The sequence below is a fragment of the Aliirhizobium wenxiniae genome, from assembly GCF_014201355.1.
Classification (GTDB): domain Bacteria; phylum Pseudomonadota; class Alphaproteobacteria; order Rhizobiales; family Rhizobiaceae; genus Neorhizobium; species Neorhizobium wenxiniae.
In genome coordinates, this window is sequence record NZ_JACHEG010000001.1 from 1,130,875 (window position 1) to 1,242,058 (window position 111,184).

A 111,184-nucleotide genomic window follows, 5' to 3' on the forward strand; every position below is an offset into this window, starting at 1 on the left:
TTTCCGGCGCAACGTAGTCCTGCGTCGGCGCGTGCTGTTCTACCGGCCATTCATCATGAGCAGCGTCACGTTGCGCAAAGGAATGCGTTTCATCGCGTTCTTCGGCGAATGGAGAGGCTTCCTCCCGCGAATCGGCTTCATGGCTATAGGCCGTCTCCTCGACAGCGACCTGCTGCGGATATTCGGCCTTTTCCTCGGGAACGTCGTCACGCCAATCGCCGTAGCGCTCGGCCACGGGCTCTTCGGCGGCTTCCCGCCAGCCATGCTCTGCCGGTGTCGCTGCGGCCTCGGAATGCGGCGCTTCTTCCCAATGCGTTTCCGGCTCGCGATAGGGTTCCGGTTCGGCTACGGTTTCTGCCTCGGCCGGCTCCTCATCCCGATAGGATTCGGCATGAGAATACGGAGCGGCATGATCTTCCGCGCGCTGTGGTTCCGCGTCTGCTTCCGGCTCTTCCCGGTACTCCTCGACCGGTTCCGGCGCTTCATAAGGCACCGGCACAGGAGCAGCAGCGACCTCCGGCTCGGCCGGCAGCGCTTCCGCATGCTCGGTCTCGACCTCGATGATAGCCGCTTCCAGCTTGTCCATCTGTCGCCGCAGCATTTCCTCCGGCGGACGAGGCTTCATGTTCTCAAGCTGGCGCTGGACGGCACCGCGGGCCTTTTCATAAACCCGCGTGCGCGCCTCGGGCGTGTTGGTCGCCAAACCGTCAACAGCGCGGCGGATCACCGCTACAAAATCAGCCATCAGCACTTTCTCATGGTAGCCGGCATCCGTCGGCCGAATGGATAATCATTTCTTGACATTAATCTTCAAACGGGTCGGTCACAAGTATCGTGTCGTCGCGCTCCGGGCTTGTGGACAACAGTGCAACCGGGGCACCGATAAGCTCTTCGACCTGGCGCACATACTTGATCGCCTGGGCAGGAAGTTCGGCCCAGGTGCGCGCACCAACCGTCGATTCCTTCCAGCCTTCGAGCGTGATGTAGATCGGCTCGACACGCGCCTGAGCGGCCTGCGAAGCCGGCAGATAATCGATTTTCTGGCCGTCAAGCATATAGCCGACGCAGATCTTCAGCTCTTCGAGACCATCGAGAACGTCGAGCTTGGTCAGCGCGATGCCGGTGATGCCGTTAGTCGCAACCGACTGGCGCACAAGAGCAGCATCGAACCAGCCGCAACGGCGCTTGCGGCCCGTCACGGTGCCAAATTCATGACCTTTTTCCCCAAGAAACTGTCCGATTTCGTCGGTCAGTTCCGTCGGGAACGGGCCTTCGCCGACGCGCGTCGTGTAAGCCTTGGTGATGCCGAGGATGTAACCGAGCGAACCCGGCCCCATGCCCGAACCGGCAGCAGCCTGGCCGGCGACGGTGTTCGACGAGGTGACGAACGGATAGGTGCCGTGGTCGATATCGAGCAGCGAGCCCTGTGCGCCCTCGAACAGGATGCGTGACCCCTTGCGCCGCTCCTTGTCCAACAACTGCCAGACGCTGTCCATGAACGGCAGCACGGTATCGGCGATGGAGGTCAACTCCTCCATGATTTCCTTGTGCTCGACTTCCGGAGCACCGAAACCGCGACGAAGAGCATTGTGATGGGTGAGGATACGCTCGACCTTGGCTTCCAGCGCATCGCGGTCGGCCAGATCCATGACTCGGATGGCGCGGCGGCCGACCTTGTCTTCGTAGGCCGGGCCGATGCCACGGCGGGTCGTGCCGATCTTCGTGCCGCTGTTGGAGGCGGCGTCTTCACGCATGCCGTCAAGCTCGCGATGGAGCGACAGGATCAGCGTGGCATTTTCAGCGATTCGCAGGTTTTCGGGGGTTACCGTCACGCCCTGGGCAGCAAGCCGGCCCATTTCGGCAATCAGCGCATGCGGATCGACGACGACGCCGTTGCCGATGACGGCCATCTTGCCCGGACGAACAACGCCGGAAGGCAGAAGCGAAAGCTTGTAGCTTACGCCATCGATGACGAGAGTATGGCCGGCATTATGGCCGCCCTGGTAACGCACAACGATGTCGGCGCGCTCCGAGAGCCAGTCGACAATCTTGCCCTTGCCCTCATCACCCCATTGCGAACCCACTACGACACAGTTCGTCATATCTGCTTCCTGCCCTTTGGACGAAACCCGCCCGCCGATGCCGGTCTGTGACCTCTATCGGCGGCGAGCCTTACACAAGTTCTTTTTCTCGAAGCCGGTCGGTCATGGCCAACGGCTCCACAAACGCGCGCATCTATAATGCCTTGGCGTGAGGAAAGCGACCTGTTTGTGACTGCGACAAGGTTTTTGCGTGACAAAGGCCAAAACCGCACGCTATTTGCCAAACAACAAGAGCATACTGGCGTCGGCAGGGCGGCGTGTCTAGGAGGCAACGTGCATCGCCAGGCCTATCTGTTTCTCGTCATCGCAACACTGTGTTGGGGCGGCAATGCCGTCGCAGGCAAGCTTGCGATCGGCCATATCAGCCCGATGATGTTGACATTCTGGCGCTGGTTCTTTGCAGTCGTCATCATCTTCGCGATCTCGCTGAAGGATTTGCGCCGGGACTGGCCGGTGATCCGCGGAAATATTCCCGTTCTCGGCTTCCTCGGCATCGTGGGCTACGTGGTCTTCAACGCTGTGCTCTACACAGCCGTGACCTATACAAGTGCGATCAACGTCACAGTCGAGCAGACGCTGATTCCCGTCCTCATCTTCATCCTGAATTTCGCATTGTTCAGAACGAAAGTGTCGTGGCTCCAGATCGTCGGCTTCAGCCTGACTGCAATCGGAAGCCTGCTGACCGCGGCTCACGGGGATTTCGCCACGCTCGTCACCCTGACCGTCAATTTCGGTGACGCGATCATGATCATAGCGATCGCCGCTTACGCCTTTTACACGATCGCGCTCAGATGGCGCCCGCCGATCAGCTGGAAAAGCCTGATGGCGGTGCCGGCGCTGTTTGCGTTTGTCTTCAGCATTCCGCTTGCAGGCTGGGAATATTCGAGTGGCGGCATGATCTGGCCGGATATGACGGGCTGGATGGTGGCGCTCTACACGGCCGTATTTGCCTCACTCGTGGCTCAGGTCCTCTATATCAGAGGCGTGACGGATATTGGCGCCAACCGCGCCGGGCTGTTCATCAATCTCGTGCCCGTCTTCGGTACGCTTCTGTCGGTCATGCTTCTCGGCGAGCAGTTACAGCTGTTCCACGTCATTGCGCTGGTCTTGGCGCTTGGCGGCATAGCCATAGCCGAACGCGGAAAGCCGGCCCTCATCTGAGGTCCGGCAAATGTCGAAATGGAGACAGACGCAACACCGGCCGGCGATCAGCGCCAACCATCCGCAAGTACTAGATATCGATGCACTCGAAGCAGTCCTGAACGGCTATCGGCCTGGCTTCATCTGCGCCAAACATATCGAAATAGACATCCACGTCGGTAATCGCATGGTCAACTTCGGCCTGTTTGACGACAACGGAGGCAAGTTCGCGTGCAAAGCCGCCTGGGCCAGCAGCACTGGCTTCCTTGCCGTAAATGAGCGCGGTGAGAACGGCCGCCGAAATAATGAGCTTCCTGATCATTGCCTGAACCCTGTTTTACGGACGGCTCTCCGGCCGTCGCGTTTCGTTCTGGCACGACAATAGGCCGCACAACTTTTCGGCGGACTTAAATGGAAAGATGCAATTTTACTGAAATCGATCTTTTTCTCGCCTTGGCACAGAACGAACATTCCGTGGACGCAAAAACAGGATCAGGCGGACAGGCTATTCGCCCGCTTCCCGCGCCTCGGTGCGACGCTGGCGCCAGCTCAGCTTGCGTCCGCCATCGTCGGCATGGCTGTTGCGGATGCGCCGGACAAGCAGCCATATTGCCAGTACGACGAACGGTACCGCTACGGCGGTCAAGGTTTCCGGCGCCACCCCTATCCCGACATAGTGCCCGAGCTTGGCGAGATAACCGACCAGACCGATCACGTAATACGAGATCGCGGCGACAGACAGCCCCTCGACCGTCTGCTGCAGGCGCAACTGAAGATGCGCGCGCTTGTCCATTGATGCCAGGATCTCGGCATTGAACTTCTGTAGATCCACATCGATCCAGCTGCGCAGCAGCGCCGTCGCTCGGGTCAATTTGCGCGAGAGGTTCACCTGGCGCTCTTCCACCGACTGGCAGGTACGCATGGCCGGCGCCAGACGCCGGTGCAGAAAGGCACCCAGCGTCTCGTTTCCGGGCAAAGCCTTTTCCGCCAGCATTCCCACACGGTCGAGAACAATGTCGTTATAGGCGCGGCTGGCGCCAAACCGGTAAAGGCTGAGCGCCGCATTCGCTTCCAGTTCGGCTGCAAGCGTCGTGATTTCAGACAGCATCTCATCCGCCTCATCGCGGGCATGCTGCTTCATGCGTTGGGTAATCGCGGTAAATCGCGCCTCGATCTGCCGGATTTCGGGCGACAGGCTCTGCGCCAGCGGCAACCCCATCATGGCCAGCGTGCGATAGGTCTCGATATCGAGAATTCGCTGGGCGAGCATGCCGCGTGCAGCATCGGTCATGCCGTGATCCAGGACCAGGAATTTCGTCAACCCGTCGCCGTCCTGGCGGAAATCGGTAATCAGCACCGCCTGATTGTCGGCGACCATGCTTTGACAGAGACTGGTTGGATCGAAACGGGCCGTGACATCGGACATGTCCTCGCTCGCAGGCCGTATCTCGATACGGACGCCTGAAATGAACGGGCCAGGCGCAGCGAAGCTTGCGCCGAATGGATTGACCGGGATGTCCGCACCGAATGCGGCAGGCGCGGGCGTATCCCAGAAATAGGTCGAGAATTCGGTGTGCCGTTCCCAGCGTAATGTGCCGCTACCCCAGGTCATCGTGTGATGGCTTGTGTCGGGAGACGGCGCCGGCACTCCCTGCCCCAGGGAAAGCGCGGCAAGGATCGAATGATCGGCGGCGAAATTTGCTTCGGTCAGGAATGCGAGCTGGAAAATGACCCGCGGCAGCGGCAGCAGCGTATATGGCCGCGAGTGTATTTCGCCAAGCGCACGCGCTCTGACATCAGCGACCGGAAACGAAAAGCTGCGCTTCGACATTCATGGTTCCCCAACAGGGCCAAAACGGCCCGTCTTCACGCTTGACTATTATCAAATGCCCGTGAGCGCACGACGCGGCGCTTTGCCGCAGAAAACGCCCATCCCCAGCGCTTTGCAAGATGGCTGACTGTCGGCGCACCTGTGGAATGACCGATCCTTAAACTTTTCATTAAATCTTAAGAGTCATCTATCGGGCATGACCCGTGTTTCTGCGATGCGTATTGCGTTTTTCATCGCGCTCCTCACTCTCGCCGGCTGCGCCAGCGCACCCAGCAGGATTAGCAACGCCTGCGCGATTTTCGAGCAGCGCGACGGTTTCTTCAACAATTGGGAGCGGCAGGCCCGTGCAGCGGAGCGCGAATACGGCGTGCCCGTACCGATCCTGATGGCGACTATCTACGTCGAATCAAGCTTCCAGGCCAATGCCCGTCCACCCCGCAAATGGTTCCTAGGCTTCATTCCCGGCAAGCGGGCATCATCGGCCTATGGTTACGCGCAGGCCCTCGACGGCACCTGGGCCACCTATCAGCGTGCCACCGGCCGCTGGGCAGCTCGCCGCAATGACTTCGGCGATGCGATCCGTTTCGTTGCCTGGTATCATAACCAGACGGCGGCACGGAACGGTGTTGCCCGAAACGACGCTTACAATCTTTATCTCGCCTACTACGCCGGACATGCGGGATATGACCGCGGCAATTTCAGCGGCAGCCTGAGGCAAACCGCACAAAAATCGGCCGGAATGGCAGCACGTTACGCAGCGCAGTTGAAAGGTTGCGGGTACTAAGCCTCAAGGCGAGCCAACCGGCTTGCGGATCTTTCGATCACAGGCGGCGCATCCTGGAGAAAAAGCAGCCGCTCTTTCTTCCACCTACCTCGATCAAACCCGAAGATACTCAGGACCGAGTGTTATCGGAATGGACGATGCGCAGCCGGCTGGGTTCCCAGATCCGGACACCATCCCGGCCATCACGCTTTGCCGTGTAAAGCGCCTCGTCAGCGCGAGCAATGAGGCGTACTGCATCCGTCAGCCCCGAACCCGGCTCAAGCGTGGCAACACCGATGCTGACAGTCACGATACCCTTATCGCTTCCCGTATGGGGAATGTGCAGTCCCCTCAATCGCTCGCAGAATTCCTCCGCAATCGTCAGAGCCGCCGTTTCATCGACATCCGGCAGAACCAGTGCGAGTTCCTCTCCACCATAACGGGCGGCCCGGTCACCGGTCCGGCGGGCTGCGGCTCTCAGGCAATCGGCGACTGTCTTGAGGCAGGAATCGCCCGCTCCATGGCCATAGGTATCGTTGAAGCGCTTGAAGTAATCGACGTCGATCATCAAAAGCGCGAGTGATCCTTCGCCACGCGCAACCCGATCGAGTTCCTCGGCCATCACCGCATCGAATGCGCGGCGGTTCAAAAGCCCGGTCAGACTATCAGTCTCGGCAAGCACGGAAAGCCTGTCATTCAGGTTCTGCAGTTCCAGTTCATGCTGTTTGGCCGCAGTAATGTCGGAGCAGATGACGAAACAGGCCCCTTCCGGCGTCGGGCGCGTGCGTGATTCGATCCAGCGCCCGTCGGCAAGCGGAAATTCAACAGTGCCGCCCTGTTTCAACCGCCCAAGCGCAACATCCACCCACTGCGCGACCTGCTCCTGTGGTATCCCGACGAGTTCGCCGCGAGCAATCGAAGCATAAAGAATGGCGGCGGCCGGCGTGCCGGGAACGCGCAGATCGGCGGTAACGGAAAACATTGCCCGGTAGCGCTCATTGCAGAAGACGAGCGTGAGATCCTTGTCGAACATCACGAGACCGTCGGAAATGCTGGACAGAGCTTCGGCAGCACGCCTGTCGCTCTGCGTAAGGGCTGCCTCAAGCAGCTTCTTGTCGGTCGTATCGCGGCTATGGGTGATGAGCCCGATGATATTACCGTCAATGTCGGTGAACGGGGCCTTGAGCGTGGAAAGATAAGACCGGCTGCCATCCATTCGGGCAAGTGTCTGCTCTTCGACGATCGCGGTTCCAGCCTTCCACGCCTTTTCCTCGTCAACACGAAAAGCCGCGGCCACCTCCTGGCAGAAGAAATCGAAGTCGGTCTTTCCGATCAGCGCATCGGCATTCTCCGCCTGCATCAGGGTGGCGGTGGCCGGGTTCGCCATGATGAACCGGCCTTCACGATCCTTCACGTTCAGCGCCTCCGGCAGGCTGTTGATGACATGGCGATACATGTGGTTTCGCGCCTCCGTCTCCCGCCGCCTGATCTCGTTGGCAAGCGCAACACAAGCCATCAAGGTCGCCACGAAAACGAGCGTCATGTAAGGCAACCGAATCTGAGGGCCGGTATCGATATCCTGATAAAGGGCGTAGACAAACCCCGGCGCCATCGCGCCAATCGCCATCACCAGTGAAAACAGCACGCTCGCCTTGAGAGACGGCGCATCGTTCGTCTTCAAACGCCAACCGACAAGCCCGACAGCGCAGGCGAATGCTATTCCGACCAGTCCGATCGTAGCCCCTGCTCCACCAAGATAAACGCGGAAAGCTGCCGCTATGATCGTGGTCACGATACCCGCAAGAGGCCCGCCGATGAACGCAGAGGTCCCGATCATCGTCATCCTCAGATCGATGAAGAAACCTGAGCCAAGCTGGAACGGGATCAACATCAGGCTGATCGCCCCAAGGCCGAACAGGCTACCGAAAGCCCATCCCCGAATGGATTCTTTCTGGCCGAAAACCGGCAGGCGAATATTGGACCAGAGCGATATGACCAGCGCCACCACCGCCATATTCGCGAGCAATCCAACCCAGAGACTGTTCAAATCTTCAATCCTCGCACCAGCATCATGCTGGCCTCTATCCGACCTATTGTACGGTTTCACACACAAGGTTGGATTAGCGGAGATCGGCGCCGGAGGGAAAAGCTTTAGGATGAGTTAACAGAATCTTGCTCGGTTTTATCGGCCGGGCTGCCACGCCCGGCAAGAATATCACCACTAGCGGCAAAGCCACCCTCGGAGACTACCCGTCAATTGCCGTAACCGACGACGCTCTTGATCTCGAGGAAGTCGTGAATACCCCAGTCGGCATATTCGCGCCCGTTACCGGACTGCTTGTAGCCGCCGAAGGAAGAAAAGAGATCCCAGTCCGGATAATTGAGATAAACCGACCCGGCCCTCAGATAAGGCGCGATCTTCCTCGCATGTTCCGGCTCGCCCTGCACATAGGCGGCAAGCCCGTAAGGTGTGTCGTTGGCGATCTCGATTGCCTCTTCCTCGCTGTCATAAGGCAGGATCGACAGAACCGGGCCGAAAATCTCTTCCCGCGCGATCGTCATTTTATTGTTGACGTTACCGAACACGGTCGGGCGAATATAATAGCCACGGTTCAGGTTCTCCGGTCGCCCCGGACCGCCGATGACCAGCGTAGCGCCTTCCGAAATACCTGCCTCGATCAGCCGCTGGATCTTGTCGAACTGCACCTTGCTGACAACCGGACCAAGATCAGTTCCCTCAGCTTGAGGATCGCCGGTGACCAGCTTCTCGGCAGCCTCCCTGGCAACGTTGAGCGCTTCGTCATGCCAGGCGCGCGGCACCAGCATGCGCGTGGGCGCATCGCAGGACTGGCCGGAATTGCCGAAGCAGCCGGTTACCCCATCGGCCACCGCCTGTTTGAGATCTGCATCAGGCAGAATGATGTTTGCGGACTTGCCGCCGAGTTCTTGCGCCACGCGCTTCACCGTATCGGCCGCGGTCTTCGCCACGATAATTCCGGCACGCGTCGAGCCGGTGAATGATACCATGTCGACGTCCGGATGCCCCGCCATTACCTGTCCCACATCGGGGCCGGTGCCGTTGACCATGTTGAACACACCCTTGGGCACGCCTGCAGCCTCCATCACTTCGGCGAAGATGACGCCGGAGATCGGTGCGATCTCGGAGGGTTTCAGCACCATAGTACAACCGGTCGCGATCGCCGGGCCCACCTTGCAGGTGATCTGGTTGAGCGGCCAGTTCCACGGAGTGATCAGCGCCACGACGCCGATCGGCTCCTTGACGATCCGGGTCGTGCCGCGATCCTCGGTGAACTTGTAGGTTTCAAGCGCCGTGATCGTCGCACTCAGATGCCCATGGCCGGCTGCGACCTGTGAATCACGCGCAAAGGCGATCGGGGCGCCCATTTCACGACTGACAGCCTGCGCGATGTCCTCGGCACGCTTCTCGTATTCCCAGAGGATCCGTTTCAGAAGTGCAAGGCGCTCCGCCTGCGTCCATCTGGAAAAGGCTGGAAACGCAGCTTTGGCAGCAGCGACGGCCTTGTCGACATCGGCCTTGGAGCCGAGTGCGATCTGCGTGAATGGCTCTTCCGTCGACGGATCGATGACGTCGAGGGCAACCGGCACAACCGGCTCCACCCATTCGCCATTGATGAAGAATTTCAGGTGATTGCTCATGAATTCCTCCGGGCTTGCGCGTTTTGATGACGGCACTATCGGCCAACATCATGCGCTTCCGCAAGCCCGGAGAGCAGACTTTGAAAGATCAGGCCTGTCCGCCATAGGGAGCGAGGAATGTCTTGATAGCCTCGATCTCATTCGGCCGGATTTCATGGCCACCCGTATGCCATTCCAGCGTCACCGCATTGCCCTGCCGCTTGAAATAATCGGCAAGCTCCAGCGTCATCGGCACGGGGCAGATAGGATCACGCTCACCGGCCGTAATCAGAACATGCGCCTTTTCGGCCACTTTACGCTCGGCCGGCTGGAACGGGATCAGCGGATGCATCAGCACGCCGGCTTCGATGAGGCCGGGTTTCTCGATCATGATATTCGCGAGAATGTTCGCCCCGTTGGAAAAGCCGAGGCCAAGCACGGTCGAAGACTCGTAACGTTCGCGATTGGCTGCAATGAATTCACCCATCCGCTCGGTGGCACGCGCAAGGTCGTCGCAATCGTAAACACCCTCAGCCTTGCGGCGGAAGAAACGTGCGGCACCATGCTCGGAAACATCGCCGCGTGGCGAGACAACTGTTGCGCCAGGCAGCAGGCGGCTGCCAAAATCGAAGAACTGGTTTTCATCGCCGCCCGTGCCATGAAAGACGAACAGGATCGGCGATCCGGGTGCACCGGGGCGCACCCGGTGCAGATAACTGTCGTAACTCATTGAAATCTCCTGAATGAATGTGGCAGGACGAAAACGCCCTGCCCTGAAATCACCTTAGGCAATCGGCTCGAGATGCTCTTCGAGCGCCTTGCGCAGATGCTCATGCTGGGTCGGCAACTTCAGCGCCTCGCCGAGATGGGCGGTATCCTCGTCGCGATCGAAACCCGGCTCGTTCGTAGCGATCTCGAACAGCACGCCACCCGGCGTACGGAAATAGATCGCCCAGAAGTAATCGCGGTCGATTACCGGCGTGACCTGATAACCGGTATCCATCAGCGCCTTTCTCACTTCGAGCTGCTTTGCCCGGTTCTCGACGGCAAAGGCGATGTGATGAACGGAACCGGCACCGAGACGGGCGCTGTTGATGTTCGGCATCGTCTCGACATCGATAAAGTTAGCGCCATTGCCGCCCGGAATACCGAAGCGGGTCACGCCGTCCTTCGCATCGACCTGTTCATAGCCCATGAACTTCAAAAGCTCGGCCGTCGAACCTTCGTCGCGAAGCCGCACCGAAGCGGAATGGAAACCACGGATCGCTTCGTCAGTGCCGACGCCATTACCAGTCCATTGCGCACGATTGTCGTCCCTGACTTCGACCAGCGCGAAACCGTCGCCATCGGGACCGGCAAAATGCAGGCGCTTTTCGCCAAAGGCTTCGTCGGCCTTCAGGCCATCGGCACCGGCTTTGGTCAGCCGATCGGTCCAGTAACCGAGCGAACCTTCCGGCACGGAGAATACGGTCGTTCCAACCTCGCCGGTGCCCGGACGACCCTGTGCGATATGCGGGAAGGGAAAGTAAGTCATCACCGAACCCGGCGTGCCGACTTCGTCGCCATAATAAAGATGATAAACATCCGGCGCATCGAAATTGACGGTCTTCTTCACTCGGCGCAGGCCGAGCGTATCGGTGAAGAACTTGTTGTTGGTGGAGGCGCTCGCGGCCATCGACGTGACGTGGTGCAGGCCCTTGATCTGGGTAATCATGTCAAACCCCTTGTTCCTGTGGAGCCGCCTCGCGGCCCGCTGTTCATGGGGTGATATTTGGTCGATCAGGCGCCGATTGGATAGCCGAACACATCCGAACGGATTGTTCGAAAAACGTTGACGCAGACGCGCCAACGTTCACAGATCAAACACTTTCCGGCAGACGCCAGTCGATCGCATCCTTGCCGATCGACTGCAGATAGTCGTTCGTCTTGGAAAACGGTCGCGAACCGAGAAAGCCGTTATGGGCAGACAGCGGTGACGGATGGGCCGACTTCAGCACCATATGCCGCTCCTCGTCGACAAAGGCCGCTTTCTTCTGGGCATAGGAGCCCCACAGAATGAAGACGATGCCGTCGCATTCGTCGTTGACCGTGCGGATGACCGCATCAGTGAATTTTTCCCACCCCTTGCCCTGATGGGCCGCCGCCCGGCCCTCTTCCACGGTCAGAACGCTGTTCAAGAGCAGCACGCCCTGTTCGGCCCAACTTTCGAGAAAGCCATGTTTTGCCGGAGGAATGCCGAGATCGGCCTGCATTTCCTTGTAGATGTTGACGAGCGACGGCGGCGTCTTCACTCCCGGCTGAACGGAAAAACACAGCCCGTGGGCCTGGCCGAACCCGTGATACGGGTCCTGGCCGAGGATTACGACCTTCACCTCGTCGAGCGGGGTAAGGTCGAGCGCGCGAAAATACTCGGAACCCTTTGGGAAGATTCGTTTTCCCGCCTGTTTTTCTGAAACGAGAAAACGCTTGAGATCGGCCATGTAGGGATCTGCAAACTCGCCCTCCAGAGCGAATTTCCAGCTCTCTTCCAGCTTGATCCCACCTTCAGCCATGTCATTCACCTTTTACTGGAAACGTCCGCCGCGCTGGATGACTTCGGTTTTGTAGCCATCCGGATCGGTGACGAAGAAGAAGCGCGCGAACGGCTTGCCTTCATGCGGCATCTCGACGAGCTTGCCGACAGTCAGGCCAAGATCGGTGAAGCGCTTGTATTCCGCCTCGATATCCTCGACCGTCACCGCCAGATGGCCATAACCGTTGCCGAGATCATAGGCCTGCTCACGGCCAGCATTGACGGTCAGTTCCAACTCGAACCCGGTTTCCGGGTTCGAGAGATAGATGAGCGTGAAGCCGTCGAAGGCTACGCGGTTGGCGATTTTCAGACCAAAGGCCTTTTCGTAGAAATCGACGGACCGCGCCTCTTCGAGCACGCGGATCATCGAATGGACCATTTTGGCCATGGTGAACTTCCTTATTGCAGCACGTGGTTCGAGCGCGAATGCCAGTCCCACGCGGACTTGATGATGTCGTTGAGCGAATATTGCGGCTCCCAGCCGAGCACTTCGCGCGCCTTGTCGTTATTGGCGACGAGCGAGGTGGAATCGCCCTCGCGACGGCAGACATATTCCACCGGGAACGGCTTGCCGGAAACATCGGAAATTGCCGCAAGCAACTCTTTCACCGTCGTTCCGGTACCGGTGCCGAGGTTGAGCTCGACCATCTCCCCGCCGGCGAGCAGGTAGTCAACGGCGCGCACATGCGCATCGGCAAGGTCGAGAACATGGATATAGTCGCGCACACAGGTGCCGTCGCGGGTGTCATAATCGTCGCCAAACACCTTGAAGCCCTGGCGGCGGCCGAGGGCGGCTTCGATGGCTAGTGGGATCGCGTGGGTTTCCGGCGTATGCCACTCACCGATCCTACCCTCGAAATCAGCGCCTGCGGCATTGAAATAGCGCAACATGACCGATTTCAGGTCCATATACTGGCCGTAATCCTTCAACGCCTGCTCGATGATGTACTTCGTGCGGCCATAGGGGTTGATCGGCGACTGGCCATGGCTCTCGTCCATCGGCACCTGAACCGGCAGACCATAGGTCGCGCAGGTAGAGGAGAAGACGAAGGCCTTCACACCGGCCTGCATCGCAGCCGACATCAGCGTCAGCGCGCCGACCACGTTGTTGTCATAAAATCCGACCGGATTCTTGACCGATTCACCCACTTCGATAAGAGCCGCAAAATGCAGAACTGCTTCGGGCTTGTGTTTTGCAAACACTTCATCCAGTCGCGCGTGATCACGGATATCGCCCTGTTCGAGCTCGCCCCAGCGGACGAATTCCGCGTGTCCATTCGAGAGATTGTCGAAAACGACGGGCTCGTAACCTCTTTCAGCCAGTACCAGACACGTATGGGAGCCGATATAACCGGCACCGCCCACCACAAGCACTTTCTTCTTCGACATCATGTCCTCAAAGGTTGTTGAAGCCGGCGGCAATATAGCTCCCCGGGATCAAATGGGAAGGGCGCATGCTGCAGATGCACAGCAGCTAAAAATTGCGGTGCGATCTTGTCGGGCCGAGTTGACTCTTTACATGAGGACGCGGCAAGCAAACTTGTCTATCCTGTTCAGGTTTTCGCCATAGGCCCTTCATGCGTTACGTCTTTCTCTGTCTCGGCTGGTTCTTCGTTGCGCTCGGCGTCATCGGCGCCTTCCTGCCCGTTTTGCCGACGACGCCTTTTCTGCTGCTGGCCGTCGCCTGTTTCGCGCGCTCGTCACCGAAGCTGGAAGCGTGGCTGATGGAGCACAAGACATTCGGCCCACCGCTGAAGAACTGGCGTGAGCGAGGCGCTATTTCGCGCCGAGCGAAAATCATGGCGATCTCGCTGATGGCACTGAGTTATGCCGGTTTCTGGTTCGGTTCGCATCCGGCCGCGTGGCTTGCCATATTGGTGGCAGCCTGCATGATCGGGCCGGCAATCTTCATGCTGACCCGACCGAGCAACTGAACGTTATCTGTTGCGTGACTGTGGCAGGACATAGGGAATATGTGCCGCCGGCACACGCCCGACAGCCCCTGCAATGCCATAGACCGACGCGATGATGTCGTCATTCACCGTCTCGCGGCAGGCGCCTTCCGCGACCACCCGGCCGTGATGCAGAACCACGAGATGATCGGCAAACTCCGCCGCCAGATTGAGATCGTGCAGGATGGCAAGCACCATGCCGCCCGCCGAGGCGAAGTCGCGCGCCGTTTCCAGCACCGAAATCTGATGGCCGAGATCGAGGCTTGCCGTCGGCTCGTCGAGGAAAAGCGCCCGCGGCACATCATCGACGACAGCCTGCGGCACCTGTGCCAGCGCGCGAGCAAATTGCACCCGCTGCTGTTCGCCACCCGACATTGACGGATAGGGACGGCTCTCGAAGCCTCTCAACCCCACGCGCGACAGGGCCTTGCGCGCCTCTTCGCCGGGGTTGAGCGCGCCATGCGCCACGGCGCCCATGCGGGCGATCTCCAGTGCCGTGAACGGGAAAGCAAGCTGCGTCGCCTGCGGCAGCACCGCACGGCGCTTGGCGAGATCGGCCGGCTGGCAGAGATCGACGCTCGTCCCATAATACGAGACAAGACCGCTATCCGGCTGCATCTCGCCCGACAATACCTTCATAAGCGTAGATTTGCCGGCTCCGTTCGGGCCGATGACGACGGTAAAATTGCCGGGCTTCAGCTCGATCGAGATGTCGTCGATCAGCTTGCGACCCGACCGGCTGACGGTGACCTTGTTAGCGATGATCATGGCAGATCCCGCGCGCCGATACCGTTCTTGCCGATCAGCAGGAACAGGAAGACAGGTGCGCCGAACAGCGCGGTAATGACACCGATCGGCAGTTCAGCAGGTGCTGCGACGGTGCGCGCAACACTGTCCGCGATCAGGAGCAATGCTCCTCCCCCCAATGCTGACCCCGGCAATAGGAACCGATGGGATGGCCCCATGGCAAGCCGAAGCAGATGCGGCACGACGATGCCGACAAAACCGATCGATCCGGCTACGGCCACGGTAGAGCCACAGGCCGCCGCCACCGCCACGATGACAATTTTCTTCAACCGCTGAACCGGAATGCCCATGTGAAAGGCCGCCGCATCGCCGAGAATCAACGCATCGAGACCTTTGGCGACGAAAGGAATGATCCCCATGACGAAAACGATGAAAGGTAGGATCGAGAGCACGCGGCCATAGGTGGCGCCACCTAGAGAGCCAAGGCTCCAGAAGGTGATGTCGCGCAGTTGCCGGTCATCTGCCATGACGATCAGAAGCCCCATGAAAGCCCCTGCGAGCGCGCCGATCGCGATACCGCAGAGAATAAGCGCGGTCGTCGATGTACGTCCGTCCCGCGTGGCGATCGCATAAAGAGCCCACGTGACCAGCAGTCCGCCGAAAAATGCCATCAGTGGCAGAAATTGATTGCCAAGCACCACGGCGACAGGTGCGAGCACACCCCCTCCGAGCACGATGGCGCAGACGGCGGCAAGTCCCGCTCCCGACGTTACCCCGACAATGCCGGGATCGGCGAGCGGATTGCGAAACAGGCCCTGCATCATCGCACCGGAAACAGCCAGACCCGCACCAATAAGCAGTCCGAGCGCCGTGCGCGGCAGGCGTACCGCTTCGAGGATTACCCGTTCCTGTGTGGTCAGGCTGTCACCATTGCCGGTGAGATAGGAGAAAAGATCCCGTAAACCCACTCCCGTTGGCCCGACATGCAGCGAGAGCAAGCAGGAAAAGACGAGCAGGACAGCCAGCAGAAAGAGCACCAGCACGCCCTGAGACGTCCGGTCTCCCTCACCCGTCCGGCGAAAAGGCATGGCAAGCGCCTTCATCAGTTGATTGCGCCCGGATAGATTTTGGCCGCCAGTGCCCGCGCAGCTTCAGGCGTGCGCGGACCGAAGCCCAACAGAACCAGACCATCCATCGAAACCAACGCCTTGTTTGCCGCAGCCGGCGTCGTCTGCATCGAGGGAAGAGCGAACATCTGTTCCGGCGTAATCGAATGATCGCCACGCGACATCGACAGAATTACATCCGGTGCTGCAGCAATCACCGCCTCATCGGAAAGCGGCTTGTAGCCGTTGATCGTCGGCGCGGCATTGACGCCGCCTGCCATCTCGATGATCGCACCCGCTTCGGTATCAGCACCACCAGCCATCAGGCGGCCATTGGAAATAGACAGAACGAAGAGAACTTTCTTCTTGCCGCCGCTGATCTTGGCCACATCGGCTGCAACCGCCCTCAATCCGTCCTCGGTTTTCGCCGCCAGCACTTCCGCCTTGTCGGACAATCCGACGGCCGCACCGACGTCACGGATCTTTTGACCGATCTTGTCCGCCTTCGGAGGTGTCGGGATGAGGACCATCGGCACTTCGCTGGCCTTCAGGATTTCCAGCACCGGCGGCGGACCTGAACCTTCTTCCATCAGGATCAGGTCTGGTTTCTGCCCCAGAATACCTTCCGCCGAAAGCTGACGCATATAACCGACATCAGGCTTGGAATTGGCATCAGCCGGATAAAAGCTGGTCGAGTCGCGCGCCACGATACGGTCTTGAGCACCGAGGTCATAAAGGATTTCGGTGATCGTTCCACCAACCGAGACGATGCGTTTTGCTTCGGGATTACCCTTGTCGGCAGCAAGAACGCCGCCCGAGCTCAGCGTCGATCCGACCAGAATAGCTGCAAGTAAACGCCCGAATTTGGAACAGGAAACCATTGTGATCCACCCCTTGGCGTTGCCGCATATCTGACAAAAGCAGGATTGGGCAGCGCTGCGAAATTCAATAACTTGAGTTGACTACGCAAGTTTTTTTGGCTTTTCAAGGGGAGAGCCGGCAGATATCTTGACTGGCAAATGAAACTTAAGTGAGGGAAGTTTTCATGTATATTGCAATGAACCGTTTTCGCGTCGTTCCGGGCTTCGAGGAAGCATTCGAGGCGATCTGGCGCGACCGTCAGGGCCGCCTTGCGGAACTGCCGGGTTATATCGAATTCCACATGCTGAAAGGCCCGAAGGCCGAAGACCACTCGCTCTACGCGTCGCACACCGTTTGGGAAACTTTCGAGCATTTCAAGGCCTGGACGACTTCCGAACAGTTCCGGGCAGCCCACGCCAATGCCGGCAACAACCGCGGCAAGGTTGAATATCTCTCCGGTCCGCATTTCGAAGGTTTCGAAGTCATCATCCATGAAGACAAGAACGGCGTACGCGCCGCCGACGCGGCCTGAGGATCATCGATGAACGCCGTATCCGAAATTACAGCTGACCGTCGCGAACGGGCGCTGGCTGCGCTCGCCGAAAAGCCCGACGGAATCGTCGAGTCGATCGCCGCTGCCGCCGACGTGACACCCGCCGAAATTCTCGAAATTCTGCCCGAGGGTTCGGCCGTCATTGCGCCCAAAGAGAGTTTTCTCGATATCTGGAACGAGCTGACCACCTGGGGCATCGTGCTTTTCCTCGTCCACACAGAGGACGTTGTGGCCGAAATCGATGGCGAATTGCCGGTCGGTTCGGAAGGTCATGGCTGGTTCAACATTCATGGCGACAGCCCAATCGGCGGTCACATCAAGAAGGACAACTGCGCCTCGATCACCTTCGTCGACCGCGCCTTCCACGGCCGCCGCTCCTGTTCCATATGGTTCATGAATGCCAAGGGCGCACCGATGTTCAAGGTCTTCGTCAAACGTGACGAGGCACGCGAGCTATTGCCAGAACAATTGGCAAAGTTCGAGGCGCTGCGCGCCAGCTACGCCTGATCAAAAAAAAGGCGGGTGCCTGCTGAAGCACCCGCCTTTCCGGGAAGTCCGGGTTCGGACCGGAAATATCTGAAGTCAGCGATGCGCGACGTGCTCGGGCTTGCCCTTGTGCTTGGTAGAGGCAAACTCCTCCAACTGCTTCTCGCTCATCGATTTTTCCATTTCCTTAGAAGCGCCCTTGAGGTCGCTTTTCTTCGTTTCGCCACGCTTTGCCGAAAGGGCCGCGCCTGCGGCCTTCTGCTGTGCTTGTGATTTTGCCGGCATGTCAGCCTCTCGCTGTGATCGCTCTTCTTCCGAACATCGAAACGACGATTTTCGTTCCATTCGACAAGCGCGGAACCTCTGCATCGGCCAAGGGTTTTCACAGGAAGTCTGCGGCATTTCCGCGGACGAGAAAACAGACGGGAAGGAAATGGCAATGAACGCTGCAAATCCGAACAAGCCTGATATCACCGACATCGAGCGCGAACAGCTCGACACGACCAACCCGGAAGCTTTGAAAGAGGCTGCCCGCCTCGGCAAGGACGACAATTATCTCGTCAAGACCGACCTTGAGGATGCCGATCAGCGTGGAGACGGCGACCAGCCGGATGGCCGCCCGAGCCCGATGGCCAATGCCGACAATCCCGAAGCAGACTGACACTTCGGCGGAACCTCTCCTGCCTCTTACGTGTTGCATTCCCACCAGGAATGCCTCTGGGAAAAATGGAGACACGCCATGGACGCCGACACGATACCGAAGAAAAATTCGGAGCCGACGACCGATGAGAGCCCCAATGGTGACAATGAGCGCAGCAGCCATCCCCTACACCTGATGCCGGGGATGGAGGTCAAGGCTGCGCCCACGCTTGCCGACCCCGATGCGGAAGCCTTCGTTTCGGAGGCGCTTGAAGATCTGGTCGCCTGCCACATTCCCTTTCTGCTGGCCGGCACATTCGCGATCAGCGCCTATACCGGCATTACGAGGCCGACCAAGGATCTCGATATCTTCTGCAAGGCCGGAGACTACACCCGCATCCTCGCCCATTTCAAGGAGAAGGGTTACGAGATCGAGGTGGAGGACGACCGCTGGCTCGGCAAGATCAAGAAGGGCCGGCACTTCTGCGATGTCATCTTCGCCGCTTCCAACGGCACGATGCCGATCAGTGACAGTTGGTTCGAAAACGCCCGCCAGATCGAAATGAACGGCCACAAGGTGCGCATCATTGCCCCGACCGAGCTGATCTGGTCGAAATGTTTCGTGCAGCTTCGCCATCGTTACGACGGCGGCGACGTTGTTCACATGATCTTGCGCGCTCATGACCAGATCGATTGGCAAAAGCTGCTCAATTACATGGAAGTGCATTGGGAGGTTCTCCTCATCCACCTCCTCAACTTCCGCTGGATCTACCCGACCGAGCGCGACAAGGTGCCGGACTGGCTGCTCGATGAACTGCTCGACCGTCTGAAGGCCCAGCGCGAACTGCCCCTGCCGCAGATGAAGATTTGCCGCGGCCGCATGTTCAGCCGCGTCGATTTCGAGATCGACGTCAAGGAATGGGGTTTTGCCGATGTCGGCGGCGAAGGTGATCTGCGCGATGGCATAGACGAGGAAACGAGAGAAGGAGGCCCAGCATGAGCAAGGCGCCCGACAACCAGGACACCACCGCACGGGAAAAGGCCAACGTCAAGCAGCGCGTCGCGGCGATGGGCGATCTTCATGTCAAGGAACATGGCTCCGCTTCATACAAAGAGCTTTTTGCCGAAATTTCACAGGAGGCTGACATTCTCGTGCTGACCGGTGATTTGACCGATCTCGGCAAGCCGAAGGAGGCGGAGTTGCTTGCGGCCGACCTTCGCTCCTGCTCCATTCCGATGGTCGCCGTTTTGGGCAATCACGATTATGAATGCGGCCATGTCGATGAAGTGAAGGCGATCATCAAGGATGCTGGCGTGCATCTTCTCGAAGGATCAGCGATCGAGATCAACGGCGTCGGTTTCGCAGGCGTCAAAGGCTTCGCCGGCGGCTTCGGTCGCTACATGCTCGGCTCCTTCGGCGAACCGGCGATCAAGGCGATGGTCGCCGAAAGTGTCGAAGAGACGATGCGGCTGGAAAACGCGCTGCGGCAGGTGAAGTCCGAACGCGCCATGGTGGTGCTGCATTATGCGCCCATCCAGCAGACAGTCGAAGGTGAGCCGCCGGAAATCTTCCCCTTTCTCGGCTCGTCCCGCCTTGCAGAAACCATTGATCGCTTCCCGGTGAAAGCCGTCGTTCACGGCCACGCCCATCGCGGCACCTACGAGGGCAAAACTCCCGGCGGTGCGCCGGTCTATAACGTTGCCTCCCATATAGAGAAGCCGACCGGTAAGGCGTATGCGCTGCTGGAGTTGTGAGTACCGCCCCCAGGCCGCCCTCACCCTAGCCCTCCCCCGGCGAGCGGGAGAGGGTGCCGGCAGGCGAATGCGGGGCAGTCGCCAACCCTAATCTCCCGACTCCACCGAAAATCACCGCACCTCGCCCCACCCATGGAACCGTAAGCCTCTTCACCCGTTTGCCGGTCTCGTTCACCAGCGAAGGACCGGGTCGTATGACGGACGTGCATTCCGCCGAAGAGTTTCGAGTTTTTCCAAAGACTTGGGGAGCGGAATATGTCGCTCTCGGCGAGGTGCGTTTCCGGCTGTGGGCACCGGGCCTGAAGACGGTGATGCTGCGCCTCGATGGCGAAGATACCGAGATGAGCGCCAGTCGCGACGGCTGGTTCGAAATTCTGGCAACCGGCGTCTCTGCCGGCTCCGAATATAACTTCGTCCTCGCCGATGGCACCGTCGTTCCGGACCCTGCTTCCCGCGCCCAGAAGGATGACGTCAACGGCCCGTCGCTCGTCATCGACCCGACCAATTACGACTGGCAGGATACCGACTGGACAGGTCGCCCCTGGGAAGAAGCCGTCGTCTACGAACTGCATTTCGGTACATTCACTCCGGAGGGCACGTTCCACGCCGCGATCGACAAACTGCCTTATCTCGCCGATCTCGGCGTCACCATGGTCGAGGTCATGCCGCTCTCCCAATTCGGCGGCAAGCGCGGCTGGGGTTATGACGGCGTGCTGCTTTACGCCCCCCATTCGGCCTATGGCCCGCCGGAAGACTTCAAGGCCTTCGTTGATGCCGCCCACCGGAATGGCATTTCCGTCGTGCTCGATATCGTCCTCAACCACTTCGGTCCCGAGGGCAATTACCTGCCGCTTCTGGCACCCGACTTCTTCCACAAGGAACGCATGACGCCCTGGGGCGCCGGCATTGCCTATGATGCCGATGCCGCCCGCCGCTATATCGCGGAGGCACCGCTTTACTGGCTGGAGGAGTACCATCTCGATGGCCTTCGCTTCGATGCGATCGACCAGATCGAGGATATGTCCGACAAACATATCCTGATTGAGATCGCGGAACGCATCCGCGCGGATATCACCGATCGGCCAATCCACCTGACAACCGAAGACTGCCGCAATGTCACCGTGCTGCATCCACGCGACGAGGACGGTTTGGCACCGCTTTTCACCGGCGAATGGAACGACGATTTCCACAATGCCGTGCATGTCTTCGCTACCGGCGAGACCCATGCCTATTATGGGGATTTCGCCGAGAGCCCGGAAAAGCTTGTCGCCCGTTGCCTGGCGGAAGGTTTTGCCTATCAAGGCGAGATCTCGCCGCAATCGGGCAAAAAGCGCGGCGTCGACAGCACCAGCCAACCGCCTATAGCCTTCGTCGATTTCATCCAGAACCACGACCAGACCGGCAACCGCGCGCAAGGCGAGCGCCTTATCTCGCTGGCCGGCGACACGCGCACGAAAATCCTGCTCGCCACCCTTATTCTGTCGCCGCATATCCCGCTGATCTTCATGGGCGAGGAATATGGCGAGACCAACCCATTCCTGTTCTTCACCGATTTCCACGGCGATCTGGCAAAGGCTGTTCGCGAAGGACGGGCAAGGGAATTCGAAGGCCATGCGGGTCACGGCGAAAAGGTGCCGGACCCGAACGCGAAAAGGACATTCGAAAGGTCGAAACTCGACTGGGAGAAACTTGGATCACCCAAAGGTCGGGAATGGTTCGAGTTCACCAGGGAACTGCTGAAACTTCGGCAGGAGATCATTGTCCCGTTGCTGGCAACCGCGAAAGGCGGAACCGGCAAGGTGATCGAGACCGACACCGGATATCTAGCCGTCTCGTGGGATTTCCCCAAGGGCAGGCTCGCGATCGCGCTCAACATCGGTGATGCAGCAAGACCGCTTCCCGCAATGCCGAGCAGACCGATCTATGCTTTTCCGAAAAAGGATCATCCGGAGCGCCTTAGCGAACTTTCCCACAATTCCATCATCGTCAGTTTCGAAAAGGCATGAGCCGCCGCATGATCCCGACCGCGACCTACCGCATCCAGTTCCGCAATGGCATGACCTTCGATCGCGCCGCAGCGCTCGTGCCTTATCTCAAGCGCCTGGGCATAAGCCATCTCTATGCCTCGCCGATCTTCACCGCTACGACCGGCTCCACCCACGGTTATGATGTTACCGACGCCAACGAGATCGATCCGGCGATCGGCGGCCGGGAAGGTTTCGACCGGATGGTGAAGGCGCTGAAGGCAGAAGACCTCGGTCTGATCCTTGACATCGTGCCGAACCATATGGCCGCCTCGCTCGAGAATCCGTGGTGGCGCGATGTCATCGAGCATGGCGAAAAAAGCCGTTACGCCCATCATTTCGATATCGACTGGTCAAGCCGCCTCACCCTGCCCTTCCTCGGCGACGCGTTCGAAGCGGTGCTGGAGGCAGGCGAAATCACGCTTAAACATGACCCGAAGACTGGCAAACCGGCCCTCGCCTATTTCGATACTTTTTATCCCCTGAGCCCGGAAACCTACCCCGGCAGCGAAACGGGGTTGCTGCAGATTAGCGACAAAGCCGTCATTGCCGATCTCCATGACCGGCAGCCTTATCGGCTGATGTCCTGGCGCGATGCATCACGCGATCTTTCCTATCGCCGCTTTTTTGAGATCACCGGGCTCGCAGGTATCCGCGTCGAGGATGACGATGTCTTCGACGACACGCATCGCCTGATCCTTGAGCTGGTACGCTCAGGCGCCGTCGATGGCCTGCGCGTCGACCATATCGATGGACTTGCCGATCCCAAAGCCTATCTCGAACGCCTTCGACAGGAAGCCGGGCAGGACTATTACATCACGGTCGAAAAAATCCTTGGCGAAGAAGAGGATCTTGCGTCCGACTGGCCTGTCTCCGGCACGACAGGATACGAGTTTATCGCGACCCTAAGCGACGCCCTTGTGGACGGCGAACGGTTACCCCAGCTTCATGCGGCTTATGCGACATTGACCGGAGCATCTCCGGACATGGCAGATGAGCTGCGCGCAGCCAAATTGCTGATGGTTGACAACAACTTCGCGGGCGAAGTTGCAACCCTCGTAAAGCTTGCTGAATCAATACATGAAGAACGTCCGGAGGACGCCTCTTTCGCATCGGGGGCGATCAGAGCCGGGCTCAGGGAACTGCTGGTGGCCTTCCCGGTGTATCGCACTTACGGCACCCCCGATGGCATGCCCCCCGAAGGCCGTCAGATGCTGGAAAAGGTCGCAACCGATATCCGGCGCAGCAAGACGACAGCAGATCTCTCCGCCCTGCCATTCCTGGCAAAGATCCTGAATGGCGACCTCGCGACCCAGCTATCACACAAGGCCTCGACATTCCGCACCCGCTTCCAGCAATTGACCGGGCCGTTGATGGCGAAGTCAGTGGAAGATACGCTCTTCTTCCGACACCACGCTTTGATTGCTCTCAATGAGGTCGGTGCTGAACCTCTGCCACGAGAGTTTTCGCTGGACCGTTTCCACGAACAGATGATCGAGCGACAGAAACGTCAGCCGGATGCGCTTTCAGGCACCTCCACCCACGATACCAAGCGGGGCGAAGACGCTCGCGCGCGGCTTTATGCATTAAGTGAAGCGCCGAAGATCTGGGCTGACGCAGTCGAACGTTGGCGGCGGGCCAACAGTGCTTCCGTAACCCATCTTGACGACGGGCCAGCGCCGGAGCCCGCCGTGGAATGGATGCTGTATCAGGCGTTGGCTGGCGTCTGGCCAGCCGACCTGACGCCGGATGACGCCATGGGCCTTGCCAAACTGAAGGAACGTTTTCAGGCATATGCCGAAAAGGCGATCCGCGAGGCAAAGCTGCGCACCAATTGGGCGGATGGCAAAACGGATTACGAGGCAGCCGTTAAGAACTACATTCATGCGATGCTCTCACCCGAAAACGACGTCTTCCTCGTGGACTTCGCCTCTACTCTCCGCCCATTTTTCCGCGCTGGCAGTGTCAACTCCATTTCCCAGACGATCTTCAAGCTGACGGCTCCCGGCGTGCCTGATATCTATCAGGGCAGCGAGACCTGCGATCTGTCGCTCGTTGATCCTGACAACCGGCGCGAACCGGATTTCGAAAGCCTGTCGCAACAGTTTTCGGAAGCTGGAGAGCTCGATACGTCCTCCGAAGATGGTTGGTTGAGCGGTCACTTCAAACAGCAGATTATCGGCAAGATATTGAAGCTCCGCCGGACCCTACCCGATCTCTTCCGTAACGGTGAGTATATCCCGCTGGAAGTGAACGGCGTACGCGCGAAGAACATTGTCGCTTTCGCGCGGCATGATGATCGCAATGCCTTGCTGGTGGTGACACCACGCCATGTTCTGGAGGCATTGCAGGATCTGGCATCGTCCCGCTCCGCCCACTGGGCCGCGACGCGTGTCGTATTACCGCCATCGCTTGCGGAACGGCGTTACCGGGATATTTTTTCGGGCCGTATCTTTGATTTTTCCGGTGATGCTTCGGTCAACTGGGCCTTTGCCGATCATCCTTTCGCAGTTCTGCTGGCAGAATGAGATCCTGAAAATCGCACAAGAAGAAACCGCCGGACTTTTCAGCCCAGCGGTTTTCTGTCTCGCCGCATCTTTACTACGGGCTTAACGAAGTCCGAAAAACGAAAGAATTGCGAGGACGATGACGACGGCTCCAACGAGCCAGACAATGCTGTTCATGATGTTCTCCTGAAAGGTTTGAAACCGAAAAGCGACATGCTCCCGGTCAAGCAAAACCGACAAGATTGAGAACCGCGATGACGATCACGACTGCTCCGACCAACCAAATGATACTGTTCATGACGTTCTCCTTTTGATGTCGCAAAAGTGAACGGTCGCAACCCCAAAAGGTTCCCGGATCAACACGCTGTTGGGCGTCATTTTCAGACGCTCGAAAATGACGGGAAACGTTATGGCCCATCACGCCTCAAGCCCGAAATTCGATCGAGCTTTCCGTGCTCTGCCTTGTCAAAATATTGGTTGGACAGCAGCCAGCCCTTGAGCGGTCTAAGCGGCAGGATGCAGGTCAAAAGCAGAAACGGGAGCGAGGTGAAGAAATGGATCCAGAACGGAGGCTGGTAGATAGCCTCGATCAGGACCGCCAGCGCCACGCTCGGCACGCAGGCGAAACATACCACGAAAAAAGCCGGCCCGTCGGCAGGGTCGGCAAACCCGTAGTCCAGACCGCAGACCTCGCAACTCGGCTTCATCGAAAGGAAGCCATCGAATAAATGGCCCTGCCCGCAGCGCGGGCAGCGACCTCGTAACCCTGTATTAGACGGCGAAAGTGTCGGCCAGTGCGCTTCATGTCCCATGGATCCGGCTTCCTCTCGAAATTCATCTGAAGAATGCCTAGCGCTGAACATTAGCAATCATCAAGGTAGCAAGATGTAGCGCGTCAATCTGCCCATCTCAAAAGATGCACTCGTCAAAAATGCAACCCTGATTGGAGGTTAATCCCAGATTCGCTCGCGCTTCACATACCGGTCAATAATCCTCAGGCTGCGATCAGGTTCGATAATATAGGTTTCATGCACCTCGCGACCCACCTGGTTGGTGAATTCATGCGAGAACGTACTGCCGACAGGCGACCTGGTAAGCTTGGTGCGCGGTTGCCCGCCGTAGGTGATACTGCCAGGTATCGGAGCGAGGCCGGACCCGCTGTTGAAGCTGTAGCCAACGGTGGTGGCCGAGGCAGAGCAGCCCGCAAGAGCGAGCGCCAGAATGGATAAGACAAGAGCCGGTTTCATGGCATCATCCTTGAACGGAAGGACCGTCTGCGCGATCCCTTTCTTTGGTGATGACGATGAAATAGGGCTCTGCGAATAATTCCGCTACCCTCGCCGAAGATATCGGCTACATCTTTGAGCCAGCCATTCCAATGAAGCCAGCCCATTTAAGGAAGCATTCGTGAGAAGACCTGTTTCCGGCATGTCCGTTGCCGAGATGTCGATGCTGATTCACTCGGGCATCATGAGCCCCGTGGAAATCGCCGAGGCCGTTTTCGATGCCATAGATCGTCACGCCGACAAATCCGTTTTCATATCTCTCCTGAAAGACCGCGCGATGGACGAAGCAGCGGCCGCTGCCAAGCGTGTCGCAGACGGCCGTTCACTCGGCTTGCTGGATGGCATCCCGATCGCCTGGAAGGACCTGTTCGACATCAAGGGACTGGCGACGACGGCAGGCTCCACGGTGTTGTCGACCAAAGCGCCGGCCACGAAGGATGCCGCGGTGGTCGATCTTGTGCGGCAGTCCGGCATGGTCGCGATCGGCCGCACCAATATGAGTGAATTCGCCTTTTCCGGCATCGGCATCAACCCGCATTACGGTACGCCGCACAATCCGAAAAGCACGGACGTGCCGCGCGTATCCGGCGGCTCGTCCTCCGGTTCCGCGGTCGCGGTTGCGGCAGGCCTCGTTCCGGTCGCGATCGGCACCGACACCGGCGGCTCGATCCGCATTCCTGCCGCCTTCAACGGCATCGTCGGTTACAAGGCAAGCCGAGGTCGCTATTCGATGGATGGCGTCTTCCCGCTGGCAAAGAGCCTCGATTGCCTCGGTCCGCTCTGCCGCACTGTCCAGGATGCTATCTGGGTGGATGCCGCCATGCACGGCGCAACCCGTCCGGAAATCACCCGGGTCACGGACGCAAGGCTTGATATCGTCGTGCCCGAAAACGGCGTCTTCGACGGCGCCGAACCGGGCGTTATCGAAGCCTTCGAAGCGGCCCTTTCCCGCCTTGAGAAAGCCGGCGCCCACATCGAACGCATTCGTATCCCGGCCTTCGATGCGATTTCGGAACTCGTCAAGGCTCGCGGTGCTCTCGTCACGGCAGAAGCCTTTGCCCTGCATCGCGAACGGCTGACAGGCGCCATTGCCGATCAGATCGACCCGCGCGTCGTTGCCCGCATAAAACTCGGTGAGAAGACGAGCATGGCGGACTATATCGATATCCTCGATATCCGCCGCCGGCTGACCGAGGAAACGGAAGAACTGCTTGCCGGACGCCTGGTGGCCTTCCCCTCGGTCGCCCATATCGCACCGGCAATCGATCCGCTTCTTGCCGATGACGACCTGTTCTTTGCCGTGAATGGCAAGACCCTGCGCAATACAGGCTTCGGCAATTTCCTCGACTGGTGCGGCGTTTCCATTCCCTGCGGCACCGGTGATGCAGGAATGCCAGTCGGCTTGCTTCTCTCGGGCGTCGCCGGAGACGATGAAAAGCTGCTCACCGCAGCGCTTCGATATGAGGATGTCATCCGGGGATAATAAGTTTGGAGGGGCAAAGCCCCTCCAGCACATGCCTTAGGCTATATCACCGACCGCCTTCGCAGTCACGAAGACATCGTACCGGGTGCTTTTCCCGATGATCTGATGGCTGGGCTTGCGAATACCCGGCATCGGATCCGCGCGCAGGGGCCATTTCAGAACCACCCTCTTCTGCGCGTTTTCCAGTGCGACCTGCATCAACTCAAGCGAATCCGGATCGTCGCCGACGATCTCTCGGATCAACCGCATTTCCTTCTTCACCAAAGCCGTTTTATCGCGCGGTGGGTGCATCGGATCGATAAGGATGATCTGGGGTTTCAGCTGCGGAATAAGCGCGCAGGAATCGCCATGCAGCAGCGTCATCCGCGCCACCGTCTCCGCATGACGCCCGCCTTCCGCCTGCGCCCGTTTCAGCCCTTCGGCAAGAAGCGCATGCATCGTCTCGGAACGCTCGATCAGCGTCACGTTTGCTCCAAGCGACGCAAGGAGAAACGCATCGCGGCCAAGCCCTGCCGTCGCATCGACGACTTCCGGTGCCGTATTGCCGGAAAATCCGACAGCCTTCGCCAATCCCTGTTTGCGCCCTTCGTTGGAGCGAAACCGGTGACCGACCGCACCGCCAACAAAATCGACAACCAGATCGGATTTTTCGAATTTCTGCACGATTGGACGATCTCAGAAAGGGGTTGGCGCCGTGAACGTCACTTCCGATCCGTCAGGCTTGCGAAAACTCAGTTCTTCGGCATGGAGCATCAGGCGGTCGCTAGCTGCCAGTGCTTCGCCTTCCGCGTAAAACTCGTCGCCGAGAATAACATGGCCGAGCGCTTTCATATGCACCCGCAACTGATGTGTGCGCCCGGTCATCGGAAACAGGCGAAGCCGCGTCCGGTTTTCGCTATGGCCGAGAACCTGCCAGCGCGTCACCGCAGGCTTGCCGTGTTCGTGATCGACGCGGTGACGAGGCTTGTTGTCGGGATCTATCGCAAGAGGCAGATCGATCGTCCCCTCCTCGCCCTCGACCCTGCCCCAGACCTCGGCGACATAGGACTTCTTCGTCATGCGCGCCTCGAACTGCGCTGCGACAAAGGCATGCGCCTTGCGGTTCAGTGAAAAGAGCACGATGCCGGACGTATCCTTGTCGAGCCGGTGGACGATCAGCGCCTTGGGAAACTCTTTCTGCACCCGCGTCAGCAGGCTGTCGCTGAGCGCCGGATGACGGCCCGGAACGGAAAGAAGACCGCTCGGCTTGTCGCAGACCAGAAAATCCCGGTCACGGTGCAGGATGGTCAGATAAGGGTCGAGCGGCGGATGATAGATCGGAGAGACATCGGAAAGCGCAGTCGTCACGATGGAGCCATCCGGGAAATACGAGCCGTAAAATCATAAACTTACAGCTTGGAGAAAATTGGTAGCGGGGGGCGGAATTGAACCGCCGACCTCAGGGTTATGAATCCTGCGCTCTCACCAACTGAGCTACCCAGCCACACCAACGAAGCTGCTTTTAAAGCGTCCGCTCCGAGGAATGAGCGGCTTATAAAGGCAGGCCGCGAACCTTGTCAAGCATATGACAGGAGAAAAACTGAGGAGTTTCAAACCTCCGTTTTCGTCCAGTTCCCTGCCCTTTGAAAAGCAGGGAACTCCTGAACCTCAGGCAGCAACCGGCTGTGCCAGAAGCTGTTTCAACGAAGCCTCCGCTTCTTCCGCACGCTCTGACCGCTCGATGAAGCCGCCGCCGTAAACTCGCGCATCGGCACCGGGTGCCGAATAAAGCACGCAGGCCTGACCGGGAGCGACGCCCGCCTCGCCGATCGACAGATCGACATAAACGCCACGTTCGTCGACATGCAATGTCGCCGGTGTCGGCGGCCGGGTGGAACGAACCTTGGCGAAACAGGCAAAACCGTCCAGCACGTCGTTTTCGAGCGACGAATCGCCGAGCCAGTTCATGTCGCGAAGATAGACGCGATGCGTATCGAGCGCTTCCTTCGGCCCGACGATGACCCGACGCGAACGGGCATCGAGATAGACCACATAAAGCGGCTCGCCCGTGGCAACACCCAACCCCTTGCGCTGGCCGATCGTGTAGTGAACGATCCCTTCGTGACGACCGAGCACGCGCCCGTCCATATGCACGATATCGCCGGCAAGCGCCGCATTCGGCTTCACCTTGTTGATGATGTCGGCATATTTTCCGGCAGGCACGAAGCAGATGTCCTGGCTGTCGGCCTTCTTGGCAACGACGAGACCCATTTCTTCGGCAAGCTCGCGCACCTGTGCCTTCGACATGCCCCCGAGCGGAAAGCGCAGATAGTCGATCTGCTCCTGGGTCGTGGCAAACAGGAACCAACTCTGGTCACGATCGCTGTCGATCGGGCGATAGAGCGCACGGCGGTTCGGGTTATCGGCAGTCGGATTGGCAGCCGAACGGATATAATGGCCGGTCGCCAAGGCATCGGCACCGAGTTCCTGAGCGGTGGCCAGCAGATCGGCAAACTTGACGGTCTGGTTGCAGGCAACGCAGGGAACCGGCGTCTCGCCCATCGCATAGGCTTCGGCAAACGGATTGATCACCGTCTCGCGGAACCGCTTTTCGTAATCCAGCACATAATGCGGGATACCGAGCGTTTCGCAGACGCGGCGTGCATCGTCGATATCCTGGCCGGCGCAGCATGAACCGGCGCGATGCACCGCCGCGCCATGATCGTAAAGCTGCAGCGTGATGCCCAAGACATCATAGCCCTGTTGTTTCAGAAGCCCGGCCACGACAGACGAATCCACACCACCCGACATGGCGACGACCACGCGCGTATCTTCCGGCTTCTTGTCAAAATCCAGCGTATTCACGGGACAACTCTCGCAGCAATATCTGATGCGCTGATTGGATCAGCGGCACGTTGCGCCCGAGGCGGGATCGGCCGCCTGCCGGGCAATGTCGACCGGATATAGAAACTATTCCGACCGCATGCAAGCACCCGCGAATCAGGACCGCAATGCAGCCTGATGCGCGGCATGCACGGAAGTGACGCCATTGCCGTCGAGCGGCCGGTCGGTGCGAACCTTGGGCAATGCCTGCGGATATTCTCGCTGGACGAATTCGATCAGCTTTTCGCGCACCTCGCAGCGAATATCGAACACTTTTGGCGCACTGCTGGCCGAAGCGAGAATACGGATTTCCATCACGCTTTCGCGGAAATCAGTTACCTGAACCGCAACGACACGCCTGTCCCACAGCTTTGAGGCCGCAACGATCTCCTCCACCTTGCTGCGGACCACCGAGACCGGGATCGAGTAGTCGAGATAGATCATCACGGTGCCGATCAGCGCCGAGCTTTCACGCGTCCAGTTCTGGAACGGGTTCTCGATGAAATAGGAGAGCGGCAGGATCATCCGCCGCCAGTCCCACAGTTTGACCACGACATAGGTGGAAGTGATCTCCTCGACATTGCCCCATTCGCCTTCGACGATCAGCGCATCGTCGATGCGGATCGGCTGGGTGATCGCAAGCTGGATGCCGGCAAAGATGTTCTTCAGCATCGGCTGCAGCGCGAGACCGAGAACGATACCGGCGACACCAGCCGATGCCAGCACGCTGACGCCATATTGCTGCACCGCTGGGAAAGTCATCAGCATCGCGGCGATCGTCAGAACGATGATCATCGCGCCTGCAATGCGTTCTGCGATCCGCGACTGGGTCACATGGGTGCGTGCCAGCAGGTTGTCTTCCGCATCCAGCTTGAAACGGCGCAGGTAAACGGTTGTCCAAATATGCAAGGCCGCCTTTGCCGACCAGCCGACAACGAGTATGAAGGCTATCAGAAGGAGATGCCGGATAATCTCGGCAGGGCGCGCGGCAAGCGGCGCGACCGTGGCGGCAAAGGATAGCGTCGCCGTGAGGATGGCAAGCCTGAGTGGCCGGGTTCCCCTGGACACGAGAGAACGCCAGAACAGATCCTTATTCTCGACCAGACGCGTTAGTATCCGGAATGCCAAACGGTGAATGCCAAGGCCGACAGCGATGGCAGCGGCAAACACACCAAGGCTCACCATCCAGTTCGGCAGCCAATCTGTATATTGGCGAAACTCTGCGATAAACTGGTTCATCGGAGTTCAGTTAGGGTGCAGCGCAACATAGGAAAGTGCGGCCGCAAAAATATCATCTTTCTTCGACTTCATGCCGCAATTGGGGTGAGGAGCGTTTCATGAACGAACAATTTGTTCCTTTCGATCTAACCCGCTTCGTAGAGGCACAGGCATCCATCTATAATCAGGTGATCGCCGAGCTGCGCGACGGGCAAAAGCGTAGCCATTGGATGTGGTATATCTTCCCACAAATCAGCGGCTTGGGCGTATCTGCCACATCGCAGCGCTTCGCCATTCGCTCGAGGGCGGAAGCCATTGCCTATCTCGAACATCCCCTGCTCGGCTGGCGGCTCGGCGAGTGTACGGCAGCCATGCTCGGGCATGAAGGGCGCAGCGCAGGCGATATCCTTGGCGCGACGGATGACCTGAAATTCAGAAGCTCGATGACGCTCTTTCATCTGGTCAGCGAAAAGGGCTCGCCTTACGAGCGAGCCCTTCACATCTTCTATAAGGGAGAGCACGACGGCAGAACCGCCGAACTCCTCAAACTTTAGGCGCCGGTTTTAAGCGGCGGACTGGATTGCCGAAAGCTTCCAGTCATTCGCCGGCTTGCGCACGAATGTCCACACTTCCACAGTCTCGGTCACTTCGTTCGGATTGCCTTCGGCAACTTCACCGGTGTTGCGGTCGCGCAGGAAGTCGATCGAGGAATAACGCATTGCGACAGTCGCATATTCTTGGCCGTTTTCGCGCCATGCTTCGGCAAGATCGCCCTGCAGCAAGGTGACGTCGCGAACTTCGTTCTTCACGCCATTGGTGGCGTTTTCACCCAGTTCTTCAGCCAGATAGGACATGGCTTCCGGTGTGGTGAGATCACGCAGCTTGGCGTAGTTTTCGTCCGCATAGGCACCCTGCACCTCGGTCAACAGCTTTTCGAACTGGCTGAGGTCGCGATTGGTGATGCCGACTTCGTCCGTATCCGGGCCAGCCTGACGCTGAACGGCCTGCTGGCCGCCACCGAAACCGGCAGCACCGGCACCGGAGCCAATCTTCGGGATCTGGAAGCCGCCCTGATTCTGCTGCGGCGCCTCATAGGCATTGTTCTGGCTCTGGCCGAAACCATCCTTGCCGTTGCCACCATCACCGTAAGCACGGGAATTGCCGGCCGGGCCAGCAGCCTGCTGCTGCTGGCGACGGGCGAAGAAACGGAAAGCAAGCATGGCAAGACCGGCGATCAATGCGATCTGCAGCAGCATGCCGAAGAAGCCGGCCATACCGCCAAAGCCACCGCCCATCAGCATGCCGAACAGGCCGCCGAGAGCGAGACCACCGAGGATGCCGCCAAACATACCACCGAACATGCCAGGGCGACGCTGCTGCTGAGCAGCCTGCGCACCCATGCCGTTAGCCGGGCTTGCAGCATTCTGCTGCGTATTCGGGGTCATCGAACGATTGATGCCGCCGGCTGCGCCCGGTGCCGTGTTCGTGGCAGGCGGAGCTGCGAATGTACGGGTGCCGCGGCTGCCGAAGCTGGAACCACCGCCTGCACGACGCGCTTCCGCAAAATCGACGGCTGTTAGCGAAACTGCCATTCCGATCGCTGCGATCGCGAAGAGTTTCTGGAAACGCCGAAGCTTGAACAACATCAATTTCTCCTCTGGCCGCCCTATGCGGTCCGTGACCCTGATATGGGGAGCCCTGACGGAAATTTTAGGACCATCCGTCATTTTTCCCGCTTTAGTAGCTATAGAAATTAAGGACGGGAGCCAATTGACGGAAATACAACCAGGAGGAGTTTTCGACACTCAGTCGATCACATAATCGTCAGCAGGGACAGAAAGGGCCGGTTGCATGTCGCTTCCGGCCCATTGCTGCATCTTTCCTGGGAGGAAATCTGGTCTACCGCAGATGATGATACGGCCCTTCCGGCCAAAGGTCACGCCTCACTGCCGCTGCTGACAATCAGCCGCAGTGAACCTTCGAAAAACGGCTGCATCCGTAATGCGCTGTAACGAGCATCCCACACACCGCTGGTCAGGTCCCTGCTCAGCGTTTCGGCAAAACGCTGCTCTATAGCGGGATCGACGAAGCTCCAGGCGGAGTTCGCCAACCGCGCACCAGGCTCCAGCAGCTTCTCCGGCCGTCCGTAATAGGCCTCGCCGAAGCCATCGGTGCATTCGAGCGGAATGGGTACCGGCAGGATATCGACCTGGCCCAACGCATCGGCAATCGCACCCATAGTCGGATACCGCCGGGCCTCAACAGCAATCATCTCCGGCGCGTAGTCATTCAGCCACGAGCGATCGAGCGCCTTTGGATCGCAGGAAAGAATGAGAACAGGTCCCCGCGTCACACGGCGCATTTCGGCAAGCCCCGCAGCAAGATCCGACCATTGATGGACAGAGAATGTCGTCATGCTCGCATCGAAAGAGGCGTCGGAAAAAGGCAGGTGCTCGGCAACAGCATCGATCGCGACCGGCAAATGCGCTGGACGCTGGGCGCGCATGGAAGCTGATGGTTCGACAGCGGTTACCTGGCGATCGACAGGCTCATAGGAACCGGCCCCTGCCCCAACATTCAATACCGTGCGGGCTTCACCCAACGCCCTCGCGATGAAATCCGCAATATTTGGATCGGGTTGCCGGTAGCTCACATATCCCTTGCCGATCACGCCATAATTGGCGTCACCGGCGCTACCATCCTGATGTCGTACGCTCACGATCCATACCCTTCACATATCTGAAGGACGCGCCGCCTTGTTCCTTGGACGCGCATCCGGTTTCGATGCAGCGAAAGAAACCTATTTCTTACAGCGGTAAAATCGATATGTTCGCACAATCATTGTTCGGAAAACGCACATGGCAAGACGCATTCCCTCACTCAATGCATTGCGGGCATTCGAAGCCGCCGGCAGGCAAGGCCGAATGACCCTGGCCGCTGACGAACTCAACGTGACGCATAGCGCAATCAGCCGGCAGATCAGACATCTGGAAGCGATACTCGGCGTACCTCTATTCGAGGGACCGAAGAACAACCTGAGGCTCACGGAAGCAGGCACCAGCTTACTCATCGGCCTAGGCAGCGCCTTCGACCAGATCGATGCTTCGGTGCGGCTGGTTGCCGATACCGAGGAAGGCGCGCTGGACATTTCCTGCCCCGGCACATTTTCGATGCGCTGGCTGATCCCGCGGCTTTATCGATTTCAGGCGGAACACCCGAAAATCGAGGTACGCCTCACCGCATCTTCCCGCCCGGTCGATTTCGACCGCGACGGTTTTGATGTGGCAATCTGGGTTGGAGATCCGCCATGGCCCAAAGGCACCGAAGTCGTGCCACTGTTCCCGGAACAGACCGGTCTCGTCCTGGCGCAATCGCTGCCACAGACAGCCGAAGATGGGTTCGACGGCGTACCGCAACTGCACACACGCACGCGACCACGCGCCTGGGAGGACTGGCTCCATCGCTCCGGCCGAACCGTATGGAACGGGCCGCGGGTAGATCACGAGCATTTCTATTTCATGCTGGAAGCCGCAAGAGCGGGACTGGGCATCTGCGTGGCGCCCTGGCCCTATGTCATCGACGACATTCATGCAGGCCGCCTCAAAGCGCCGTTCGGATTTACCGATAGCGGGCATCATTATGTAGCGCTGAGAAGGGCAAGACGTAACCGCAAAGCCAGCCTCTTCTGCTCGTGGCTACAAGAGGAGGCAGACAGCTTTTCGGCAGCCTACCCGGCAGAACAGTGACGAAAAAGGTCCGGTGCATAACACCGGACCTTTCGCAGTTACCCCTGGGAGGATTTTCTTGCCTTTATCAGCTTATCGGTTCGGCCGCCTGATTACTCGACGTTGAACACCAGCGGGCGGGCCTGGCGGATTGCCGGGTTTGCCGTCAGCTGCGCAAGCACGTCTTCCGAAACCGGCGCATCGACATAAAGCAGCGCGATCGCGTCACCGGCTTCCTTCTCGCGACCGAGCTGGAAGTTGGCGATATTGACGCCGGCATTGCCGAGTGTCGTACCCATGAAGCCGATCATGCCGGGAACGTCGGTGTTGGAGATATAGACCATGTTGGCGCCGACATCGGCGTCCATGTTGATACCCTTGATCTGGATGAAGCGCGGCTTGCCATCCGAGAAGACGGTGCCGGCAACCGAACGGGTCTGCTTGTCGGTCTTGACCGTCAGCTTGATGTAACCGTCGTAAACGCCGGTCTTGTCACGCTTTACTTCGGATAGGACGATGCCCTTTTCCTTGATCATGATCGGCGCAGAAACCATGTTGACATCGGCCACCTGGTTGCGGATCAGGCCGGCGAGCAGCGCAGAAGTCAGCGCACGGGTGTTCATGTTGGCCGTCTGGCCGTCGAACAGGATCTCGATCTCCTTGATCGGATCATCCGAAACCTGACCGACAAAGGCGCCCAGAACGTCCGCGAGACGAATGAACGGCTTCAGGATCGGTGCTTCTTCGGCGGTGATCGACGGCATGTTGATGGCGTTCGAGACGGCACCCTTGACCAGATAATCCGACATCTGTTCGGCAACCTGAAGGGCAACGTTTTCCTGCGCTTCCGTGGTCGATGCACCAAGATGCGGCGTGCAGACGACGTTGGGGAGGCCGAACAGCGGGCTTTCGGTCGCGGGCTCAACTTCGAAGACGTCGAAACCGGCACCGGCAACGTGACCGGACTTGATCGCCTCGGCAAGGGCTGCCTCATCGACGAGACCGCCGCGGGCGCAGTTGATGATGCGAACGCCGGGCTTCGTCTTGGCGAGGTTTTCCTTGCCCAGAATGCCGCGGGTCTTGTCGGTCATCGGCACATGAAGCGTGATGAAGTCGGCGCGCGGCAGCAGTTCGTCCAGTTCGACCTTCTCGACGCCCATTTCCTGTGCACGCTCGGCAGACAAGAAGGGGTCATAGGCAATGACGTTCATGCCGAGGCCGATGGCCTTCTTGCAGACGATACCGCCGATATTGCCGGCACCGATGACGCCGAGCGTCTTGCCGGTGATTTCGACACCCATGAACTTCGACTTTTCCCACTTGCCAGCCTGGGTCGAGGCGTCGGCCTGCGGCAGCTGGCGCGCAACGGCAAACATCAGCGCGATTGCGTGTTCGGCCGTCGTGATCGAGTTGCCGAACGGGGTGTTCATGACGATGATACCACGCTTGGAAGCGGCCGGGATATCGACGTTGTCGACGCCGATACCGGCGCGGCCGATGACCTTCAGATTGGTCGCAGCAGCGATCAGCTTTTCGGTCGCCTTGGTGGCTGAGCGAATGGCAAGACCATCATAATTGCCGATGATTTCGGCCAGCTTGTCTTTGTCCTTGCCGAGTTTCGGCTGGAAATCGACTTCAACGCCGCGATCGCGGAAGATCTGGACGGCGGTTTCCGACAGTTCGTCGGATACGAGTACGCGAGGTGCCATTGTCTGGGCTCCTGATAAAGGGTTCAGTCTCTGAATGCGGGATAAAACGGTGCCACATTCCGTGGCACCGGAAATCGGATCAGGCGGCGGCCTTGTTGAGCGCAGCCTTCTGCGTTTCGAACGCATAGGCCAGCCACGGCATCAGGGCCTTCATGTCGGCCTCTTCGATCGTGGCGCCGGCCCAGATGCGAAGACCGGACGGAGCATCGCGGTAAGCACCGACGTCGAGAGCAACGCCTTCCTTTTCGAGGATAGAAGTTACACCCTTGGCGAAAGCAGCCTGCGCGTCGGCATCGAGAGCGGCAACGTCGGCATCGACGATCTTCAGGCAGACGGAGGTGTTGGAACGGGTTTCGTCGACCTGCGCGAGGTTGGCGATCCAGTCGTTCGCGGCAACAAAGTCGAAGATGACCTTGGCATTGGCGTCAGCGCGGGCGATCAGGCCCTTAAGGCCGCCAACCGTCTTTGCCCATTCGAGCGCATCGATATAGTCCTCGACGCAAAGCATCGACGGCGTATTGATCGTCTCGCCCTTGAAGATGCCTTCAGACAGCTTGCCGCCCGAGGTCATGCGGAAAATCTTCGGCAGCGGCCATGCCGGAACGTAGGTGGTCAGACGTTCGACAGCGCGCGGCGAAAGGATGATCATGCCGTGACCGCCCTCGCCGCCCAGAACCTTCTGCCAGGAGAAGGTGACGACGTCGAGCTTGGCGAAATCCATGTCCTGCGCGAAAGCGGCAGACGTGGCGTCGCAGATGGTCAGGCCCTTGCGGTCTGCCGGGATAAAGTCGGCGTTCGGAACGCGGACGCCCGAGGTCGTGCCGTTCCAGGTGAAGACGACGTCACGATCGAAATCGACTTCGGCGAGGTTCGGAAGGAGACCGTAATCGGCCTCGAACTTGCGAACATCCTTGAGCTTCAGCTGCTTGACGACATCGGTGACCCAGCCGGCACCGAAGCTTTCCCAGGCGAGCATGTCGACGCCGCGCTCGCCGAGCAACGACCAGAGCGCCATTTCGACAGCGCCGGTATCGGAGGCGGGAACGATGCCGATGCGGTAATCCGCCGGAACGTTCAGAATTTCACGGGTAAGATTGATGGCCTGTGCCAGCTTGTCCTTGCCAACCTTGGCGCGGTGCGAACGACCGAGCGGGGCATCGGAGAGAGCGTCTAGCGACCAACCGGGGCGCTTCGAGCAGGGGCCAGAAGAAAAATGAGCATTATTCGGACGTACGTCCGGCTTCGCGGTGCCATTGGCCATATGTATACCCTTCCAGGTAATTGGCTCCTCGTTGGGGAGGAGTGTCCCGCCGTCGTGGATATATTCGTCCCGGTTCACAGTCAAGCGGGTCACATCGCCGCCGAAAGAAATATGTTTCGGAAACGCCACCGCGAACTCGCCGAAGGTCACAATATGGCCAAACGCAAAAAGCCGCCCGAAGGCGGCTTTGGCGAAAGATGCGGAACCTACTTGTAGACGATGGGCTGAGGTTCAGGCTCGTAAGTCGCCTGTTCACAATTGTTGTTGAACATGTAGCGGGCGCCGACGCGGGCTTCGTGGCTGTAGATACCCTTGTCGCGGCCTGGACCGCCGGAATTGGCGTAGCCGAACATGTTGCCGCCGTCGATGTAACGGAAGCGGTAGCCGACATCCGCCTTGAGGTTACAGGTGACATCGATCGTGGCACCTGCCATCAGGGCAGCGGTCGCACGCCATTTACCCTTGCCATCATGATCCGACGAGGGATCGCAATCCGTCGGGTCGGTGACCGAGCAGGAGGTGTTCCGCAGCTTGTCCCACTTCACGTATGAAGCGCCGAAGCCGGCGCCGACATATGGCGTGAAATAGGCATAGGTGCCCAGATCGACATAGACGTTGGCCATCAGGCTGTAGGCCGAGAAGGATGAACGATCGTCAGAGACGCAATTGCCCGGGATCGTACCGCAACCACCCGAGGTCGAACCGCGGAAATCGGTCTTCGACAGGTAGTCGAGCGTCAGGTCGGTGCGAAGATAGTTGTTGATCTGGTAACCGACACCACCGCCGACCAGGAAGCTGTCATCGATATCCGTGGAATCGAAATCCACCTCGTTTGCCGAGGAACCGCCTTGGTAGAAGTTTGCGCCGCGCAGCCGGTTGAACGAATAACCCACATCACCACGCAGATACCAGCCGCTCGCTTCCTGCACCGTGACTTCCGGTGCGTCCATGAGCGGTGCGGGCTGGGGCTGGTAGAGATCTGCCGACTGGGCAACGCCAGCCGACAGCATGGCGGCAGCAACCGTCGCTGCAAGGCGCATCTTCATGTTCGCTTCTCCAAGCTTCATCATGCATGGCGTGCCACTTGCACGACCACCTTATTTGGCATGGAGAATGAATGATAAAAGTTAAGCCCTACTTAACCATAGAAGTTTACCGATATGCTTCGTTACGCGACAGAAGCGTTACTTGGCACTTCACGTAAATTTTGGCACCGAGGTGATGGAGCCGATGTTCTTTTCCGGCGTTGACATGCTCAACACGAGAGGACCGGCCTTGAAGCATTTGAAGGACGATGCGGGCAAATCGATCGTAAACACGGTCGATGTCCCCCGCCCCATCGCCGAGCATGGCGCCATCGGAAACATGCGCACGATCGCGCTCGTCGCCAAGGATTGCACGATCGATTACCTGTGCTGGCCGAACGTGGACAGCCCGAGCGTCTTCGCCTCCCTTCTTGATCCGGAAAAGGGCGGCGCATTCGAACTGACGCCGCAGATCGACGGCGCCCGTCGCCTGCAGATGTATGTTCCGGAAAGCAATGTCCTTCTGACGCGCTGGCTCGGCACGAGCAACAGTGCCGAGATCGTCGACTTCATGCCGCTGCCGCACGGCCCGGATGAGCCTTCATCCCTCGTGAGGCGCGTCACCGTCACGCGAGGAAAGGTCGCGTTCAAACTGAAGTGCTGGCCGCGATTCGACTACGCCCGAAGCACGCCGAAGGTGAAGACCGGAAAAGGCCATGTCTTCTTTCATTGTGGCGACTTCACCCTCCGTCTGTCGGGTGTGGTAGATTTTCATGCCAGGCAAGGAGCCGCGTTTGCGGAGTTTACCTTGCAGGGTGGGGAAACCATCGACTTCACGCTGGATGGTGATGAAACACGCCATACACCGAATACGGAAGCGATCGACGCTCTCCTTGAGGAGACCACCCGATACTGGCAGGGCTGGGCAAAGAAATCGACCTATCGCGGCCGCTGGCGCTCATCCGTCACCCGGTCCGCTCTCGCGCTAAAGATGCTGACCTCGGCCGAATACGGCTCCATCGCCGCGGCAGGAACCTTCGGCTTGCCGGAGGCTCCGGGCGGCGAGCGCAATTGGGATTACCGCGCCACATGGATCCGCGACGCTTCCTTCTCGATCTACGCCCTGATGCGGCTCGGCTACCTGGATGAAGCCAATGCCTTCGGCCGCTGGATCAGCGAACGGACCGACCGCTCTGACGGCAATGTACAGATCATGTATAATCTCGACGGCTCTAGGGTGGCACGAGAGCAATCGCTCGATCATCTCTGCGGTTACGGCGGTGCGAGACCCGTGAGGGTCGGCAACGATGCCGCCGGCCAGATCCAGCTCGACATCTACGGCGAGCTGCTCGACTCCATCTATATCAGCAACAAATATGGCGGCTCCATCTCGCATGAGAACTGGTTGAGTGTCCGCAATGTCGTCGATCACGTCTGCGAAGTCTGGCAGGAACCGGATGCTGGAATATGGGAAGCGCGCAGTGAACCGCAGGAACACCTGCATTCCCGGCTTATGTGTTGGGTAGCCGTCGATCGCGCTTTGCGCCTTGCACAGAAACGTTCGCTTGCCGCTCCTTTCGGCAAGTGGGTCGAGGCCCGCAATGCGATGACAGAAGACATCTGGGCGAACTTCTGGAACGAGAAGCACGGCCATTTCGTCCATGCCAAGGGTGGCGAGGAACTGGATGCCTCGATGCTGATGATGCCGCTCGTCCGTTTCATCAGCGCCACTGATCCGAAATGGCTGGCGACGCTCGATGCGATCTCGCGCGAACTTGCCGATGACAGCCTCGTCATGCGCTACAAATGGCAGGATGCACTGGAAGGGCGAGAAGGATTTTTCGGCGCCTGCTCATTCTGGTTTGTAGAATGCCTGGCCCGTGCCGGCAGGCTTCAAGAAGCCGAGATCAATATGGAAAAGCTGCTGCTCTTCGGCAATCACCTGCAGCTCTATGCCGAAGAATTCGATCCCCGTGGTGAGTTCCTGGGGAATTTCCCTCAAGCCCTCACCCACCTCGCCCTGATCAGCGCCGCCTTTTATCTCGACGGCGCTCTGGACGGCAAATTCCGGGAGTGGCGGCCTTAGCCGCCGCCGGCTTCAGGCAGCTTCCGACCGAACGTTGCCGATCACGTCGATGAGTCCGTTGACGATCTTTTCGACCTGAGAGCGATCGTCACCTTCCGCCATCACCCGGATCAGCGGCTCGGTGCCGGACGGGCGAATGACGAGGCGGCCCTTGGAGCCGAGTTCGGCTTCCGCATCGGCGATCGCCTGGCGGACGACATTGTCCTCAAGCGGCTTGCCGCCGGAGAACCGAACGTTCTTCAGAAGCTGCGGCACCGGCTCGAACCGGCGGCAAACTTCGCTGACCGGTCGGCCGAGCTTCTTCACGCAGGCGAGAATCTGCAGCGCCGCGACGAGACCGTCGCCGGTCGTACCGAAATCCGACAGAACGATATGGCCGGACTGCTCGCCGCCGACGTTGAAATCATGGTTGCGCATATGCTCGACCACATAGCGGTCACCCACCTTGGTGCGCGCAAGTGTCAGCCCGTTATCGCCAAGGAAACGCTCAAGGCCCAGATTCGACATGACTGTGGCAACGATACCGCCACCGGTGAGACGCTGGTCCTGTGCCCAGCTTTCGGCGATTACGGCCATCAGCTGGTCGCCGTCGATGATCTCGCCATTCTCGTCCACGATGATCACACGGTCCGCATCGCCATCCAGCGCGATACCGATATCGGCCCGCACCTCATGCACCTTCTTCTGCAGCGCTTCCGGGCTGGTCGATCCGCAGCCGAGATTGATGTTCGTGCCATTCGGCTCGTTGCCGATCGTTACGACATCTGCGCCCAGCTCCCACAGCGCCAAAGGAGCGACCTTGTAAGCCGCACCATTGGCGCAATCGATAGCGATGCGAAGACCATGAAGCGTCACATCACGCGGCAACGTGCGCTTGGCCTGCTCGATATAACGGTAGATGTCACCTTCGACGCGCTTCGCACGGCCGATATCGGCGGATTTGGCAAGCTGCGCATGCAGATCGCTGTCGAGCAAATCCTCGATGCGCATCTCCAACTCGTCGGAAAGCTTGTAGCCATCCGGGCCAAAGAGCTTGATGCCATTGTCCTCGAAAGGATTATGCGAAGCAGAGATCATCACGCCGACATCCGCGCGCAGCGAGCGTGTCAGCATGGCAACGGCGGGTGTGGGGATCGGGCCGAGCAGAAAAACGTCGAGGCCAGCAGCGGTAAAACCCGCAACCATGGCATTTTCCAGCATGTAACCCGAAAGACGCGTGTCCTTGCCGATGACCACGCGGTGGCGGTGGCTGCCGTTGCGGAAGATCGTGCCCACTGCAATGCCGACCCGCATCGCCAGATCCGGCGTCATCGGGAAGACGTTCGAATGTCCGCGGATACCATCGGTACCGAAATAGCGGCGTGCCATGTAATCTCCTTCGTCGTCGCGCGATCCATGCGCTGCGGGCAGAATCAATTTAGCGCCCGCTGCCGCATCTTTTGGGATCGGCGTATGTCTGGCTCTTGCCACAGTCGCGTGGTCCAAGCACGTAAATTAGCGTCAAAGCCGATCATATCGCGTGACCGGATAAGCTATCGTTAACATAAAAGACCGCCGCAGACGGGTCCACGGCGGTCTTGTTAAGTAATGTGAACGGCCTTAGTGCGGCTGCGGCTCGAGACCTGCTTCGGGTTCTCCACCCTTCGGCTCATCTTTCTTGCTACCGGTCGACGGCACGGCCGAACCACGGCTCGGTGTCGAATCGTCACCGAGATCGCGCGCCGGCTTTTCGCCCCGCAGTAGTGCCTTGATCTCTTCGCCTGTCAGCGTCTCATACTCGAGCAGGCCTTCGGCAATTGCGACAAAGCCGTCGTGATGCTCGGTGAGGATCTGGCGTGCCTCGGTATACGCTTCATCGATCAGACGACGCACTTCCTGGTCGATCTTCTGGGCGGTTGCCTCCGAGACGTTCTTGGACTGCGAAACCGAGTGACCGAGGAAGACCTCCTGCTGGTTTTCACCATAGGCAACCTGACCGAGGATGTCGGAAAAGCCCCACTGGGTGACCATGGCGCGGGCAAGCTTGGTGGCCTGCTCGATATCGGAAGACGCACCCGAGGTGATGTTTTCCTTGCCGAAGGTCAGCTCCTCGGCAACGCGGCCGCCCATCATGATGACGAGGCGCGACACCATCCACTTGTAGCTCATCGAATAGCGGTCGCCTTCCGGCAGCTGCATGACCATGCCAAGCGCACGTCCGCGCGGAATGATCGTCGCCTTGTGCAGCGGATCGGCAACCGCGACCTTGAGCGCCGTGATGGCGTGGCCGGCTTCGTGATAGGCGGTAAGCTTCTTTTCGGCTTCGGTCATGGCAGAGGAGCGGCGTTCCGCACCCATCATGATCTTGTCCTTGGCGTCCTCGAATTCCTGCATGGTGACGAGACGCTTGTTGCGGCGCGCAGCCATCAGGGCAGCTTCGTTGACGAGGTTCATCAGGTCGGCACCGGAGAAGCCGGGCGTACCACGAGCGAGAACCTTGAGGTCGACATTCGGTGCCAGCGGCACGTTGCGCGCGTGAACCTTCAGGATGCGCTCACGACCGACGATGTCCGGGTTCGGCACTACGACCTGACGGTCGAAACGGCCGGGACGCAAGAGCGCCGGATCGAGAACGTCGGGACGGTTGGTAGCAGCGATCAGGATGATGCCTTCGTTTGCTTCGAAACCGTCCATCTCGACCAGCAGCTGGTTGAGCGTCTGTTCGCGTTCGTCGTTACCGCCGCCAAGGCCTGCGCCACGATGGCGGCCGACGGCGTCGATTTCGTCGATGAAGATGATGCAAGGCGCATTCTTCTTGGCCTGTTCGAACATGTCGCGCACACGGGATGCACCGACACCGACGAACATTTCAACGAAGTCCGAACCGGAAATGGTGAAGAACGGCACATTCGCTTCGCCGGCAACCGAGCGGGCGAGCAGCGTCTTACCGGTACCCGGAGGGCCGACAAGCAGAACGCCGCGCGGGATACGTCCACCAAGACGCTGGAACTTCTGCGGGTCACGCAGGAATTCGACGATTTCCTCGAGATCCTGCTTGGCCTCGTCGACGCCGGCAACGTCTTCAAACGTCACGCGGCCATGCGCCTCGGTCAGAAGCTTGGCCTTGGACTTGCCGAAGCCCATCGCACCGCGCGATCCACCCTGCATCTGGCGCATGAAGAACAACCAGACGCCCAGGATGAGCAACATTGGCAGCAAGGTGCCGAGATAGCTCAGGAAACCTGAAGAACCGTCCGTTTCCGGCCGAGCGACGATGTTGACATTCTTCTCCTGTAGACGCGACATCAGCGAGTCGTCGATTACAGGCGAATACGTCTGGAAGCTCTGGCCATTTTCGGCAAGTGTACCCATGACACGGTTGCCCGTCACCACGACGTCGCGCACACGACCAGAATCCACGTCCTTAAGGAACTGCGAATAAGAAACTTCGCGGGAACTGGTTTGTGAAGGCGCCGTCTGGAACATGCTGAACAACGCGATCAGCAAGAGGGCTATGATAGCCCAGAGGGCAAAATTACGAAAGTTTGGGTTCATCGAACTCCCCGGACTGCCATTGCGGCCGCTGGAGCGGCCACCTTTCTTGCCCATAACATAAGGTTGCGTTGCGTCCTTGCCAAGGCAAGGCAGCCCTGCCGTTTAGCTTTTCCGCTCGAAAACCTTAATTGGAGCGGCGGGAAACTCATCACATCCGAACAAAAGCCCGAGTTCACAACCTAGAATAAGATCAAACTGCGGCAAAAAACGGTCATATGGGGCAAGAACCGGCTGGGCGATCACACTCGCTTTATCGATTGCGCTCGATGAGGGAGTGGAGAACTCGATCTGCGGCATTACTCCCATGGCCCGCATCGAGATAGCCGGAGGCGCACCGGGGAACATGACCATGGCCGCGGCACGCTCCGAAACCTTCGGGCAGACCTCGACAACCTGATCCGTCCGGTTGCTGATCCGGTAGCGGCCGTCCCAAATCCCGGTTGTTCCGCCCGGGATATTAACGGAAATCAGGTCGCGATTTTCGCGATGCATATAAAGGCCTTCCCGCCTCAGGTCGAAGATCACGCGCCCAGCCGTCATGCGCCCCATGCTGCGCCGATCAAGCATCGTCATGACGCGTTCCATTGTTGCTGCGGCCGGCAGGTGTTGGCGTCCACCGAGAATGGCTGCAAGGCTCGCCAGCAGATGCCGTAACGTCTCGGCATCCTCGTTGAGCGCTTCCGGAGCGAGCTGAGCAAGGACCCCGTGCACGACGGTCAGATGCCGGCGGGCAAGTCCGGCAGCCTCTTCGGCCAACTGGCTGCGGCGGCGAGCGGCTGGCTGGATGGTCTCCAGCGCCTGGGCGGAATGATCCGAAAGGTCCTGTCTCACCCGCACCCGCTCGTAGTGCCGGTCGACATTGCTTGGATCGTCGATCCATCCTCTGCCCGACCGGCGCAGGAATTCCCGTATGGCCTCGCGCCGCGTCGCAAGAAACGGGCGCAACAGCCAGCGGCGTCGATCGAGCAAAACGGCCTCCGCCATGCCCGCGAGCCCAAGATTGGCATTCGCCTCGCTGCGGACAGCCCGCATCGCGATCGTTTCCATCTGGTCGTCCAAAGTGTGCCCGGTAACGATGATATCGGCTTCGAGCACATCGGCAGCCTCCATCAGCAGGAGATAACGCGCTTCCCTTGCTGCAGCAGAGATTCCGGACTTGGGCTTTTCGCCTGACCAGCGGAGGGTCCGGTGAGGGATAGACATTTCCTCGCATTGACGTGCCACAGCCTTGGCTTCGTCAGCAGATTCGACCCTCAATTCGTGATCGATCGTTGCCGCGACAAGCTCATGTCGCGTTTCCTTATCGGCAGCAAGTGCACCGTGAAGTCCAAGAAGCAGGCCTATCGAATCGCTTCCCCCCGAGACCGCCACAAGAATACGGGTTGGCCTTACCAGACGCTCGAGAAGCGATTGCACCGCCTCCTGTGGTGAGATCGGCCAGCCTTGGACGACGGTCATCGGGCGGTTCGCTAGCAGCCGAGGCGCTTCTGCTCACTGCTGACCTTCGAAAGCACAGCCTTGGCAGCAGTTGGGTAACGGCGCGGTACTTCCTTGAGCGTCGCGCAGGCAGTCTCGTTGTTATCCAGCGCCGCAAGCGACATGCCGAGCTTCAGAAGCATTTCCGGAGCCTTAGGCGATTTTCCGTATGTCTGGTGCGCATTGAGGAACGTCTTGGCAGCATCGTTATACTTGCCCTGCGAATACTGCGCCTCGCCGAGCCAGAAATTGGCATCCGCAAGGCGAGTGCTCTTGGGATAGGAAGAGATGTAGGTGGAAAACTCCGTCTCGGCGAGCTGGTAATCGCCAGTCAGCACGTGATCATAAGCAATCTTGTAGGCATCGCTTTCACTGCCGAGCGACGCTGTTTTCTGAGGATCCTTGCCTGCACGGGGTGATCCCATGTCGACCCCGGGAAGCGCGGATGAATTGCGGGCACTGTCGTTGCGGCTGGCGCCGACCGGATTACCGTTCTGGTCAAATTCCATTGAGCCGAGCGTCGTTGGAGCCGGCGCGCTACTGCCCTGCTGAGCGCCTGCACCGATGTCGGATGGTGCCTCGATGGCGCGAGCGACATCATCACCTCCGGAAGACTGAGGCTGGGTAGATGAGGAAGGGCGGCTGGACGCCACGGCCGGTTGCCCGGTCGTGTCGCCCAAATCGCTTCTCTTCTTCTTTTCCAGCTCCTGGAAGCGGAATTCGTTATCCTCCTGCGTTTTGCGCAGTTGCTCCTGCATCTGCAGCAGCTGATAGCTCATTTCCTCGATCCGGCCGTTCAGCTGCCGGAGTTCTTCCTGGAGTTGCTGGTTACGAACGGCATCATTGCTCTGCGCCAGGATGATTTCGCCTTTTTCGGGCTTTGCCTGTTGCGGAGCGCTCTGCTCGCCCTGGAAGAGTTTCGGCAGAGACAGTTGGAATGCCCCGGCGGGGCCTGTCATTGCCGCCAGCCCTAGCATTGCTGCCAAGACAATTTTCTTCATGTCGTTCGTCCTGCTTCTCTGATTTGCGTCGGGATGACGCGAGACGGATTTTTCTTACCTGCCGGCAAAAAGCAACCAAGCCATCATTCAAAATCTAGGGAATCGGGGCCAAACTAAGGAAAAACAAAAAAGGTGGCCGAAAGACCACCTTTTCTAACGTAATTGTCATCTTCGCCGAGGCCGAAGCCTCCGCTGAGATTACATGCCAGCGCCGCCGAGAACGGTAACAGCACGGCGATTCTGCGACCAGCAGGAGATATCGTCGCAAACGGCGACCGGACGTTCCTTACCGTAGGAGATCGTCTTCATGCGGTTTGCCGGAACGCCGCGCGATGCAAGATATTCCTTGGTGGCAGCGGCACGGCGTGCGCCGAGTGCCAGGTTGTATTCGCGGGTACCGCGTTCGTCGGCATGGCCTTCGACGGTGATCGCGTAGTTCGGGTAACGGGCAAGCCACTGAGCCTGACGGTCGAGCGTCTGCTGGGCGTCTGCGCGGACCGAGGTCGAGTCGGTATCGAAGAAGATACGGTCGCCAACGTTGACGGTGAAGTCCTGGCTGGAGCCCGGCGTAGCCGAACCTGCGCCGCCGAGGCCAAGCTCACCTGCGCTGTTGGGCAGGTTCTTCTTGTTGGCGCAACCGGCAAGTGCCAGCGCGAGCGTGAGCGCGATAACGGCTGGATTGCGAGCGAGGGTCTGCATGCGGCTCATCGCCGGGGTATCAGTGCGGCTCATGGCCGGTCTCTCCTTGGATCATGAAATTCAGAGTTGCCAGACTCTAACCTAATTGAGTTAACCATGTTCAAATGGCTATGGTTAACCAAAGCTTTCGGTGTCCTGTATCTGCCCCATTCCCGCGAGATTGGGGCAGGAAAGAGGCGGGATCGCCTCACTCTTGATTGCACCTGTTCATACAACCTATTCCAGAAGCGGCGACCACGCCGGGTCGGAAGCATAGGACGGGGTTTTGACCATCTGCTCGTTGTAGCCGGTCAAGTCGATCGAATAGAGCTGCGGACCACCGGCACCGGCACCCTGACGGAAGAACATCAACACGCGGCCATTCGGCGCCCAGGTCGGACCTTCGTTATGGAAGCCCGAAGTCAGGATGCGTTCGCCCGAACCGTCCGGCTTCATCACACCGATCGAGAATTTTCCGCCCGACTGTTTGGTGAAGGCGATCAGATCGCCGCGCGGCGACCAGACCGGTGTCGAATACGAACCGTCACCGAAGGAAATACGGTTCTGCCCCGAACCGTCGGCGTTCATCACGTAGATCTGCTGACGGCCGCCACGGTCGCTTTCGAAGGTGATTCTCTGACCATCCGGCGAATAGGAAGGTGCCGTATCGATCGCCGCCGTCGACGTCAGACGCGTCGTAGTGCGCGAGCGCAGGTCCATCGTGTAGATATTGGCATTGCCTTCCTGCTGCAGGCTCATGATGACCTTCTGGCCATCCGGAGAGAAGCGCGGCGAGAACGTCATGCCCGGAAAATTGCCGACCACTTCACGCTGTCCGGTCTCAAGCTGCAGCAGATAGACGCGCGGCTGGTTGCCTTCGAACGACATGTAGGTGACTTCCTGCCGGCTCGGCGAGAAGCGAGGCGTCAGAACCAGATCCTTGCTGTTGGTCAGCATGCGAACGTTGAAACCGTCCTGGTCCATGATCGCAAGCTGGCGCTGGCGGGCAGTCTTCGGACCGCTTTCCGAGACAAACACGACACGCGTGTCGAAATAGCCCTTTTCACCGGTGATACGCTCGTAGATCGCATCGGCGATGATGTGGGCTAGACGCCGCCAGTTGTCCGGCTGGGTGAAGAACTGCTGACCGGTCATCTGCTGGCCGGCATAGGTATCCCACAGGCGAAACTCGGCGCGCAAACGGCCGTCACCCTCGCGGGTAACGCGGCCGACGACCAGTGCCTGGGCATTGATCGCCGTCCAGTCCTGGAAGCGCGGAGCCTTGTTCGGATCCGAAATCTTCTCGATAAACGCAGCCTTGTTCACAGGGGCGAACAGTCCCGAGCGCTGCAGGTCGGCAGCAACGACCTGGGCGATCTGCGCACCGAGATCGTTATTGGACTGAAAGTCCGTGATCGCGATCGGCAATGGCTGGACATTGCCCTTGTTGATGTTGATTTCCACTGCGGCCTGTGCCGACGTGGAAAACGTCATCGCCATTCCGGCAATCGCCATCATGATACCGATGAGGGAATGTCTGATCATATCGCTAAAGCCTTTCAGCTATTTGATTCTTTAGAGCCCCAGATCACTGGGGTCGAAATTCACGGCAACTTCGCTCCAGGCGTCGTATTTCTCGGCCGGCAGGCCCTTGAAGGGTTGAGACTTCAGGACGGCGCGCAAAGCGCCACCTTCCATCGTCCTGCGCGCCATGGACGAACCGCCCGTCGAGGTCACTTCAGGCTCGCCGACGATCATGCCCGACTTGTCGAGCCGGAACGTCACCCGGATCACCATGCCCTGCAATCCTTCGATACCGGCAATGGTCGACCAGTTGTTCTGGATCTGGCCGCGCAACGCGTCCATCTCGCTCAGGCTCAGCTTCGCGCCGGTGGACGGCTTGGTGCTGCCTGTGGATGCCGGCGAGACCGAGCGCTTGGCGCCACCGCCGGATGATTCCTGCTTGTTCAGGAGCGAGGCAATCTCGTCGGCGTTGAAGTCGCTCTTCTGCGAAGAAGATGACTTTGCAGTCTCCTGCTTTTTGCCTTCCTTCTTGTCGGTCGGCTTTGCAGTCTCGGCTGGCTTCGTTTCCGGTTTTTTCTCGACCGGTTTTTCGACGGGCTTTTCAACCGGCTTTGCCTGCTCCTTCGGCGGTTCCGGCTTCGGCTTGGAGGCAGGCAGCGGAATGGAGGAAGGCAGCGGAATTTCCTCTGCCTGGGTCTCCGCGGGAGCAGGTGTCGGTTCCGGCTTCGGAGTGGGCTCAGGCTTCGGCGGCGTCGGCTCGGGCTTCGGCTGTGGCAGCGCGGCGACCTCGGTCGGCTTCGGCGCGGTTTCTTCCGGCGCGATATCCTTGACTTCGTTCTGCTCGGGCGTTGGTGTCGGCGTCGGGCGTTCGGCCGGTTTCGGGGCAGCCGCGGCCTCCACCTGTACCGGTCGCTTGGCAGGTGTAGGTGGTGTTTTCAGGTCGACATCGTTCTCGCCGGCATTTTCGGCGCCTTCGACGATCTTCTGGTTGTTGGTCGGCTTGACCGAGGGCTTTTCCAGCATCGGCGCCGTCTTGTCGCCCTGCTGCATCATTGTGGTATCTTCGATCGGCACGATGTCGACAGGCAATGCCTCGACATCGGCCACGGTCATGGGCGCCGGCGCACTGAGCGAAACCATCGCCCAGGTCAAAACCAGCGTATGAAGAACCAGCGATGTGCCGAGACTTCCCTTCATGGCACCCGATCACTTATCCGTTTCTTGAAGCGTCACGAGGCCGATATTCTTGTAACCGGCGGAAGAGATGCGGGCCATGACTTTCATCACGACGCCATAGGCGGCAGCCGTATCGCCACGCACATAGATGCGCTCGTTATAACCGGTCGTGGCGATCGCCTCGAGCTTCGGCACGACTTCGTCAATCGCGATCGGTGTTTCCTGCAGGTAAATTTCACCCGCCGGATTGACCGAAATGGTGATCGGCTGGGTATCCGAATTCATCGCCTTCGCCTGCGTTTCCGGCAGGTCGATCGGCACGCCGACGGTCATCATCGGAGCAGCCACCATGAAGATGATCAGAAGCACCAGCATGACGTCGACGAGCGGCGTCACGTTGATTTCGCTGATGGCGCCACCACGACGGCGACCGCGACGTCCGCGGCGGCCACCACCCGATGCATTCGCTCCTCCGGCAGACATGCCCATGATCTAGCTCTCCTTCGTCGCGCGGCTTATTGCGCGGCCTGGCGCGGCTGCAGCTTCTCGTCGATCTGACGAGACAGGATGGCCGAGAATTCGTCGGCAAAACCTTCCATGCGGGAATGAAGTTTGCCCGACTCGGCCATGAACTTGTTGTAGGCGATAACAGCCGGGATAGCGGCGACGAGGCCGATCGCGGTTGCAAGCAGCGCTTCGGCAATACCGGGAGCAACGACCGCAAGGTTGGTCGACTTGGAACCGGCAATCGCCTGGAACGAGGTCATGATACCGACGACCGTACCGAAGAGACCGATGAACGGGCCGGCCGAGCCGATCGTTGCGAGCGATCCGAGGCGTGCCTCATAGACTTCGCTTTCGCGCGCCATCGTCACATCCATAGCCCGGTCGATACGCATCTGCAGGCCGATCGGCGAACGCGCGCCGCGTTCAAAGCTCTTTTTCCACTCGCGCATGGCAGCGACGAAGATGGCGGAGAGCCCGTTGTTCTGGCGCTCGCCAAGCGTGCGGTAGAGCTCTTCCAGTGACTGGCCCGACCAGAAGACCTGCTCGAACTGATCGAACTGCTTCCGCGCCTTGGAGAAGCTCACATACTTGTCGAGCACGATCGCCCAGGTCCAGACCGACGCCCCGAGCAGACCGATCATGACCAGCTTGACGAGAAGCCCCGCCTGCATAAACAACGCCAGCAGACTGACGTCGTGCGTTGCGGCTTCCAAAGCTACCTGTTCCATCAACTATCCCCGAATCCAAACGCCCGGCATGGTGACCGGGCGGGTTCCAAAGCGCATGCTCGCGAATATCTGTCTGACCACCGAGAGCGCAGCCCTAACCCCAAGATGTCCTGAGTTTTCTGCTTGGCTTCTCGCCTTCAAATTTGGTCAAAGGAAGGCGTGCGTTGCACAAATTCCTCGGCCCTGAGTAAGACAACATTATCGTTAATAATGCGTTACAATCGCGCACCCCATCCCCCTGAAACGACTCGATAAATCCGCAAACGATGATTGCTTTTGCGCACCGCTCGCCGACCATACCGGCGGGGTGAGCGCGAGATATGCCGGCGTGCAACCATCGGCAGCTTGAGCGCGACAGATGCTTTGACTATCCGTCCGGCCATCACCATGCCGCCTTGAGGCGACCTCGCGCAACTTGGCGGAGAATATTTTCAAAGAGGAATAAATGTTTGTTTTTAAACGCACACTGATCGGTGCCGCTCTCCTATCCGTGTTTCTGATTTCACCCGCGACCGCCAAGGATATACCGCCGAGAACAGCCGGCCTATGGCTGCTCAAGGCCGAAGACAACCCTTTCGCGGACTGGTCGATGTGCATCGATGAGGCCAGGAACGACTTTCTCGATACCGACGTCTGGGACAATTTCGCCAATGAGTGCAAGGTCACGAGTTCCAGCACCCGCAAATCATCAGGCAAGATCGACGCGACCTGCAAGCTGACCGAAAAGACCGACGCCAAATTGCAGGTCACGTTTTCGGGAGACTTCAAGACCGGCTACAGCTTCGAATCAGTCACGCGGTTCGTGAATGCGCTCGGCAAGACCAATACGCTCCATGCCAATGCCAAGGTGACCTATGCCGGAAAATGCCCGGCCGAGCTTAAGCCGGGCATGAAGAAGATGACCAAGAGCGGCTTTATTCTGCGCCCCTGATCGCAAGATCTATAGGTCAGGTATGGCTCACTACGCGCCATGCCCCAGAAACTTATCTGCAATCGTCTCCGGCAGCCGCCGGGGTCGCCCATGCTTGTTGATCACTGCGATCACCACTTTAGCAGCGATCAACAGCGTGTCGCCACGGCGGATCTCCTGAGTGAGTACCATCTTGGCGCCACCCGCCTTTTCCGTCGCTGTCGTAATCGTCAGGACATCATCCATCCGCGCCGGTTGCTTGAAGTCGATTTCCATCCGATGGACGACGAACACGAGACCTTCCTCGTCGGCAGCCAGAAGCGCGCTCTGCTCGCAGCCCAGGCAGCGCAGATAGTCGGTCCGACCCCTCTCAAGGAAGTGAAGATAACGGGCGTGATATACGACACCGGAAAAATCCGTGTCCTCGTAATAGACGCGCTGCACGAGGCGGTGCCCGTGATCGGTCAGTTCGCCGGAGAGGAGAAAATTATCGCTATGCATCGGGCTTGCCTTGGAAAAACCTTATCGTTCTCTGGATATTGGCAGCATACCGCCCCACTATCCAACGGGCGTCATATTTCCTCCCTAACAGGAAAAAATCAGAACACCACTGGAGATTTTTTATGAAGATTGCAGTCATGGGCGGCGACGGTTTCATCGGATGGCCTACATCCCTTCACCTGTCCCATGCGGGCCATGAGGTCCACATTCTCGACAATCTTTCCCGCCGCTGGATCGATACCGAACTCGGCGTTCAGTCGCTGACCCCGATGGACAGTATCCAGGAACGCACTCGCATCTGGCATGCCGAAACCGGCCGCCGCATCCACTTCAATCTCATCGACCTCGCCAAGGATTACGAGCTTCTGAAGAACTGGCTGGCGGAACACCGCCCGGATGCGATCGTGCATTTTGCCGAACAGCGCGCCGCCCCCTATTCGATGAAGAGCGACCGTCACAAGAATTACACCGTCAACAACAACGTCAATGCCACGCATAATCTCCTGAATGCGCTGGTCGAACTCGATCTCGACACCCACCTCGTCCATCTCGGCACCATGGGCGTCTATGGTTATTCGACGGTCGGCGCAGCCATCCCCGAAGGCTATCTGCCGGTCGGCATCGAGACGATGAGCGGCGAAACGGTCTCCCAGGAAATCCTCTACCCATCCAATCCCGGCTCGATCTATCACATGACAAAGTGCCTCGATCAGCTTCTCTTCGCCTTCTACGCGAAGAACGATCGCCTGCGCATCACCGACCTGCATCAGGGCATCGTCTGGGGCACCCATACAGCTGAGACGCGCATCCATGAGCAGCTGATAAATCGCTTTGATTATGATGGGGATTACGGGACGGTCTTGAATCGTTTTCTCATCCAGGCGGCAATCGGGTATCCGCTTACCGTACACGGCACCGGCGGCCAGACCCGCGCCTTCATCCATGTGCAGGATTCGGTCCGCTGCATCGAGATCGCGCTCAACAATCCCCCTGCCCGCGGCGGCCGTGTCGAAATCTTCAACCAGATGACAGAGACCCACCGCGTCCGCGATCTGGCCGAGATGATTTCGAAAATGACAGGTGCAAAAATCGCCTGGCTGCCCAACCCGCGCAAGGAAGCACCGGAAAACGATCTCGTGGTGAAGAACGAGAAATTCATCGAACTCGGCCTCAAGCCGACCACGCTCGGCGAAGGCCTGCTTTCCGAGATCGTCGACGTTGCGAAGAAATACGCCTACCGCGTTGATCGAAGCCGCGTTCCCGCCGTCTCCGCCTGGACCAAGGACATCGCCGCCACTGTCGAACGCGACCCGGAAGGCAAGCGGCTGAAGTCGGTTTCCTAGGACACCGTATTTCGTCCTCCTCGTCCTCGGGTTAAACCCGGGGACGATGTACAATCCTGCCAAGGCGATAGATGCTCGGGACAGGCCCGAGCATGACGTGCGCGGCGCGCAAACAGGACCACAACAAGCCATGCGGAACGCCTTCGTCACCCTCGTGACCAATGCTGATTACATCATGGGCGCGACCGCACTGGTCCACTCGTTGCACCGGACCGGCACCACGGCCGATATCGTCATTCTGTATACGGGTGCGGTTTCCCCGGAGGCTCTGGGCAATCTCAAGAGGCTCGGCTGCCGAACCATCGAAGTCTCGCACCTTCGCCTGTCCGACGGCTTCAACGAGCGTCATGCCCGCAAGAACCTCCATGGTGCCGCCCCTTTCACCAAGGGACGGAAACCGGAGTTTCACACGCCGCTCGACAATTTCTGCAAGCTTCGGCTCTGGGAACTCACCGAATACGGCACTCTCGTTTTCCTCGATGCAGACGTGATTGTGCTGAAGAACATCGAAAAGCTGTTCGATTACCCGGAATTTTCAGCAGCCCCGAATGTCTACGAGAGCCTTGCCGATTTCCACCGGCTCAATTCCGGCGTCTTCGTCGCAAAACCGTCCGTCGAAACCTTCGAGCGCATGCTTATAGCCCTCGACCAACCCGACGCCTTCTGGCGGCGGACCGACCAGACCTTTCTCGAAAGCTTCTTCCCCGACTGGCACGGCCTGCCGGTCACCATGAATATGCTGCAATATGTCTGGTTCAATATGCCAGCTTTGTGGGATTGGAAAAGTGTCGCCATCCTGCATTACCAGTATGAGAAGCCATGGGAGACGGACCATCCCAAGGCAGAAGTGCTGCGTCCGCTGATCGACCTCTGGCAGGCCTTTCATGACGGCAGGAACATCCCCGATACCAGCACCCTACCCGGCCCACAGCTCTCCAATCCCGGAGATGTGGCGTGAGGGTGCTGGTTTCCGGCGGCACAGGCCTTGTCGGCCGCTATATCGTCGAAGGTCTTCTGTCGGCAGGATATGCCGTCACGGTTGGCGCCCGCAAACCAGCTCCGGCAGGTTTCTTCTCACAGCGGGCTGATTTCCGTCCGCTGCACCTTGATCCCAAACTCAATCAGTCTGGCGCATTCGAAGGCGTCGACGCCTTTATCCACCTGGCCTTCGATCATCTGCCGGGAAAATACCGGGGTGGTGAAGGCAAGGATCCGAAGCGCTTCCGGCGCATGAACCTCGACGGCTCGGTCAAACTCTTCGAGACGGCAAAGAAAGCAGGCGTGCAGCGAGCCGTATTTCTCTCCAGCCGCGCGGTTTATGATGGTCTTGAAGCAGGCACGGTCCTCACGGAAGATCTGGCGCTCTCACCGACATCCCTTTACGGTGAAATCAAGCTCGCTTGCGAACAGGCACTGCGCGCCTTATCCGACCCGGATTTCATCACCGCATCGCTGCGCGCCACTGGCGTCTATGGGGAATTTCGCCCCAACAAATGGGATGACCTCATCGCCGATGTGCTTTCCGGCAAACCGGTAGCGCCACGTGCGGGCACGGAGGTCCATGGAGCAGATGCCGCCCAGGCGGTCCGGCTCATGCTGACAACGGCCGCCTCCTCCATAAACGAACAGAGCTTCAACATCTCGGACGTCACGGTCGATACACGAACGATCCTGGAGAAACTGGGCCTCTCAGCCCAGCTGGTCGCGTTCGCGGCACTCTCCGCGAACGTGATGGCTACCGAAAAGATCCGCCGCATCGGCTGGCAACCCGGAGGAATGCGGCGGTTCGACGAAACCATGGCGATACTGGCTCGCCAGATCGAGGATGATCACTGATGATGTGAAGCATGCCGCTGGACATTGCCGTCCCGGCCATGACGGCTCGGCTGTTTCTCTCTTTTCTTCGCCTCAATGGCCTTGGCCTGCTCTTCCGCCCATTTCTGCCCAGCATCGCCCCCCCATAGGAGCCACGCGATGTATCCGGTGGAAGGCTCCTCATCATCACCGAAATTCTCGGCGCGCTTGTCGACCTTGTGGCGGGCGAAATAGCTGACCATTCTTTTGACGGTAAGATCGGAGAGCGACTTGCGATGCTGGAGATCGCGGGCGCGGGCAATGCCGACGGTCGTACCGCCACGGCGGAATTTCGCCCTGAGTTTCAGTCCCTTTTCCGCAGCGGATGCTACGTCCGCCGGCGGACGATTGTCTAGATCCTTATCAGCCATGGGTCTTCCTCACCTCCGACTGACTTTTCAGGACGCGGTCGCCGTCATCCTGTCTGATCAGGAATGCCGGTTCGCTGTCGTCCGCTTTGCGCTTGATCGTCTTTCCCTTGATCCGGCGCTCTACGTCCTCGGTGAATTTCTGGGTGACCTTGCCCTCTGCCTTGGAGCGCCCCCATTTCCATTCGACTTCATTTCCGACTTGGATTTTCTGCATGCATGGCTCCTTTCTCCCTTGGGAAACTCAAGGAGCCGGATGATGTTCCGAAATCAGCCCTTCAGATCGAGATCGCCATCCCGCTGAACCACATGACGCGGCGATGCCGGCAGATTTTCGATCTCTTCGGCGATGAAATAGGGTGGGATATCGAGAGCCTTGAGCGCATCCCTGGTCGCCGAAACCCATTTGAACTCAAGTTCATGCGTATCGACCACACGATGCACGACATCGCTCGGATGAAACGGAAAACTCTCCGGCAGTTCCATCCGGTAATAAAAGCCGAGTTCGTGCCAGTCCTTGCCTTCGTAATGAAAAAAGTTCTCCGCCACCCAAAGCAACGGGCCGATATCGGCGATCACGCCAAGTTCCTCGACCATCTCCCGCTTGAGCGTCTCCTCGGATGTCTCCCCCACTTCGGCCCGGCCACCGGGAAAAGTCCAGAAGGGCTCGTGAACAGCACGATGGACGAGCACATGCCCATCGCGAAACGCCAGGCCGGCAATGCGCATCTGAAAGATACGCTTAGGCTTGAATTTCATCCGGATACGCAGATCCTGCGGCTTGTCTTTCTTACTCATCTTCCAAACTCATGCGGAACTGTGCCGCTTCCATATCCTTGGGCGGCTGCAGGCCGAGATGTTTCCAGGCCACAGCGGTGAGCACACGCCCGCGCGGCGTACGCTGGATGAAACCCTGCTGGATCATGTAGGGCTCGATAATATCCTCGATCGCATCGCGTGGCTCGGAAAGACCCGCCGCGATCGTCTCGATCCCGACCGGCCCGCCGGCAAAATTCACCGCGATCATGTTGAGGTAACGCTTGTCGAGCTGGTCGAAACCGGCATGGTCGACATTCAGACGGACAAGCGCCTCATCGGCGATTTCTTTCGTCACGGCTTCGGCACGCGCCACCTCGGCAAAATCGCGCACGCGGCGCAGGAGGCGACCGGCGATACGCGGCGTACCACGGGCACGGCGTGCGATTTCACGAGCACCATCGTCCGTCATCTTCAGCCCCATCAATCGCGCCCCGCGCCGCACGATGCCCTCAAGCTCCTCTACGGTATAGAAGGACAGGCGCACCGGAATACCAAAGCGATCGCGCAGCGGCGTGGTCAGAAGGCCGATACGGGTGGTGGCGGCAACCAGCGTAAATTTCGAAAGATCGATCTTGACCGAACGCGCCGCCGGCCCCTCGCCGATGATCAGGTCGAGCTGAAAGTCTTCCATGGCAGGATAGAGAATTTCCTCGACCGCCGGGTTGAGCCGGTGGATTTCATCGATGAACAGCACGTCGCGTTCTTCGAGATTGGTCAAAAGTGCGGCAAGATCTCCCGCCTTGGCGATGACCGGACCGGAGGTCGAACGGAAATTGACGCCCAGTTCCTTCGCCATGATCTGCGCCAGCGTCGTCTTGCCGAGCCCCGGCGGGCCGACGAAAAGAACGTGGTCCAACGCTTCGCCACGGTTCTTCGCTGCCTCGATGAAGATCTTCAGATTGGCGCGGGCTTCCGCCTGTCCGGTAAACTCGTCCAGCGATTGGGGGCGCAAAGCCGTATCAAGATCTTCGCCCCGCTTTTCCGGCGAGATGAGGCGGGTTTCGTCAGTCATGAGGTATTTCCGTTCGAACCAGTTATCCAGTCAATACACGACATGGACAAAATACGCAGCCGCGATGGCCGTTAACGTGAGAGTTCCTTTAGCCCCAGCCGGATCAGCTTGGCGCTGTCCGCCTCCTCACCTGCAGTCTTCAGCGCCGCAGCCACAGCATTGGCCGCCTGATCGCGCGAATAACCGAGATTGGTCAGCGCCGAAACGGCATCGGAGACAGGTGCGGAGGCGACGCCCTCGCCGATTTCCTGCTTCAGGCCAATATTGGCGGAGGCTTCACCCGCAAAGGCCGGCGCCTTGTTCTTCAATTCGGTGACGATACGCACCGCCACCTTGGGGCCGACACCCGGCGCACGCGAAACCACGGTCTTGTCCTGCAGCGCGATCGCATTGGCAAGCTCACCCGGCGTCAGCGTCGAAAGGACGGCAAGCGCCACCTTCGAACCGACGCCCTGCACGCTCTGCAACAGGCCGAACCATTCGCGCTCCAGTGCCGAAACGAAACCGAACAGCTTCAGCTGGTCCTCGCGCACATATGTCTCGATGAACAGGATTGCGGCCTCGCCGACATTCAGCCGCGACAACGTGCGCGACGAGCAGAAAGCCTCGTAACAGACACCATGCACGTCAACGAGCACATGGTCCGTGCCGATCTCGTCGATAGTGCCTTTGAGCTTGCCGATCATGTCTGATTTCCTGAAAGAGGGTGAGTGTCGGGGGCGATCAGATCGATACCCGGAAAATAGCTGCGATAGCCGGACGGGTCGCGCGTCAGCAATGTATATCCACGGATCGTCGCATGCGCGCCGATGAGGAAATCCGGCAATACGCGATCACGGTGCCCGCCCGCCGACCGATACCGGCGAAAGGCATAGGAGGCGGCGAATGCAGCCGGCCAGGGCAGGTTTTCACGAATGAACTGGTTGCGCGGCAAAAGCGCATCCACGGTTTCCAGCGCATCGTATCGGTAGGAGAATTCCGAAAAGATGATCTGGTTGATCACCACGCTGCCGCGCGCCATCGCCGCCAGCAGCTGCCGACGCGACCACTCAAGCCAATGCGGATCGCGCACAGCAAGGTCGACGAGAATATTGGTGTCGATGAGCGTTGCCATGCTTGTTATCGATCGCGCGTTATACGCATCAATTCGTCGGCATCGATGGCCTGGTCACCAGTCCCGCCCAGTTCTTCAAGCGTGGCGATGAAACGATCAAGTCGCGCACGATCCGCGTCTGCGGTGGTTCCATGCTTGGGCGTCAGGGTAATCACACCACCTTCCACGCCGAATATCACCTCGCTGTTCGGCTCGATACCGACCAGCTCGCGAAGATCCCGTGGTATGGTCACTTGCCCTTTGGACGTCACACGCATCACCTGCTCTCCTTTGAGTAAGAAAATATCCTACCTGAAGAACAAGTCAAGAACAAACATGCACCCCGTCAGCCCGCCAGCGCTTGCCGCATCCGGTTTCCGCCGCGGTTATGCGCGTGGCAGATGGCAATCGCGAGTGCGTCGGCGGCATCGTCGCCCTTGAACTCCACCTTCGGCATCAGGATCTTCAGCATCATGTGGATCTGCTTTTTCTCGCCATGGCCGACGCCGATCACCGACTTCTTCACGGCGTTCGGCGCATATTCGGAAACCGGCAGTCCGGCGCGCGCTGGCACCAGCATGACCACACCACGGGCCTGACCAAGCTTCAACGTCGCGACCGCATCCTTGTTGACGAAAGTCTGCTCGACTGCAGCCTCATCCGGCTTGTAGGCATGCACGACCTCGGCAAGCCCGTCATGCAGCTGGCAGAGACGCGAAGCGAGATCCAGATCCCCATCCGACGTCACGGTACCGGAAGCGACGAATTTCAGGCTATTGCCGATCGTGTCGATGACACCCCAGCCTGTGCGCCGAAGTCCGGGATCGATACCGATGATTCGAATGATGTCTGCCATATCTCACCCTACCTTCACCCGCCCTTGATAGCCATCGAAATATGAACAAAACGGAAACATCGCATTTAAGCTGGTTAACGCGCCGCTAACCATATGTCGCTCTACTGATATGACCTTTGCAACGACGGCGGCTTTTCCGCGTTCTGGGTGTTCTCGAATGATACGAGAGGGAGAGAGGGCGATGTCTCAACGCCAAGGTTTGTTCATGAAGATCGCGATCCTGCTTTTGTTGCAGAATGGCCTGCTAGCAATGATCGCATCCACTTTTTCTCCGGGCATGTCCCCCGCCATGACGGCACTTCTGGCAGCGGGCGTCGTTGGTTTCTCGATGGCGACGGCTATGATGGCCACCCGCATTGCCGGTGCTCATGAAACAAGACCGGCCTCGACCAGACTGTTGCTTGGTGCGGCACCTGAAAATGCTATCGCATCCGGTTTAGGCCCGCTTCCAAAGTCTTCAACACCAAAAACTTGTCCTGAACGCCTCAATCCAGCCACCCCCCGCCTGGTTGGGTTGAGGACGATTGACCAGCAGCATGGAATAGCAGGCAACGATCGCCAGAAGGCTTCGGAAGAAGCGCTCAGCGCCTTGGATGCCGGTTTGCGCCGCCTTGCGACAGGCGACCTTTCCGTCACGCTCGACACTCCCTTCTCGGATGGCTTCGAAGGATTGCGCGGTGATTTCAACAAGGCCGTCAACTCGCTCAACGAAAGCCTGACAACCATCATCACTTCGGCGAGCACCCTGCATGGAGAGTGCGCCGAGGCGCGTATCCGGTTGGCGCAGGAGCGTTCGCTCATACCGGATGAAGTTCCCGCTCTTTCGGTTGCCGGCAACGGCCTGCGTGATATCGCGGATCTCCTGCGTGAGCAGGATGCCGCGCTGAGAGAGATCGCCGCAATCGCAGCCAATGCCAAGGCCTATTGGCAGCAAAGCCGCGAAACCGTTTCGCAGGAGGTCAAGGCATCCGAGAGCATGCGCGGCTCAGAGATACAGGTTGGAGAAATCGCTGCGCTGATGCGCGACATGGCATTCCGCACCAACATGCTTTCCGTCAGCGCCAGCGTTGCGGCAGCAAACGTGACCGGCCCCCAAGAAACGCTGCCGGCCTTCGCAGCCGAGTTGCGCGATATGGCCGAAACAAGCGCGGCAGCGGCAAAGCAGGCTTCTCTTCTGGAACGCGACGTTACTCTCTGCCTCAAACACGCGCGCACCCAGACGGATCGTATCCTGCAGCAGGAACAGCATCTGCACGAGAGTTTCGAGACGATCGGCGACAGGCTCACGGCAATCTCGGAAGCTTCGACGATGTCGTCAGATATTGTTGCCCGCAGCAGCGTCATTCTGGATGGGGCACTCAAGCGCACCAGCCAGCGCCGCTCGCTTGACCATGTGCTGGAGACGGCGCTCGAACGCATGGCGCAGGAGCTTACGGTAATCAATCGGCATTGCGGGCGCTTCATCCATATCACCGTTCTTCACGACGACCACACACCGCCAGACACCAGCCCGCCCCACCATCGCAGCCATCTGAAGTTAGTGAAAACGTAAAAGCGGAACCGCCAACTCATGCTTTTCTGCGCGAAAGGGTCGCATCGGCGGTTCCGGCTTCCTAGATAGGAACAACAGAATTGTTCCTTTCCAAGGTAGATCCATGATTCCGTTCTCGATACTTGACCTTTCGCCGGTCGGCGAAGGCTACTCGGTGCGCGATGCGCTCGATCAATCCCGCCGCATGGCAATCAAGGCCGAAGAGCAGGGATACAAGCGTGTCTGGCTTGCCGAACACCATGGCATGCCCGGCATCGCCAGCGCGGCTACCTCAATCGTCATCGCCCATGTCGGTGCGGCAACGAAAAAAATCCGCGTCGGTTCCGGCGGCGTCATGCTGCCTAATCATTCCCCGCTCGTGATTGCCGAACAGTTCGGCACTCTGGAGGCGCTGTTGCCGGGTCGCGTCGACCTCGGCCTTGGCCGCGCTCCCGGCACCGATATGCGTACCGCCAGCGCCCTTCGACGTAACATGGAAGCAGGCGCCGAAAACTTTCCGCAGGATATCGTCGAACTGAAGCACCTGCTCGGCACGCCGATCGAAAACCAGGCGATCATCGCGGTCCCCGGCACGGAAGCCAATGTGCCGCTCTGGCTCCTCGGCTCCAGTCTTTACAGCGCCCATCTGGCGGCAGCGCTAGGCTTGCCCTATGCCTTCGCCTCCCATTTCGCGCCCGATATGCTGATGGATGCGATTGCGATCTACAGGGAACGTTTCCAGCCATCGCCCGACCTCGACAAGCCCTATGTCATGGTCGGCGTCATGGGCGTTGCAGCCGATACCGATGAAGAGGCAGAACGGCTGTTCACCTCCTCCCAGCAGCAATTCGTCAACCTGCGCAAGAATGTCCGCACCCGCTTCCCCAAACCGCTGGACAGCATGGACGGTTTCTGGACGCCGATGGAAAAGATGAGCGTCGAACATACGCTGCGTTATGCAGCCGTCGGCTCGGTGCCGACGATCGAGGCAAAGCTGAAAGACTTCCTCGAAGAAACCGGCGCCGACGAACTGATCGTCTCCATGCCGATCCACGACATCGACGCACGCCTGCATTCGGTCGAACTGTTTGCATCACTGCCGATGATGGAAAAGACCTTATAGACAACGAAAAACGGGCCGGCAAAACCGGCCCGTTCCAATTTTAAGTCTCGAAGAACGATCAGGCCGAAAGCTTGGCCAGAACTTCGTCAGACACTTCGAAGTTCGAATAGACGTTCTGGACGTCGTCATCGTCTTCCAGGTTGTCGATGAGCTTCATAAGCGACTGCGCCTTTTCCTCATCGACTTCGATCGTGTTCTGCGCCTTCCAGATCGCCTTGACGGTCTCGGCTTCGCCCAGCACGCCTTCCAGCGCCTTGGACACTTCGTTCATGTCCTCGAAACCGCAATAGATCGTGTGGCCTTCTTCGTCGGTCTCGACATCATCGGCACCGGCTTCGATAGCCGCTTCCATCACCTTGTCCGCATCGCCGACGGAAAGCTTGTAGGTGATTTCGCCGACGTGGTCGAAGGAGAAGGAAACCGAACCGGTTTCACCCAGTGCGCCACCAGCCTTGGTGAAGATCGAACGGACGTTCGATGCCGTACGGTTGCGGTTGTCGGTCAGCGCTTCGACGATAACGGCGGTGCCGCCCGGGCCGTAGCCTTCGTAGCGAACGGAATCGTAGTTCTCGGCGTCGGCGCCCGATGCCTTCTTGATCGCGCGGTCGATATTGTCCTTCGGCATCGACTGCGCCTTGGCGTTCTGAACGGCAAGACGCAGAGCCGCGTTCATCGTCGGGTCGGGCAAACCGGTTTTCGCAGCAACGGTGATTTCGCGCGCGAGCTTGGAGAACATCTTGGAACGGATACCGTCCTGCTTGCCCTTGCGGTGCATGATGTTTTTGAACTGTGAATGGCCAGCCATGGCACCCCTGATACTTTAGCGTGTTTGGGAATGGGGCCTTATAATTTCGATAACGCCTTCATTCAAGGCATTTTCCCATAGGAACAAAGCCCAGACCTCTCCGTTTGACCATTCGACAACAACAAAAGGAGATGCAGAAGATGGCAAGCCTCACCGAAGCCCGCGAAGCACCCGAGCGCCAGTTGTGGGACGAGATCAACGGCGTGCACGCCGGCATGCTCGGCCTTGAAGGCACCCATATGCATTTCCAGCCGATGGCGCCGAATGTCGATACCAAGACCAACACGATCTGGTTCTTCACCAAGGCGGATACCGATCTCGTGCGCGCCATCAGGGCTGGCGGCCGCGCACATTTCTGCGTCACTGGCAAGAACCATGACTACCACGCCTGCCTGTCAGGCACGATCGAAGTCCGCCTCGATGCCGCAAAGCGTGACGAATACTGGAGCGCCGTAACCGCCGCCTGGTACGAGCAGGGCAAGGACGATCCGCTTCTCACCATGCTCGCTTTCAAGGTAGATGATGCCGAAATCTGGGCTTCGACCAACAGCACGCTGAAATTCGGTTGGGAGATCGCCAAGGCCAACATGACCGACGAGAAAATGCCGGAGGTGGGCGTCAAGCAGCACCTCACCTTCTCGGCAATCCATTAGGTGGATTTAGCCGCAGGGGCCGTTAAAGCCCCTGTGGCACCAGTATCGTCGGCTTTTTGGGCAGAGACCGCATCGATACCCTGAGCGTCTTTTCCTTCGCATAGGCAATGTCGAACTTCCCGTCGAACATGGCGAGAAACGTATCGAGCGGCGGCCCGAAGCGATGCATCGGCAGGATCAGCGAAGACCGCAGCCGCTGCACGACGCGGCTCATGCTGTCCGCCCCCATCGTCAACCCGCCGTCGACCGGCACCATCAGAATATCGAGACGCCCGATCTCCGTATATTGCGCCTCGTTCAGTTCGAAATGCAGATGCCCCAGATGGCCGATGCAAAGGCCCGCAACTTCGAAGATGAAGATCGAATTGCCATTCTCCTCGATCCCCCCGCCCCAGTTGCGGATATCCGACACGACATTGCGGATATAGACATCCCCGATCATCTCCTGGTGTTTTGCCTTTTCACCCGGCACATCGCTCCAGCCATGCAGCACCGTCTGGATCGCCGGATCGGGAGTGAGCGTGTAATGGGTCGAATGCGCCCTGTTCATCGTCACCACGTCGGGGATGCGCGACGGCTGGTAGACACCGCTATAGTCGGTTGCGATCCCGACACCGCCAGGTGTTTCGATAAAGTAGGTGGAATGGCCGACAAAGGTGATATCCACCTCTTCCCGCTCGGAAAGCGTGAGCGCCTTGCCCGCCTGCACGAACTGAACAGCCGGCGGCGCAAAACTGGCAAACCGCACATTCGGCAGTTTTTGCGCGATCGCCTGACATTGACTGACCGGAAGGCCGCCGTCCTGGGCAAAGACAGACAGGGAAGAAAGAAGAAAAGCCGAAAGACCGAATGCGAGAGTTCGCAGCTTCATGCCACACTCCGAGAACCGCGTTCATGCTCATTCCGTGTGGGAGGATGCTGGATGCGTGCCGAAGCGTCCAGCTTGCTTTGACGCAGGACGCCTCACAATTCCGTCATTCGCATCTGGACTGGAGCCAGCGAAACCTCGGGACGAGCCCAAAGAAGGTCGGGTCAGATGATCAGCGTCCGATGCCCGAATGGCGTTTCGTCATCGTAATTGCGGGTGCCGATACGCTCGCTCTCGCCCGACAATCTGGCATCGTCCGACGGCGCGTTGCTTGCTTCGGATGCCGCGGCATCCTGCCGGCGATGGGGATGGCGATCGTCAAGAGATCCTGAAGCCTCGTCGTCTTCCGCACCCGGCTCCTGCTGCTCGCGGGAATTCTTCATGGCGGCAAGGTCTGCATTGATCTGCGCCTGCCGATGACCGGCCCAGACATTGTCGGGCTCGGCGCGGCTCACGACGCTGCTGTCGACCTGGGTGGCAGCGGATGCAGCCGTCGAGGAAATGCGGGTAACCGGGTCGACCATGCCATGTCCTCCAACACGCCCCCTGCCCGGCACCAGCGCCGCGGCAGGAAATCACATATAGGATTTATAACATGGGAACCGCGGCTTCCCCAATCAACGCCAGAAGCTGGGAATGGTTTCCGCCAGCCGCGGCCCGATGCGCAGAGGCTCGATCTTCTCGGCAAGCCCGGTCGAATCCGAAATCTCAATGCCGAGACCGCAGAGCGTCGCCGGCCCATGCGCCGCCTCGAAGCGGCCCTTCGGCATTTTCGAGATGAAGCGGTTGAGCGGCTCTTCCTTTTCCATGCCGAGCGACGAGTCGTAGTCACCGCACATGCCGGCATCCGACATGTAGCCTGTGCCGCCGTTCAGGATCTGGCAGTCGGCGGTCGGCACATGGGTATGGGTGCCGACAACGAGCGAGGCGCGCCCGTCGACGAAATGCCCGAAGCACTGCTTCTCGCTGGTCGCTTCCGCGTGGAAGTCGAAGATGATCGCGTCGGCCTGCTCCTTGAGCGGAGCAGCATCCAGGATCGCCTCAGCGCTCTTGAAGGGATCGTCGAGTTCCGGATGCATGAACACCCGGCCCATGATGTTGGCAACGAGGATGCGCGCGCCGTTGCGGGCATAATAGAGACCCGATCCCTTGCCGGGCGTGCCGGCAGGATAGTTCGCAGGCCGCAGGAACTGGTCGTGGCGACCGGCAAAGGTCACTGCTTCCTTCTGGTCCCAGACGTGATTGCCGGTCGTGACGACGTCCGCACCGGCATTGATCGTCTCGAGAAAGATGTCTTCGGTGATGCCGAAGCCGCCGGCCGCGTTCTCGCCGTTGACGATGACGAAATCGAGTTTCAGGTCTGAAATCAGGCCCGGCAGTTTTTCCCATACGGTCGTGCGGCCGGTCTTGCCAACCATGTCACCTAGAAAGAGAAGGCGCATTCCTATCCAATCTTTACAATGGCCTCATCGGACAGATCGCGAAAGCCGCTTTCCGTCAGGATCCCGTGAAGCCTTATATCATGAGGTTCTTCGGGAACTGATGCCACTTCCTGGCAGTCGAATGCAATGCCGATCAGCCGTGGATTGCAGCCTTTTTGCTGCAAACGGTAAATTGCGCGATCATAATAACCGCCACCATAACCGATCCGGTGGCCTCTGCGGTCGAACGCCGCAAGCGGCACCAGCATGATCTCGGGGTCGAGTTCGGCCACTTCCAGCCCCGGCCCGACCGTGCCGAAGACGCCCGCGACAAGCTCGGCACCGGGTGTCAGTTCGCGAAAAACGATGGTTTCCTTATCGAGTACGACAGGCACGCAAATCCGCGCCCCGCGTTCTCTCAGAAGATCCATAAGAGGACGGACATCCACCTCGGAGCGGATCGGCAGGAAACCGGACACGATCGTTCCGTCGTTAAGATCGATCGCCGCCATACCGTGCGATGCCAGCGACAGGCTTTTCTCCACGCGCTCCGCAGCACTGATAGTATCGCGCGCCGCGAGCCTTTCGGCCCGCAGCGACGCCTTGATCGATTGGCCGGCCATCAGGCCTTGTCGCCTGAACGGGAGACCAGCAGCTTGTCGATACGCCGACCGTCAAGATCGACGACCTCGAAGGTCCAGCCATGCGTCGTGAAGCTTTCGCCGAGTTCCGGCAGGTGCTTCAATTCGTCAAGCACGAAACCGGCAACGGTCTCGTAACCCGGATCTTCCTCGATCGAGATGCCCATCTGCGCACCAAACTCGTCGACCGGCATCCAGCCGGCAATCAGGTAGGAACCGTCGTCCCGCACCACGATTGCAGGCTCTTCGGTCGCGTCTTCCTGGAACACGCCGGTGATTGCCTCCAGCACGTCGCCGGAGCTGATGATACCTTCGAAATGACCGTACTCGTCATAGACAAGCACCATATGCGCCGGCGCCTTCCTGAGCGCCTGGATGACGTCGAGAGCGCCAGTCAGATCGGAAACGACGGGAGCCTCACGCATTGCGAGCTGAACGTCGAACTGCTTTCCGCCGGCCATGAAATCATAGGCGTCCTTGACGAACAGAACGCCGATGATCTCGTCGGAACTGCCCTTGCGAACAGGCAGGCGGGAGCGTGTCGTGGCACGAAGCTGGGCGCGGATTTCCTCCGGCTCGTCCTCCGTATCGATCACCTCGACATCGCGACGCGGCGTCATCAGGCCGCGCGCGGTGCGGTCGGCCAGGCGCATGACGCCGGAAATCATCTCGGACTCACCGCTTTCGATGACGCCTGCGCTCTGCGCTTCGGCAAGAACCGTGCGGATTTCCTCGTCCGTAACCTTGTCTTCGGACTCGCCCTTCTGGCCGAGTATGGTCAGCACGAAGCGGCCGGAGATATCAAGGAACCAGACGATGGGCGCGCCGATCATCGCAACGAGCTTCATCGCAGGCGCGACGCGGGCGGCAACAGACTCTGGCGCGCGCAACGCAATCTGCTTCGGCACCAGTTCGCCGAGGATAAGTGACATATAGGTGATGACGACAACGACACCGCCGACACCAAGCCAGTCGGCAAGGTTCTCGGCCATGCCCTGTGCCTCGAGCCATGAGGTCAGGCGCGTACCGAGCGTGGCGCCGGAAAATGCGCCGGAAAGAACGCCAACCAGCGTGATGCCGATCTGAACGGAAGAGAGAAAACGACCTGGGTCTTCGGCAAGCTTGATGGCTGTGGCCGCACCGCGATTTCCCTGCTCGGCCATAACCTTGAGGCGGATGGGGCGGGATGAAACGACGGCAAGTTCCGACATCGCAAGAACACCATTCAATATGGTGAGTGCAACGACGATAAGGATTTCGGTTAACAAAAGGTGCTCTTAGGCTGGGACAATATCCTGCGCACAAAACGTTGACCGCTTGCGGCGGCTGCCGTTGATTTCATGATGTGATCTCGCGCGCAGTTCGGAAAACCGTCAGCCGGTTCTCGGAACTGCGCACCTTCACCTGTGAGTAGAAATCATAAGGTCGGCTTGCGTCTATTGCAATGGCTGGAACAACTGATGTCTGCCGCCGATCACACAGAGAGATCGATCGTCATCTCCGCACGCGTGCCTTTCGGCCGCTCGACATATTGAATGGCCGATCCGAGCGTGGACGCCATCGACTTCACGATCCGGCTTCCAAGACCGGTTCCCTTGACGACATCGCCCTCTTTCCAGCCTATCCCGTCATCTTCGACCGCAAGCAATGCCTTGTCGTCCGGCTGGCGCTTTAGAAGAACACGCACCTCGCCGTCTTTCCCCGGTTCGTAAGCGTATTTCAGTGCATTGGTCAGAAGCTCGGTGACGATCATGCCCACGGATACAGCACGATCCGATGTCAGCATAACCTCGTCGGCCGATAGATGAATGGTCGGCCCCTGACGGTCGGTGACCGTTCCTTGCACCTCGTTGACCAGCGTGCCGAGATACCTGCCCATCTCCACCTGCCGCACATCGTCCGACGTGTAGAGGCTTCTATGCATGCCTGCGATGGCAGTGATCCGCGCCTGCGTTTCGGCAAGCGCGGCTTTTACGTCGTCATTCTTGCTGCTTCCTGCCTGTAGCCGGATCAAGGCAGCAACCAGCGCGAGACTGTTGGCCACGCGATGATTGACCTCTGCAAGCAGGACTTCCGCCCGTTCCTTGCCGATGCGGATTTCCTGGTCGGCCTTTTCCTTCTCGCGCCACAGGTCCGCGGTCGAGATCGCCTGGCCGATCGCATTCTGCATCAGCGGCATGAACTCATCGCCGACGGTCTTGATGACATAATCGGATGCGCCGTTCTTCATTGCCTCGATGGCAATCGTCGCTTCGCTGGAACCGGTGACGTAGATGACAGGGGCCGAGCAGCCACGCTCCTGCAAGCGATGGAAGATATCCATGCCGGTCTCGGCGCGCAGATAGTGGTCGAGAACGATCGCATCGATCCCGCCGTTTTCGAACGCCGCCATGGCGCTTTCCCCGTCGACGGCAGTGATGACATTGTAACCGGCGCGTCCGAGATGGCGTTCCGCGAGACGGGCCAAGGCAACATCGTCGTCAACATAAAGGATCGTTCGCGGCATATCTTCTCGTTATTGTCCGGGTATCTGCATCACCGAAAAGAACAGGCCCAGCTGTCGAATGGCGTGTGCGAAACTCTCGTATTCCACTGGCTTGGTAATATAGACATTCGCGCCGAGATCGTAACAGCGCTGAATTTCCCGCTCGTCGTCCGTCGTCGTGAGGATCACCACGGGCAGCCGTTTTGCATGAGGGTTGGACTTCACCTTCTCGAGGATGTCAATACCCGACATATCGGGCAGGTTGAGATCGAGCAGAATCAGGAGATGGCGATCGCTGGTGACCGTCCCCGAACGATCCTTGCCGAGGATGTAGTCGAGCGCATCTGTACCGTTGGCAAATGGAACGATCTCGTTGTTGACGCCCGCACGGCGCACGTTCTTTTCGATCAGACGGGCATGTCCCTCGTCATCCTCGATCATGACGATGGTAACTTCCTTGCCGGCAGCTTTCATGGCCCGCTACTCCTAACATACTGAGACAGATCCGTAGGCAGACGGATGACGAATGTCGCTCCGCCGCCCAGCGTGGATGTCACAGTAATTTCACCACCTAAATTTCTGACTAACGATCGCACGTGTGCAAGCCCTATCCCCTCGCCCGGCTTGTCCTGCACACCGGCCCTGCGGAAAAGCTCGAAGACGCGTTCATGGTCTTCCGGCGCGATTCCGCGCCCATTGTCCGCCACCTCTATCCGGACGGCACGACGTCCCATCGGGAATGCCTTTACGGAAAGATTGAGCGGTCGCTCCGGATGTTTGTACTTTACCGCATTGTCGAACAGATTGCCGAAAATCTGCTCCATCGAGAACCGGTCCGTCAAAAGCGAGCGCGCTGCACTGACAGATATGCTGACCTCGCCGCCGGTTTCGCTGACTTGGTGATGCACGCTCGCAGCCGTCGTCTCAAGGAGTTCGCCGAGATCGACCCGCTCGGGTTTCAGCTCACGACGACCATCTCGCGAGATTTTCAGGATCGCATTGATCAGGGCATCCATCTTCTTTGTCGAGGAGCGTATGAAGCCGATCGCTTCCGGCAGGTCTTCCTCTACCGCAAGGCGCGCCTCGCGCACCTCGTCTTCGCTCGGGCGCGTCTCATCCGCCAGCACATAGGCGCTGATCGACTTGAGAGACGCATCCAGTTCGCTGGTAAAGCCCATGATGTTGACGAGAGGAGCCCTTAGATCGTGCGAGACGATATAGGCGTAACGCTGGATTTCCCTGTTGGCCTGGATCAGGTCCTCGGTGCGTTCGTTGACCCGCTCCTCAAGCCCGACATTAAGCTCCTCGACCTCCGCCCGGGCATGCCCAAGCTCACGCACATGCTGCATCACGACCGCAATTGCGCCGCCGACGACCAGGATGATCAGCAGTCCACCGCCAAGTGTCACATATTGCAGCGATCCCGCGCTTTCGCGGATTTCGCCGATACCGCTGACCAGATGCCCGTCCAGTTCCTGCACGATATCGCCGATCGTCTGCCGAAGTTGCTGCATGACGACGAAGCCGGACTCGTTGCGCACGATGGCAACGGCATCCGCCACTTTGCCCTCGCTGGCAAGATTGAGCGTCGACTGCATCTCCGTCACCTTTTCGGCGATCAGGCGACGGATATCCTCGAGCGGCACGTTGACCGTATTCTGATTTTTGGAAACGCGCTCCAACCGCTCGACCTGACTCGGCAAAGCTTCGAGCGCCTGTTGGTATGGCTCGAGAAAGGCTTCGTTCTGCACCAGAAGATAACCGCGCTGGCTCGACTCGGCAGAGTTCAGCAGAACCAGCATGTCAGCCGCGACCGAGCGCACCGCCCTCAGCTTCGTCACTTCGTCGAAATAGCTCCGGGTCAGGCTTGCAAGGAAAAAGGACGACAGGACGATAGCAACGAGAAGTCCGGCACCGATCAGAAGCATGAAAAGCGAAGATCGGGCAAACTTGTTATTGGCAAAAAGCATGAAGGTGAACCGCCGATTGAACTGGACCGAGTGAACTTGGCCGCAACGCCGGCATTGTCAATGCATATCCGGCCGGCGCCGGACTGCATCAACGACAATCTAAAAAAGGAAAGTGCGATCCGCGGCGACCGATGGAGATTTACGATCCTGGGTGCCTACAAACGTAGGTGGGCGCCATATGTCCAAGCCCACGGGCCTGGTCAGGGACAGCTCCCTTTGGATCGAGTATGGCCCCAGGGATTGTGGTACCTGTCGGGAAGCGCAGAACGCGACGGCAATATATGTATGATCTTCAGCCGACGCCAGTGGCCCCGGATCTAATTTTTGCGAGTGGTCAATTCACCTCGGCCGGCGTGCGTCCGTTGAGCTTTGCAGCAAGCCCCTCGATCCGTGCGGCAAGTTCGCCGATGGTCGAAACGAGCGCCTGTTCGTTGCGCTGCTGGACTTCAATCGATCCGTCGCGGTTGGACCGCAGGGAAGCCAGTTCCGCCTCGAGAGCCGAAACCTTGCGTGTCATCTCGGACAGTTCGTCCATGATCATGATGCCGGCCATGACGGTGATCCTCAGATCTCCGATTTCGCCGAACTGGCCCTTGAGATGGCCGACATAGCGGTCAAGCCGGTCGGCAAGCTGGGTCAGGTGATCTTCCTGTCCCTCCTCGCAGGCCATCCGATAGGCCTTGCCATCGATCGTGACTGTAATCTGAGCCATCAAATTCTCCCGTCAGCGATCAAGCACGGCGCGGATCGTCTCCATGGCCGTCACCAGTCGACGCGATACTTCGCGATTGACTTCTTCCAGCCGATTGGCGCGAAATTGCGACTGGTCGAGTTCCTGCGCCAAACGGGCACGGTCGGCGTGGACGCGACGTACCTCGCTATCGACGTCGCGGCTTTCCCGCTGACGCTCGATACGGGCATCCACGGCGTTTTCGAGACTTCCCACCGCTGCGCGGAGTTCCGAAAGCGCCACCTCAACCGTCTTTTCTGCCGGCATCCATCATATCCCGTGAGAATGCGAGGAAGACCGAATCGTGCAGCCAAACCTCGCCATTAGGTAAAACAGATTAAGCACCGCTTGAAAGCCGGTCAACAAACCACCACCCTACAGGCATCATCGACTTGTGGATCATGCACCTTATATCGTTTTTGCACACATCTGCCCAAACAAACGGCGGCCTGTCGCAAACCTGCTCAATATGTAATAGCTATAGCCCCACATTTGTTGACTTGCTCGCGCCACCTGATAAGGATCAGGCGCTCCCTCAAAGGGCCCTCCAATCGGGCCTCTGACCGACACTCGGATACAGTGGATTAGCCATGACTTCTCGCGAACAAAACGACCGGATGGCGAATGCGATCCGTTTCCTTGCCATGGATGCCGTCGAAAAGGCGAATTCCGGCCACCCAGGCATGCCGATGGGCATGGCCGACGTGGCAACGGTCCTGTTCTCCAACTATTTGAAGTTCGACCCGACGAAACCTCATTGGCCGGACCGCGATCGCTTCGTGCTGTCGGCCGGCCACGGTTCGATGCTTCTTTATTCGCTGCTGTATTTGACCGGTTATGAAGACATGACCGTCGAGGACCTGAAGGGCTTTCGCCAGCTCGGCTCCAAGACCGCCGGCCACCCGGAATACGGTCACGCCACCGGTATCGAGACGACCACAGGTCCGCTCGGCCAGGGCATTGCCAATGCCGTCGGCATGGCGATTGCCGAACGCAAGCTGCGCGACGAATTCGGCGCCGACCTGCAGGATCACTATACATACGTGATCAACGGCGATGGCTGCCTGATGGAAGGCATCTCACACGAAGCCATCGCGCTTGCCGGCCACCTGAAGCTCAACAAGCTCATCCTCTTCTGGGACAACAACTCGATCACCATCGACGGCGCCGTTTCGCTGTCGGATTCGACCGACCAGATCGCCCGCTTCAAGGCCGTTCACTGGCACACGATCGAAATCGACGGTCATGATCAGGCAGCGATTGCCGCTGCGATTGAAGAAGCCCACAAGTCCGACAAGCCGACCTTCATCGCCTGCAAGACGGTGATCGGCTTCGGCGCTCCGAACAAGGCCGGCAGCCACAAGGTTCACGGCTCCCCGCTCGGTGCGGAAGAAATCGCAGCAACTCGCAAGGCGCTGAACTGGGAATACGAACCCTTCGTCGTGCCGAACGATGTCTTGTCCGAATGGCGCGCCGCAGGCACCCGCTCGGTAGACGCCGTCAAGGCATGGGAAGGCCGCCTCGAAAAGTCCGCCAAGAAAGCCGAGTTCGATCGCCGCTTCGCCGGTGATCTGCCGGCAGGCTTCGACGCCGCGATCAGCGACTACAAGAAGAAGCTCGCAGAGACGAAGCCGACGGTCGCAACCCGCAAGGCATCGGAAGACGCGCTTGAAATCATCAACGGCTTCCTGCCGGAAACACTCGGCGGCTCCGCCGACCTGACGCCGTCGAACAACACCAAGACCAGCCAGATGATCTCCGTCACGCCGACGGATTTCTCCGGTCGCTACATGCACTGGGGCATCCGCGAGCACGGCATGGCGTCTGCCATGAACGGCATCGCGCTGCATGGCGGCCTGATCCCTTACGGCGGCGGCTTCATGATCTTCTCGGATTATTGCCGTCCTCCGATCCGCCTGGCATCCCTGATGGGCATCCGCGTCATCCACGTCCTGACGCATGATTCCATCGGCGTTGGCGAAGATGGCCCGACCCACCAGCCGGTCGAGCAGATGGCCTCGCTGCGCGCTATCCCGAACCTGATGATGTTCCGCCCGGCCGATGCCGTCGAAACTGCCGAATGCTGGCAGATCGCTGTCTCGACCAAGGATCGTCCGTCCGGCCTGGCGCTGACCCGCCAGAACCTGACCACGGTTCGCACCGAATATTCGGAAGAAAACCGTTCGGCCAAGGGCGCTTACACGCTTTCCGGCAATGCCGACGCCAAGGTCACGATCTTCGCTTCCGGCTCGGAAGTCGAACTGGCCGTTGCTGCGGCAAAGACGCTCGGTGAAAAGGGCACGACCGTTCGCGTCGTCTCGGTTCCGTCGACCGAACTCTTCTTCGAACAGCCGGATGCCTACCGCGCCGAAATCATCGGCAAGTCTCCGGTCAAGATCGCCGTCGAAGCCGGCGTTCGCGAAGGCTGGGATGCGTTCATCGGTCCGGAAGGCACGTTCATCGGCATGAAGGGCTTTGGCGCTTCCGGTCCGGCAAAGGATGTCTTCAAGCATTTCGGCATCACGGCCGACGCCGTCGTCGCTGCCGCTGTCGCAAAAATTTAATGCAAACGACTGCCCTAGATCAAAGTAGGGCAGTCCCAACCCGCGTTAAAACGTAGCCCCATTATCAGGGAGTAAAGCTCATATGACTGTAAAGGTTGCCATTAACGGCTTCGGCCGTATCGGCCGCAACGTCCTCCGCGCCATCGTCGAATCGGGTCGCACCGATATCGAAGTCGTTGCCATCAACGACCTTGGCCCGGTTGAAACCAATGCCCATCTGCTCCGCTACGACTCGATCCACGGCAAGTTCCCGGCCGACGTGAAGGTCGACGGCGACACCATCACCGTAGGCGGCGGCAAGCCGATCAAGGTTACCGCCATCAAGGATCCGGCAACCCTGCCGCACAAGGAACTCGGCGTCGACATCGCGCTGGAATGCACCGGCATCTTCACTTCGCGTGAAAAGGCTGCCCTGCATCTGACCGCCGGCGCAAAGCGCGTCATCGTTTCCGCTCCGTCCGACGGCGCAGACCTGACCGTCGTCTTCGGCGTCAACCACGATGCGCTGACCAAGGATCACCTGGTCATCTCCAACGCTTCGTGCACCACGAACTGCCTGGTTCCGGTCGTCAAGACGCTGGATGACGCTGTCGGTATCGACCACGGCTTCATGACCACGATCCACTCCTACACGGGTGACCAGCCGACGCTCGACACCATGCACAAGGACCTGTACCGCGCCCGCGCTGCAGCCCTGTCCATGATCCCGACCTCGACCGGCGCCGCAAAGGCAGTTGGCCTCGTTCTGCCGCACCTCAAGGGCCGCCTCGACGGCACCTCGATCCGCGTGCCGACCCCGAACGTCTCGGTTGTCGACTTCAAGTTCGTCGCCAAGAAGAACACCACGGTTGCCGAAATCAGCGAAGCCATCAAGGCTGCTGCCAACGGCAAGCTGAAGGGCATCCTCGGCTACACCGAAGAGCCGCTGGTTTCCCGCGACTTCAACCACGACAGCCACTCCTCGATCTTCGCGATCGACCAGACCAAGGTGCTGGAAGGCAACTTCGTCCGCGTTCTGTCCTGGTACGACAACGAATGGGGCTTCTCCAACCGCATGGCCGACACCTCGGTCGCGATGGCAAAGCTCATCTGATCGAGCCGATACGAATGAAGAAAGGGGCGCCTCGAGCGCCCCTTTTTTATTGCATCAGAGACACGTCGTCTCGATAGTCGCCCTCACCCGCACCGTACCATAACCATCATTGGCGATACCGCTGCAGAGATCGGACCATTCGCAGCCGCGACAGGCTTTCCGCGATTGTCCCTCGGCAAAGGCTTTTCGCATTCTGGCAAGCAACCCCGGATGCAGATCGATCCGCGCACCCGCCGACAAGCGCATCTCCAGCAGATCCCCGATATCCGCCGCCGCCTGCGCATCACGGACACGCACGCTGTCACGAAAACAATGCGGTTCAGGCTCGCACAAAAGTGCTGCGCAAATGTCGTCCGGACCGTCGACGACGAGAACATCCTCGCCGCTCGATAGCCGTTCAGCGATACGATCGTAGTTGGCGACAAAACCCGGCGTGTATCCTTTGCCCACATATGTGAGCAGGCAAAGGAGATGATGCGGTCTCAGCCGAACCGTCATGCAGCAGGTTTGGTCCTGCCTCGCGCCAGCAGACGCAGGATCGCCGCGCCGAGCGCGGATTTCAACCCGGCGCCGACGAGGAACGGCAGCACTCCGAACAGAAAAGCCTTCTGCGCCCCGATCATGAAGGCCAGAACGGCACCGCCGATAACAAGGCACAGAAGATTGGCGAGCAGCATTGCGACGAAGGCCAGAAGCGGCCGGTGACCGTTCCAGCCCTTTTCCGCGAGAAAACCGGTCAACGCAGCGATGACGGGGAAGGAAAACAGATAACCGGCCGTTGGCCCTTCGAAAGATTGAAGGCCTCCAGCTCCGCCAGCCAGAACCGGCATGCCCATGGCAGCTTCGGCAAGCCATGCGACGACCGTCGCCGCACCCAGGCGCCAGCCGTAAAGCGCGCCGATCAGCGTAACAGCAAGGGTCTGCATGGTGATCGGCACAGGTATCATCGGCACGGAAACATAAGACGCCGCAGCCAGGATACCGGTGCCGAGGACAACGGCCAGGCCGCGCAAGGCGAGCGGGGCATTCTGCAGGTCAAGCGGACTGAAGGCCGGCTTCGAGGCAGGCGTCGAGAGGTAGCTCATATGGATCTCCAAATTATAGATAATTTTCAGAATCTATAGCTAATGACTCCACAGAACATATAAATTGACAAGCCATGAAATTCACGGCCGGCAAAACCCATTGAATTTGTGACGAAATTTCAGCCCTTGCGAGGACTTTGACCAACCCACTGCACATGCCGGGCCAGCACCGAGGCTGCCTGATCGACATCTCCGACCCTGAGCGCGGACAGGATTGCACGATGGTCACGATCGGTAGGCGCTTCCCATTCGGCCCGCCATCCGGAAAACAGCAGTCGGGCACTGACGACCTGCAGGTCGTCGATTGATTTCAGCAGGCGCGGCATGCCGCAAGGACTGAGGATCAAACGATGAAAGCTTCGGTTTGCCTCATCCCAGGCCTGCACGTCGCTCGCCTTCTCACCGGCAAAGTTTGCCGCCTCCGCCGCATCGAGAATGGCCCGGGTGAGATGGGGCGCAGCATGACGCAACGCCAGCACTTCCAGCGCTGCCCGCATTTCGGCGACCTCTTTCACTTCGTCGAGGCTGAAGCCGGCAACCCTTACACCCCGGCGCGGCTCGCTGACGACCAGCCCTTGGGCTTCCAGCCGTCGAAACGCCTCGCGCACCGGCACATGGCTGGCGCCGAATTCATCGGCAATATGATCCTGCCTGAGCCTTGCACCGGCAGCGATCACGCCGGTGACGATTCGCTCGGCAAGTTCTCGACTGATACGGGAGGCGATTGTATCTGATTTGGCTGTCGTCATGGAATTATAGATAATTCATGGCAATGCGACCGTCGAGCGCTGAACCTAAACCTTGTTGGCCTTTACGCCAAACAATCCACTTACCTTTGCTTGCTTGATGAAGCAGGCGACAGACGTCATCAACCAGTCGCGCCTCCAGGCATGTGGACGCCTGGACTACCCCGCCTAACGATTTCAAGGCGTTGTAACGTCAATCATCCCCGCCCTCGAAACCCATGCCTACAATCCCCCCGCTTCCGTCGCCGGAGTGTTGCGCGAGACGTTCGCGGGCAGGCGGGGGCCGGCGCTTTCGTCTGACCCGTAACGTGCGGCAAGGACGGAAGGGGTGAAACGCATGGGAGAGGACAACCTTCTCCCTATCAAGCCTCCCCCCGGCAGCCATGCCGGGTTCGGTTGAGCCGTCCAAGCATCAGCGCAAGTCGATGTGCAGCGAGGCGAGAAGATCACTCGTAGGGACCGGAAGTCCCGAGAAAACGCCGAAGGCCACGCGAATGCGGAGCCACACTTTTATACAAAATGAGGTTCCGCATTCGTGTGGGCTCTCCGTTCTTTGAAAAGCTGAAAGCACCAAGGGGTAAGACCGTCTTTTTTCCGCCCTGCCCTTCTCTTGCCGGATTCATTCCTGCCTATTGCTGGAAGTGACGATTCGCTCCGGCTCATGCCGGATCTGCCCCCGCCCCGACAGATGCCCCGCGACCGAAAACCGGTTTCGCGACCGGCACGTGCTGCCCGGGAAGGGAGCAAGCGGCAAACGAAGAGGTCGGGGCCTTTGGAGGCGTTTTATATCGTATTGTTGATCGGCACACTGCTTGTGCTGGTTTCCGCCTTCTCCAGCCTTCTCGCCTTCCGCTTCGGCGCACCGCTGCTTCTCGTTTTCCTGTCGATCGGACTGCTGGCTGGTGTCGATGGCCTTGGCATCCAGTTTTCCAACTACCCCTTCACCTTCATGCTGGGTTCGCTTGCGCTTGCCGTCATCCTGTTCGATTCCGGCTTCATCACCCCGATCCACTCCTTCAAGATCGCCGCGGTTCCGGCAATCACCCTGGCGACGGTCGGCGTGCTGCTGACCTCCGGCATCTTTGCGTTTGCTGCAGCTCTGTTTCTGAACCTCGACTGGCTGGAGGGACTGCTGCTCGGCTCGATCGTTGCCTCGACCGATGCAGCCGCCGTCTTCTTCCTGCTGCGCATCGGCGGCATCAATATCCGCGACAAGGTGCGATCGACGCTCGAAGTCGAATCCGGCACCAATGATCCGATGGCGATCTTCCTGACGATCGCAATTGCCGAACTGATCGGCACCGGCCAACGCCTTTCCGGCATCGACCTGCATTTCTTCCTCACTTTCTTTGAGGAAATGGGACTCGGCCTCGTATTCGGCCTGCTCGGCGGCATGATGATCGTGGCGATCCTAAACCGCTTCACCTCCGACCGCGGCCTTGCCCCGATCTTCGTGCTGACGCTGGCGCTGCTCGTCTTCGCGTTTACCGGTGCCATGGGCGGCAGCGGCTTTCTCGCGGTCTATGTCGCCGGCATGTATGCCGGAAATCGCAAGATGTACGCCAAGCAGCAGATCATGCGCTTCAACGAGGGACTGACCTGGCTTGCCCAGATCATCATGTTCCTCGTTCTCGGCCTGCTCGCCACTCCGTCGCAATTCCCGGCCATTCTCCTACCGGCGATCGGCCTTGCACTGTTCCTCATCTTCGTCGCTCGCCCCATCGCGGTCTGGCTGAGCCTGCTGCCCTTCGATTTCACCCAGCAGGAAATCGGCTTCGTCGCCTGGGTCGGTCTGCGCGGCGCGGTCTCCATCCTGCTTGCGATCATGCCACTCCTCAGCGGCGTCGAAAATGGCGAACTCTTCTTCAATGTCGCCTTCATCATCGTCCTCGTATCGCTCTGCCTGCAGGGCTGGACGATCAAGCCGGTGGCGACAAAATTGGGCCTCATCATACCGCCGCGCATGGGCGCCGTGGACAAGATCGAGCTCGATCTTCCCGGTGCCGCCCAGCACGAGCTGATCTCCTACAAGGTCATCAAGGACAGCCCGATCATGCGCGGCGAGCGCATTCCCCGCTGGGCCATGCCTTCGCTCGTCATCCGCGACGCAAAGAGCATGCGCTATCAATATGCCGGACGATTGCGGGAGGGCGATCAGGTCTATCTCTTTGTCGCTCCGACCTACACGAAACTGCTCGACCGTCTGTTTGCGGCGCGCGCGCCGGTGGATGACAATGACGAGGAATTCTTCGGCGCCTTCGCCATCTCTCCCACGCGCCCCGCGAAAGAACTCGATGCCGCCTATGGACCGGGCCTTATCTCTCCAGCCGAACAGGCCATGACGGTCGGCGAACTGCTGATTGCCCGTCTCGGCGGCAAGGCGGAATATGCCGACCGCATGCGCTTCGGCTCGATCATCCTGATCGTCCGAGAAGTCGACGAGTTGAACCACATTCGTTCGATCGGTGTGTCGCTGGAACCGGTCGAACCGACCACCAATCTGCCGATCTTCATCAACATGCGCGAGATCGCCCATCGTGTGCGCGACGCCATTCGAAAATACCGCGGAAAGCCGGTGCCTACCCAAAGGCAATAGGCTATATTTGAGAGACCGCTGCGGCTCTTGGCGCCCTTGCGTCGGGCCGCAACCATAGTATGGTCCGCCCAGTTTCAGCGGCCGGGCGCTTCAGGGCACTCGGTCCCATTTCAGCACTCAAGGAGTGGATTAGCCCATGCCGGCATTCAAGACTATTGACGATATCAGCAACCCAGCGGGCAAGCGCGTTCTCGTACGCGTCGATCTCAACGTACCGGTTGCCGACGGTAAGGTAACCGACAAGACCCGCATCGAGCGTGTTGCCCCGACCATCCTTGAACTGTCGAAAAAAGGCGCCAAGGTCATCCTGCTTGCCCATTTCGGTCGCCCCAAGGGTGAGCCTGTCGCCGATATGTCTCTCTCGCTGATCGTACCGGCCATCAACGAAGTGCTCGGCACCAAGATCCTCTTCGCCGCCGATTGCATCGGCCCCGACGCCGAAAAGGCCGTCGCGTCGATGAAGGACGGCGACATCCTGCTTCTGGAAAACACCCGCTTCCACAAGGGCGAGGAAAAGAACGACGCCGAGTTTACCGAAGCGCTTGCCGCAAACGGCGACATCTACGTCAACGACGCCTTCTCCGCCGCCCACCGCGCTCACGCATCGACCGAAGGCCTCGCACACCATCTGCCCGCCTATGCCGGCCGCACCATGCAGGCCGAGCTTGAAGCGCTGGAAAAGGGCCTCGGCGCACCGGTTCGCCCGACAGTCGCCATCGTCGGCGGCGCAAAGGTATCGACCAAGATCGACCTGCTGCAGAACCTCGTGAAGAAGGTCGACGCGCTGGTCATCGGCGGCGGCATGGCCAACACATTCATCGCGGCCAAGGGCATCAATGTCGGCAAGTCGCTCTGCGAACACGACCTTGGCGACCTCGCCCGGACAATCATGACCGAAGCTGAAAGCGCCGGTTGCGCCATCGTTCTTCCGATCGATGCCGTCGTTGCCCGAGAATTCAAGGCCAATGCCGCAAACGAGACCGTTGCCATCGACGCCATTCCGGCCGATGCCATGGCCCTCGATGTCGGCCCGAAGTCCGTAGAAGCCATCAACGAGTGGATCGGCAAGGCCTCGACGCTCGTCTGGAACGGCCCGCTCGGCGCCTTCGAAATCACGCCCTTCGACGCAGCAACCGTTTCCGCAGCAAAGTTCGCAGCGGCACAGACCAAGGCCGGCAAGTTGACCTCGGTCGCCGGTGGCGGTGATACGGTCGCAGCCTTGAACCATGCGGGCGTCGCCGACGACTTCACCTACATCTCGACGGCAGGCGGCGCTTTCCTCGAATGGATGGAAGGCAAGGAACTGCCCGGCGTGGCTGTCCTCTCCAAGACCGCCTGATCGCTGTTTATCCACAGCTTGACCACAACCGGAGTGCGCGGACATGGCTCCGCGCATTCGCGTTTCAAGACCCCTTTAAATTTTTTAGATGTTTTAAACGATTGAATTGAATTCAATCGTTTCAAATATTTAGCCGTGGATTTACTTCCGCCCTACATCTGTTATCGCCTCAGATATCAAGTGTTGGAGATCGACAAATGACCGAACGTCTGGAAGATATTGCACTCAAGATGGTATCGAACGGCAAGGGCCTTCTGGCCGCCGACGAGTCCACCGGGACGATCAAAAAGCGCTTCGATAGCATCGGGATCGAGTCTACCGAAGAGAGCCGCCGTGACTACCGCGAGATGCTCTTCCGCACCGAAGCAGCGATGAAGAACTGCATTTCCGGTGTCATCCTCTATGAAGAAACCCTCTACCAGAAGGCAGCCGACGGCACTCCGTTCGTCGACATCATGACCGCAGCCGGCTCCATCCCCGGCATCAAGGTTGATATCGGTGCAAAGCCGATGGCGCTTCACCCGCACGAATTCATTACTGAAGGTCTCGATGGCCTTTATGAACGTCTCCGCAAGTATCGTGAAGCCGGCGCCCGTTTCGCCAAGTGGCGCGGCGTCATCACCATCGGCGACCAGCGTCCGAGCTGGGGTTCGATCAAGGCCAACTCGCAGTCTCTCGCTCGTTATGCAGCGCTCTGCCAGCAGGCTGACATCGTCCCGATCGTCGAGCCGGAAGTCATGATGGACGGCACGCCTGGCGACCATAACATCGACCGCTGCGCCGAAGTTACCCAGCACGTGCTGCAGACCGTCTTCGCCGACCTGTTCGACGCCCGCGTCGACCTTGAAGGCATGATCCTGAAGCCGAACATGGTCATCGACGGCATCAAGGCTCGCAAGGCTTCTGTCGAGGAAGTTGCCGAGCGCACCGTCAAGGTCCTGAAGGCAACCGTTCCGGCCTCCGTACCGGGCATCGCCTTCCTTTCCGGCGGCCAGACCTCGGAAGAAGCGACAGCGCACCTTTCAGCCATGGTTGCCGGTTACGACCTGCCCTGGAAGCTCACCTATTCCTACGGCCGCGCGCTGCAGGAAACGGCTCTCAAGGCCTGGGGCGGCAAGTCTGAGAACGTGGCAGCCGGCCAGCGCGCCTTCCAGCATCGCGCCGAGATGAACACGCTCGCCGCCAAGGGCAGCTGGAAGAAGGATCTCGAGAAGGCGGCCTGATTCAAGCCTTCTCGCCACAATCGTTGCAGCCGGTCCGCAGCCTCATAGAGCGCGGATGCTGCAGGGAGGGAGAAAACCGCGTCGGCAACGGCGCGGTTTTTCCGTTTATTGATACCATCACAAAGTTTGACTGGTGAGCCACATCGCATCCTCTTAAGCATCGTCCCTCACCACTGGAGGATGCCATGCCCACCGTCGAATTCGTCACCGTCGATGTATTCACTGCAGAACGCTTCACCGGCAATCCGCTCGCCGTCATCACCGATGCGCGCGGCCTGTCAACAGAGCAGATGCAAGAGATCGCCACCGAATTCGGCTATTCCGAAAGCACCTTCGTGCTGCCGCCGGAAGATCCGGCCAACAGCGCGCATGTCCGCATCTTCACGCCGACGCTGGAAGTCCCCTTCGCCGGTCACCCCAATGTCGGCACAGCTTACGTTCTTGGCCAAAAGGAAAGCCTGTTCGGCAAATCCATCGGCGACAGCCTCCGCTTCGAGGAAAAAGCTGGTCTCGTCGAGGTCCAATTGAAGCGCGAAGGCGGAAAGGTGACCGCCGCCTCGATCCGCGCGCCGAGATCACTTGAGATCGGAGAGACGGTTGCAGCAGAGCTTGTAGCCCGCTGCGTTGCGGTCGAGACGGAGAATGTTCGCACCGATCGGCATCAGCCGACCTTCGCCTCGGTCGGCCTTGGCTTTGTCCTTGCCGAATTGGATGGCCTCGACGCCCTTGGCCGCGCCCTCCCGGATCTTGCTACCTTCCGGGAAGCCGTCGCCCGTCATCCCGGCGATGGCCTCGGATTCTCCGTGTTTCTCTATGTCCGTGATCCCTCTCGACCGGATCATATCCGTGCACGCATGTTCGCTCCGCTCGACGATGTTCCGGAAGATCCTGCGACCGGCAGCGCATCCGGTGCACTCGGCGCCTATCTGGTCGCCAACATGCCCGAGGCGGATATCCGCACCAGCCTCACCATCGAGCAGGGCGTGGAGATGGGCCGCAGGAGCATCATCGAACTCGATGTCACCAAGCAACATGGCAAGGTAACCGATGTGCGGATCAGCGGTCGCTCCGTCTTCGTCATGCGCGGCAGCGTGGAATGCTGATCAGACGAATTCCCGCGCGAGCAGCGCAATGGTCCAGATCACGAAAGCGAACACAGCGAGTTTCCAGAAGTCCATGCGACGCTTGAGGCCGGGAAAGCCCAGCGGCCTTATAATCTGGACAACCATGCCAAGCATGAGCAGGATGGAGATTGCTTTTGTCATTGTTCGCCCTGCTGCGATCTTTTCGCGTCCCGCCACAGGGTAGACATTTTTAAACTCCACCACAGATAGGCTTTGGGAGGGGCAAACAAATCAACAGCGAGCCCCGTCCCTCGTTACCGTTCCCTGCGGCAAGGCGCAACACGTCTGACGGCAGGCAACTGTGCCATTGATTGTTTGACACGAACCCATTTGTGAGACGATGAGACGAAACCTGCTTCCCGTCCTCGCCCTTTTATCCGGAACGCTTTTTCTATTCCTTGGCAACGGCCTTCAGGGCCTGCTTTTGCCCCTGAGAGGCTCTCTCGAAGGTTATTCCAACGAGACGCTTGGCCTGCTCGGCACGACCTGGGCCGCAGGTTTTGTCATCGGCTGTTTCGTGGCCCCGAACGTGGTGCGACGGATCGGCCATGTCCGCGCCTTTTCCGGCTTTCTTGCGCTCATTTGCATGAATGTGCTTCTGACCGGTCTGTTCGTGGATCAGACCGCCTGGCTCACCTTGAGGGCCATCACTGGCTTCTGCACCGCTGGTACATCGATGATCATCGAGAGCTGGCTGAACGAGCGGGCGACACCGGAAAGCCGCGGCACGATCTTTTCCTTCTACATTTCCATCACGCTCTTCGGCGTCGTCGGCGGCCAGATGCTGGTTCCCTTTTCCGACGTGACGACGACGACGCTCTTCATGATCTGCGGCATTCTCTACAGTATCGCCGCACTGCCCACGACACTCTCGAAAGCAGCCTCCCCTCAACCGCTCAAGCGCGCCAAGCTGGATTTGAAGGGACTGTTCAGGAACTCGCCAATCTCCTTCGTCGGCATTTTGCTGATCGGCATTGCCAATGGCGCCTACGGCACCTTGACCGCGGTCTTCGCAAACCGTGCCGGCCTCTCTCAAGGTGCCGTGGCGGCAATGGTGACGATCACCATCTTTGCCGGCGCTATCATGCAGTTTCCGGCGGGCCGCCTCTCCGATCGCATGGACCGTCGCTACGTTCTGGCGGGCCTTTCCGCAGCCGCAGCACTGGCGGGACTGGTTGTCGCCATGGTGCGGCCAACCGACGCCTATGGGATTATCGTGCTGGTCGCGATCTACGGCGCCGCGGCAAACGCGCTTTATCCGATCGCAGTTGCCCATGCCAACGACTTTGCCTCCCCGGAGGACTTCGTCAAGGTTTCGGGCGGTCTGCTGCTGCTCTACGGCATCGGCACAATCATCGGCCCGACGCTCGGCGGCCCGGTCATGACTTGGGCCGGACCTTATGCACTCTTTCTCGTCACCGCGATCGCGCATATCCTGATCACGGCCTATGCCATCATCCGCAGCCGCCAGCGGGCGCCGGTACCGGCAGAGCATCGTGATGCCTACACGGTCGCTCCGGCCGCGACATCGCCGATGACGACGCCGGAAAGCCTCGCGCTCGACCCGCGTGCAGCACAGGCGGAAGGCACGACAGAAGACCGGAGGAACTGAGGATGACATTTTTCGACGACGACCGCCCGGCAAAGAAGCTTGCCCATGAGATCGGCTCGGATCTTTCCATGCTTTCGGTGGGCGATCTTGATGCTCGAATCGATCTTCTCAAAGAGGAAATCGCGCGGCTGGAATCCGACAAGCAGAAGAAACAGGCTGGCCGAATGGCGGCCGACAGCTTCTTCAAGAAGTGAGAAGATCCGAAAATGCCCAAGTAAAGCCTGGGGATTTTAAGTGGATATTAATCATTAACAGACATTATCAAACCGTCCAGGCTTCCTGGACTCAGACAGTTTCACCACCCGGCGAATGGTCTGATTTCTCCCTGTTTTACCTTGAGAGCCGCCTTTCCGCGGCTCTTCTTTTTTTGGCACGCCTCAAAACCGCTTTACTCTTCCGTGTAAGCGCGTCTCGCAGCCCCTCTTGCGATTGGCGAAAATCTGTTCCAAAACAAGAACATCCGCATCGGTTTACCGCTTCTTGTGGGTATTAACCTTTCCTTAATAATCGCCTTGCGGATTTCCATTATAAAGATCATGTTCAAGTCAATGAGGGCGGCGATGGAACTTTTCGCTACATCCCGCCATTGCCTCATCGTGATTGCGTTAGCAGGATGACATTCATGCAAGAACAGGGTCTGAATACCGTCAATTTCGCCGGCCGCGCCGCGAATTCCTCGCAGTTCAAGACACTTTACACCGAGGGCATGTCCCTGGTGGAAGAGACAGCGACCTATCTCGACGGAACCGGTCGCGCTGCGTCGAAGGTCCTGCCGCGGATCGCATCCGTGCTCTATGCTGCAGAATCCATGCGCCTGACGACCCGCCTCATGCAGATGGCATCCTGGCTGCTCCTGCAGCGTGCCGTCAACAACGGTGAAATGTCGAAGGATCAGGTTCTGGCGGAGAAGAATAAGGTTCGCCTCGACGGCTTCAATGTCGACCGCAATGCGCCGGGCTGGAACGAACTTCCGGAAGGTTTTCGTGACCTCGTCGAGCGTTCGCTGCGCCTGCAGAACCGCGTTGCACTTCTCGACCGCGAAATTTATCGTCCAAGCGACGCCGTTGCCGTTCCGGACAACGAAAACAGCGTCCGCTCGCAGTTGAACCTGCTGCAGACGGCATTCGGCAACTGATCATCGATCAGCCAGTCGATCCAGATATTCGAGAATTTCAGTGCGGCTTCTGAGCCGCACTTTTTCGTTGGGGAACTCTTCGAACATCCGCAAATGGCTTTCGAACGAATTCCAGTTGTTTCGCCGCTCCCGATATTTCGACACCCAGTCGAGCAACTCCTGGAAGCTCTCGTCGCTTTCTCCACGCTGCTTGCCCCTCGCCTTGATATTGGCGATGCATTCGTCTTCGGGCAGATCGAGAAACACCAGTGTCGTCGCGCGTGGCAGGATGACATTGATCAGCCAGCCATAGACGCCTTCAATGATCCATCCCGAGGTCAGCGACAATTCCCGCACCTCTTCGATCACGATCGCTTTGTCACGGGCAACGCCGTCACCATGCGGACCGGGTTGCCAGTAGACATCATCGAGATGCACGGGAGCACGGTCGAGATAAAGGGACAACGCGCGGGCGAGCCGTGTCTTGCCCGAACCACCATTACCCATGATCGCCACCCGGCGAAGGGCCTCATATTGCTTGTCTTTTATCATGGCACTCCCCTTGAGCCCTGCCATGACACCAAACGAAAAAAGCCCGGCTTTCGCCAGGCTTTTTTTGGTCCGCCAACGTTAAGGCTATTAGAGGCCGAGGCCGCCGAAACGCTTGTTGAACTTGGAAACGCGACCACCACGGTCCATCAGCTGCTGGTTGCCGCCGGTCCAGGCCGGATGGGACTTCGGGTCGATTTCGAGGTTCATCGTGTCACCGGCCGAACCCCAGGTGGAGAAGGTTTCGTACTCGGTGCCATCGGTCATGACGACCTTGATCTTGTGGTATTCGGGATGAATGTCAGCCTTCATGTCGATATTCCTGCTCTGCGGGGTCTCCATGCCGCTTTTGCGATCACCGACCCTCTTTAATGAATGAAGCCGCAGACCCGTCGGTCACGGCTTCCCAATTCGATGCGGAGCCTATACAGGAAGGTCGCGACTAGCACAAGTACCCGCAAGGCCAAGATAAGAGGGCCTGTACAGCGTTCTTTGCCCGACATCAATGGCGAGTGGCGAACGTTGCAATATCAGAGTTCGCGTGTTGTGAAAGATGACGATGCGCAAGCAGGAGTTCCCGTGGCAGACATGTCTGAGACCGAAAAGAAGAATCGCAGCCTCAAGCCCCTCGCCCGACTGATCCCCTATCTTTCCCGCTACCGAAGGCTGGTCGCTTCAGCTCTGTTCTTTCTGGTTCTCGCTGCAGCAACAACCCTTGCGCTTCCGCTCGCCGTCCGACGCATGGTCGACCACGGCTTCGCGTCTTCCGACGGACATTTCATCAACAACTATTTCGGCATGCTGCTGATTCTGGCGATCCTCTTGGCGCTGGCCAGCGCCATGCGCTACTATTACGTCATCACCATCGGCGAACGCGTGGTGGCCGACCTGAGGCGCGAAGTCTTCGCCCATGTCACCCGCCTCTCCGCTTCCTTTTTCGACGTCAACCAGTCGGGTGAGATCGTCTCGCGCCTGACCGCTGATACGACGCAGATCAAGTCCGCCTTCGGCTCGGCCGCCTCCCAGGCTTTGCGAAACACCATCCTCTGTCTCGGCGCGATGGGCATGATGATCTATACCAGCCCATGGCTTTCCGTCATGGTGCTGGGCGCCATTCCGGTCATCGTCTTCCCGATCGTCGGCTTCGGCCGCAATGTCCGCCGCCGTTCGCGCGCCGCACAGGACACGCTGGCGGAAAGCTCGGCTTTCGCATCGGAAACCGTAGCGGCCACCCGCACCGTTCAAGCCTTCGGCGGCGAAGAGATGGCAAGCGCGCGTTATGCCTCCGCTGTCGAGAATGCCTATGACGCCGCCCGCGTCGCCATCCGCTCGCGCGCACTTCTGACCGGCTTTGCCATTCTCCTCGTCTTCGGCTCGATCGTCGGCGTCTTGTGGTACGGCGCGCAGAGCGTGCTTGCCGGCGAGATGAGCGCCGGAACGCTTGGCCAGTTCGTGCTTTATTCGGTCATCGCCGCCAGTTCGCTCGGCCAGCTTTCCGAAGTCTGGGGCGAGCTTTCCGCAGCAGGTGGTGCTGCAGAACGCCTGACGGAACTGCTGCATGAAATCCCCGCTGTTCAGGATCCGGAGCAGCCGGTTGCTTTGCCCACGTCGGCTCGTGGCGAAGTCGAGTTCGATCAGGTCTCCTTCGCCTATCCGGCCCGTGTCAGCGCGATTACGCTCAACAGCCTGTCCTTCAATGTCAAAGCCGGTGAAACAATCGCCATCGTCGGCCCGTCGGGTGCCGGCAAGAGCACGATATTCTCGCTTCTGATGCGCTTCTACGATCCGCAGACCGGATCGGTGAAACTGGACGGCGTCGATCTTCGCGAGGCCCGTATCGAAGACATCCGCTCGCGCCTGGCAATCGTGCCGCAGGACGTGACGATCTTTGCCGCTTCGATCCACGACAACATCGCCTTCGGCATGCCGGGCGCAACCCGCGAGGCAGTCCGCGCCGCGGCCATTTCCGCCCAGGCCGACGAGTTTATCGGCAAGCTCGACCAGGGTTACAACACCATGGCCGGCGAACGCGGTATCACCCTTTCCGGCGGTCAGCGTCAGCGCATCGCAATCGCCCGCGCGCTTTTGAAGAATGCGCCGGTTCTGCTGCTCGACGAAGCGACCTCCGCGCTCGATGCCGAAAGCGAAACGCTGGTTCAGCGAGCGCTTGATGGGCTAATGGAAAACCGTACGACGCTCGTCATCGCACATCGCCTGGCAACCGTCCTCAAGGCTGATAGAATTCTGGTATTGGAAGAAGGTCGTGTCGTCGAGGAAGGAACCCACCAAAGCCTCGTCGCCAAGGGTGGACTTTACGCCAAGCTGGCGCGCCTGCAGTTCCATGATCTGGAACAGCGCAGCGCAAGCGCTATCTGACCGATAAACAGGATTGAGACTGCATGATTGTCGAGCCACTGGACCCGAATGCCCCGCTCGAGCAATTGCTGGACAGTGTTCAGTACCAGACCTTCCTGTATTTCTGGGATGGCGCGCATGCAGATAGCAAGCTCACCTACGACAAGCGCTGGGTAAACGGCGCGATTGCCACCAACATGATCTCCATCAGCGGCACCGGCTTCGGGCTGATGGCGATCCTGGTCGCGGCAGAGCGGCAATGGATCACCCGCGCCGAAGCACTGGAGCGGATCAGCCTCATCCTCGACCGGCTGAACCTCGCAACCCGTTATCACGGCGCATTCCCACACATGATCGATGGCGCCACCAGCGAGACCGTCCAGTTCTCCCAATATGACGATGCCGGCGATCTTGTTGAAACCACCCTCCTGTTTCAGGGGCTGATCTGCGCCAGGGAGTATTTCACCGGCACATCCGAAGCCGAGCAGGCTTTGCGGGCCAATGTTACGCGGCTGTTTGACGAAGTCGAATGGGACTGGTTCACCCGCGGCAAGGACGATGGTCCGCTCTACTGGCACTGGAGCCCGCTCCACAACTGGACAATGAACCTGCCGATCAAGGGCTGGAACGAGGCGCTTACGGCCTATGTTCTGGCCGCAGGATCGGACACGCATCCGATAAAGCCTGAGAGCTATCATACGGGCTGGGCGCGCTCCGGCGAGATGAAGAACGGCGAAAGCTATTTCGGCACCGAACTTCCACTCGGTGAGCCTCTTGGCGGCCCGCTGTTCCTCTCCCAATATTCCTTCTGCGTGCTTGATCCGCGCGGCCTGTCGGACCGCTATGCCGATTATTGGCAGCAGGCCGTGGCGCATACGAAGATCAACCGGGAATATTGCCTCAGCATCCCGGCCTACAAGCAATATGACGTCTGGGGCCTGACGGCTTCGGAAGCGCCGAACGGCTACAACGCCAATTCTCCGACGTCGGACACGGGCGCCATCGCCCCAACCGCGGCACTGTCGAGCTTCCCTTTCCTGCCGAAGGAGGCAGAAGAGGCGCTGCGCGCCATGATCCGTTACGAGGATGGAAAGCTGTTCGGTTCGTTCGGTTTCGTCGACGCCTTTGCCCCGGCAATAGACTGGCTCGCGCCGACCTATATCGCCATCGACCAGGGGCCGCTCATTGCCATGATCGAGAACCATCGCTCCGGCCTTTTGTGGAGCCTGTTTATGAAGGCGCCTGAAGTGCGGCGCGGACTGGAGCGTCTCGGCTTCACCTCAGGCCACTACACGGCCTGAGGACGGGCCTCATTCGGCCCGCTCGAAAACCCATTTCACGACATATTTGCCGTTCGGCTTCAGCTTGGTCTTGGTCTTCATCCTGACCGGTCCGCCAAGTGCTGCTTCGGCCTGATCGAACATTTCGCGCGCCTCGGCAATCGCCTGATGGTAGGTGCTATTGTCGCGGCGTGGCGTGTCCGCCACCGCCTTGATCAGGGCGTTGAGATCCCGTTTTTGCGCAACCATCGATCAGCGTTCCGTCAGCTTCAATTCGATACGGCGGTTCTGAGACTTGGCTTCTGGCGTATCGCCCGGAGCGATCGGCTGGAATTCGCCGAAGCCGGCAGCGACAAGCCGGTTGGCAGGAACACCCTTCGAAATCAGATACTTCACAACCGAAGTTGCGCGGGCGGATGAAAGCTCCCAGTTGTCGCGATAACGCCCAGCACCGGAGAGCGGCGAATTATCGGTATGGCCGTCAACCCTGAGTACCCAGTTGATTTCCGCCGGGATTTCCTTGGCAAGCTCGAGCAGTGCCATCGCCAGCTTGTCCATTTCGCCCCGCCCGGCATCGTCCAGCTCGCTGGCGCCGACCGGGAAGAGAACCTCCGACTGAAAGACGAAACGGTCGCCAACGATACGGATATTTTCGCGATCCGAGAGGATTTCACGCAACCGGCCAAAGAAGTCGGAGCGATAGCGATTAAGTTCCTGCACGCGGGCAGCGAGCGCAACATTCAAACGGCGGCCGAGATCCGAGATCTGCGCCTGCGAGGTCGCATCCTTAGCTTCCGAAGCCTGAAGTGCTTGCTCCACCGCTGCTATCTGTGCGCGCAATGCTGCGATCTGCTGGTTGAGGAGCTCGATCTGGCTTGCCGCGCGCTGGCTGATCTGCTGCTGGTTGCTCAACTCACTGGTCAGCTCTCCGACCTTGGCATTGGCCGCCGCACTGCTTCCGGCGCCGTCATTCAAAAGCTGCTGCAGACGCGAGCGATCGCTTTCCACTGCAGCCAATGAGGACTGCAGGTTGGCAAGCTGATCTTCGAGATCCTGATTGCCGCTCTTTTCCAGCGCCAGCAAGTTTGTCAGCTCTGCGATCTGGCTGTTTAGGCGGTTCAACACTTCGTCACGACCGGTGATCTCGCGGCTGAGCAGAAACTGCGCCAGCACGAAGACCGTCAGCAGAAACATGATCGCCATGAGAAGCGTGGAAAGCGCATCCACGAAGCCCGGCCAGAAATCGACTGTGCGTTCGCGACGGCGGTTCTTGGCGAGCGCCATCGCTTATTTCCCCCCGATCTTGTCGGAAAGCCTGTCGAGCGTGCGGCGCATGGCCTTTGATTCTTCCTGCTGAGCTTCGATCCAGTCGCGCAGCATCTGCTGCTCGTTGCGCATGTTTTTCACAAGTCCCTGGATGCCTTCCGCCAGATTGGCCATGGCGGCCATAGAGCGCTCGTTTTCGACACCATCACGCCCGGCCTTGGCCTGGGCAGCGGTAAGCTTGCGCAACTCGGTCGTCAAAGCCTTGAGTTCGTCTGCGGCGCCGTTGTCACCATTGGCTATCGGCCCGTCGTAACCGACGTCGGTTACCGAAGAGAGCCAGTTTTCGAGTTCAGTATAGAAGCGGTTCTGCGCGCGTCCGGCCTGCAGATCGAGAAAGCCGAGAATCAGCGAACCGGAAAGGCCGAGCAGCGAGGACGAAAACGCCGTACCCATACCGGCAAGCGGCTGTGCCAATCCGCTCTTGATTGCGCTGAGAATGTCGTTCGAGCCGCCCGACGAGGGATCAAGCGCGCCGATGACGTCGCTGATCGAGCCGATCGTTTCAATCAGCCCCCAGAACGTGCCAAGCAGGCCAAGGAAAACCAGAAGGCCTATGAGATAGCGCGAAGTATCGCGCGATTCGTCCAGTCGCGTGCCGATCGAATCGAGGATGGAGCGATAGGCGACGGTCGATAGCTGAACCTTGCGGCGGCGACCGATCAGGGTACGCATCGGGGCAAGCAGGCGCGGTTCGCGGCCCACCTTGTCGGCGTTGCCGCCGGCAGCCCGGAAGGAATTGAACCAGCCGACCTCGCGCGCAAGGCTGATCACCTGCACGAAGACGAGCAGGATGCCGATCGCCAGAACACCGAGAATAAGCCCGTTCAGGCCCGGATTGGTCTGGAACGCATGCGCCGCCTGCCGATAGAGGATCGACGCCACGAAACCGACAAGCGCGAGAAAGATGAGCATCGTCCAGAGGAACGACGCAGGATTGGAGAGTTTGTGTTTATAGCCGCCGCGGCCGGTTTCCGACTCGTCCAGATCATCCACTGTCGCATTCGCCATAATACGCCTCGACTCCGCTAAATTGAGCGGAGGCTAGTGTAAAAATGCGACGAATTGAAGTGCGCAAGCATTGGAAAACAGTGCGCTATCCATTAGAGCGCGCTGAATTCCCTGATTGCCTCAGCGGCTCGGCACCGGACGGTTGACGACTTCGACCAGTGCATTACGGATCAGTTCGTTACCAGCGATCACATTGCGGGCCTCGAACATGTTCTGTGCGCCCTTCATGTCGGAAACGAAGCCGCCGGCTTCGCGAATGAGCAGCAGGCCGGCAGCCATATCCCACGGAGAAAGCTCCGCTTCCCAAAAACCGTCGAGACGACCGGCAGCGACATAAGCAAGATCGAGAGCAGCCGCACCGGCACGGCGAACGCCTGCAACTTCACCCATCACATGGCGCAGTTCAACGAGGAACTTGCCATGGTTGCCGCGGCCGAGATGCGGCACACCGCAACCGATGACGCAATCGGAAAGCACGCGGCGGGCTGCGACACGGATACGACGATCGTTGAGGAACGCGCCACCGCCCTTTTCGGCGGTGTAAAGTTCATCGGTGGCCGGATTGAAGATCACGCCGCCAACGATTTCGCCATTGCGCTCGAGCGCGATCGAAACTGCAAACTGCGGAATGCCGTGCAGGAAGTTGGTCGTGCCATCGAGCGGATCGACGATCCAGCGATGCGCGCCATCGGTGCCCTTCTCTTCGCCACCCTCTTCACCGAGGAAGCCATAAGTCGGGCGAGCCTTCATCAGCTCGTCACGGACGATCTTTTCAGCTTTCAGGTCGGCCTGCGAAACGAAGTCGCTCGGTCCCTTCACGGAAACCTGCAGATTCTGCACCTCACCAAAATCTCTGGTAAGCGATTTGCCTGCCTTCAAGGCAGCCTGCACCATGACATTGAGAAGCGCTGAACGGGCCATTTCGGAATCCTTGAGCCCCGGAATCCGGATGACCGGGAGAGCGGGCGATACTGATTTTGTTGATTGGGCGGCTTCAAGACCACAAATTGCCGGTAAATTCAAGTCATGCGGTCGCACGGCAGTGTTGTCATTCGCGCTCCGGCCTGCGAAAGGAGGGCAGACCTCATACAGGAGACAGCCCGATGCGTATGCCCATCCCACTTTTTATCAGCCTCGGCATGCTCATCACCATGACCTTTTTGTCGCTGGGCTTATGGGCCGCACTGCCGGCCGAGACTATGCTGCCGATCCACTTCGACTTCTCCGGAAATCCGGATAATTTCGCGCGCCCGACGATCGCTCTTTTCCTGCTGCCCGGCGCGATGCTGTTTGCGGTCGCCGTCTTTGTCGTGTCGCCGTCGATCAATCCCAAGGCGCTTGATCGACCCGGTCTTTACACCGCCATCTGGCTGTTTGTTATTCTGGCGCTGGCCGTGGCCCACGGCTTCATCATCCGCGGCGCGCTCTTTGCATTGCAGGCGCTACAGGGCTAATTCCGCCGGAACTTGTTGGCGGCATCGATCGCCTGCTTCTGCTGGTCTTCGTTAATGCCGAGATAGAAATCCTCAAGCCCGGCATCCTGCAAGCCGGCGCGCCGGGAGAGCACGTACCACTTGGCGGCTTCCACGGGGTTGGGTCGCGTGCCGAGCGCATTGATGTAGAGATAGGCAAGCTTGTTTTGGGCGACCACATTGCCGCGCATCGCGGCAATCCTCAGCCACTCGAACCCCTTGTCGTAGTCCCGCTCGCCGCCGACGCCGTTTACATACCAGATGCCCATATCCAGCTGGGCGGTGTCATAGCCTGCCTTGGCGGCACGCAGCATCCAGTCACGCGCCTGTGCCTTCTTGGTCGGTCCAACTTCGCGAAGCGCCATGTAGAGCTGGGCGACCGCATATTGCGCATCGGCGACACCCTGGCTGGCGGATTTTTCATAAAACGGCAGTGCCAGTTGCATTCCTTTTTCGCCGGGATTGTCGGAAATCAGGATCTGGCCCCAGTTGAACTGGGCCGCCGAATTGCCGGCTTCCGCCGCGCGGCGCATGAAATCATCGGCCTTCTTCTTGTCGCCCGGAACGTCGCGTCCCGTCATCAACAGCAGCGCATACTGGAACATTGCTGCGGCATCGCCTCCTTCGGCGGCCTGACCATACCAGAAGGCAGCGCCCTTGGGATCGCGCGCGATCCCCTGCCCCTTCGTCATCATCTCCGCAACCAATGTCTGCGCCGCTGCATCACCCTGCTGCGCCCGTTCAAGCGCAAGCTTCATCGCCTCGACATACATGCCGCGCTGATAGGCGCCATAAGCCTCATCGACCTTGCCGCTATATTTTTTCTCCTCAGGCGGTGCTGGCAATGCAGCCCCCATTCGCCTGTAAAGCTCGACGCCGCCCGACGGCACCAAGCCATCCGGCTGCTGCTGCCGCTCCATCTTACCTGCGTCTGGCCCCACCGGCCGGGTCACGGCCTGATTGGACTGGGCATGCACAGATGTGACCGCAGCCACAGAAATGAGCAGTGCAGTGAAGGCTTTGACCGGATTGCGATACAGTTTTTTCGTCGATGGCATGCGACCATCAACCCTCAAACCGTGGCGCTTTTTCGTCCAGCAACGCATTGGCCCTGGCAACGGCTGCAGCGGGGCCATCGCCACTGGCAAAAACGGCATCGCGCAACGCCACGAATTCGGCTCTGCTCTCGGCAACGGCAACCACCGATTCGGCATCGTTACCGCCCATGGCAATGCAGGGGATCTCGATCATCGACGCCCACCATTCGGCAAGCGCCATGTTTTTAGGATGCGCTTCTGGCTTGATGTCGCCATCGAAACGGCCGAAGAAAATATAGTCCGGCCGCAATTCGCCGATCTCAAGCGCAGCATGCCGTTCCGCCGCACCGCCGGCGCCAACGATCATCTTCGGCGTGAACTTTTCGATCGTCTCGCCCAATTCCTCAAGCGAACCCGACATGTGAAGGCCATCAGCCTTGGCGCGACCGGCAACCCGGCTGTCACCGGCAATAATGGCGGCGGCTCCGGCATTCTGGATGATCTGGACCAGCACTTCCGCCCGCTTCTGGAATGCCTGATCGTCGAGCCCGTATTGCGGCACGATCACGGATGCGACATCGCCACCCGACATGGCCTCTGTCAGAAGTTTGGCCTGGTGATCGGCATCGGCATCATCCGGTACGATCAGCACGATGCGGCAGCGGTTGTCCGGTTCTGTCATGTTCTTATCCGATCATTCTCGCCTCGAAGCGAAGACGTACCGCTTCGGCACGTTCCGCTCTGGTTTTATTCGGCCAATTCGATAGACCGGACGGATTGCAGGATCAACACCCTCGACAGTAACCGCCGATGATAGATTTTCCCAGCCTGTCGTTCTTCCTCGCCGCAATTCCGGCAGTCATGCTTGTCGGCCTGTCGAAAGGCGGCATCGGCGGCGCGATCGGCCTGATGGGCGTACCGATCATGTCGCTCGCTGTCGAACCTGTGCAGGCAGCGGCGATTTTCCTGCCGATCCTTATTCTGATGGATGCTGTCGCGCTCTGGTCCTGGCGCAAATACAATGACCCTAAGACATTGCTGATGATCATGCCCGGCGGCGTAATCGGAATTGCCCTCGGTTGGGCAACCTCTGCCTATGTCTCCGACGATGCGCTGAAAGTGGTGATCGCTTCTGCAACCATTCTCTTCGCCGCACGCTATTTCTGGCAGGTCTATGGGCGCCGGGGCGAAATCGCAGCCCCTCTCCCGCATCGTCCGGTGGCCGCAACATTCTGGGGATCGCTGTCCGGTTATGCCAGCTTCGTCGCCCATGCCGGCGGCCCGCCGTTCCAGATCTACGTCCTGCCGATGCAGCTTGACCCGAAAAACTACACGGGTGCGAGCATTCGCTTCTTCGCCATCGTCAATGCGGTAAAGGTCATTCCCTATTTCTTCCTCGGCGCGCTGGATACTCAGAACCTGAGCCTGTCGGCAACGCTTCTGCCCGTGGCACTCGTCTCGACCATAATGGGAGCGGCCGTCGTCAAGCATCTCAAGGCAGAGACATTCTATCCGATGACCTACGGCCTTGCCCTCCTTGCCGGCGTCAAACTGCTTTGGGATGGCCTGCCGTTCTGAAAACGGGGAAGCGGCAATATCGGGAAAACCGAACTCCGGAAACAATTCTGGCCGCAGCCCGCATGAACCACGACCAGAACAGAAGATTGGGTTTTGTGCCGCTATCGGATCATATCCAAATCGAGATCCGCGGCTATGGCTCTCTTAGCTTGCCTTAGTGGCGTGTAGACGCCCTGAGGCGCTGCATTTGGTCTTTGATACGCAGCTTACGACGCTTCAGGTCGGCGATTTCCCGATCGTCAGACGAAGGAGACGAAAGAATCGCCTGGAGCTCCTCCTCGAGATCGCCGTGCTTCTTTTCAAGCGATGCTATATGAGCCTGGATGGTCATGTGGCATGTCCTTCCCTATTGCCTGCTCCGGCCACTCCATCGGCCGAAGCTTCAGGTTTACGACGGAAGTGTGACACGATCTGAGCTGTTTGTCGAAGGTGTTTTCGTGACAAGAGCGCGGCAAATTCGTGACGTTGGCGAACTTCCCGTTAACGCGGTTTGGTGATAGGAGCTTGCGCATTAAGCTGGGCCGGGTCACAAGCCCGGATCGATATGGGGACTTTAAGACATGGCCGATCAGGAACAGGCGGACAACCGGCTGGCGCTGGCAAAACTCCGGCAGGAGCACGAAGACTACGACGCCGCGATCAACGCCATGATAAAGGTGGGCTGTGATGCGCTGCGCGTGCAGCGGATGAAGAAGAAAAAGCTCGCCATAAAAGACAAGATGACCCAGATCGAAGATCAGATCCTGCCCGACATCATTGCCTAGGAACGCTCAAATGGCCGAGACACCGCCCGTCGCCATCATCATGGGAAGCCAGTCCGACTGGGAGACCATGAAGAACGCTGCCGAAACCCTCGATGCCCTCGAAATCGACTACGAGGCACGCATCATTTCAGCACACCGGACGCCCGAACGCCTGTTCAATTTCGCCAAGGGCGCGCGCGACGAAGGCTTTCAGGTCATCATCGCCGGTGCCGGCGGCGCTGCCCACCTGCCCGGCATGGCTGCCTCTATGACGCCGCTGCCAGTCTTCGGCGTTCCGGTCCAGTCCAAGGCGCTTTCCGGCCAGGACAGCCTTCTCTCTATCGTGCAGATGCCGGCCGGCATTCCCGTCGGCACACTCGCCATCGGTCGCGCCGGTGCGGTCAATGCGGCCCTGCTTGCAGCCGCCGTGCTTGCCCTCTCCGACGAGGACATCGCCTATCGTTTGGACGAATGGCGCGCCCGCCAGAGTGCCGCAGTCGCCGAATACCCGATGGACGAAGCATGAAGGCCCAGACGATCGGCATTATCGGCGGCGGCCAACTCGGCCGCATGCTGGCAATGGCAGCCGCAAGGCTGAACCTCACCATCATCATTCTGGAACCGCAGGCAGATTGTCCCGCAGCGCAGGTCGCCAACGAGCAGATCACCGCTGCCTATGACGACCCCGAGGCCCTCGCGGAGCTGGCCAGGCGCTGCGATATCGTCACCTACGAATTCGAGAACGTACCGGTTTCGGCAGCGCAAGCCCTTGAGCGCTCCGTTCCCGTCTACCCGCCGTCCAAGGCGCTCGAAGTCGCACAGGACAGACTGACGGAAAAACGCTTCCTCAACAGCTGCGGCATCGAGACGGCGCGCTTCCATGCAGTCGACAGCCAGCAGGAGCTTGAGGCAGCGCTTGCAGATTTCGGCGGCCAGGGCGTGCTGAAGACCTGTCGCATGGGTTACGACGGCAAGGGCCAGCGCGTTTTCCGCTCAACCGACGACTCACCCGCAGGCGCGTACGAAGCGCTCGGCTCCGTGCCCCTGATTCTCGAAAGCTTCGTTCCCTTCGAGCGCGAAATCTCGATCATCGCCGCGCGCGCCAAGGACGGCACGATTCGGTGCTACGACCCGGCAGAGAATGTCCATCGCAACGGCATACTGCATACGTCGACCCTGCCGGCAAACATCCCGGCCGAGACGGCGGCAACCGCCCGTGCTGCGGCCGAAAAGCTGCTCGCAGCACTCGATTACGTCGGCGTTATCGGCATGGAATTCTTCGCCATGGCGGATGGCACGCTGATTGCCAACGAGATCGCCCCGCGCGTCCACAATTCCGGCCACTGGACGGAAGCTGCCTGCGTGATCTCGCAATTCGAGCAGCATATGCGCGCAGTTGCCGGTTTCGCACTTGGCGATCCTGACCGCCATTCCGATTGCGTGATGACCAACCTGATCGGCGACGACATTCTGGCACTGCCGCAATGGCTGGCAAGCAAGGATGTGCTTGTCCATCTTTACGGCAAGACGGAAGCCCGTCCGGGCCGTAAAATGGGCCATATCACCGAATTGAAAGGCCGGAAAACCTCGTCACAAGGTTGACATGGAGAAAGCCTCGGGTTATCTGCACCCCAACCTGAGGCGCGCCCCTATCTCCAGGGACTAGGCGGCGCGCTTTCGATTGTTAGAGACAAGCGGCTCTATGAGCCCACAGACTGCTGGACCAGTACAATGAAGATCAAGAACTCGCTTAAGGCGCTGAAGGCTCGTCACCGCGACAACCGTCTGGTTCGCCGTAAGGGCCGCATCTACATCATCAACAAGCAGAACCCGCGCTTCAAGGCCCGCCAGGGCTGATTGCTGCAGGCGAGTTTCTCGCCGGCAATCAAATTGTCGATAGCGCGACAATTCGGCTTTGACCTTCGGCGCATCCGGATTAACTTATCCGGATGCGCTATTTGCTTTTGAGCACCCCTATTCTGGCCTTGGCCGCTCTCGCCCCTGTCGCTCATGCACAGGCGCCTCAAGCCGCCCCTCCTTCGCAAACGGTTCCACAACCGCCCGCTCCCGCAGTAGAACCAGCGGGCCCCACGACCGCAACCGCAAAGCCGCTCGACATATTGTTCGAGGAGCTGAAGCGCGAACGCGATCCGGAAAAAGCCAAGGGCATTGCCAGCCAGGTCATTGCCGAGATGAACGATTCCGGCAGCGCCACGGTCAACCTTCTGATGCAGTGGTCCGAAGACGCGATCAAGGAAAAGAAGAACGCCGCCGCGCTGGACTTCCTAGACCGTGTCACCCTTCTAGATCCTGCCTTCACAGAGGGCTGGAACAGGCGTGCTACACTTCACTACACGATGGGCGATCAGCGCAAGGCGATGGCCGATATTGCCGAAGTCTTGAAGCGCGAACCGCGCCACTTCGGCGCTCTTGCCGGCCTAGCGGGAATACTGACGGAAGCCGGTGACGACGACATGGCGCTGAAGGCTTGGGAGCGCTATCTCAACGTCTATCCGGCAGATCGGGAGGCACAGGAAGCCGTCTCGAAACTCTCGGAAAAGATCGCCGGGAACCGGACGTGAGCCTTTCCCTGGTCGCTCTCCAATGATTCTGCCGCTTGCCCTTGTAGCCATTCTTGTGGCCGCTGCCTTCAGCTTCACCGCCTGGAAAAGCCGCCAGATCGAGCGGCGGTTTCCGCGCCATGGCGAGCTGATCGATGTCGGCGGATACAGGATCAACGCCCTGCATATTCCTGCACCGCCAAATCCCGCCCTGCCCCCGATCGTCTTCATCCATGGAGCAAGCGGCAACCTGCGGGACCAGGAAACGGCCTTCCGCAAGCACCTGGAAGGCTGTGCGGAGCTTCTCTTCATCGACAGGCCCGGACATGGCTATTCGGAGCGAGGAACGCGGGAGAATGGCTTTCCAGACGGACAGGCGGCAGCCATCAGCCGCGTGATGAATATGAAGGGCATGGAGCGCGCCATCATCGTCGGCCACTCCTTTGGCGGGGCGATTACTGCAAGCTTTGCCGTCTTCCATCCCGAAAAGACGGCCGGATTGCTGTTTCTAGCACCGGCAACCCATCCCTGGCCGGGTGGCGTGGACTGGTACTACAAGATTTCGGCCGCTCCCTATCTGGGCTTCTGGTTCACCCGTCTCATCAGCCTGCCCGCAGGCCTCGTTCTGCTGGATGGCGCAACGAGGTCCGTCTTCAGCCCCAACCGCCGGCGTGACCGCTATGTCGAGGAAGGCGCCCCGGCACTCGTGCTGCGGCCGGAAAACTTTCGCAACAACGCGGTCGATGTCGCCAATCTCCACGACTACGTCACGCGCATCTCACCACGTTATAAAGAGATTACGGCACCAACCATCGTCATAACCGGCGACAGCGACCCGATCGTGCTTGAAGAGATCCATTCCCAAGGGCTTGCGCGCGATATAGCCGGTTCAGAACTGGTGAAGATCCATGGCCTCGGCCACAAGCCGGATTATGTCGTGCCCGACGTGGCGATCGCCGCAATCGAGAAGATCGCCGGCATGGACCGCGACTTGCAGGCATTGGCACATATGGCGGAGGCGCGACTGACCCAGTCGGGAATTACGGATCAACCTGCAACAGGAATGATGATTGAAAAGATATGAGCTGGAGGATTACGTCGGCACAACGACGTGCCTGTAGACGACATCCTCCGGATCATGCCGCTCGGCAGTCTCGTCCAGCAATGCGCCGAGCCTTTCGGCCAACCGGCGGGATTTGTCGTTATCACAATGAATGTAGCTGACCAGCGTCTTCAGTCCGAGCACATTGAAGCCCCAGTTTCGCAATGCGGCCGCAGCCTCAAGAGCATAACCTTGCCCCTCAAAGCCGGGGTAGAGGAGCCAGCCCAGCTCATGTTCGGGAAATAACGGGCCGGCATTGATGCCGACCTGACCAATGCAGGTTCCATCGACACGCTTATCGATCATCAGCGAACCATGGCCCATAAGGCGCCACTGCGCCACATCATGGCAGAACATGCCCCAGGCAGCGGCCTTCGTAAAAGGGCCGCCCATATGCGCGGCTCGATCCGACGCCATGAACACCGCATAGAGCGACCAGTCCGCCATGTTCGGCGCCCGCAGCCTGAGCCGGTCAGTTTCGATCACCGGGATCGAAGGAGATGATTGTGTCTTCACGGACATGCCCATTCCAAAACGACAAACGGCCGGATTGCTCCGGCCGTCTGGTAATTGCAAATTGTGTCAGTCCGATTATGCGCCGGTCTGACCGTCAGCACCGATATAGGCGATGCGCAGCATGTTGGTCGAACCGGGCGTGCCAAGCGGAACGCCGGCCGAGATGATGACCCGGTCGCCGGGCTTGCCGAACTCTTCCGAGACGGTGATGCGCGCAGCGCGGTTCACCATGTCTTCCAGATCGCTTGCATCCTCGGTGACGACGCAGTGCAGACCCCAGCAGACGGCAAGACGGCGAGCCGTCTTGACGCTCGGGGAGAGCGCCAGGATCGGAACGTTCGGACGTTCGCGCGAAGCGCGAAGGCCGGTCGTGCCGGACTGCGTGTAGGTGACGATTGCAGCAGCCTTGAGCGTTTCGGCAATCTGGCGGGCAGCAAGCGAGATCGCGTCGGAGCCGGTGGCTTCCGGCGTAGCGCGCTGTGCGTAGATGATGCTCGGATAAAGCGGATCCTGTTCGACCTGACGGGCGATGGAGGCCATCATCGAGACGGCTTCGACCGGATACTGGCCGGAAGCGGACTCAGCCGACAGCATGACGGCATCGGCGCCTTCGAAGACGGCGATCGACACGTCGGAAACTTCCGCACGGGTCGGAACCGGAGCCGTAATCATCGATTCCAGCATCTGGGTGGCAACCACGACTGGCTTGCCTGCACGGCGGCAGGCGCGGGTCAGCTGCTTCTGGATACCGGGAACCATTTCGATCGGCATTTCCACGCCAAGGTCACCACGGGCAACCATGACGGCATCGGAAAGCTCGATGATTTCGTCGATGCGCTCGATAGCCTGCGGCTTTTCGATCTTCGACATGATGCCGACGCGGCCGCGCGCGATCTTGCGGACTTCCGCCAGATCTTCCGGACGCTGCACGAAGGACAGAGCAACCCAGTCGGCGTCCTCGGTGGCGAGAACGGCATCGAGGTCGGCGCGGTCCTTGTCGGTCAGAACGCCGACGGTGAGGATCGTGTCGGGCAGGCTGACGCCCTTACGGTCGGAAATGCTGGTGCCGGCAACAACGGTGCAGACGATCTTCTTACCATCGGCTTCGACAGCCTTCAGCGCCAGCTTGCCGTCATCAATCAGCAGGCGATCGCCAGCCTTGACGGCTTCAAGGATTTCCGGATGCGGAAGATAGACGCGGTTTTCGTCACCCGGCGCTTCGTTGTTGTCGAGCGTGAATGTCTGACCCGGGGTCAGGGTTACCTTGGTGTTGGCAAATTTGCCGACGCGAAGCTTCGGTCCCTGCAGGTCACAGAGAATACCGATCGGGCGACCCGACTTCTTCTCGACCGAGCGGATGCGCTCGATCAGGGTACGCATCATCTCATGGCTGGCATGGCTCATGTTGATACGGAAGAGGTCAGCGCCTGCTTCGTGGAGCTTCTGGATCATTGCCTCTTCCGACGATGCCGGACCGAGCGTGGCAAGGATCTTTACTTTGCGGTTACGCCTCATCAATTCTGGCCTTCTTGCGTACCGGGCGTGTCGGACAGCTGGACCATCCAGCTTCCCTGACGACCCGTATCATACTCTTTGAAACCCATGCGCTGGTGGCCACGGGTGAAACAATCATTGACGCCGACAATTTTGAATTCATTCTCGGCGACGCACATATTGATATCTCCGGTCCACCGCCCTCCGCGGGCGGCATCCTCGGCATAAAGATAATAGTATCGTGACTGCAGTTCCCCTTCGATCAGAGTAGCGCAGGTGGAAGCAGGAACCTGCCACCATCCCTCGGTATTCCAACCATCCTGGGCACGATAACCGATTGCCACCCCGACAAGATTCTGCGTGCCGTTACACACACGGAAATCTGCATGAGCCGGAGAAGCCATGAGAAGCGGAGCGCCTGCGCAAAAAGCAAAAGCACCCGCCGGAACGGAAAGGAGCGAACGAAGATAGATTTTAATCGATTTTATCGGCACGGTTTCCGTCAGGTCTCCATGGTTATCGTGGAGGCACTTTCTCGCGCGCAACGGGCAGAAAGTCAACGAAGCTGTGGTTGATTGCGTCGCCCTGCCGCTACGCTTGCTTAAATTTGTTTCATCCCCCTGCACGGGCTTGCTTTTTGACAAGCACAGGCCGCCTCTCTTGCGCCAAAACGGCTGTCATGCGATCACCAAACTCACAACATAATCGTTTGAAATGTACGTGAGCATGCAGAATTTCCAATCGTTCGAAATCATAGACGGCAACTATGACACAGGCATGGTGCTTCTCGCAGATCACGCCATGAACCGCCTTCCTTCGAAATATGGCAGCCTAGGCCTTCCCGACAGCGCCTTTCTCAGGCACATCGCTTTCGATATCGGCGTCGAGGGCCTGATACGCAGGCTTGCCGCCATGCTCGGCGTGCCGGCAGTGCTCGGTTGCTTCTCGCGCCTGCTGATCGATCCGAACCGTGGTGAGGACGATCCGACCCTGATCATGAAGATTTCCGACGGCGCGATCGTTCCCGGCAATCACCCGATTACCGATGAAGAATGGCAAGCCCGCCTCGACACCTACCACCGGCCTTATCACCGTGCCGTCGAACAGACGATAGCCAAGGCCTCGACATCCGGCCGGGCGCCTCTGGTGCTTTCAATACATTCCTTCACTCCCTACTGGAAGGATTTCGCAAGGCCCTGGCATGCAGCAGTGTTATGGGACAGCGATGACAGGCCAGTTTTGCCGCTTCTGTCCATGCTGCGTGAACCGGGCGATATCGTCGTTGGCGATAACGAGCCTTATGACGGTGCATTGAAGGGCGACACGATGTATCGCCACTGCATGATCCCCGGCATTCCGCACACGCTTCTGGAAGTAAGGCAGGACCTGATCGGCGATGATGCAGGCATGGATGCCTGGGCGAAGAGACTGGCGCCGATCTTTACCTCGCTCAACGCAGACCCCAAATTGCATGAATACAGGATTTTCCCGTCGCGTACCGGCCCCTACCCCGCCGTGTGACGACAGCAGTCAGGAGACGTTCCCATGACCGAACTCAGCAAGGAACAACAGACTGAGCTTGAAGCGGCAGCATTTCGCCGGCTCGTCCAGCATCTGCGTGAACGGAGCGACGTCCAGAATATCGACATGATGAATCTGGCAGGCTTTTGCCGAAACTGTCTGTCCAACTGGTATCGCGATGCAGCGATCGAGGCAGGACTGGATCTTTCAAAAGAGGCTTCCCGCGAAATCGTCTACGGCATGCCCTATGAAGACTGGAAGAACCTTCACCAGATGGAAGCAAGCGACGCTCAAAAAGCCGCATTCGAGATCAACAAGCCGCCGCATGGCTAATTGGCAATGGCGATTGATTAGGCTTGACCTTGCGCCTGCTTTTCGGCACTTGACCACTATCCAATAGAGATTTCCATTATCAGGAGACACCAATGTCTGATGCTCATGGCGTCGCCCGCGACCAGCTCCGCGCTTTTGTAGAGCGCATTGAACGACTTGAAGAAGAAAAGAAGACGATCGCCGACGACATCAAGGACGTCTATGGCGAAGCAAAGTCGATGGGTTACGACACCAAGATCATGAAAAAGGTCATCGCCCTTCGCAAGAAGGACGACCAGGAGCGCATGGAAGAGGACCTGATCCTCGACACCTACCTCAGCGCACTCGGCATGATCCCGGGCGCGGGTACCGAAGAGGAAGAAGCCGCCTGATCCGCTTTTCAAAGCCCGCCCTTCAAGGCGGGCTTTTTCTTTTGCGCCTGATACAGCCAATCTCCCTTTGCGTGAGTTTCCCATGGCAGATCACGACGTCATCGTTATCGGCGCAGGCTTTACGGGCCTCACCGCGGCCACGGACCTGATGGCGGCTGGCCTCGATGTCATCGTGGTCGAGGCCCGCAACCGCGTCGGCGGCCGGGTGGAATCGGAATATCTGTCGAATGGCACTCGCATAGACACCGGCGGCCAGTTCCTCTGCAGGGATATGACGCATCTGCTCGAAACAGCGGAAAGGCACGGAGCGCACACCGTTTTTTCCTACGTTGACGGAGAACAATCCTACCGCCCCGCGATTCCGCACGAGCAAGGTGATGCGATATGGGACGGGCTGGAGCAGTTGCGCGAAAGAATGCGGTCCGTCGATCTCACCGATCCGGCATTCACAGGCCTGACCGTGGGGCAATGGATCGACCGACAGACCGACATGTCTTCGGACGTCACCGCTTCATTTCGAAGACTGGTAAAGGGTCTATGGTGCCGCGCACCGGAAGACGTGGCGCTTGCCTATCTCGTTTCGAACGACCGGCGGATCACCAATATCTATCCCGAACTCGAGATGTTCCTCGGCGACACCATGCACGCGCTGGCCGACCGTTTGGCCGCAGGCCTCGGTGACAGACTGAGATTGTCCGCCCCCGCCACCTCTATCACCATCATGGAAGATGAGGTTGAAGTGGATGTCGAAGGCCGCGCGCTCACCGCAGGACATGTGATCATTGCCGTACCGCCCGTCATGGCGCGAAGAATAGAAATATCTCCGCCGCTTCCCGCTAAACTCGGAAGGGCGCTAGCGGCATGGGAACCGGGCTGTGCGATCAAGCTGCAGATCGGTTACAGGACACCATTCTGGCGCGACAAGGGACTGAGCGGCTCGGTCATGTGGAGCGATCCGCAGGGGATCTACGCCTGCGACGCCAGCCATGACGATTATTTCGGCATCGTCGTCTTCCTCGGCGGACCGCTGGCCTCGGAATGGCACAAGCAACCGCAGGGAGAACTGGCGAACTTCGTCACGGCAGAACTTGGCGCCGCATTGGGAGGATCCGGCCACGAGCCGGTCTCCGTCTGCATTCGCGATTGGGTCAATGATGCCTGGAGCGATGGCGCCTATAGCGACGTCATAACCGACCTTGAGGCTACGGATGCGGAAGCAGTCTTGCTTGAGGGCTTACCGCGCCTGCGTTTTGCCTGTTCGGAATTGTCGCCGTCTTTCCCTGGATATATCGAGGGTGCGATCGTCGCTGGAAAGCAGGCCGCAAAGTCTATTCCGAGAAGAAGAGAATAGAATTCAGCTCGGGCACACCAGCCCGCGCATCGTTCAGCTTGAAAACGGGATCAGTTCGAGCCGCTGAAGCGGTTGGGATCGATCTTCACTGCGGCAGCAACCGGCTTGAAGCCTTCGCTCGCATAGGCTGCCGAATATTCGCTGTTCAGCGTGCGGGTCACCACCCGTGGTGCCTTCATCGAAACCACGTCACCCGAGCGCTTGTTGTCCAGCGCCCATTTCTCCAGCGTGTCCTTGGTCAGGTTGCCCGGAGCAGGTGCCAAGTCAGGCTTCGTCGACCGGCCACCCTTGGTCGGCACGGCGGAAGCTGCTGCAGCGACCCACTTGGGCGTATCGAAACCATCGCCGAAATGACCGGAAGCGGAAGGAGCCTGGATAACCTTTTTCGGTAGTGCTGCAACTTCCGTCGGCTTGCGTGCCTGAGAATGCACGGGTGCGGGAGTAGCACCGGCCTCGTCGGTGACAGCACGGATACCGGCCGCGGCTCTGCGATCATCATCGACACTGCGCGAAAGGGCAGCGACGAGTTCAGGCGTCAAGGCTTGCTCATCTTCCCTACCCTGCTCCGTCGCTTGCGGTGCCGGCACCAGCGAGGCGACCTGCGCCACAGCCGGCCGGTGAGCCGGAAGCGGTACGCCCGACATATCCTGCAGCGAAGGCGGAACATCGCCGAGCGATGCCATCATCGTCGATGTATCGCCATCTGCCTTCACGCCGCGCGAACCAAGCAGGGTCGGCACAGGAACGGCATATTTCGTCAGGTCCTCGAAACTTTCACCCTCGGGGCGGCTGTTGGCAGCCGCTGCGGCCTGAAGCGCAAGCGCCTCCTGGGCAGGATTACGCTGCTGCGAATAGAGCGCAGTTGCAAGTGCACCTGGGCCGTCCTGGCGGAACGCTGGGCGTGAAGCGGGAACCGGCGCCGTGATATTCTCCGGCTGCGGCACCTGCTGAGGCTGGGCCGAAGCGACCATCACACCCGGCAACGGAGCGGCGGCAGGTGCTTCGTCCTCTGCATCAGCCGGCCGGCTTGCAGGCGCAGACGGCCGCGGCGACGCGATGGCTGGCGTGCTGCTTTCACCGTTATCCTCTTCTTCGTCGGCACCGCCGCCAAAGAGAGTTGCGAGGAAACCACGACGCTTGCGTTCAGCCGCCGGCGCACTGCCGGCAGTCGATGCGATCTCGATCGAGCTTGAACCGACACGCTTCTTGTAATCGGCGAGCGCCTGATCATAACCCGGCAGCGGCTGGCCATCCGCCGGCAGGTGCAGCGTATTGCCCTTCGGGAAAATCTGCACCAGCTCCTGGCGCGACATACGCGGCCATGCACGCACGCCACCGACGTCCAGATGCACGAAAGGTGAACCCGATGTCGGATAGAAGCCGACGCCACCGACCTGCATCTGCATCGCGAGCGCACGCAGCGTCGCAAGCTTCACGCCGGGAATGTAGAAATCCATGGCCTTGCCGAGCATGTGCTGGCTGTTCTTCGCCACGCCGGTATTGCGCGAGCGACCGCGCAGCATGCCGTTGGTGGTAGGCGAACGATAGGCAGAGACGACGTGGATGTAATCTTTCGCGCCACTGCGCCGATAGACTTCCCAGACGAGATCGAAAAGACGCGGGTCCATCTTTGTCGGCTCGTTCTTGCGCCAGTCACGCAGGAAATTGTTGATCTGCTGAAGACCCTTGGGATCGAAGCGGCCGTTACGCTTGAACGTGATCTCGGCTTTTTCGCCCGTATGGATGAAGTAGAGCTTGAGGCTGCGGTTTTCCGCAGCCGCCTCGGACACCTGCACAGACCAGATGGAAGCAGCAACGACAGCAAGTGCCGCACCTTGAGCGGCACGCCTGGTGAGCGATTGAAAGGCCTTTAGGACGAGGCGACGAACGCCTGTGCCCGAAGGCATTTCTTTTGCATTCAAATCAGGCAAAGCGATCCCCGTCCTGCAGACAACGTCCCTCGTTGTCCCATTTGGCTGACAATTGCGGTCACACGATGGCAAATCTGCCACACATGTACAAGCATCTCTCTTATAGTCAATGATGTGCTAAAGAGAGATTGACAGAAATTGCCATCGCTTCCTTGCCTGAAAATTAACACTATCTAATCAAGCGGCTTCCTTGAGCGGATCATCCGGATCGATACCGTAATCCTTCAGCTTGCGGTAAAGCGTCGAGCGACCGATGCCGAGCTTGCGGGCAACCTGGCTCATCTGGCCGCGGTAGAACTTCAGTGCGAAACGAATCAGTTCCTCTTCCACATCGGCAAGTTTCCTCACTTCACCCGTGTCGTCGGTACTGACGATGACATTGTCCGATGCCGGGTAGGCAGCAGCCAGAAGCGCGCGCGGATCCGGCCGTGTCGTGCGAGGCGGCAGCATCGGCTGCGGGAAGCCCAGATCCTCGGTGATCGGGCGTAGGACCGCTGAAGGAGCAGACATTGGTGTGGTGGAAGTCGCGACCAGCTCGGGAGTGCGGAATTCCGGCACCTGGGCTGCAATCTGCGGGAAATCAAGCTCTGTAAGCTCGTCACCTTCCGCAAGTACGATGGCCCGGAAGATGGCGTTTTCGAGCTGGCGGATATTGCCCGGCCAGTCGTAAGCCGTCAGCAGTGCCAGCGCACCGGCGCTGACATTGAGGTTCTGCGGCAGCTTCTGCTCCAGCGAAAAACGCTCTGCGAAGACGCGCACCAGATGCGGAATGTCTTCCTTGCGGCGACGCAGAGCCGGGATCGTGATCGGAAACACGTTGAGGCGATAATAGAGATCCTCGCGGAAGCGACCGGCACGGACCTCTTCGATCAGGTCCTTGTTGGTCGCCGAAATAAGCCGCACATTGACCTTGTGGACGCGACCGGCACCGACCGTTTCGATCTCGCCCGACTGCACCGCGCGCAGCAGTTTCACCTGAACTTCAAGCGGCAAATCACCGATTTCGTCCAGGAAAAGCGTGCCGCCATCGGCCTCGACGAACTTGCCGGTGTGACGCTCTGTCGCTCCGGTAAACGCGCCCTTTTCGTGACCGAAGAGGATGCTCTCGACCAGATTGGCAGGGATGGCGCCACAGTTGACGGTGATGAACGGCTTGCCGGCACGATCGCTGCCCGACTGGATGGCGCGAGCAATCATTTCCTT

General features: G+C 59.2%; 116 protein-coding genes, 1 tRNA gene, 1 other RNA gene and 2 pseudogenes (2 of these 120 running past the window's edge). 44 read left to right on the plus strand and 76 right to left on the minus strand.

Annotation, left to right across the window (positions count from 1 at the left end; translation table 11 throughout):
• Both HNQ72_RS05510 and HNQ72_RS05515 read right to left on the minus strand, forming a co-directional pair.
• Positions 1–745 carry the start of a hypothetical protein gene (locus HNQ72_RS05510; RefSeq protein ID WP_183990258.1) on the minus strand. It extends 1,574 nt beyond the left edge of the window, so only the first 745 of its 2,319 coding nucleotides appear in the window; it begins with the start codon at positions 743–745; its stop codon lies off the left edge, out of view.
• Between the two features lie 58 nt (positions 746–803).
• Positions 804–2,102, minus strand: coding sequence for an adenylosuccinate synthase (locus HNQ72_RS05515; protein ID WP_183990260.1), 1,299 nt, complete (start codon positions 2,100–2,102; stop codon positions 804–806).
• 273 nt (positions 2,103–2,375) lie between these two features.
• Between HNQ72_RS05515 and HNQ72_RS05520 the strand changes: the two genes are divergently transcribed.
• Positions 2,376–3,263: a DMT family transporter gene (locus HNQ72_RS05520; RefSeq protein WP_183990262.1), complete on the plus strand. Its 888-nt coding sequence runs from the start codon at positions 2,376–2,378 to the stop codon at positions 3,261–3,263.
• Between the two features lie 70 nt (positions 3,264–3,333).
• Here the strand turns inward: HNQ72_RS05520 and HNQ72_RS05525 are convergent, their stop codons facing one another.
• Complete coding sequence (locus HNQ72_RS05525) at positions 3,334–3,564, minus strand: hypothetical protein (RefSeq protein WP_183990264.1); 231 nt, start codon at positions 3,562–3,564, stop codon at positions 3,334–3,336.
• A 183-nt stretch (positions 3,565–3,747) separates the two neighbouring features.
• Complete coding sequence (locus HNQ72_RS05530; RefSeq protein WP_183990266.1) at positions 3,748–5,073, minus strand: DUF3422 family protein; 1,326 nt, start codon at positions 5,071–5,073, stop codon at positions 3,748–3,750.
• Positions 5,074–5,287: 214 nt separating this feature from the next.
• Here HNQ72_RS05530 and HNQ72_RS05535 point away from each other — a divergent pair, with 214 nt between their 5' ends.
• Positions 5,288–5,857, plus strand: a complete 570-nt coding sequence (locus HNQ72_RS05535; RefSeq protein WP_183991347.1) for a transglycosylase SLT domain-containing protein — start codon at positions 5,288–5,290, stop codon at positions 5,855–5,857.
• A 109-nt stretch (positions 5,858–5,966) separates the two neighbouring features.
• On the opposite strand, the gene HNQ72_RS05540 is transcribed toward HNQ72_RS05535, so the two are convergent.
• The 7 genes from HNQ72_RS05540 to galE all read right to left on the minus strand — a co-directional run bounded on the left by HNQ72_RS05540 (position 5,967) and on the right by galE (position 13,454).
• Positions 5,967–7,883 carry a diguanylate cyclase gene (locus HNQ72_RS05540; RefSeq protein ID WP_183990274.1) on the minus strand — a complete coding sequence of 639 codons (1,917 nt, stop codon included), beginning with the start codon at positions 7,881–7,883 and terminating at the stop codon, positions 5,967–5,969.
• A 206-nt stretch (positions 7,884–8,089) separates the two neighbouring features.
• Entirely contained in the window at positions 8,090–9,514 is a 1,425-nt protein-coding gene (locus tag HNQ72_RS05545) for an aldehyde dehydrogenase family protein (protein WP_183990275.1), read from the minus strand.
• Between the two features lie 88 nt (positions 9,515–9,602).
• A complete protein-coding gene (locus HNQ72_RS05550; RefSeq protein ID WP_183990277.1) occupies positions 9,603–10,223 on the minus strand; it encodes an alpha/beta hydrolase in 621 nt (206 codons plus the stop codon).
• A 54-nt stretch (positions 10,224–10,277) separates the two neighbouring features.
• Positions 10,278–11,207: a VOC family protein gene (locus tag HNQ72_RS05555; RefSeq protein WP_183990279.1), complete on the minus strand. Its 930-nt coding sequence runs from the start codon at positions 11,205–11,207 to the stop codon at positions 10,278–10,280.
• 145 nt (positions 11,208–11,352) lie between these two features.
• Positions 11,353–12,045: a uracil-DNA glycosylase gene (gene ung / locus HNQ72_RS05560; RefSeq protein ID WP_183990281.1), complete on the minus strand. Its 693-nt coding sequence runs from the start codon at positions 12,043–12,045 to the stop codon at positions 11,353–11,355.
• A gap of 12 nt (positions 12,046–12,057) precedes the next feature.
• Entirely contained in the window at positions 12,058–12,453 is a 396-nt protein-coding gene (locus tag HNQ72_RS05565; protein WP_183990283.1) for a VOC family protein, read from the minus strand.
• A gap of 11 nt (positions 12,454–12,464) precedes the next feature.
• A complete protein-coding gene (gene galE / locus HNQ72_RS05570; protein WP_183990285.1) occupies positions 12,465–13,454 on the minus strand; it encodes a UDP-glucose 4-epimerase GalE in 990 nt (329 codons plus the stop codon).
• 188 nt (positions 13,455–13,642) lie between these two features.
• Here galE and HNQ72_RS05575 point away from each other — a divergent pair, with 188 nt between their 5' ends.
• Complete coding sequence (locus tag HNQ72_RS05575; protein WP_183990286.1) at positions 13,643–13,999, plus strand: YbaN family protein; 357 nt, start codon at positions 13,643–13,645, stop codon at positions 13,997–13,999.
• 3 nt (positions 14,000–14,002) lie between these two features.
• On the opposite strand, the gene HNQ72_RS05580 is transcribed toward HNQ72_RS05575, so the two are convergent.
• From HNQ72_RS05580 to HNQ72_RS05590, 3 genes are read right to left on the minus strand one after another with little or no spacing between them, the layout of a single operon-like run.
• Positions 14,003–14,785, minus strand: a complete 783-nt coding sequence (locus tag HNQ72_RS05580; protein ID WP_183990289.1) for a heme ABC transporter ATP-binding protein — start codon at positions 14,783–14,785, stop codon at positions 14,003–14,005.
• On the minus strand, positions 14,782–15,852 hold the full coding sequence (locus HNQ72_RS05585; protein WP_244654299.1) for a FecCD family ABC transporter permease: 1,071 nt from the start codon (positions 15,850–15,852) through the stop codon (positions 14,782–14,784). Before HNQ72_RS05585 ends, HNQ72_RS05580 begins: the two co-directional genes overlap by 4 nt.
• A gap of 14 nt (positions 15,853–15,866) precedes the next feature.
• Entirely contained in the window at positions 15,867–16,751 is an 885-nt protein-coding gene (locus HNQ72_RS05590) for a heme/hemin ABC transporter substrate-binding protein (RefSeq protein WP_183990293.1), read from the minus strand.
• A gap of 164 nt (positions 16,752–16,915) precedes the next feature.
• Between HNQ72_RS05590 and hmuQ the strand changes: the two genes are divergently transcribed.
• Positions 16,916–17,263 carry a heme-degrading protein HmuQ gene (gene hmuQ / locus HNQ72_RS05595; protein WP_112454187.1) on the plus strand — a complete coding sequence of 116 codons (348 nt, stop codon included), beginning with the start codon at positions 16,916–16,918 and terminating at the stop codon, positions 17,261–17,263.
• A 9-nt stretch (positions 17,264–17,272) separates the two neighbouring features.
• Positions 17,273–17,791: a heme utilization cystosolic carrier protein HutX gene (gene hutX, locus HNQ72_RS05600; RefSeq protein ID WP_183990295.1), complete on the plus strand. Its 519-nt coding sequence runs from the start codon at positions 17,273–17,275 to the stop codon at positions 17,789–17,791.
• A gap of 75 nt (positions 17,792–17,866) precedes the next feature.
• Here hutX and HNQ72_RS05605 read toward each other — a convergent pair whose 3' ends face one another.
• Positions 17,867–18,055 (minus strand): DUF3008 family protein, encoded by a 189-nt coding sequence (locus HNQ72_RS05605; protein ID WP_183990297.1) that lies wholly within the window; start codon positions 18,053–18,055, stop codon positions 17,867–17,869.
• A gap of 154 nt (positions 18,056–18,209) precedes the next feature.
• On the opposite strand from HNQ72_RS05605, the gene HNQ72_RS05610 reads away from it, so the two are divergent.
• The 5 genes from HNQ72_RS05610 (at position 18,210) to treY (ending at position 24,716) form a co-directional block, all read left to right on the plus strand.
• The gene (locus HNQ72_RS05610; RefSeq protein ID WP_183991431.1) at positions 18,210–18,431 is read left to right on the plus strand and encodes a hypothetical protein; all 222 of its coding nucleotides are present in this window, start codon (positions 18,210–18,212) and stop codon (positions 18,429–18,431) included.
• 174 nt (positions 18,432–18,605) lie between these two features.
• Positions 18,606–19,409, plus strand: a complete 804-nt coding sequence (locus HNQ72_RS05615) for a nucleotidyltransferase family protein (RefSeq protein ID WP_373289410.1) — start codon at positions 18,606–18,608, stop codon at positions 19,407–19,409.
• Positions 19,406–20,164, plus strand: a complete 759-nt coding sequence (locus HNQ72_RS05620; RefSeq protein ID WP_183990299.1) for a metallophosphoesterase family protein — start codon at positions 19,406–19,408, stop codon at positions 20,162–20,164. The genes HNQ72_RS05615 and HNQ72_RS05620 overlap by 4 nt, the downstream gene beginning before the upstream one ends.
• A 194-nt stretch (positions 20,165–20,358) precedes the next feature.
• Positions 20,359–22,170 (plus strand): malto-oligosyltrehalose trehalohydrolase, encoded by a 1,812-nt coding sequence (gene treZ, locus HNQ72_RS05625; protein WP_183990301.1) that lies wholly within the window; start codon positions 20,359–20,361, stop codon positions 22,168–22,170.
• A complete protein-coding gene (gene treY, locus HNQ72_RS05630) occupies positions 22,167–24,716 on the plus strand; it encodes a malto-oligosyltrehalose synthase (protein WP_244654300.1) in 2,550 nt (849 codons plus the stop codon). The genes treZ and treY overlap by 4 nt, the downstream gene beginning before the upstream one ends.
• A gap of 386 nt (positions 24,717–25,102) precedes the next feature.
• On the opposite strand, the gene HNQ72_RS05635 is transcribed toward treY, so the two are convergent.
• Positions 25,103–25,507 carry a DUF983 domain-containing protein gene (locus tag HNQ72_RS05635; protein WP_183990303.1) on the minus strand — a complete coding sequence of 135 codons (405 nt, stop codon included), beginning with the start codon at positions 25,505–25,507 and terminating at the stop codon, positions 25,103–25,105.
• A 138-nt stretch (positions 25,508–25,645) separates the two neighbouring features.
• Entirely contained in the window at positions 25,646–25,942 is a 297-nt protein-coding gene (locus tag HNQ72_RS05640) for a putative periplasmic lipoprotein (RefSeq protein ID WP_183990305.1), read from the minus strand.
• 160 nt (positions 25,943–26,102) lie between these two features.
• On the opposite strand from HNQ72_RS05640, the gene HNQ72_RS05645 reads away from it, so the two are divergent.
• Positions 26,103–27,464 (plus strand): amidase, encoded by a 1,362-nt coding sequence (locus tag HNQ72_RS05645; RefSeq protein WP_373289375.1) that lies wholly within the window; start codon positions 26,103–26,105, stop codon positions 27,462–27,464.
• A 36-nt stretch (positions 27,465–27,500) separates the two neighbouring features.
• Here HNQ72_RS05645 and HNQ72_RS05650 read toward each other — a convergent pair whose 3' ends face one another.
• The 5 genes from HNQ72_RS05650 to HNQ72_RS05670 all read right to left on the minus strand — a co-directional run bounded on the left by HNQ72_RS05650 (position 27,501) and on the right by HNQ72_RS05670 (position 31,565).
• Positions 27,501–28,127, minus strand: coding sequence for a class I SAM-dependent methyltransferase (locus tag HNQ72_RS05650; protein WP_373289376.1), 627 nt, complete (start codon positions 28,125–28,127; stop codon positions 27,501–27,503).
• Between the two features lie 12 nt (positions 28,128–28,139).
• Entirely contained in the window at positions 28,140–28,811 is a 672-nt protein-coding gene (locus tag HNQ72_RS05655) for a pseudouridine synthase (RefSeq protein ID WP_183990307.1), read from the minus strand.
• A 59-nt stretch (positions 28,812–28,870) separates the two neighbouring features.
• Positions 28,871–28,947: transfer RNA gene (locus HNQ72_RS05660), tRNA-Met, on the minus strand.
• Between the two features lie 164 nt (positions 28,948–29,111).
• Positions 29,112–30,308 (minus strand): tRNA 2-thiouridine(34) synthase MnmA, encoded by a 1,197-nt coding sequence (gene mnmA / locus HNQ72_RS05665; protein ID WP_183990309.1) that lies wholly within the window; start codon positions 30,306–30,308, stop codon positions 29,112–29,114.
• A 135-nt stretch (positions 30,309–30,443) separates the two neighbouring features.
• Positions 30,444–31,565 (minus strand): mechanosensitive ion channel family protein, encoded by a 1,122-nt coding sequence (locus HNQ72_RS05670; protein WP_183990311.1) that lies wholly within the window; start codon positions 31,563–31,565, stop codon positions 30,444–30,446.
• A gap of 98 nt (positions 31,566–31,663) precedes the next feature.
• Here HNQ72_RS05670 and HNQ72_RS05675 point away from each other — a divergent pair, with 98 nt between their 5' ends.
• Positions 31,664–32,098 (plus strand): DUF1810 domain-containing protein, encoded by a 435-nt coding sequence (locus tag HNQ72_RS05675; protein ID WP_183990313.1) that lies wholly within the window; start codon positions 31,664–31,666, stop codon positions 32,096–32,098.
• Between the two features lie 9 nt (positions 32,099–32,107).
• On the opposite strand, the gene HNQ72_RS05680 is transcribed toward HNQ72_RS05675, so the two are convergent.
• Complete coding sequence (locus HNQ72_RS05680) at positions 32,108–33,190, minus strand: Tim44 domain-containing protein (RefSeq protein ID WP_183990315.1); 1,083 nt, start codon at positions 33,188–33,190, stop codon at positions 32,108–32,110.
• A gap of 290 nt (positions 33,191–33,480) precedes the next feature.
• A complete protein-coding gene (locus tag HNQ72_RS05685; protein ID WP_183990318.1) occupies positions 33,481–34,263 on the minus strand; it encodes a class I SAM-dependent methyltransferase in 783 nt (260 codons plus the stop codon).
• A gap of 139 nt (positions 34,264–34,402) precedes the next feature.
• On the opposite strand from HNQ72_RS05685, the gene HNQ72_RS05690 reads away from it, so the two are divergent.
• A complete protein-coding gene (locus tag HNQ72_RS05690; protein WP_183990320.1) occupies positions 34,403–35,290 on the plus strand; it encodes a LysR substrate-binding domain-containing protein in 888 nt (295 codons plus the stop codon).
• A gap of 92 nt (positions 35,291–35,382) precedes the next feature.
• Here the strand turns inward: HNQ72_RS05690 and serA are convergent, their stop codons facing one another.
• From serA to HNQ72_RS05705, 3 genes are all read right to left on the minus strand, one after another.
• Positions 35,383–36,978: a phosphoglycerate dehydrogenase gene (serA, locus tag HNQ72_RS05695; RefSeq protein ID WP_183990322.1), complete on the minus strand. Its 1,596-nt coding sequence runs from the start codon at positions 36,976–36,978 to the stop codon at positions 35,383–35,385.
• Positions 36,979–37,057: 79 nt separating this feature from the next.
• Positions 37,058–38,239: a phosphoserine transaminase gene (locus HNQ72_RS05700; RefSeq protein ID WP_183990324.1), complete on the minus strand. Its 1,182-nt coding sequence runs from the start codon at positions 38,237–38,239 to the stop codon at positions 37,058–37,060.
• Between the two features lie 206 nt (positions 38,240–38,445).
• Positions 38,446–39,285 (minus strand): outer membrane protein, encoded by an 840-nt coding sequence (locus tag HNQ72_RS05705; protein WP_183990326.1) that lies wholly within the window; start codon positions 39,283–39,285, stop codon positions 38,446–38,448.
• Between the two features lie 142 nt (positions 39,286–39,427).
• Between HNQ72_RS05705 and HNQ72_RS05710 the strand changes: the two genes are divergently transcribed.
• Positions 39,428–41,350 (plus strand): glycoside hydrolase family 15 protein, encoded by a 1,923-nt coding sequence (locus tag HNQ72_RS05710; RefSeq protein ID WP_244654301.1) that lies wholly within the window; start codon positions 39,428–39,430, stop codon positions 41,348–41,350.
• 12 nt (positions 41,351–41,362) lie between these two features.
• On the opposite strand, the gene glmM is transcribed toward HNQ72_RS05710, so the two are convergent.
• The 9 genes from glmM to tolQ form a co-directional block, all read right to left on the minus strand.
• Positions 41,363–42,718, minus strand: a complete 1,356-nt coding sequence (glmM, locus tag HNQ72_RS05715) for a phosphoglucosamine mutase (protein ID WP_183990329.1) — start codon at positions 42,716–42,718, stop codon at positions 41,363–41,365.
• Between the two features lie 231 nt (positions 42,719–42,949).
• A complete protein-coding gene (gene ftsH, locus HNQ72_RS05720; protein WP_183990331.1) occupies positions 42,950–44,884 on the minus strand; it encodes an ATP-dependent zinc metalloprotease FtsH in 1,935 nt (644 codons plus the stop codon).
• Positions 44,885–44,986: 102 nt separating this feature from the next.
• Positions 44,987–46,342 (minus strand): tRNA lysidine(34) synthetase TilS, encoded by a 1,356-nt coding sequence (gene tilS, locus HNQ72_RS05725; protein WP_183990339.1) that lies wholly within the window; start codon positions 46,340–46,342, stop codon positions 44,987–44,989.
• Positions 46,343–46,353: 11 nt separating this feature from the next.
• Complete coding sequence (ybgF, locus tag HNQ72_RS05730) at positions 46,354–47,361, minus strand: tol-pal system protein YbgF (RefSeq protein WP_183990341.1); 1,008 nt, start codon at positions 47,359–47,361, stop codon at positions 46,354–46,356.
• Between the two features lie 198 nt (positions 47,362–47,559).
• Positions 47,560–48,093, minus strand: coding sequence for a peptidoglycan-associated lipoprotein Pal (gene pal, locus HNQ72_RS05735; protein ID WP_183990343.1), 534 nt, complete (start codon positions 48,091–48,093; stop codon positions 47,560–47,562).
• Between the two features lie 183 nt (positions 48,094–48,276).
• Positions 48,277–49,584, minus strand: a complete 1,308-nt coding sequence (gene tolB, locus HNQ72_RS05740; protein WP_183990345.1) for a Tol-Pal system beta propeller repeat protein TolB — start codon at positions 49,582–49,584, stop codon at positions 48,277–48,279.
• A gap of 30 nt (positions 49,585–49,614) precedes the next feature.
• Positions 49,615–50,760 carry a hypothetical protein gene (locus HNQ72_RS05745; protein WP_183990346.1) on the minus strand — a complete coding sequence of 382 codons (1,146 nt, stop codon included), beginning with the start codon at positions 50,758–50,760 and terminating at the stop codon, positions 49,615–49,617.
• 9 nt (positions 50,761–50,769) lie between these two features.
• A complete protein-coding gene (gene tolR, locus HNQ72_RS05750; protein WP_183990348.1) occupies positions 50,770–51,228 on the minus strand; it encodes a protein TolR in 459 nt (152 codons plus the stop codon).
• A 26-nt stretch (positions 51,229–51,254) separates the two neighbouring features.
• Complete coding sequence (gene tolQ, locus HNQ72_RS05755) at positions 51,255–51,974, minus strand: protein TolQ (RefSeq protein WP_183990350.1); 720 nt, start codon at positions 51,972–51,974, stop codon at positions 51,255–51,257.
• A gap of 445 nt (positions 51,975–52,419) precedes the next feature.
• Here tolQ and HNQ72_RS05760 point away from each other — a divergent pair, with 445 nt between their 5' ends.
• Complete coding sequence (locus tag HNQ72_RS05760) at positions 52,420–52,905, plus strand: DUF3617 domain-containing protein (RefSeq protein ID WP_183990352.1); 486 nt, start codon at positions 52,420–52,422, stop codon at positions 52,903–52,905.
• Positions 52,906–52,935: 30 nt separating this feature from the next.
• Here HNQ72_RS05760 and ybgC read toward each other — a convergent pair whose 3' ends face one another.
• Complete coding sequence (ybgC, locus tag HNQ72_RS05765; RefSeq protein WP_183990355.1) at positions 52,936–53,385, minus strand: tol-pal system-associated acyl-CoA thioesterase; 450 nt, start codon at positions 53,383–53,385, stop codon at positions 52,936–52,938.
• A 122-nt stretch (positions 53,386–53,507) separates the two neighbouring features.
• Here ybgC and HNQ72_RS05770 point away from each other — a divergent pair, with 122 nt between their 5' ends.
• The 3 genes from HNQ72_RS05770 (at position 53,508) to HNQ72_RS05780 (ending at position 56,564) form a co-directional block, all read left to right on the plus strand.
• Positions 53,508–54,728 carry an NAD-dependent epimerase/dehydratase family protein gene (locus HNQ72_RS05770; protein WP_183990357.1) on the plus strand — a complete coding sequence of 407 codons (1,221 nt, stop codon included), beginning with the start codon at positions 53,508–53,510 and terminating at the stop codon, positions 54,726–54,728.
• A 130-nt stretch (positions 54,729–54,858) separates the two neighbouring features.
• Positions 54,859–55,686, plus strand: coding sequence for a glycosyltransferase (locus HNQ72_RS05775; protein ID WP_183990359.1), 828 nt, complete (start codon positions 54,859–54,861; stop codon positions 55,684–55,686).
• Positions 55,683–56,564, plus strand: a complete 882-nt coding sequence (locus HNQ72_RS05780; protein WP_183990361.1) for an NAD-dependent epimerase/dehydratase family protein — start codon at positions 55,683–55,685, stop codon at positions 56,562–56,564. The genes HNQ72_RS05775 and HNQ72_RS05780 overlap by 4 nt, the downstream gene beginning before the upstream one ends.
• Here HNQ72_RS05780 and HNQ72_RS05785 read toward each other — a convergent pair.
• From HNQ72_RS05785 to ruvC, 8 genes are all read right to left on the minus strand, one after another.
• Positions 56,558–56,953, minus strand: coding sequence for a hypothetical protein (locus tag HNQ72_RS05785; protein ID WP_183990363.1), 396 nt, complete (start codon positions 56,951–56,953; stop codon positions 56,558–56,560). The two genes, HNQ72_RS05780 and HNQ72_RS05785, sit on opposite strands and share 7 nt — an antisense overlap.
• Positions 56,946–57,167, minus strand: coding sequence for a hypervirulence associated TUDOR domain-containing protein (locus HNQ72_RS05790; RefSeq protein ID WP_183990366.1), 222 nt, complete (start codon positions 57,165–57,167; stop codon positions 56,946–56,948). The genes HNQ72_RS05785 and HNQ72_RS05790 overlap by 8 nt, the downstream gene beginning before the upstream one ends.
• 53 nt (positions 57,168–57,220) lie before the next feature.
• Complete coding sequence (locus HNQ72_RS05795; RefSeq protein WP_183990368.1) at positions 57,221–57,748, minus strand: NUDIX hydrolase; 528 nt, start codon at positions 57,746–57,748, stop codon at positions 57,221–57,223.
• A complete protein-coding gene (ruvB, locus tag HNQ72_RS05800) occupies positions 57,741–58,781 on the minus strand; it encodes a Holliday junction branch migration DNA helicase RuvB (RefSeq protein WP_183990370.1) in 1,041 nt (346 codons plus the stop codon). Before ruvB ends, HNQ72_RS05795 begins: the two co-directional genes overlap by 8 nt.
• 71 nt (positions 58,782–58,852) lie before the next feature.
• Positions 58,853–59,467 carry a Holliday junction branch migration protein RuvA gene (gene ruvA / locus HNQ72_RS05805; RefSeq protein WP_183990372.1) on the minus strand — a complete coding sequence of 205 codons (615 nt, stop codon included), beginning with the start codon at positions 59,465–59,467 and terminating at the stop codon, positions 58,853–58,855.
• On the minus strand, positions 59,464–59,895 hold the full coding sequence (locus HNQ72_RS05810) for a type II toxin-antitoxin system VapC family toxin (RefSeq protein ID WP_183990374.1): 432 nt from the start codon (positions 59,893–59,895) through the stop codon (positions 59,464–59,466). The genes ruvA and HNQ72_RS05810 overlap by 4 nt, the downstream gene beginning before the upstream one ends.
• 5 nt (positions 59,896–59,900) lie before the next feature.
• Positions 59,901–60,152, minus strand: a complete 252-nt coding sequence (locus tag HNQ72_RS05815; RefSeq protein ID WP_183990376.1) for an AbrB/MazE/SpoVT family DNA-binding domain-containing protein — start codon at positions 60,150–60,152, stop codon at positions 59,901–59,903.
• 68 nt (positions 60,153–60,220) lie between these two features.
• Entirely contained in the window at positions 60,221–60,730 is a 510-nt protein-coding gene (ruvC, locus tag HNQ72_RS05820; RefSeq protein ID WP_183990378.1) for a crossover junction endodeoxyribonuclease RuvC, read from the minus strand.
• Positions 60,731–60,911: 181 nt separating this feature from the next.
• Between ruvC and HNQ72_RS05825 the strand changes: the two genes are divergently transcribed.
• Together HNQ72_RS05825 and HNQ72_RS05830 are read left to right on the plus strand one after the other, a co-directional pair.
• Entirely contained in the window at positions 60,912–62,282 is a 1,371-nt protein-coding gene (locus HNQ72_RS05825) for a methyl-accepting chemotaxis protein (RefSeq protein WP_183990380.1), read from the plus strand.
• A gap of 103 nt (positions 62,283–62,385) precedes the next feature.
• A complete protein-coding gene (locus HNQ72_RS05830) occupies positions 62,386–63,384 on the plus strand; it encodes an LLM class flavin-dependent oxidoreductase (RefSeq protein ID WP_183990382.1) in 999 nt (332 codons plus the stop codon).
• A 58-nt stretch (positions 63,385–63,442) separates the two neighbouring features.
• Here the strand turns inward: HNQ72_RS05830 and HNQ72_RS05835 are convergent, their stop codons facing one another.
• Complete coding sequence (locus HNQ72_RS05835) at positions 63,443–64,189, minus strand: YebC/PmpR family DNA-binding transcriptional regulator (protein ID WP_183990384.1); 747 nt, start codon at positions 64,187–64,189, stop codon at positions 63,443–63,445.
• 140 nt (positions 64,190–64,329) lie between these two features.
• Between HNQ72_RS05835 and HNQ72_RS05840 the strand changes: the two genes are divergently transcribed.
• Entirely contained in the window at positions 64,330–64,842 is a 513-nt protein-coding gene (locus tag HNQ72_RS05840) for a pyridoxamine 5'-phosphate oxidase family protein (protein WP_183990385.1), read from the plus strand.
• Between the two features lie 22 nt (positions 64,843–64,864).
• Here the strand turns inward: HNQ72_RS05840 and HNQ72_RS05845 are convergent, their stop codons facing one another.
• The 11 genes from HNQ72_RS05845 to HNQ72_RS05895 form a co-directional block, all read right to left on the minus strand.
• Positions 64,865–65,713, minus strand: coding sequence for an MBL fold metallo-hydrolase (locus HNQ72_RS05845; protein ID WP_183990387.1), 849 nt, complete (start codon positions 65,711–65,713; stop codon positions 64,865–64,867).
• 161 nt (positions 65,714–65,874) lie between these two features.
• On the minus strand, positions 65,875–66,234 hold the full coding sequence (locus tag HNQ72_RS05850; protein ID WP_183990389.1) for a hypothetical protein: 360 nt from the start codon (positions 66,232–66,234) through the stop codon (positions 65,875–65,877).
• 93 nt (positions 66,235–66,327) lie between these two features.
• Positions 66,328–67,152, minus strand: coding sequence for a TIGR00282 family metallophosphoesterase (locus HNQ72_RS05855; protein ID WP_183821126.1), 825 nt, complete (start codon positions 67,150–67,152; stop codon positions 66,328–66,330).
• A 2-nt stretch (positions 67,153–67,154) separates the two neighbouring features.
• Positions 67,155–67,754, minus strand: coding sequence for a 5-formyltetrahydrofolate cyclo-ligase (locus tag HNQ72_RS05860; RefSeq protein WP_183990391.1), 600 nt, complete (start codon positions 67,752–67,754; stop codon positions 67,155–67,157).
• Entirely contained in the window at positions 67,754–68,983 is a 1,230-nt protein-coding gene (locus tag HNQ72_RS05865) for a hemolysin family protein (RefSeq protein WP_373289411.1), read from the minus strand. Before HNQ72_RS05865 ends, HNQ72_RS05860 begins: the two co-directional genes overlap by 1 nt.
• A 263-nt stretch (positions 68,984–69,246) precedes the next feature.
• On the minus strand, positions 69,247–70,278 hold the full coding sequence (locus HNQ72_RS05870) for a sensor histidine kinase (RefSeq protein ID WP_183990394.1): 1,032 nt from the start codon (positions 70,276–70,278) through the stop codon (positions 69,247–69,249).
• A gap of 9 nt (positions 70,279–70,287) precedes the next feature.
• Positions 70,288–70,731, minus strand: coding sequence for a response regulator (locus HNQ72_RS05875; protein ID WP_183990396.1), 444 nt, complete (start codon positions 70,729–70,731; stop codon positions 70,288–70,290).
• Positions 70,728–72,227 carry a sensor histidine kinase gene (locus tag HNQ72_RS05880; RefSeq protein ID WP_244654302.1) on the minus strand — a complete coding sequence of 500 codons (1,500 nt, stop codon included), beginning with the start codon at positions 72,225–72,227 and terminating at the stop codon, positions 70,728–70,730. Before HNQ72_RS05880 ends, HNQ72_RS05875 begins: the two co-directional genes overlap by 4 nt.
• A gap of 112 nt (positions 72,228–72,339) precedes the next feature.
• A non-coding RNA gene (gene ssrS, locus HNQ72_RS05885) (6S RNA) lies at positions 72,340–72,498 on the minus strand.
• A 63-nt stretch (positions 72,499–72,561) separates the two neighbouring features.
• Positions 72,562–72,939 (minus strand): cell division protein ZapA, encoded by a 378-nt coding sequence (locus HNQ72_RS05890; protein ID WP_183990398.1) that lies wholly within the window; start codon positions 72,937–72,939, stop codon positions 72,562–72,564.
• Between the two features lie 12 nt (positions 72,940–72,951).
• Entirely contained in the window at positions 72,952–73,224 is a 273-nt protein-coding gene (locus HNQ72_RS05895; protein WP_148143582.1) for a DUF4164 domain-containing protein, read from the minus strand.
• Between the two features lie 323 nt (positions 73,225–73,547).
• On the opposite strand from HNQ72_RS05895, the gene tkt reads away from it, so the two are divergent.
• Positions 73,548–75,521: a transketolase gene (gene tkt, locus HNQ72_RS05900; protein WP_183990400.1), complete on the plus strand. Its 1,974-nt coding sequence runs from the start codon at positions 73,548–73,550 to the stop codon at positions 75,519–75,521.
• Between the two features lie 82 nt (positions 75,522–75,603).
• Positions 75,604–76,614 (plus strand): type I glyceraldehyde-3-phosphate dehydrogenase, encoded by a 1,011-nt coding sequence (gene gap, locus HNQ72_RS05905; protein WP_183990408.1) that lies wholly within the window; start codon positions 75,604–75,606, stop codon positions 76,612–76,614.
• A gap of 54 nt (positions 76,615–76,668) precedes the next feature.
• Here gap and HNQ72_RS05910 read toward each other — a convergent pair whose 3' ends face one another.
• From HNQ72_RS05910 to HNQ72_RS05920, 3 genes are all read right to left on the minus strand, one after another.
• Entirely contained in the window at positions 76,669–77,112 is a 444-nt protein-coding gene (locus HNQ72_RS05910; RefSeq protein WP_183990410.1) for a DUF1284 domain-containing protein, read from the minus strand.
• Positions 77,109–77,699 carry a biotin transporter BioY gene (locus HNQ72_RS05915; RefSeq protein WP_183990411.1) on the minus strand — a complete coding sequence of 197 codons (591 nt, stop codon included), beginning with the start codon at positions 77,697–77,699 and terminating at the stop codon, positions 77,109–77,111. The genes HNQ72_RS05910 and HNQ72_RS05915 overlap by 4 nt, the downstream gene beginning before the upstream one ends.
• Before the next feature lie 119 nt (positions 77,700–77,818).
• Entirely contained in the window at positions 77,819–78,448 is a 630-nt protein-coding gene (locus tag HNQ72_RS05920; RefSeq protein WP_183990413.1) for a GntR family transcriptional regulator, read from the minus strand.
• A gap of 769 nt (positions 78,449–79,217) precedes the next feature.
• Here HNQ72_RS05920 and HNQ72_RS05925 point away from each other — a divergent pair.
• The 4 genes from HNQ72_RS05925 (at position 79,218) to HNQ72_RS05940 (ending at position 84,706) form a co-directional block, all read left to right on the plus strand.
• Complete coding sequence (locus HNQ72_RS05925) at positions 79,218–81,041, plus strand: potassium/proton antiporter (protein ID WP_183990415.1); 1,824 nt, start codon at positions 79,218–79,220, stop codon at positions 81,039–81,041.
• Positions 81,042–81,177: 136 nt separating this feature from the next.
• A complete protein-coding gene (locus HNQ72_RS05930) occupies positions 81,178–82,380 on the plus strand; it encodes a phosphoglycerate kinase (RefSeq protein WP_183990417.1) in 1,203 nt (400 codons plus the stop codon).
• Positions 82,381–82,577: 197 nt separating this feature from the next.
• Positions 82,578–83,603 (plus strand): class I fructose-bisphosphate aldolase, encoded by a 1,026-nt coding sequence (locus HNQ72_RS05935; RefSeq protein ID WP_183990419.1) that lies wholly within the window; start codon positions 82,578–82,580, stop codon positions 83,601–83,603.
• Between the two features lie 185 nt (positions 83,604–83,788).
• Positions 83,789–84,706, plus strand: a complete 918-nt coding sequence (locus tag HNQ72_RS05940) for a PhzF family phenazine biosynthesis protein (protein ID WP_183990421.1) — start codon at positions 83,789–83,791, stop codon at positions 84,704–84,706.
• Here the strand turns inward: HNQ72_RS05940 and HNQ72_RS05945 are convergent, their stop codons facing one another.
• Positions 84,707–84,868: a hypothetical protein gene (locus HNQ72_RS05945; protein ID WP_183990423.1), complete on the minus strand. Its 162-nt coding sequence runs from the start codon at positions 84,866–84,868 to the stop codon at positions 84,707–84,709.
• Between the two features lie 199 nt (positions 84,869–85,067).
• Here HNQ72_RS05945 and HNQ72_RS05950 point away from each other — a divergent pair, with 199 nt between their 5' ends.
• The 3 genes from HNQ72_RS05950 to rcdA all read left to right on the plus strand — a co-directional run bounded on the left by HNQ72_RS05950 (position 85,068) and on the right by rcdA (position 87,474).
• A complete protein-coding gene (locus HNQ72_RS05950) occupies positions 85,068–86,339 on the plus strand; it encodes an MFS transporter (protein WP_183990425.1) in 1,272 nt (423 codons plus the stop codon).
• Positions 86,340–86,341: 2 nt separating this feature from the next.
• The gene (locus HNQ72_RS05955; protein ID WP_183990427.1) at positions 86,342–86,533 is read left to right on the plus strand and encodes a DUF1192 domain-containing protein; all 192 of its coding nucleotides are present in this window, start codon (positions 86,342–86,344) and stop codon (positions 86,531–86,533) included.
• A gap of 428 nt (positions 86,534–86,961) precedes the next feature.
• On the plus strand, positions 86,962–87,474 hold the full coding sequence (gene rcdA, locus HNQ72_RS05960; RefSeq protein ID WP_183990429.1) for a protease adaptor protein RcdA: 513 nt from the start codon (positions 86,962–86,964) through the stop codon (positions 87,472–87,474).
• On the opposite strand, the gene HNQ72_RS05965 is transcribed toward rcdA, so the two are convergent.
• Complete coding sequence (locus HNQ72_RS05965; RefSeq protein WP_244654303.1) at positions 87,475–88,005, minus strand: P-loop NTPase family protein; 531 nt, start codon at positions 88,003–88,005, stop codon at positions 87,475–87,477. It lies immediately after the preceding gene.
• Positions 88,006–88,092: 87 nt separating this feature from the next.
• A complete protein-coding gene (rpmE, locus tag HNQ72_RS05970) occupies positions 88,093–88,314 on the minus strand; it encodes a 50S ribosomal protein L31 (RefSeq protein WP_112454588.1) in 222 nt (73 codons plus the stop codon).
• Between the two features lie 276 nt (positions 88,315–88,590).
• On the opposite strand from rpmE, the gene HNQ72_RS05975 reads away from it, so the two are divergent.
• Together HNQ72_RS05975 and HNQ72_RS05980 are read left to right on the plus strand one after the other, a co-directional pair.
• A complete protein-coding gene (locus HNQ72_RS05975; protein WP_210319496.1) occupies positions 88,591–90,378 on the plus strand; it encodes an ABC transporter transmembrane domain-containing protein in 1,788 nt (595 codons plus the stop codon).
• A 23-nt stretch (positions 90,379–90,401) separates the two neighbouring features.
• A complete protein-coding gene (locus tag HNQ72_RS05980; RefSeq protein ID WP_183990439.1) occupies positions 90,402–91,658 on the plus strand; it encodes a glucoamylase family protein in 1,257 nt (418 codons plus the stop codon).
• A 9-nt stretch (positions 91,659–91,667) separates the two neighbouring features.
• Here HNQ72_RS05980 and HNQ72_RS05985 read toward each other — a convergent pair whose 3' ends face one another.
• The 4 genes from HNQ72_RS05985 to HNQ72_RS06000 all read right to left on the minus strand — a co-directional run bounded on the left by HNQ72_RS05985 (position 91,668) and on the right by HNQ72_RS06000 (position 94,892).
• Positions 91,668–91,886 (minus strand): hypothetical protein, encoded by a 219-nt coding sequence (locus HNQ72_RS05985; protein ID WP_183990441.1) that lies wholly within the window; start codon positions 91,884–91,886, stop codon positions 91,668–91,670.
• Between the two features lie 3 nt (positions 91,887–91,889).
• Positions 91,890–92,921, minus strand: coding sequence for a peptidoglycan -binding protein (locus tag HNQ72_RS05990; RefSeq protein WP_183990443.1), 1,032 nt, complete (start codon positions 92,919–92,921; stop codon positions 91,890–91,892).
• A 3-nt stretch (positions 92,922–92,924) separates the two neighbouring features.
• Entirely contained in the window at positions 92,925–93,971 is a 1,047-nt protein-coding gene (locus HNQ72_RS05995) for a flagellar motor protein MotA (protein WP_183990445.1), read from the minus strand.
• 120 nt (positions 93,972–94,091) lie between these two features.
• Positions 94,092–94,892: an inositol monophosphatase family protein gene (locus tag HNQ72_RS06000; protein ID WP_183990448.1), complete on the minus strand. Its 801-nt coding sequence runs from the start codon at positions 94,890–94,892 to the stop codon at positions 94,092–94,094.
• A gap of 182 nt (positions 94,893–95,074) precedes the next feature.
• Here HNQ72_RS06000 and HNQ72_RS06005 point away from each other — a divergent pair, with 182 nt between their 5' ends.
• Positions 95,075–95,425 (plus strand): DUF1648 domain-containing protein, encoded by a 351-nt coding sequence (locus tag HNQ72_RS06005; protein WP_148143539.1) that lies wholly within the window; start codon positions 95,075–95,077, stop codon positions 95,423–95,425.
• On the opposite strand, the gene HNQ72_RS06010 is transcribed toward HNQ72_RS06005, so the two are convergent.
• Positions 95,422–96,501 carry a tetratricopeptide repeat protein gene (locus HNQ72_RS06010; protein WP_244654304.1) on the minus strand — a complete coding sequence of 360 codons (1,080 nt, stop codon included), beginning with the start codon at positions 96,499–96,501 and terminating at the stop codon, positions 95,422–95,424. The two genes, HNQ72_RS06005 and HNQ72_RS06010, sit on opposite strands and share 4 nt — an antisense overlap.
• A gap of 7 nt (positions 96,502–96,508) precedes the next feature.
• Positions 96,509–97,162 (minus strand): thiamine phosphate synthase, encoded by a 654-nt coding sequence (locus HNQ72_RS06015; RefSeq protein WP_183990452.1) that lies wholly within the window; start codon positions 97,160–97,162, stop codon positions 96,509–96,511.
• Positions 97,163–97,290: 128 nt separating this feature from the next.
• On the opposite strand from HNQ72_RS06015, the gene HNQ72_RS06020 reads away from it, so the two are divergent.
• A complete protein-coding gene (locus HNQ72_RS06020) occupies positions 97,291–98,058 on the plus strand; it encodes a sulfite exporter TauE/SafE family protein (RefSeq protein ID WP_183990454.1) in 768 nt (255 codons plus the stop codon).
• Between the two features lie 154 nt (positions 98,059–98,212).
• On the opposite strand, the gene HNQ72_RS06025 is transcribed toward HNQ72_RS06020, so the two are convergent.
• Entirely contained in the window at positions 98,213–98,389 is a 177-nt protein-coding gene (locus HNQ72_RS06025; RefSeq protein WP_183990455.1) for a YdcH family protein, read from the minus strand.
• A 229-nt stretch (positions 98,390–98,618) separates the two neighbouring features.
• On the opposite strand from HNQ72_RS06025, the gene HNQ72_RS06030 reads away from it, so the two are divergent.
• The 6 genes from HNQ72_RS06030 to HNQ72_RS06055 all read left to right on the plus strand — a co-directional run bounded on the left by HNQ72_RS06030 (position 98,619) and on the right by HNQ72_RS06055 (position 102,446).
• Positions 98,619–98,822, plus strand: a complete 204-nt coding sequence (locus tag HNQ72_RS06030) for a YdcH family protein (RefSeq protein WP_112454343.1) — start codon at positions 98,619–98,621, stop codon at positions 98,820–98,822.
• Positions 98,823–98,832: 10 nt separating this feature from the next.
• On the plus strand, positions 98,833–99,327 hold the full coding sequence (gene purE / locus HNQ72_RS06035; protein WP_119941029.1) for a 5-(carboxyamino)imidazole ribonucleotide mutase: 495 nt from the start codon (positions 98,833–98,835) through the stop codon (positions 99,325–99,327).
• Positions 99,324–100,403 carry a 5-(carboxyamino)imidazole ribonucleotide synthase gene (locus tag HNQ72_RS06040; protein ID WP_183990457.1) on the plus strand — a complete coding sequence of 360 codons (1,080 nt, stop codon included), beginning with the start codon at positions 99,324–99,326 and terminating at the stop codon, positions 100,401–100,403. Before purE ends, HNQ72_RS06040 begins: the two co-directional genes overlap by 4 nt.
• 129 nt (positions 100,404–100,532) lie before the next feature.
• A complete protein-coding gene (gene ykgO / locus HNQ72_RS06045) occupies positions 100,533–100,658 on the plus strand; it encodes a type B 50S ribosomal protein L36 (protein ID WP_006726873.1) in 126 nt (41 codons plus the stop codon).
• 92 nt (positions 100,659–100,750) lie between these two features.
• Entirely contained in the window at positions 100,751–101,383 is a 633-nt protein-coding gene (locus HNQ72_RS06050; RefSeq protein WP_183990459.1) for a tetratricopeptide repeat protein, read from the plus strand.
• Positions 101,384–101,405: 22 nt separating this feature from the next.
• A complete protein-coding gene (locus HNQ72_RS06055) occupies positions 101,406–102,446 on the plus strand; it encodes an alpha/beta fold hydrolase (protein ID WP_183990461.1) in 1,041 nt (346 codons plus the stop codon).
• A 9-nt stretch (positions 102,447–102,455) separates the two neighbouring features.
• Here HNQ72_RS06055 and HNQ72_RS06060 read toward each other — a convergent pair whose 3' ends face one another.
• The 3 genes from HNQ72_RS06060 to HNQ72_RS06070 form a co-directional block, all read right to left on the minus strand.
• Positions 102,456–102,986 (minus strand): GNAT family N-acetyltransferase, encoded by a 531-nt coding sequence (locus tag HNQ72_RS06060; RefSeq protein ID WP_183990463.1) that lies wholly within the window; start codon positions 102,984–102,986, stop codon positions 102,456–102,458.
• 69 nt (positions 102,987–103,055) lie between these two features.
• On the minus strand, positions 103,056–104,495 hold the full coding sequence (gene pyk, locus HNQ72_RS06065; protein ID WP_183990465.1) for a pyruvate kinase: 1,440 nt from the start codon (positions 104,493–104,495) through the stop codon (positions 103,056–103,058).
• Positions 104,495–104,878 (minus strand): DUF1036 domain-containing protein, encoded by a 384-nt coding sequence (locus tag HNQ72_RS06070; RefSeq protein WP_244654350.1) that lies wholly within the window; start codon positions 104,876–104,878, stop codon positions 104,495–104,497. Before HNQ72_RS06070 ends, pyk begins: the two co-directional genes overlap by 1 nt.
• 322 nt (positions 104,879–105,200) lie before the next feature.
• Between HNQ72_RS06070 and HNQ72_RS06075 the strand changes: the two genes are divergently transcribed.
• The 4 genes from HNQ72_RS06075 to HNQ72_RS06090 all read left to right on the plus strand — a co-directional run bounded on the left by HNQ72_RS06075 (position 105,201) and on the right by HNQ72_RS06090 (position 108,050).
• Entirely contained in the window at positions 105,201–105,995 is a 795-nt protein-coding gene (locus HNQ72_RS06075; RefSeq protein ID WP_183991364.1) for an N-formylglutamate amidohydrolase, read from the plus strand.
• Between the two features lie 24 nt (positions 105,996–106,019).
• A complete protein-coding gene (locus tag HNQ72_RS06080; protein WP_183990467.1) occupies positions 106,020–106,328 on the plus strand; it encodes a DUF1244 domain-containing protein in 309 nt (102 codons plus the stop codon).
• Positions 106,329–106,420: 92 nt separating this feature from the next.
• Positions 106,421–106,699, plus strand: a complete 279-nt coding sequence (locus HNQ72_RS06085) for a DUF2312 domain-containing protein (protein ID WP_112505368.1) — start codon at positions 106,421–106,423, stop codon at positions 106,697–106,699.
• An 82-nt stretch (positions 106,700–106,781) separates the two neighbouring features.
• Positions 106,782–108,050, plus strand: coding sequence for a flavin monoamine oxidase family protein (locus HNQ72_RS06090; RefSeq protein WP_183990469.1), 1,269 nt, complete (start codon positions 106,782–106,784; stop codon positions 108,048–108,050).
• Between the two features lie 50 nt (positions 108,051–108,100).
• On the opposite strand, the gene HNQ72_RS06095 is transcribed toward HNQ72_RS06090, so the two are convergent.
• The 3 genes and pseudogenes from HNQ72_RS06095 to HNQ72_RS06100 all read right to left on the minus strand — a co-directional run.
• Positions 108,101–109,957 (minus strand): peptidoglycan L,D-endopeptidase MepK, encoded by a 1,857-nt coding sequence (locus tag HNQ72_RS06095; RefSeq protein ID WP_183991366.1) that lies wholly within the window; start codon positions 109,955–109,957, stop codon positions 108,101–108,103.
• Between the two features lie 201 nt (positions 109,958–110,158).
• Positions 110,159–110,371, minus strand: a pseudogene (locus HNQ72_RS31225) (helix-turn-helix domain-containing protein); the annotation flags it as partial.
• Positions 110,372–110,529: 158 nt separating this feature from the next.
• Positions 110,530–111,184, minus strand: a pseudogene (locus tag HNQ72_RS06100) (sigma-54-dependent transcriptional regulator) (its annotated part continues 531 nt past the right edge of the window); the annotation flags it as partial.

Excerpts from the sequence above, each read along its gene's own strand:
- HNQ72_RS05515 (WP_183990260.1), bottom strand. The coding sequence starts at position 2,102 with ATGACGAACTGTGTCGTAGTGGGTTCGCAATGGGGTGATGAGGGCAAG.
- HNQ72_RS05525 (WP_183990264.1), bottom strand. The coding sequence starts at position 3,564 with ATGATCAGGAAGCTCATTATTTCGGCGGCCGTTCTCACCGCGCTCATT.
- HNQ72_RS05530 (WP_183990266.1), bottom strand. The coding sequence starts at position 5,073 with ATGTCGAAGCGCAGCTTTTCGTTTCCGGTCGCTGATGTCAGAGCGCGT.
- HNQ72_RS05535 (WP_183991347.1), top strand. The coding sequence starts at position 5,288 with ATGCGTATTGCGTTTTTCATCGCGCTCCTCACTCTCGCCGGCTGCGCC.
- HNQ72_RS05545 (WP_183990275.1), bottom strand. The coding sequence starts at position 9,514 with ATGAGCAATCACCTGAAATTCTTCATCAATGGCGAATGGGTGGAGCCG.
- HNQ72_RS05550 (WP_183990277.1), bottom strand. The coding sequence starts at position 10,223 with ATGAGTTACGACAGTTATCTGCACCGGGTGCGCCCCGGTGCACCCGGA.
- HNQ72_RS05555 (WP_183990279.1), bottom strand. The coding sequence starts at position 11,207 with ATGATTACCCAGATCAAGGGCCTGCACCACGTCACGTCGATGGCCGCG.
- ung (WP_183990281.1), bottom strand. The coding sequence starts at position 12,045 with ATGGCTGAAGGTGGGATCAAGCTGGAAGAGAGCTGGAAATTCGCTCTG.
- HNQ72_RS05565 (WP_183990283.1), bottom strand. The coding sequence starts at position 12,453 with ATGGCCAAAATGGTCCATTCGATGATCCGCGTGCTCGAAGAGGCGCGG.
- galE (WP_183990285.1), bottom strand. The coding sequence starts at position 13,454 with ATGTCGAAGAAGAAAGTGCTTGTGGTGGGCGGTGCCGGTTATATCGGC.
- HNQ72_RS05575 (WP_183990286.1), top strand. The coding sequence starts at position 13,643 with ATGCGTTACGTCTTTCTCTGTCTCGGCTGGTTCTTCGTTGCGCTCGGC.
- HNQ72_RS05580 (WP_183990289.1), bottom strand. The coding sequence starts at position 14,785 with ATGATCATCGCTAACAAGGTCACCGTCAGCCGGTCGGGTCGCAAGCTG.
- HNQ72_RS05585 (WP_244654299.1), bottom strand. The coding sequence starts at position 15,852 with ATGCCTTTTCGCCGGACGGGTGAGGGAGACCGGACGTCTCAGGGCGTG.
- HNQ72_RS05590 (WP_183990293.1), bottom strand. The coding sequence starts at position 16,751 with ATGGTTTCCTGTTCCAAATTCGGGCGTTTACTTGCAGCTATTCTGGTC.
- hmuQ (WP_112454187.1), top strand. The coding sequence starts at position 16,916 with ATGTATATTGCAATGAACCGTTTTCGCGTCGTTCCGGGCTTCGAGGAA.
- hutX (WP_183990295.1), top strand. The coding sequence starts at position 17,273 with ATGAACGCCGTATCCGAAATTACAGCTGACCGTCGCGAACGGGCGCTG.
- HNQ72_RS05605 (WP_183990297.1), bottom strand. The coding sequence starts at position 18,055 with ATGCCGGCAAAATCACAAGCACAGCAGAAGGCCGCAGGCGCGGCCCTT.
- HNQ72_RS05610 (WP_183991431.1), top strand. The coding sequence starts at position 18,210 with ATGAACGCTGCAAATCCGAACAAGCCTGATATCACCGACATCGAGCGC.
- HNQ72_RS05615 (WP_373289410.1), top strand. The coding sequence starts at position 18,606 with ATGCCGGGGATGGAGGTCAAGGCTGCGCCCACGCTTGCCGACCCCGAT.
- HNQ72_RS05620 (WP_183990299.1), top strand. The coding sequence starts at position 19,406 with ATGAGCAAGGCGCCCGACAACCAGGACACCACCGCACGGGAAAAGGCC.
- treZ (WP_183990301.1), top strand. The coding sequence starts at position 20,359 with ATGACGGACGTGCATTCCGCCGAAGAGTTTCGAGTTTTTCCAAAGACT.
- treY (WP_244654300.1), top strand. The coding sequence starts at position 22,167 with ATGAGCCGCCGCATGATCCCGACCGCGACCTACCGCATCCAGTTCCGC.
- HNQ72_RS05635 (WP_183990303.1), bottom strand. The coding sequence starts at position 25,507 with ATGGGACATGAAGCGCACTGGCCGACACTTTCGCCGTCTAATACAGGG.
- HNQ72_RS05640 (WP_183990305.1), bottom strand. The coding sequence starts at position 25,942 with ATGAAACCGGCTCTTGTCTTATCCATTCTGGCGCTCGCTCTTGCGGGC.
- HNQ72_RS05670 (WP_183990311.1), bottom strand. The coding sequence starts at position 31,565 with ATGAACCAGTTTATCGCAGAGTTTCGCCAATATACAGATTGGCTGCCG.
- HNQ72_RS05675 (WP_183990313.1), top strand. The coding sequence starts at position 31,664 with ATGAACGAACAATTTGTTCCTTTCGATCTAACCCGCTTCGTAGAGGCA.
- HNQ72_RS05680 (WP_183990315.1), bottom strand. The coding sequence starts at position 33,190 with ATGTTGTTCAAGCTTCGGCGTTTCCAGAAACTCTTCGCGATCGCAGCG.
- HNQ72_RS05690 (WP_183990320.1), top strand. The coding sequence starts at position 34,403 with ATGGCAAGACGCATTCCCTCACTCAATGCATTGCGGGCATTCGAAGCC.
- serA (WP_183990322.1), bottom strand. The coding sequence starts at position 36,978 with ATGGCACCTCGCGTACTCGTATCCGACGAACTGTCGGAAACCGCCGTC.
- HNQ72_RS05700 (WP_183990324.1), bottom strand. The coding sequence starts at position 38,239 with ATGGCCAATGGCACCGCGAAGCCGGACGTACGTCCGAATAATGCTCAT.
- HNQ72_RS05705 (WP_183990326.1), bottom strand. The coding sequence starts at position 39,285 with ATGAAGATGCGCCTTGCAGCGACGGTTGCTGCCGCCATGCTGTCGGCT.
- glmM (WP_183990329.1), bottom strand. The coding sequence starts at position 42,718 with ATGGCACGCCGCTATTTCGGTACCGATGGTATCCGCGGACATTCGAAC.
- ftsH (WP_183990331.1), bottom strand. The coding sequence starts at position 44,884 with ATGAACCCAAACTTTCGTAATTTTGCCCTCTGGGCTATCATAGCCCTC.
- tilS (WP_183990339.1), bottom strand. The coding sequence starts at position 46,342 with ATGACCGTCGTCCAAGGCTGGCCGATCTCACCACAGGAGGCGGTGCAA.
- ybgF (WP_183990341.1), bottom strand. The coding sequence starts at position 47,361 with ATGAAGAAAATTGTCTTGGCAGCAATGCTAGGGCTGGCGGCAATGACA.
- pal (WP_183990343.1), bottom strand. The coding sequence starts at position 48,093 with ATGAGCCGCACTGATACCCCGGCGATGAGCCGCATGCAGACCCTCGCT.
- tolB (WP_183990345.1), bottom strand. The coding sequence starts at position 49,584 with ATGATCAGACATTCCCTCATCGGTATCATGATGGCGATTGCCGGAATG.
- HNQ72_RS05745 (WP_183990346.1), bottom strand. The coding sequence starts at position 50,760 with ATGAAGGGAAGTCTCGGCACATCGCTGGTTCTTCATACGCTGGTTTTG.
- tolR (WP_183990348.1), bottom strand. The coding sequence starts at position 51,228 with ATGGGCATGTCTGCCGGAGGAGCGAATGCATCGGGTGGTGGCCGCCGC.
- tolQ (WP_183990350.1), bottom strand. The coding sequence starts at position 51,974 with ATGGAACAGGTAGCTTTGGAAGCCGCAACGCACGACGTCAGTCTGCTG.
- HNQ72_RS05760 (WP_183990352.1), top strand. The coding sequence starts at position 52,420 with ATGTTTGTTTTTAAACGCACACTGATCGGTGCCGCTCTCCTATCCGTG.
- ybgC (WP_183990355.1), bottom strand. The coding sequence starts at position 53,385 with ATGCATAGCGATAATTTTCTCCTCTCCGGCGAACTGACCGATCACGGG.
- HNQ72_RS05770 (WP_183990357.1), top strand. The coding sequence starts at position 53,508 with ATGAAGATTGCAGTCATGGGCGGCGACGGTTTCATCGGATGGCCTACA.
- HNQ72_RS05775 (WP_183990359.1), top strand. The coding sequence starts at position 54,859 with ATGCGGAACGCCTTCGTCACCCTCGTGACCAATGCTGATTACATCATG.
- HNQ72_RS05785 (WP_183990363.1), bottom strand. The coding sequence starts at position 56,953 with ATGGCTGATAAGGATCTAGACAATCGTCCGCCGGCGGACGTAGCATCC.
- HNQ72_RS05790 (WP_183990366.1), bottom strand. The coding sequence starts at position 57,167 with ATGCAGAAAATCCAAGTCGGAAATGAAGTCGAATGGAAATGGGGGCGC.
- HNQ72_RS05795 (WP_183990368.1), bottom strand. The coding sequence starts at position 57,748 with ATGAGTAAGAAAGACAAGCCGCAGGATCTGCGTATCCGGATGAAATTC.
- ruvB (WP_183990370.1), bottom strand. The coding sequence starts at position 58,781 with ATGACTGACGAAACCCGCCTCATCTCGCCGGAAAAGCGGGGCGAAGAT.
- ruvA (WP_183990372.1), bottom strand. The coding sequence starts at position 59,467 with ATGATCGGCAAGCTCAAAGGCACTATCGACGAGATCGGCACGGACCAT.
- HNQ72_RS05810 (WP_183990374.1), bottom strand. The coding sequence starts at position 59,895 with ATGGCAACGCTCATCGACACCAATATTCTCGTCGACCTTGCTGTGCGC.
- HNQ72_RS05815 (WP_183990376.1), bottom strand. The coding sequence starts at position 60,152 with ATGCGTGTGACGTCCAAAGGGCAAGTGACCATACCACGGGATCTTCGC.
- ruvC (WP_183990378.1), bottom strand. The coding sequence starts at position 60,730 with ATGGCAGACATCATTCGAATCATCGGTATCGATCCCGGACTTCGGCGC.
- HNQ72_RS05825 (WP_183990380.1), top strand. The coding sequence starts at position 60,912 with ATGTCTCAACGCCAAGGTTTGTTCATGAAGATCGCGATCCTGCTTTTG.
- HNQ72_RS05830 (WP_183990382.1), top strand. The coding sequence starts at position 62,386 with ATGATTCCGTTCTCGATACTTGACCTTTCGCCGGTCGGCGAAGGCTAC.
- HNQ72_RS05835 (WP_183990384.1), bottom strand. The coding sequence starts at position 64,189 with ATGGCTGGCCATTCACAGTTCAAAAACATCATGCACCGCAAGGGCAAG.
- HNQ72_RS05840 (WP_183990385.1), top strand. The coding sequence starts at position 64,330 with ATGGCAAGCCTCACCGAAGCCCGCGAAGCACCCGAGCGCCAGTTGTGG.
- HNQ72_RS05845 (WP_183990387.1), bottom strand. The coding sequence starts at position 65,713 with ATGAAGCTGCGAACTCTCGCATTCGGTCTTTCGGCTTTTCTTCTTTCT.
- HNQ72_RS05850 (WP_183990389.1), bottom strand. The coding sequence starts at position 66,234 with ATGGTCGACCCGGTTACCCGCATTTCCTCGACGGCTGCATCCGCTGCC.
- HNQ72_RS05855 (WP_183821126.1), bottom strand. The coding sequence starts at position 67,152 with ATGCGCCTTCTCTTTCTAGGTGACATGGTTGGCAAGACCGGCCGCACG.
- HNQ72_RS05860 (WP_183990391.1), bottom strand. The coding sequence starts at position 67,754 with ATGGCCGGCCAATCGATCAAGGCGTCGCTGCGGGCCGAAAGGCTCGCG.
- HNQ72_RS05865 (WP_373289411.1), bottom strand. The coding sequence starts at position 68,983 with ATGTCGGAACTTGCCGTCGTTTCATCCCGCCCCATCCGCCTCAAGGTT.
- HNQ72_RS05870 (WP_183990394.1), bottom strand. The coding sequence starts at position 70,278 with ATGCCGCGAACGATCCTTTATGTTGACGACGATGTTGCCTTGGCCCGT.
- HNQ72_RS05875 (WP_183990396.1), bottom strand. The coding sequence starts at position 70,731 with ATGAAAGCTGCCGGCAAGGAAGTTACCATCGTCATGATCGAGGATGAC.
- HNQ72_RS05880 (WP_244654302.1), bottom strand. The coding sequence starts at position 72,227 with ATGCTTTTTGCCAATAACAAGTTTGCCCGATCTTCGCTTTTCATGCTT.
- HNQ72_RS05890 (WP_183990398.1), bottom strand. The coding sequence starts at position 72,939 with ATGGCTCAGATTACAGTCACGATCGATGGCAAGGCCTATCGGATGGCC.
- HNQ72_RS05895 (WP_148143582.1), bottom strand. The coding sequence starts at position 73,224 with ATGCCGGCAGAAAAGACGGTTGAGGTGGCGCTTTCGGAACTCCGCGCA.
- tkt (WP_183990400.1), top strand. The coding sequence starts at position 73,548 with ATGACTTCTCGCGAACAAAACGACCGGATGGCGAATGCGATCCGTTTC.
- gap (WP_183990408.1), top strand. The coding sequence starts at position 75,604 with ATGACTGTAAAGGTTGCCATTAACGGCTTCGGCCGTATCGGCCGCAAC.
- HNQ72_RS05910 (WP_183990410.1), bottom strand. The coding sequence starts at position 77,112 with ATGACGGTTCGGCTGAGACCGCATCATCTCCTTTGCCTGCTCACATAT.
- HNQ72_RS05915 (WP_183990411.1), bottom strand. The coding sequence starts at position 77,699 with ATGAGCTACCTCTCGACGCCTGCCTCGAAGCCGGCCTTCAGTCCGCTT.
- HNQ72_RS05920 (WP_183990413.1), bottom strand. The coding sequence starts at position 78,448 with ATGACGACAGCCAAATCAGATACAATCGCCTCCCGTATCAGTCGAGAA.
- HNQ72_RS05930 (WP_183990417.1), top strand. The coding sequence starts at position 81,178 with ATGCCGGCATTCAAGACTATTGACGATATCAGCAACCCAGCGGGCAAG.
- HNQ72_RS05935 (WP_183990419.1), top strand. The coding sequence starts at position 82,578 with ATGACCGAACGTCTGGAAGATATTGCACTCAAGATGGTATCGAACGGC.
- HNQ72_RS05940 (WP_183990421.1), top strand. The coding sequence starts at position 83,789 with ATGCCCACCGTCGAATTCGTCACCGTCGATGTATTCACTGCAGAACGC.
- HNQ72_RS05945 (WP_183990423.1), bottom strand. The coding sequence starts at position 84,868 with ATGACAAAAGCAATCTCCATCCTGCTCATGCTTGGCATGGTTGTCCAG.
- HNQ72_RS05950 (WP_183990425.1), top strand. The coding sequence starts at position 85,068 with ATGAGACGAAACCTGCTTCCCGTCCTCGCCCTTTTATCCGGAACGCTT.
- HNQ72_RS05955 (WP_183990427.1), top strand. The coding sequence starts at position 86,342 with ATGACATTTTTCGACGACGACCGCCCGGCAAAGAAGCTTGCCCATGAG.
- rcdA (WP_183990429.1), top strand. The coding sequence starts at position 86,962 with ATGCAAGAACAGGGTCTGAATACCGTCAATTTCGCCGGCCGCGCCGCG.
- HNQ72_RS05965 (WP_244654303.1), bottom strand. The coding sequence starts at position 88,005 with ATGATAAAAGACAAGCAATATGAGGCCCTTCGCCGGGTGGCGATCATG.
- rpmE (WP_112454588.1), bottom strand. The coding sequence starts at position 88,314 with ATGAAGGCTGACATTCATCCCGAATACCACAAGATCAAGGTCGTCATG.
- HNQ72_RS05975 (WP_210319496.1), top strand. The coding sequence starts at position 88,591 with ATGTCTGAGACCGAAAAGAAGAATCGCAGCCTCAAGCCCCTCGCCCGA.
- HNQ72_RS05980 (WP_183990439.1), top strand. The coding sequence starts at position 90,402 with ATGATTGTCGAGCCACTGGACCCGAATGCCCCGCTCGAGCAATTGCTG.
- HNQ72_RS05985 (WP_183990441.1), bottom strand. The coding sequence starts at position 91,886 with ATGGTTGCGCAAAAACGGGATCTCAACGCCCTGATCAAGGCGGTGGCG.
- HNQ72_RS05990 (WP_183990443.1), bottom strand. The coding sequence starts at position 92,921 with ATGGCGCTCGCCAAGAACCGCCGTCGCGAACGCACAGTCGATTTCTGG.
- HNQ72_RS05995 (WP_183990445.1), bottom strand. The coding sequence starts at position 93,971 with ATGGCGAATGCGACAGTGGATGATCTGGACGAGTCGGAAACCGGCCGC.
- HNQ72_RS06000 (WP_183990448.1), bottom strand. The coding sequence starts at position 94,892 with ATGGCCCGTTCAGCGCTTCTCAATGTCATGGTGCAGGCTGCCTTGAAG.
- HNQ72_RS06005 (WP_148143539.1), top strand. The coding sequence starts at position 95,075 with ATGCGTATGCCCATCCCACTTTTTATCAGCCTCGGCATGCTCATCACC.
- HNQ72_RS06010 (WP_244654304.1), bottom strand. The coding sequence starts at position 96,501 with ATGCCATCGACGAAAAAACTGTATCGCAATCCGGTCAAAGCCTTCACT.
- HNQ72_RS06015 (WP_183990452.1), bottom strand. The coding sequence starts at position 97,162 with ATGACAGAACCGGACAACCGCTGCCGCATCGTGCTGATCGTACCGGAT.
- HNQ72_RS06020 (WP_183990454.1), top strand. The coding sequence starts at position 97,291 with ATGATAGATTTTCCCAGCCTGTCGTTCTTCCTCGCCGCAATTCCGGCA.
- HNQ72_RS06025 (WP_183990455.1), bottom strand. The coding sequence starts at position 98,389 with ATGACCATCCAGGCTCATATAGCATCGCTTGAAAAGAAGCACGGCGAT.
- HNQ72_RS06030 (WP_112454343.1), top strand. The coding sequence starts at position 98,619 with ATGGCCGATCAGGAACAGGCGGACAACCGGCTGGCGCTGGCAAAACTC.
- purE (WP_119941029.1), top strand. The coding sequence starts at position 98,833 with ATGGCCGAGACACCGCCCGTCGCCATCATCATGGGAAGCCAGTCCGAC.
- HNQ72_RS06040 (WP_183990457.1), top strand. The coding sequence starts at position 99,324 with ATGAAGGCCCAGACGATCGGCATTATCGGCGGCGGCCAACTCGGCCGC.
- ykgO (WP_006726873.1), top strand. The coding sequence starts at position 100,533 with ATGAAGATCAAGAACTCGCTTAAGGCGCTGAAGGCTCGTCACCGCGAC.
- HNQ72_RS06050 (WP_183990459.1), top strand. The coding sequence starts at position 100,751 with ATGCGCTATTTGCTTTTGAGCACCCCTATTCTGGCCTTGGCCGCTCTC.
- HNQ72_RS06055 (WP_183990461.1), top strand. The coding sequence starts at position 101,406 with ATGATTCTGCCGCTTGCCCTTGTAGCCATTCTTGTGGCCGCTGCCTTC.
- HNQ72_RS06060 (WP_183990463.1), bottom strand. The coding sequence starts at position 102,986 with ATGTCCGTGAAGACACAATCATCTCCTTCGATCCCGGTGATCGAAACT.
- pyk (WP_183990465.1), bottom strand. The coding sequence starts at position 104,495 with ATGAGGCGTAACCGCAAAGTAAAGATCCTTGCCACGCTCGGTCCGGCA.
- HNQ72_RS06070 (WP_244654350.1), bottom strand. The coding sequence starts at position 104,878 with ATGGCTTCTCCGGCTCATGCAGATTTCCGTGTGTGTAACGGCACGCAG.
- HNQ72_RS06075 (WP_183991364.1), top strand. The coding sequence starts at position 105,201 with ATGCAGAATTTCCAATCGTTCGAAATCATAGACGGCAACTATGACACA.
- HNQ72_RS06080 (WP_183990467.1), top strand. The coding sequence starts at position 106,020 with ATGACCGAACTCAGCAAGGAACAACAGACTGAGCTTGAAGCGGCAGCA.
- HNQ72_RS06085 (WP_112505368.1), top strand. The coding sequence starts at position 106,421 with ATGTCTGATGCTCATGGCGTCGCCCGCGACCAGCTCCGCGCTTTTGTA.
- HNQ72_RS06090 (WP_183990469.1), top strand. The coding sequence starts at position 106,782 with ATGGCAGATCACGACGTCATCGTTATCGGCGCAGGCTTTACGGGCCTC.
- HNQ72_RS06095 (WP_183991366.1), bottom strand. The coding sequence starts at position 109,957 with ATGCCTTCGGGCACAGGCGTTCGTCGCCTCGTCCTAAAGGCCTTTCAA.